The sequence below is a fragment of the Micromonospora sp. NPDC048887 genome (genome assembly GCF_040649715.1).
GTDB lineage: Bacteria > Actinomycetota > Actinomycetes > Mycobacteriales > Micromonosporaceae > Micromonospora.
This window is the reverse complement of record NZ_JBEZGA010000006.1, coordinates 56,153-168,250: the sequence shown is the minus strand read 5'-3', so window position 1 is coordinate 168,250 and position 112,098 is coordinate 56,153. Positions and strand designations below refer to the sequence as shown.

Sequence of the window (112,098 nt, the reverse complement as noted above, 5' to 3'; positions counted from 1 at the left end):
CCGCCCCGGTAGAGCGTGATCAGGTCGCGCAGCAGCACGTCCACCGACCAGCCGTCGCCGACGATGTGGTGCTGGGCGAGGAACAGCACGTGGTCGTCGGCGGCGAGCCGGATCAGCAGGGCCCGCAGCAGCGGCCCGTTCGCCAGGTCGAACGGCTCGGCCGCCGCCGCGTCGACGAGCGCCTGCGCGGCCGCCTCGTCGGGTGCGTCCACCACAGTGAGCGGCACGTCGGCGGTGTCCGCGACGACCACTGTGGGGCGGCCGTCGGCGTCGGCCGGGAAGCGGGTGCGCTGCGACTCGTGCCGCTCGGCGAGCCCGGTCAGCGCGGCGCGCAGCGCGTCCACGTCGAGCGGCCCGCGTACCCGCAGCGGCACCGCGATGTGGTACGCCGCCTCGCCCGGGGCGAGCTGGTCCATGAACCAGACCCGCTCCTGGGCGTACGACAGCGGCACCTCGGCACCGGACGGGCGGGGGGTGATCCGGGCCGCGGGGGCGGTCTGGCGGGCGCGTAGCCGTCGGGCGATCAGCGCCTGCCGGGCCGCCTCGCGGGCCGGATCCTTCAGGTCGGTCATCAGTTGGTTCCCTCTTCCGCCGCGAGCAGCGCGGCGACCTCGGTGTCGGAGAGCCCGTCGAGTTCGGCGGCGATCCGCGCCTCGATCTGGGCGGCCAGGTCCGCCACCACGGGGCTGCTGAACAGCGCCCGCATGGGCAGGTCGACGTCCACCTCCGCGCGGATCCGGGCCATCGCCCGCATGCCGCGCAGCGAGTTGCCGCCGAGGGCGAAGAAGTCGTCCAGGGCGCCGACCTTCTCCACCTGGAGGATGTCGGCGTACACCTCCGAGACCAGGGCCTCGGCCTCGGTGCGGGGCGCGACGAAGCTGTCCTGCGCCGGTTCGGCCGCCGCCGGGGCGGGCAGCGCGGCGCGGTCCAGCTTGCCGTTCGGCGTCAGCGGCAGCGCGTCCAGCCGGACCAGGGCGGCCGGCACCAGGTGCGCGGGCAGCTCGCGGGCCAGTTCGGCGCGGACCGAGTCCTCGTGGGCCGGGCCCACCAGGTAGCCGACGAGCATCGGCTCACCGCCGTCGGTGCGGACCGCCGCGGCGGCGGCGCGCACGTCCGGGTGGGCCAGCAGCGCGGCCTCCACCTCGCCCAGCTCGATCCGCATGCCGCGCACCTTGACCTGGTCGTCGCGGCGGCCCAGGTAGTCGAGTGTGCCGTCGGCGCGCCAGCGGGCCAGGTCGCCGGTGGCGTACATCCGGGCGCCGGGCGGGCCGTACGGGCAGGGCAGGAACCGTTCGGCGGTCAGGCCGGGCCGGTCGTGGTAGCCGCGGGCGAGCTGGGTGCCGGTGACGTACAGCTCCCCCACCACGCCCGGCGGCACCGGCCGCAGCGCGGCGTCGAGCAGCAGCGCCCTGGTGTTCCAGGTGGGCGTGCCGATCGGCACCGGACCGGCCGGGACCGGCTCGCCGGGAGCGATCCGGGCCGCGACGCAGCCCACAGTGGCCTCGGTCGGGCCGTACTCGTTGACGACCGCCACGTCGGGGTGCGCGGCCCGCCAGGTGGCGAGCTGCTCCCCGGTCAGCGCCTCGCCGCCGATCACCAGGTCGGCGGTGGGCGACAGCTCGCCGTCGAGCAGCGGCAGGTGGCTCGGCGTGACCTTGAGGAAGGCCGGCCGGCCACCGGCGCGGGCGGCCGGGTCGTCGATCGCGGCGAGCCGTACCGTGCCGCCGGCGGTGAGCGTGCCGAGCAGGCCGGTGACGGTGAGGTCGAACGACACCGGCGAGTGCAGCAGCGCCACCCCGGCCAGGCCCGGGTAGGTGGCGCGGGCCCAGGCCAGATATGCGGTCACCGCCCGGTGCTCGACCACCACGCCCTTCGGGCGGCCGGTGGAGCCGGAGGTGTAGAGCACGTACGCCGGGTGCTCCGGGCGCAGCGGCGTGACCCGGTCGGCGTCGGTGAGGTCGTCGCCGGGCTGGTCGGAGCCGACCTCGCCGTCGAGCACCAGCGCGTCGCCGGGCACCAGGGCGGCGGTGTCCGGCGCGGTCACCACCAGCGCGGGCGCGGCGTCCGCCAGGAGGTACGCGATCCGGCCGGCCGGGTACGCGGTGTCCACCGGCACGTACGCGGCGCCGGCCTTGAGCACCGCGAGCATCGCCACGACGAGGTCGCAGGAGCGGGGCAGTGCCAGCGCGACCCGGGTCTCCGGGCCGGCGCCGCGCGCCACGAGCAGCCGGGCCAGCCGGTTCGCGGCGGTGTTCAGCTCGCCGTAGCCGAGCGTCACGCCGTCGCAGACCAGCGCCGCCGCGTCCGGGGTGGCGGCGGCCTGCCGCTGCACCTCGTCGACCACAGTGGTGACCGGCACGTCGTGGGCGGTGTCGTTCCAGGCTTCGAGCACCCGGTCCCGCTCGGTGTCGGTGAGCAGCGGCAGCGCGCCGACCGTACGCTCCGGCTCGGCGACGGCGGCGGCGAGCAGCCGCACGTAGCGGCTGACCACGGTCTCGGCCGTGGCCCGGTCGAACAGCTCGGTGCGGTACACCAGGCGGCAGTCGCCGGTGGTGATGTCGAAGGCCAGGTCGTCCTTCGTGGTGCCCAGCTCCACCGGGTCGAGGCCGGAGTCCGGGATCCAGTTCAGCGCGGTCTGGAAGATCGGCTGCACCGACGGGTCACGCTGCGGGTCGACCGCCTCGACGATCTTCTGGAACGGCGTCTGCCCGTGCTCCATCGCGTCGATCAGGCCGTTGCGGACCCGGCCGAGCAGCGCCGCGAACGCCGGGTCGCCGGAGACGTCGCAGCGCAGCGCCACCGGGTTGACGAACATGCCGATCAGCGGCGCCAGCTCCGGGTTGTCCCGGCCCGCGGTGGAGACGCCGACCACCACGTCGGTGTCGCCGGAGATCCGCGACAGCAGCGCCGCGAATCCGGCCAGCAGCACCATGTACGGGGTGGCCTGCGCGCCGGTGGCCAGCGCGCCGACGCGGTCCAGCAGCCCGTCGGGCAGCGTGAAGCGCACCTCGTCACCGGCGAAGCCGAGCTGGGCCGGGCGGGGCCGGTCCAGCGGCAGTCCGGTGACCGCCGGCGCGCCGGCCAGGTGACCGGTCCAGAAGGCGAGCTGCCGGTCCAGCTCCCCGCCGGTGAGCTGCTGGCGCTGCCAGACCGCGAAGTCGGCGTACTGGATGGGCAGCTCGGGCACGGCGGGCTCGGCGCCGGTGCGCGCGGCCTCGCAGAACGCGACCAGCTCGGCGTGGAACAGCACCGCCGAGTGGCTGTCGAAGACGGCGTGGTGCACCACGAACGCCAGTGCCAGCCCTTCGGTCATGCGGATCAGCCGGGCCCGCCACAGCGGTGCCGCGTCCAGCGGGATCGGCGTGCGGGCCATCTCGCCGCGGATGCGCTCGAACTCGGCCCGTTGCTCACCGGCCGGCAGGTGGGTGATGTCGGTGACGGGCAGCGGCGCCGGTTCGTGGGCGCGCACGACCTGCACCAGCGCGCCGTCGTCGGTCCGCAGGTGGGTACGCAGCGCCTCGTGCCGGGCGACGACCCGGTTGACCACGTCACCTGCCGTGCCGGCGTCCACGCCGGCCGGGAACAGCCACGGGAAGGACACGTTGAACACCGGCGAGCCGGCGTCGAGCTGGTTGGCCATCCACACCCGCTCCTGGGCGTAGGAGGCCGGGAAGGTCCACTCCTGGCTCGTGCTCATGAGAGGGCCTCGCGCACCGAGCGGGGACGCATGTCGGTCCAGACCTCGTCGACGTGGGCCAGGCACTCCTCGCGGCTGCCGGCGAAGCCGGTGTCGTGCCAGCCGGCGGGCAGGTCCCGGTCGGCCGACCAGATCGAGTACTGCTCCTCGTCGTTGCGGACGACCAGGAATCGGGGTTCGGCCATGTCAGTTCGCTCCAGCGGTCTCGGGGGTGTACGGCTCGGCCATCGCCACGGCGATCTTGCGGGGACCGGTGAACGGTTCCCGGCCGTGCGCGGCGGTCATGTTGTCCACCACCAGCACGTCGTCGCGCTGGTAGTCGAAGCGGACGGTGGCGGCCCGGTAGGCGGCGCGCAGGTGGTCCATGACGTCGGCGGGGATCTCGCCGCCGTCGCCGTAGTAGGTGTTCGACGGCAGCCCGTCGGCGCCGAACATGGCCAGCAGCCCCTCCTGGTAGTCAGTCGGCAGGGTGCTGAGGTGGAAGAAGGTGGCGTGGTTGAACCAGCGCGGCGTGTCCGACCCGGGCCGGTGGTGCACCACGTCGCGGACCGCGCGGGTACGCAGGCCGTCCTTGCCGACCCACTCCACGGTGATCCCGTTGTCCGCCGCGTACGCCTCGACCTCGGTGCGGCTCTCGGTGTTGAACACCTCCTGCCAGCGGGTGCCGAAGTCGCCGTGGAAGTTGCGCACCAGCATCCACCGACGGCGGACGAACTCCTCGCGCACCGCCGGGTCGATCAGCTCGTACACCCGGCGCACGTCGGCCAGCGGCGTGGCCCCCTGGGTGTCCGGCGGTGTGACGCAGTAGAAGAACAACGTCAGCGGCCAGCGCGCCTGGTACGAGTTCTCGTTGTGCAGGAAGATCTCCTCGTCCGGCGGGTAGTCGGTCGAGGTGTAGACCCGGCCCTTGATGGAGTGCCGGGGCGAGGAGCGCTCGGTGTAGGTCAGCGGCTCGCCGGCGAGCGCGCGGACGGCCTGGTCGAAGCCGTCCACGCCGCCCACGTCGAAGCCGCGGAACAGCAGCCCTCCACTGGCGACGAGGGTGTCCCGCAGCTCGGCACGCCGGGCCGCGATCAGGTCGGTCAGCGCCCGGCCGTCGCTCTCGACGACGACCGGCAGCGTCGCGGTTGTCTCGCTCATGGTGCGGTGTCTCCTTGGTCGGGGGTGTCAGCCGCGGGGCAGCCGCGGGATGGCCGGGATGGCAGCCGGGGCGGCCGGCGCGTCGGCGGGCGCCTCGGCGCGCAGCTCCTCGATCCGGGCGGCCAGGCCGGCCACAGTGGGGGTCTCGAAGAGGCTGCGCATCGGCAGCCGCACGCCTGTCGCCTTGCGCATGGCGGCGATGAGCTGCACGGCGACAAGCGAGTTGCCGCCCAGGGCGAAGAAGTCGTCGTCCACGCCGACGTCGGTGACGCCGAGACCGTCGCGCCACACCTGGGCGATGGTCTTCTCCAGCTCGGTGCCGGGCGCGGCCGAGCCGCCGCCGGTGGCCGCCGCCGTGCCGGCCGGCGCGTCGGTCTCCTCGGCGATGCTGTCGGTGGTGACCCGGGCCGCGCGGCGCCGGATGTCGGCCACGGTGCGGGTGGTGATCACCACCTGGGCGCCGAGACCGGCGGAGAGGCTGCGGCGGAACGCCTCCGCACCGTCGACCGGGCGGATGTCCTCGGTGACCGGGGCCGGGGCGTCACCGCCCGCCGCCGGGGCCTCGGCCAGGTTGCCGGTGACCGCGTTCTGGTCGACCCGGCGCAGCACGAAGTCGCTGACCGCTACCAGCTCCCGCCCGTCCGGGTCGCGCAGCGACAGGTCGGCGGCGACCACCTCGTCGGTGGCTGCGGGCCGGTGCCGCAGGTGACTGTGGAACGTCGCCGGCAGCGCGCCGCGCACCACGATCCGGCCGTACGACAGCGGCAGGTAGGTGCCGGAGCCCTGCCCCCGGCCGAACGCGGTGGCCACGTCCAGCAGCGCCGGGTGCATCCCCCAGGAGGGCAGGTCGCCGAGCGCGGCGGCGGGCGCCTGCACCCTCGCCAGTTCCTCGCCGTCGGCGAGGTGATGCTCGGCCAGCGCCGCCCAGCGCGGCCCGAAGGTGAGCATGCTGGTGCGTCCCCGGCCGAACGAGGCGTCGTCGTCGACCCGCCGCCCGGCCACCGCGGGCACGACGGCCGGCGGGGCCGCCTCGGTGGTCCACCCGGCGCTGCCGCGCACGTGGGTGCGGGCCTGCCCGGCGGCGAGGCTGGCGACCGTGAAGTCGGTGCCGTCCTCGGTCCGGGTCAGCTCCACCCGGTACTGGGCCACCGTGCCGTCCGGCACCGAGAACGGCTCCAGGAACACCACGTCGCGCAGCTCCACCGCGGCGTCCGGCCCCGGCGCGGGCAGCGCGGCCACCACGGCGGCGCGTACCGACTCCAGGTGGGCGGTGCCCGGCACCACCGGCACCCCGCCGATCCGGTGCTCGTCGAGCAGCCAGTGGGTGTCGGCCGAGACCAGGCCGTGCAGCACCGTGCCGTCCGGGCCGGCGACCATCGTGGTGAGCACCGGGTGGGCGACCGCAGTGGTGACGGTGTCGCGCCCGGCGGCCCGGAACGCAGCCGGCGCGGCGGTCTCCACCGCCATGCCGACCTCGGCCCAGCCGCCCCAGTTCTGCGACACCACAGGTGCGCGGAACCCGGTGCCGGAGCGCGCGAAGGCGTCCAGGAAGTTGTTCGCGGCGCAGTAGTCGACCTGGCCGAAGCCGCCGATCACCGCGGTGATCGAGGAGCAGAGCACGACGAAGTCCAGCGGCAGGTCGCCGAAGACCCGGGCCAGCGCGAGGGTGCCGGCCAGCTTCGGGGCCAGCACACGCCGCGCCTCGTCGCGCTCCTTCACCTCGGCCATGCCGCCACCGGGCAGACCGGCGGCGTGCACGATGCCGTCCAGCCCGCCGAAGCGGCGCTCCGCCTCCTCGCGGACCCGGCGCAGGTCGTCCGCGTCGGTCACGTCGGCGGCGAGCGCCAGCACCTCGGCGCCGGCGGCCTCCATCCGGCGGATCGCCGCGATGGCCCGCCCGGCCCGGTCGGCGCCGCCGTGCACAGCCAGGTGCGCGTCCCACTCCTCGCGCCCGGGCAGCCCGGAACGGGCCAGCAGCACCAGCTTGGCGCGGGCCCGGCGGGCGAAGTCCTCGGCGAGGGTGACGCCGATGCCGCCGAGACCGCCGGTGATCAGGTAGCGGCCCTCCTCGCGCAGCACGCCCGGCTCGTCCTCGGCGCCCACTGTGACCTGCTCGTAGCCGGCCAGCCAGCGGCGGTCGCCGCGCAGCGCCACCTCCGGGTGCTCGGCGTCGACCGGGCTGCGCAGCTCGGCCACCAGAGCGGCGACGCCGCGCGCGGACGGGTCGGTGTCGAGCAGCCGCACGGTCAGGCCGGGCAGCTCGGCCGGGAGCACCCGGGCCAGGCCGGCCAGCGTGGCGTGCTCGGGGCGGGTCAGGTCGTCGCCGCGTACGTCGCCGACGCCGGTGGTGACCAGGTCCAGGCGTACGCCCGCCTCGTCGGCCGTCACACCGGCGCCGGCCAGCGCCTGCACCAGGTGCAGCGCGCCGAAGAAGCCGCGCTCCTGCGCCGCCCAGGCGGCCGCCGTGTCGATGCCGGCCGGCTCACCGTCGAGCGCGAACGCGTGCACGATCCGCCGGGGCAGGTCCGCGCCGAGCGCGGCGACCAGTTCCTCGGCGTCGGCGCGGACGCCGGGGCGCAGCCGGAAGCCGTTCGCGGTGACGGTGAACGCCTCACCGGCGCGTACCTCGACCGGGTCGTCGCCGGCGGCGCGCAACGCGGCCACGAGCGCGTCCCCGCGCGGGCCGTCGGCCAGCACCAGGCAGCGGCCCAGCGGCTCGGCGGTGCGGGCCGGGGCGGCCTGCCGCCACACCGGCACCGCGAACCACTCCGGCAGCGGGCGGGGGCCGGTCTCGGCGGGCGCCGCCGCCAGCTCCTGCTCCGGGTCCGGGTCGATCCAGTAGCGGCGCCGCTCGAACGGGTACGTCGGCAGCGGCACCCGCCGCGCGTGCGGGTCGGCCGGGAGGCTCACCGGCACCCCGGCGCACCAGAGCGCGCCGGCCGTGCCGAGCAGCGCGGCCAGATCGCCGGTCTGGTCGCCGGGGCCGGGCAGGCTGCCCAGCGGGGTCAGCGCGCGCTGCGCCTCGCCGGCCTTGGCGACCTGCATCCGGGCCAGGTTGGCCAGCTGCCGCCCGGGGCCGCACTCGACCAGCGCCCAGGTGCCCTCGGCGAGCAGCGTGGCCACGCACGCGCCGAAGCGGACCGGACGGCGCAGGTGCGCGGCCCAGTACGCCGGGTCGGTGGCCTGCGCCTCGGTGATCCAGGTGCCCGTCACGTTCGACACGAACGGCACCGCCGGGGCGCGCAGCGGCACGGTGGCCATCAGCGCGGTGAACTCGTCCAGGATCGGGTCCATCATCGGCGAGTGGAACGCGTGCGAGGTGCGCAGCACCTTCGACTTGTTCTTGCCGCCGAGGCTCGCCGCGAACTCCTCCACCAGCGCCGTCTCGCCGGCCACCACGCAGGTGCCGGGGCCGTTGACCGTGGCCACCGACAGGCCCTCGGGCAGCCTGCCGGTCACCTCCGACTCGTCGAGCGTGACCGCCAGCATCGAACCGGCCGGCAGGGAGTGCATGAGCCGGCCCCGGGCGGCCACCACGCGCAGCGCGTCGGCGAGGTCGAACACCCCGGCCACAGTCGCGGCGACGTACTCGCCGATGGAGTGGCCGATCATCGCGGCCGGGGCCACCCCGGCGGCCCGCCAGGCGGCGGCGAGCGCGTACTCGACAGTGAACAGGGCGGGCTGGGTGTAGCGGGTCTCCGTGAGCTTGTCCGCCGCCTCCGGGTCGCGGCCCAGGATCAGGTCGCGGATGTCCAGGCCCAGTTCCGGGCGGAGCAGGTCGGCGCACTGGTCGACGGCGGCGGCGTACGCGCTGTCCTGCGCGTACAGCTCGGCGCCCATCCCGGCGTACTGCGAGCCCTGGCCGCTGAACAGGAACGCCACCCGGGGCGCGGGGCCCTCGGCGACGCCCCGGTGACCCTTGCTCCGCTCGCGCAGCACGGCGGCGGCGGACGCCGGGTCACCGGCGACGACAGCGGCGCGGTGGGCGTACGCCTGGCGGCCGACCCGCAGCGTGTGCGCCACGTCGGCCAGCGCGACGTCGCCGCCGCTGTCCAGGTGGTCGGCGAGCCGCCGCACGGCGGTGTCCAGCGCGGTCGGGGTCTTCGCCGACACCTGGAGCAGGTGCGCCGGGCGGACCGGCGGCTCCTGCCGGCCGGCGGCCGGGGCCTCCTGGAGCACCACGTGCGCGTTGGTGCCGCCGATGCCGAAGGAGCTGACGCCGGCGCGGCGCGGCCCGCCGTCGGTGTCCCACTTGGTCAGCGTGTTCGCCACGTAGAACGGGGTGTCGGCGAAGTCGATGGCCGGGTTCGGGCTCTCGTAGTTGATGGTCGGCGGGATCAGCCCGTGCTCCATCGCCAGCACCGTCTTGATCACGCTGACGATGCCGGAGGGCTGGCTGAGGTGGCCGATGTTCGACTTCACCGAGCCGATGCCGCACCAGCCGCGCTCGTCGGTGTCCTTCGTGTAGACGGCGGACAGCGCGGCGACCTCGATCGGGTCGCCGAGCGCGGTGCCGGTGCCGTGCGCCTCGACATAGCTGATGCTGCGCGGGTCGACGCCGGCCAGCGCGACGGCCTGGGCGATGGCCTCCATCTGCCCGTCGATGCTGGGGGCGGTGAAGCCGACCTTCCCGGCGCCGTCGTTGTTGATGGCGTTGCCGAGCACCACCGCGCGGATGGTGTCGCCGTCGGCGATCGCGTCGGAGAGCCGCTTGAGCAGCGTCACGCCGACCCCGCTGCCCCACACCGTGCCGTTCGCTCCGGCGTCGAACGGCCGGCACCGCCCGTCCGGCGAGGTGAAGCCGTCCATGCCGAGGTAGCCGACGTGCGGCAGCTCGATGTTGACGCCACCCGCGAGGGCCATGTCGCACTCGCCGTTGCGCAGCGCCTCACAGGCCAGGTGGAACGCCACCAGCGAGGTGGAGCAGGCGGTGTGCACGGTGAGACTGGGGCCGCGCAGATCCAGCCGGTACGACACGTTCGTGGCCACGTAGTTCGGCGAGTTGCCGGTGGCCAGCGAGACCGCGCCGTGCGGGTTCCCGCCGACCCGCTTGTTGCGGTACACGTTGCGGTGCAGGTACGTGTTGCCGCCGGTGCCGGCGTACACGCCCACCGCGCCGTCGTAGCGACCCGGGTCGTAGCCGGCGTCCTGCAGCGCGGTGTAGCAGGTCTCCAGGAACAGCCGGTGCTGCGGGTCGGTGATCTCCGCCTCGCGGGCGGTCATCCCGAACAGCCCGGCGTCGAACTCGTCGTAGCCGTCCACCAGCGGGGCACGGTTGACCCAGCCCGGGTCGTCGACCTCCTGCGGCTGGGCGCCGCGGGCGAGCTGCTCCTCGCGGGTCAGCTCGGTCGTCGACTCCACGCCGTCGACCAGGTTGCGCCAGAACTCGTCGACGTCGGCCGCGCCGGGCAGCCGGGCGGCGAGCCCGACGATCGCGATGGGCTCGACGCCGTCGTCGGCGGGAATGTCGTTCTGCATGGGGGTTCCTTCATTCACAAGGGATCGCGTCACGGGTGAGGTCGGCGGGGTGGCGGGGTACGGCGGGCGCGGCCCCGCCGGGCGGCGGCGCGCATCGCGGCGCGGGCCAGTTCCGGCCGGTCGGCGGCCCCGTCGAGGCTTGCGGCGAGCGCCCGCACGGTCGGGTGGCGGAACAGGTCGAGCATGGTGATCGAGCGGCCGGTGGCCTCGGTGAGCCGGGCGTGCACGGCGGCCAGGGCCATCGAGTGGCCGCCGATGTCGAAGAAGTTGTCGCTCACGCCCACCGCGTCGCGGCCGAGCACGTCCCGCCAGATCCCGGCGATCAGCTCCTCGGTCCCGGTGAGCGCGTCCGAGCCGGCGGGCAACGGCGGGCGGGCCGGTTCGGCGGTGGCGACCGTCATCGCGCCGAGCGCCGCGACCCGCACCGCCGGGCGGGGCAGCTCGGGCGCCACCTCGGCGGCCGGCGCTTCCGGGTCGGCGGCGAGCGCGCCGACCAGCGCGGCCAGGTCGGCCAGGAGTGCTTCGATCCGGTCGGCCTCGAACAGGTCCGGGTTGTGCACCACCTCGACGCCGGCCCGGCCGTCGCGCTCCACCACGTAGACGGTCAGGTCGAACGGCGACCCCGGCTTGGGCACCGGCACCGGCTCGACGGCCAGGCCGGTCAGCGCCAGCCGGGGCGCGACGAAGTTGAGCACGTTGAACAGCACCTGCACCAGCGGGGCGCGGGAGGTGTCCCGGCCCACGCCGAGCGTCTCGACGATGCGTTCCAGCGGCGCGCCCGGGTGGGCGGTGACCTCGTGCAGCTCGGCGGCGGCCCGGTCGACCTGCTCGGCGAAGCTCGCGCCGCCGGAGCGGACCCGCACCGGCACGGTGTCGATGAAGAAACCGATCACCTCGTCGAACGCGGCGAGTCGCCGGTCGGCGACGATCGCGCCGAGCACGTGCTCGTCGCCGCCGGTGACCCGGCGCAGCAGCTCACCGAAGGCGGCCAGCAGCACCGCCGCGACAGTGGTGCCGCGCCGGGCGGCCAGGTCGCGTACGGCCCGGTCGGCGGGCTCGCCCAGCCGCACCGCGGCCTCCGCGCCGGCGTACGTCTGCACGGCCGGGCGGGGACGGTCGCGGGGCAGGTCCAGCACCGTGGGTGCGCCGGCCAGGTGCGCGGTCCACCAGGCCAGGTCGGTCTCGCCCCGGCGCCGGTCCCGGTCGGCGCGCCACACCGCGTAGTCGGCGTACGTGGCGGGCAGCGGCGGGCGGCCCGGCACGGACCGGCCGAGGGCGCGGGCGTACGCGAGTGCCAGCTCGTCGTAGAGCAGCGCCTCGGACCAGCCGTCGAAGACCGCGTGGTGCACGGTGATCGCGAGCACGTGCTCCCGCGCGGCGAGCCGGTACACGGTCACCTGCCAGGGCGGGCCGGTGGCGAGGTCGAACGCGTGCCCGGCGCCGGCCGCGAGCATGCCGGCCAGCTCACCGTCCGGGTCGGCGGCGCCGGTCAGGTCGACCACCGGCACCGCCACGTCGGTCGGTTCCTCGCGGACCGCGTACGGCACGCCGCCGTTGCACGGGATGCGCCAGCGCAGCACGTCGTGCCGTTCGGCGACGGCCCGCAGCGCGGCGCCGAGCGCGGGGACGTCAAGCGGCCCGCGCAGCCGGTGCGCGACCGCGATGTTGTAGGGCGCGCTGGACGGGGCGAGCTGGTCCATGAACCACAGCCGCCGCTGCGGCGGGGACAGCGTCGGCGGGTTGCCGGTGGTCAGCCCGTCGGCGTCGGCGGGGTCGGCGGCGCGGACCCGGTCCACCAGCGCGGCGAACGTGCGGTCGGCGAACAGCACCCGCGTGTCGACGTGCCGGCCCAGTTCCGCGCGCAGCGCCGCGACCAGCCGCATCGCGGCGATCGAGTTGCCGCCGGCGGCGAGGAAGTCGCTGTCCGGGGCGGGCGCGGCGCCGAGGAGCCGGGTCCAGACGCGCCGGACCGCCGCCGTCACCGGGTCGTCGTCGGCGGGCGCGTCGTCCACGGCGGCCGGGGCGGTGGCGGCCAGCTCGCGCAGCGCCGGCCGGTCCAGCTTGCCGGTGGTCGCGCTGACCGGCAGCGCGTCCAGCCGCACCGTCCGGGCGGGCAGCATCGCTGTGGTGAGCCGCGTGTGCGCGTACGCCCGCAGCTCGTCGTGGTCCGGCGCGCCGGACGGGGTGAGGAACGCGACCAGCTCGGCGCCGGCCGGGCCGGGCACCGCCTCCACGGCTACCCGCTCGACGCCCGGGTGGGCGGCCAGCACCGCCTCGATCTCGCCCAGCTCGATGCGCTGGCCGCGCACCTTGACCTGCCGGTCGGCGCGGCCGAGATAGACGATCCGGCCGTCCGGGCCCTGCCGGACCAGGTCGCCGGTGCGGTAGAGCCGTTCGCCGGGGACGTCGCCGAACGGGTCGGGCACGAACCGCTCGGCGGTCAGGCCGGGCCGGTTGAGGTAGCCGTCGGCCAGGCCGGGCCCGCCGATCAGCAGCTCACCGGTCTCGCCCGCCGGCACCGGCCGCAGGTCGGCGTCGACCACGTACGCCCGGTGGTTGGGCAGCGGCCGGCCGATCGGCATCGGGTCGGTGTCGGCCGGGGTGAGGTCGCAGGTCACCGCCAGCACCGTGGTCTCGGTCGGGCCGTAGCCGTTGAGGAACCGCCGGCCGGGCGCCCAGCGGGCGACCAGTTCAGCCGGGACCGCCTCGCCGCCGCAGAGCAGTACCCGCCACGTCGGGAACGCGGCCGGGTCCAGCAGCGCCAGCACGGTCGGGGTGATGAAGCCCCAGGTCACCTCGTGCTCGGCGACGAACCGGGCCAGCCGTACCGGGTCGGCCCGGTCGTCGGCGCCGAGCAGCTGCACCGCGCCGCCGAGCGTGAGCGGCACGAACAGGTCCATGGTGGCCGCGTCGAAGCCGAGCGAGGCGATGCCGAGGCTGCGGACCGAGGCGTCGGCGCCGGTCAGCGCGGTCACGCCGGTGACGAACTCGACAGCGTTGCGGTGGGTGGTCAGCACGCCCTTGGGGCGGCCGGTGGAGCCGGAGGTGAACAGCACGTACGCCGGGTCGCCGGGGCGGGCCGGGCAGGGCACGAGCGGAGCCGGGCCGGGCAGGCCGAGGGCCGTCACGCCGGGCTCGTCGCCGAACTCGGCCGCCGCCGCGTCGCCGACCACCAGGCGGACGCCCGCGTCGCGGGCGATGCCGCGCAGCCGGGCCCGGGGGCCGCCGGGCTCCAGCGGCACGTACGCGGCACCGGCGAGCAGCACGCCGACCACTGTGACCACCAGGTCGGGGGTACGCGCACCGCACACGCCGACCCGGTCGCCCCGGCCGGCGCCGTGCTCGCGCAGCGCGGCGGCCACCCCGGCGGCCCGGTCGACGAGCTGCCGGTAGGTGAGCCGGGTGTCCCACTGGCGCACCGCCACCGCGTCCGGGGTACGGGCCGCCTGCGCGGTGATCAGGTCGGCGAGGGTGGCGTCCGGCCAGGGCAGGTCGCTGCCGTGGACGGCGCCGGCGGTCAGGGTGTCGGTCACCGGAGTGCTCCAAGGTGCTCGGCCGGGTCGGTGATCTGGAGGCGCAGTTCGCTGACGTAACCGCGGCCACGGGCGTCGGGCACCCACGCCTCGGTGGGTGCGGGCAGCAGTTCGGAGACCACCACCGGCACGTCCGGGCCGGTACGCAGCGCCGCGTCGACCATCGCGCACAGCGACTGCGCGTACAGCGGGCCGGTCAGGTCCACGTAGCAGGGTTTGATCTCGGTGCCGACCTTGACGAACACCCGCTCGGGCAGGCCGGTCTCGGCGCGCCAGCGGCGTACCGCCAGGTAGCGGGCGGTCTCGTCGGGGTGGCCGCCCAGCCCGCACGCCCCTGCCGTGGTGCGCCAGGTGCGCCGGGCCACGACCAGCCGGTCGATGGTGATGCGGGGCGTGTACGCGGCGGCGCCGAGCAGCTTGAACGCGTCCAGCAGCAGCGAGCCGAGCAGCGTGGCGAACACCTCCATCAGCGGCCAGCGGGCGCCGTCGGGGAAGACCGCGGTGAGCTGGTCGCCGGTGCGCTCGACCACCACGGCGGTGGCCGGGACGAGGCGGTCCACGTCGGCGCCGTGCGCGGTGTCGATGCCGAGCTGGCGGTCGGCCGGGCCGGTCAGCGCGTACGTGGTGCGCGTGGTGCGGCGGGGGAAGCTGTCCGGCCAGAGCACCCGCAGCCGCACCGGGCCCAGGTCGGCGTCGAGGTCGGCGCGCAGCGCGGCCGGATCCGGGTGGAACGGGCTGAGCACCGCGCTGTCGAACGCGACGGACGCCGGGTGCAGCTCGCCGAGCACCAGCAGGAAGTCGCCGCGCTCGACGGCCTCCGGCGAGGCGGCGCTGAGCTGCACGTCCGGGTTGTGCAGCCGGGCCGACGGCCAGCCGGGCGTCTCGGCCGGGAACAGCTCCCGGGCCCGCTCGGTCAGGTCCGCCGCGCACAGCCGCAGCTCCGCCTGCCCCGCGGGCAGGTCGGCCAGGCCGAACAGCTCGGCCCAGCGCGCGGTGAGCGTGGCGCCGGCCCGGCCGATCGGGCCGTCCGGGGCGACGAGCGTGCCCTGGGCCAGCAGCCACAGGTCGGCCAGCCGCACCGGCTCGCCGTCGGCGGCCAGTTCCTCGTGCAGCTCGGCGAAGACCTCGCCGCAGCGGGTGGCCACCTCGGCGGTGAACCAGCGGGCGGTCCGCAGCACCACCGCCAGCGGCTCGGCGAGCGCCTCGACGACCGCCGACCCGATCCGGAACTCCAGGTCGCGGGCGGTCTCCTCGTAGCAGACGGTGCGGCCGGCGTACATCTGCCCGCTGTGCCGGGTGGCCGGGCGGCCGGTGACGGCGGTGAACTCGGCGTTGAGGGCGGCGAGCGCGGCACCGAGCCGGTCCGGGTCGCCGGCTGCGGCGGCCACCTCGTCGCGGGCGGCGCGCAGCCGGTCGAACCCGGCCGCCGTGGCGGCGCGGACCGGCTCGTCGCCGATCGCGGCGATCCGCGCTTCGAGCACCCGCTCGGCGTCGGGCGCGATCGGCAGGTTCGCGCCCCAGCTGAGCCGGCCGCGCTCCACCCACCGGTCGAGCAGCAGGTAGACGTCGTCGGCGCTGTGCACCTCACCGGCGTCGCACAGCCGCCGCGCCAGATCCAGCGCGGGCGTCCGCCCGTCGCAGGCGCCGAGCACCAGCGCCTCGACCGGGGTCAGCGCGATCGGCGGGTGCATCGGCCAGCGCAGTTCCCGCCCGGCGACGGTCAGGTGGGGTTGCAGGGCCGGCGCCCACCAGCGGCGCACCGCGAGGTCGTCGGCGAGCCGGTCGGCGTACGCGATGAGCGCCCACGCCTCGAAGTAGACCCGCCGCCGGTGCACCAGCGTCCCGCCGGGCACTGTGGTCACGCCGGGCCGGGACGTGTCGAACGTGCCCCAGCAGACCGGGCCGAAGAAGCCGATGGTCTCGGCCTTGCCGCAGTAGCGCTGCCAGTAGCGCAGCAGGCTCAGTTCACGCTTGCGGCGGCGGACGTTGCGCACCCCCGGGTCGGTGCGCAGCAGCCCGTCCAGCGCGATCAGCATGTCCGGGTTCTGCCAGGTCACCGCCTCGCGCAGCAGCGGGTCGCCGGCCAGCTCACCGGCCACCGCGGAGGACTCCGCGAACGCGTCGGCCAGGGCCTTGCCGAACACCTCGGCGCCGGTGTCGCCGGCGAGCAGCGCGTCCGCGGCGGCGGCGCAGTCGGGCGCGGCGAACCGGTCCAGCCCGGCGGCCGGGAACCCGGCGGTACGCAGGACCACGTCCCGCCACACCGACCAGCCGGTGTCGCCCAGGGGCAGCAGGTGGCTCACCGGTGGTCCTCCCGCCCGGTGTCGGTGATGTGCAGGCGCAGCTCGCTGAAGTAACGGCGGCCCCGGCCGTCGGGCACCCACGCCTGTTCCGGGCCGGGCAGCATCTCGCTCACCGTGAACGACACGTCGTCGCCGCCGTCGACCCGGGCGGCGCGCACCATCGCGCAGAGCGTGGTGGCGAACGCCGGCGCGGACAGGTCCACGAAGCAGGGTTTGGTCTCGGTGCCGAGCTTGACGTACACCTGCTCGGGCAGGCCGAGGCGGCGCCGCCAGTCCCGGACGGCGAGGAACCGGTCCCGCTCGCCGTTCGGTACGGCGAGGCCGCTCCCGCCCACCGTGGTCCGCCACGTCTGCCGGGCCAGCACCAGCCGGTCCACGGTGATGCGGGGCGTGTACGGCGCGGCGGCGACCAGCTTGAACCCGTCCACGGCGTGCGCGCTGAGCGGCTCGGCGAAGATCTCGACGAGCGGCCAGCGCTGCCCGTCCGTGGCGGTGGCCACCAGTTCGCCGTCCACCTCGTCGACGACCAGGCCGACGGTGGGCAGCACGCGGGCCGGGTCGGCGCCGGGCGCGTCGAGGAACGCCAGGTGCCTGTCGGTCGGGCCGGTCAGCGACTCGGCGGTGCGGCTGGTCCGCCGCGGCCAGTCGGCCGGGAACAGCAGCCGGACCCGCCGCCGCCCGAGGTCGGCGGCGAGCGCGTCGCGCAGCCGTTCCACGTCCGGGTGCGACGGGGTGAACACGGCGCAGTCGAACGACGACCAGGCGGCGTGCAGCTCACCGAGCACCACCGTGTAGTCGCCGCGCCGCAGCGCGTCCGCGTCGGTGGCGCAGATCTGCAGGTCGGGGCTGTGCATGGCGGCGTTGGACCACTCCGGACCGGTGCCGGGGAACACCGCGTCGATCCGGTCGGCGAGGTCGGCCGCGCGCAGCCGCACGTCTGTGGTGCCGGCGGGCAGCGTGTCCAGGCCGAACAGTCCGGCCCAGCGGGCCGCGAAGTCCGCCGCGACCGCGTCGACCGGCCGTTCCCCGTCGCCCCAGAACATGCCCTGGGCCAGGAACCACAGGTCGGCCAGCGGCACCGGGGCGCCGGACTCGGCGCGCAGCTCCTCGTACAGGCCACGCAGCACGTCCAGGTAGGCGCGGGCGAGCGCGTTGGCAAGCCAGCGGGCGGCGCGCAGCAGCACGTCCAGCGGCGCGGCCAGCTCGGCCAGCAGCGGCGCGCCGAACACCACGTCCAGGTCCCGGGCGCTGTCCTCGTAGCAGACCGTGCGGCCGGCGTACATCTGTCCGGCCCGGCGGACCGCGGGCACGCCGGTCAGCTCGGTGAACGTGGCGTCCAGCGCGTCCAGGGCGGCACGCAGCCGGTCCGCGTCACCGGCCGCGGCGGCCACCGCGTCGCGGGCGGCGCGCAGCCGGTCGAACCCGGCGCGGGCGGCGGCGCGGGCCGGCTCGTCGCCGATCGCGTCGATCCGCGCGGCCAGCACCCGCTCGGCGTCCGGGCTGACCGGCAGGGCCGCGTCCCAGGTGATCAGTTCCCGCTCGACCAGCCGGTCGAGCAGCGCGTACCCGTCCTCCGGGCGGCGCAGCCCGATCGCCGGGTCGGCCACCAGGTCGGCGGCGGCACGCCGGCCGTCGGCCGCGCGCAGCAGCGCCGCCTCGACCGGGGTCAGCGTCAGCGGCGGGCGGCCGGGCCGCAGCACGTCCCGGTCCCGGACGGCCAGGTGGGCCCGCAGCATCGGCGGCCACCACCGCCGCACCGCCGGGTCCGCGCCGATCCGTTCGGCGTACGCGGACAGCGCCCACGACTCGAACCACACCCAGCGCCGCCGGGTCAGGTTCTCGCCGGGGTTGACCAGGGCAACCTCCGGCTGTACGGGATCGACGGCGACCCAGCAACTGGGGCCGAAGAAGCCGACCGTCTCGTTCTTGCCGCAGTAGCGCTGCCAGTACTTCAGCAGCGCCCGCTCGCGGTCCCGGCGGCGTACGTTGCGGGCCGCGTCGGCGCCGCCCCGGACCAGCCCGTCGAAGGCGACGAGCGCGCCCCGGTTCTGCCAGGTGACCGCCTCGCGCAGCAGCGGGTCGGCGGCCAGCTCGCTGAACCGCTGCGCGCCGGCGCGCAGCGCCTCCTCGAACTCCTTGTCGAACCGGTCCGCGCCGGCGCCGGTGGCCAGCAGCTCGTCAGCCGCCGCGGCGGCCCGGGGCGCGCTGAACAGCTCCAGGCCGCCGGCCGGGAAGCCGGTGGTCCGCAGCACCGCGTCGCGCCACACCGACCAGCCGGTGTCGCCGAGCGGAACCCGGTGCGCGGCGCCGGCGGTCCCGCGACCGGCGGCGCGCACCGGGTCCGGACCCGCGTCCGGCGTGCCGGGGCGGGTGTCTGTGGGCGCGGCGGTCAGGTCGGCCCGGATCAGCGCGGCCAGCTCGGGCAGCCGGTCGTGCAGGAAGAAGTGCCCGCCGTCCAGCTCGTGCAGGGCGAACCCGGCGGCGGTGTGGTCGGCCCAGGCGGCGCTCTGTTCCCGGCTGACCGCCCGGTCGGTACGGCCGGCGAACACGACGATCGGCACCGGCAGCGGCTCGCCCGGTACGTGGCGGTAGCTGTCGACCCGGTCGAAGTCGGCGCGCAGCAGCGGCAGCAGCAGTTCCACCAGCTCGGGGTGGTCGAGCAGTTCGGCGGGGAGGCCGCCGCCGTCGCCGAGGCGGCGCAGCAGTTCCTCGTCGCTCGCCCGGGACAACCCGTCGAACGGACCGGGCCCGTCGATGTGCGGGGCGCGGGCGCCGCCGACGTAGAGCCGCAGCGGCAGCGGGCGGCCGGTGCGGCGCAGCTCGCGGACCACGTCGAAACCGAGCCGTCCGCCCATCGAGTGGCCGTAGATCGCGTACGGGCGGTCGGCGCGGGAGGCGATCGCGTCGGCCACGTCGGCGACGTGGAAGCGGGGGTCCTCGGTGATCCGGTTCTCCCGGCCGGGCAGTTGCACCGGCACCACGTCGACACCGGCGCCGAACTCGTCCGCCCAGCGCCGGAACGCGCTGGCGCCCGCTCCGGCGTAGGGCAGGCAGAACAAACGCACCGGCGCCTCGGGTCGGCTTCCGGCGGAGACGAACCAGTTCACCGTGGACCTTTCTGCACGGGGTCGATCCAGTGCCGGCGGCGCTGGAACGGGTAGGTGGGCAGTTCGGTGCGGCGCACCGTGCCCTCGGGGTGCAGCGCGTGCCAGTCGACGTCGTGCCCGGCGACCCACTCGGCGGCCGTCTCGCGCAGCGGCCCGCCGTCACCGGCGAGGCGGGCGCCGGTGTCGAGCAGCACGTCCAGCGCGGACAGCGCGGACGGCAGGTCGGCGGCGACCACCGCCGCCCGGTGGGCGAACGCCCGCCGGCCCAGCGCCAGCGTGGCGGCCACGTCGGGCAGCGCCGGGGCGGCCCCGGCCAGGTGGGCTCGCAGGCGTTCCAGCGCGGCCCGCAGCGCCGCCGGGGTACGCGCCGACACCGGCAGCAGCCACGGCCCCTCGCCGGACGGGTCGGCCGGTTCGGCCGGCGGTGGCTGTTCCACCACGACGTGCGCGTTGGTGCCGCCCAGACCGAACGCGCTCACCCCGGCGACCCGGCGCGCTTCGTCCGGCCAGTCCCGCGCCTTGGTGGGCACGTAGAACGGTCCGGCGGCCAGGTCGATCTCCGGGTGCGGGCGGGTGAAGTGCAGGTTCGGCGGGATCACCCCGTGCCGGACGGCCAGCACCGTCTTGATCAGCCCGGCGATGCCGGCGGCCGCGTCGAGGTGACCGATGTTCGTCTTCACCGAGCCGAGCGCCGTGGAGTCGGCGGGCGCGGCGCCCGCGTACACCTCGTGCAGCGCGGCGACCTCGATGGCGTCGCCGAGCGGCGTACCGCTGCCGTGGCCCTCGACGAAGCGGACCTCGCCCGGCGCGACCTCGGCGGTGGCGAGCGCGTTCGCGACGGCGGCGGCCTGTCCGGCCGGGCCGGGCACGGCGAAGCCGGCCCGGTCCGGGCCGTCGTTTGTGACCGCCCAGCCGGGCAGGATCGCGTAGATGCGGTCGCCGTCGGCCTGCGCGTCGGCGAGCCGGCGCAACGCCACAACGCCAGCGCCGGAGCCGAAGCCGGAACCGTTCGCGGCCTCGTCGAAGGCGCGGCACCGGCCGTCGGGCGAGGCGAGCCCGCCCGCCCGGTGCCGGGGCCACATCACCGTGGCGCCGCCGGCCAGGGCCAGGTCGCACTGGTAGTCGGCGAGGCTCTGCGCGGCCACGCAGACCGCGACGAGTGAGCTGGAGCAGGCGCTCTGCACGGCCATCGCCGGGCCGGTCAGGCCGAGCCGGTACGCCACCTGACCGGGCAGGTGGTCGGTGAACTGGCGGCCGACGAGCCGGGCCTCCCAGTCGTCCGGGTCGACGTCGCCGACCACCGCCGGGTTGTCCATCAGGTGGAACAGGAAGTAGCGGTTGGCCGAGGTGGCGGCGTAGACGCCGACCAGGCCGGGGAAGCGCGCCGGGTCGTGCCCGGCGTCCTCCAGCGCCTCCCAGGCGGTCTCCAGGAACAGCCGGTGCTGCGGGTCGGTGCGGGCGGCCTCGTCGGCGCCGAAGCCGAAGAACTCGGCGTCGAAGTCGGCCACCCCGTCGAGCCGGCCGGTGGCGCGGACGTGCCGGGGGTCGGCGCGCAGGGCCGGGCCGACGCCGAGCACGGCCAGCTCCTCGTCGGTGTGGTCGTGCACCGAGTCGACGCCGGTGCACAGGTTCCACCAGAACGTGGCCACGTCGGGAGCGCCGGGGAACCGCCCGGCGACGCCGACCACGGCGATCTCGTCGCCGGTGTACTCGCGGGCGGCGCGGACCGGCGCGGCGGGCGCGGGCAGCACCGGGGCGCGAACCGCCTCGGGCGGGGCGTCCAGCAGCGCCGCCTGGGCGGCGATACTCGGGTGGTCGAACAGGCGCAGCATCGGCAGCCGTACGCCGAACCGCTCGGCGAGGCGCTGCTGCACCCGGCCCAGCAGCAGCGACTGCCCGCCCACGTCGAAGAAGCTGGCGGTGCGGGCGACCGCGTCGCGGCCCAGCACCGCGCACCAGATGTCGTGCACGGCGCGCTCGGTCTCGGTGGCCGGGGCCTCCTCGGCCGGCACCTCGGTGACCGGGTCGGGCAGCGCCCGCTCGTCGATTTTGCCGGTGACGGTGAGCGGGAACTCGTCGACCACCACCACCGCGCGGGGCACCGCGTAGTCGGGCAACGCGGCGATCAGCGCCGCGCGCAGCGCCACCGGGTCGGGGCGGGCGCCGGCCGGGCGGGCGTACGCGAGCAGTTCGCCGGCCCGGACGACGGCGCGGACGCCCGCGACGCCGGTCTGGGCGGACAGCACTGCCTCGATCTCGGTCAGCTCGACCCGGTGCCCGCGCACCTTGACCTGCCGGTCGAGCCGGCCGAGGCAGACCAGCTCCCCGCCGGGCAGCAGCCGGCCCAGGTCACCGGTGCGGTACGACGGCACCCCGTCGGCGCCGACGCCGAACCGGTCGCTGTCCTGGTTGAGGTAGCCGGGGGCGAGGTGGCGGCTGTGCACCACGATCTCGCCGGTGTCCGGGGCGAGGTCCAGCCGGTAGCCGGGGAAGGCCGTACCCACCGGCAGTGGCCCGCGGGCGTCCGGGTCCACCTCGGACAGCTGCTGCGCGTGCCGGGCGGCGAACGTCATCTCGGTGGCGCCGTAGCCGTTGACGAGCACGCAGCCGGGGGCGAACCGGTCCCGGCCGCGCGCCGCGTCGGCCCAGGTGGCCTGCTCACCGCCGAGCAGCACCGCCCGCACCGTGGGCAGTCGGCGCGCGCCGAGCGTGTCGAGCAGGAAGCGGTAGACGGTGGGCGTGCAGTGCAGCACCGTGGCGCGGTGCCGGTCGAGCTGTTCGACGGCGTGCGCGAGCCCCTGGCGGCGCAGGTCGACCGGTACGACTGCGGCGCCGGTGAGCAGCGCCGGGTACAGGTCGGGGATGGCGGCGTCGAAGCTGAACGACGCGAGCAGGCTGAGCCGGTCGTCCGGGCCGACGCCGAGCGCGGCGATCTGGTTGTCGACGACGTGGGCCAGGTTGCGGTGGGTCTGCCCGACCGCCTTGGGCACGCCGGTGGAGCCGGAGGTGAACAGCACGTACGCGAGCGCGTCCGGGTCGGCGGCGACCGGGCGCAGCGGGGCCGGCGGCACCTCGTCCAGCGGCACCACCGCACGGCCACCGGCCAGCGTGGACGCGAGGTCGCGGTGCTCGGCGGCGCAGGCCACGGCGGTGACCCCGGCGGCGTCGACCATGTGGCGCAGCCGCGCGACGGGGAAGCCCGGATCCAGCGGCACGTACGCGCACCCGGCGGCGAGGGCGCCGAGCAGCGCCGCCACGGTCGGTGTGCCGTGTGCGGTGAGCAGCGCGATCCGGTCTCCGGCGCGCAGGCCCGCGGCGGCGAACACGGCAGCGTGCCCGCCGGCCGCCCCGGCCAGCTCGGTGTAGGTGACCTCGTGGGTCTCACCGAGAAGGGCCGGACGTCCGCCGAGTACCGCCGAGATCGCGCCGAAACGATTGATGATCATCGTCTCTGTCATGTCAGGAAGCGGGTTGCGCTCCACAGACGACAGGCACGCAGCAGCTATCGACGAATGTGATCATTGATCCCCCCCAGGACTTCACATTGGAAGCAGAATATGGCTCACAGCCCGGGCCGGAAGGGGGCCGATCAGGCTTGACCCGAAGGGAGGAAGGCACCCTGGAACGTCGGATGGAGGAATTCGTCCGATCATCCCTCTAGCGCGTAGACGATTTTCAGCGTACGTGACCGCCCACGAATTATTTTACGGTGAAAATACTTCCTGGCCGTCGAATCTTCGTGGCGGCGGCCCCGGTGCCGCAGCTCAACCCGGATCGCGGGGAGCGTGCTCAGACATCGTACGGCGGGCGTGGGATGGGGTCCACCATGGCGTCGAAGCCCTTCGGGAGCTGCGCGACGAGGTCGTGGAACTCCCCCACCGTCACCGTGTCGCGCAGCGTGGCGAGCACCGCCACGGCCCCCACCTCGGCGACCGCCGGGTCCACCGCCGCGCGTTCGGCCACGCGGTACAGGAAGTCGACGGCACCACCCGTGGTGGCGGTGCCCGCGGGCTCCAGATAGCCGCCCACGTCGTCCGGCAGCTGCGCGGCCAGGTCCGTCGCCTCGTCCGCGGTGATCCGGTCGGCGAGGGTCTGCAACACCGCCCGGGAGACGGCCGCCGCCTCGTCGGTGGGCAACTCGGCCCGCCGCGCCACCGCCTCGACGAACAGGGGGAAACGCATCCCACCCCTCCCCTCGCCGCCGGCGGGCACCACGCCACGTGGTCGGCCCCGGCGGGTACCCGCCCCCGCACCGGCCAAACGCCCCACCCACCGGGTGGCGGGAAAGCCGGAGGCCGGGTGGCCTGTCGCATCGGTAGCATCCGCGCATGGGATCCCTCACGACCCACCCCGGCGCCTGCCCGCTGGACTGCCCGGACACCTGCGTCTGGCAACTCACCGTCGACGACGGCCGGGCGGTCGCGCTGCGCGGCGACCGGGACCACCCGTTCACCAGGGGCGCGCTCTGCGGCAAGGTGAACCGCTACCTGGACGCGGTGAACGGGCCGGACCGGCTCACCACGCCCTGGGTGCGTACCGGACCGAAGGGCGCCGGCCGGGTCGCGTACCGGCCGGCGAGCTGGGACGAGGCAGTCGACCGGGTGGCCGCCGGCCTGCGGACGAGCATCGAACGGGACGGCCCGCAGTCGGTGCTGCCCTACTACTTCGCCGGCACCATGGGCCTGGTCCAGGGCTGGACCATGGGCCCCCGCCTCTTCGCCCATCTGGGGGCGTCGCGGCTGGACACCACCATCTGCACGGCGGCGGCGCGGGCGGCGCTGCGCTCGCTCTACGGCGCCTCGGTCGGCTTCGAGCCGGAGTCGATCGTCGAGGCGGGGCTGATCGTGCTCTGGGGCGCCAACCCGCTCGTCACCAACCTGCACCTGTGGCCGTTCGTGCAGCAGGCCCGCGAGCGGGGCGCGTACGTGGTCACGATCGACCCGCTGCGTACCGACACGGCAGCCCGCGGCGACGAGCACGTCGCGCCGCTACCCGGCACCGACGCGGCGCTGGCGCTGGGGCTGATGCGGCACGTCCGCGACGCCGGGGCGGCCGACGAGGCGTGGCTGGCCGCGCACACCACCGGCTGGCCGGAGCTGGCCGCCCGGCTCGACGAGTGGCCGGTGGAGCGGGCCGCCGCCGAGTGCGGCCTGCCGGCCGAGACGGTACGCGGCCTCGGCGACCGGATCGCCACCACCCGGCCGACGGCGGTACGGGTCGGGCTGGGCCTGCAACGCCACCACGGCGCCGGGCAGGCGATCCGGGCCATCTGCGCGCTGCCGCTGGTCACCGGCGACTTCCGGTACCCCGGCGGCGGGGCGCTGGTGACCACCAGCGGCCACCACCCGGTCGACAACGGCCCGGTGATCCGGCCGCGCGGCATGCCGGCTCCACCGGCCCGGACGCTGAACATGAGCCGGCTGGCCGCCGTGCTCACCGGGGAGGCCGACCCGCCTGTCACCTCGCTCGTGGTGTTCAACGCCAACCCGGCGGCGACCGCGCCCGACCAGGCCCGGCTGCTCACCGGGCTGGCCCGCGCCGACCTGTTCACCGTCGTGTTGGAGCAGCGCTGGACCGACACCTGCGACTACGCCGACGTGGTGCTCCCGGCCACCATGCAGCCCGAACACCTCGACCTGCAGACGTCCTACGGGCACCACTACACGACGCTGAACCTGCCGGTGACCCGCGCGCCCGGCGAGGCGCTGCCGAACACCGAGATCTTCCGGCGGATCGCCGCCGCGCTCGGCGTCGACCATCCGGCGTTCCGGGACAGCGACGAGGACCTGGCCCGGCAGTTGCTGGCCGACGCGCCGATCACGTACGAGGAGCTGCGCGAGCGCACGTACGCCCGGCTCACCGGCGTGCCGGTGGGTTCCGCGCCGTACGCCGAGGGCGGCTTCCCCACCCCGGACGGGCGGGCCCGGCTGCACGACCCGGCGCTGGCCGCGCTCGGGGTGGACCCGCTGCCCGGTTACACGCCACCGGCCGAGGCGGCCGACCCGGAGCTGGCCCGCCGGTTCCCGCTGACACTGCTCACCCCGGCCAACCGCTACCTGATGAACTCCACGTTCGCCTCCCTGCCCTGGCACGCCCGCCGCGCCGGGCCGCCCCTGGTGCACCTGCACCCGGCCGACGCGACGGCGCGCGGGCTCGCCGACGGCGACGCGGTGCGCGTGCACAACGACAGGGGCGCGTTCCTCGCCGCCGTGGCGGTGGACGAGGCGGCCCGGCCGGGGTGCGCGTTCACCTACAAGGCGTACTGGGCGCGGCGCAGCCCCGGCCGGTCCACTGTCAACGCGGTCACCGGCGTCCGGGACACCGACCTGGGCGCGGCGCCGACGTTCCACGACTGCCGGGTGCAGGTCGAGCCGGTGCCGGCCGAGCTGCTGACCGCCGAGCCGCCCCTCGACGAGGTCGCCGAACCGGTCGCGGCTGGGTGATTCGGGACCTCCGGCCCCCTGACCTGGTCTTTGCGCCCCTGCCCCGGCCCACGGCCGCCGCCTAGCGTCGGAGGCGGACAACGGGAGGTTCGCCATGCGTACGTGGCAGGTACAGGACGTGATGACCAGGAACGTGGCGTCGGTGCGGGAGGGCACGGAGTACCGGGAGATCGTCGACGTGCTGACCGACCGGCACGTCACGGCGGCGCCGGTGGTGGACGAGTCCGGCCGGGTGCTCGGTGTGGTGTCCGAGGCGGACCTGATGTACAAGGTGGAGTTCCTGGGCCAGCCCCGGGAGCGGCGGATCCTGCCGGACCGGCACCGCCGCGAGGCGCGGGCGAAGGCCGACGCGACGCTCGCCGCCGACCTGATGACCGCTCCCCCGGTCACGATCACGCCGGACGCGACGATCGTGGAGGCGGCCCGGCTGATGGACGCGCGCGGCGTGAAGCGGCTGCCTGTGGTCAACGACCTCGGCCGCCTGGTCGGCATCGTCACCCGTGGCGACCTGCTCAAGGTGCATCTGCGCCCGGACGCCGGCATCCGCCGCGACGTGGTCGAGGAGGTGCTGTGGCGCAGCCTCGGCGTCCGCGACGGCGTGGTGGACGTGACAGTGGACCGGGGCGTGGTGACGCTCACCGGCCAGGTGGAGCGCCGCTCCACGGCGCAACTCGCGGTGCGGCTGGCCCGGCAGGTAAGCGGCGTGGTCGAGGTGGTCGACGCGCTCGGCTACGCGGTCGACGACACGCCGATGAGTGCGCTGCGCATCGGTGGTGGTGCCCCGTCCGGCATCGCCTGAGCCCGCACGGGACCTGGTGGGCGTCGGCGTACCCGGCGCCCGCCGGTGTCACTCCTGGGCGAGCGCGTCGAGCACCAGCGCGGCGGTCCAGCTGAACGCCGGTGAGCCGAGACCGGCGCCGGTGTCGGGGTGGAAGTACTCGTGGCAGCCGGCCCGGTCGACCAGGTCGAGCATCGACTCGCGCAGCCCGGCGGCCAGGTCGGCCCGGCGGTGGGTACGCAGTCCCTGCCAGAGCAGCCAGCCGGTGTTGATCCAGCTCGGGCCACGCCAGTAGCGCAGCGGCTCGAAGTCCGGCGCGGTGCGGTCGTACGTGGGCAGCGGCCGGTCCATCCGGGCGGCCAGCCCGAAGCGCGGCGAGCACGCCTCGGCCAGCAGCGCGGACACCTGCGCGGTCGGCAGCTCGGGCAGCGCCAGCGGCATCAGCCCGAGCACGGTACGGGCGGGCACGAGCCGGTCGGCGCGCACGTCGCGGGGACGGAACGTGCCGGTGACCGGATCCCACAGCCGGGCCACGAGCGCCTCGGTGATCCGGGCGCCCCGGTCGCGGTGCGGCCCCGGGTCGGCGCCGATCACCGAGGCGATGCGCGCGAGGGCGTACTCGGAGACGCCGAGGGCGGCGTTCACCAGTGGGCACTCCACCAGGAACGGGTGCCGGCCGAGCAGTCCCTCGTCCCGGTAGCGGCCGGCCCGGTAGGACTCCACCAGCGCGACGTAGCGCGCGTAGTCCAGGTCGGTGGGGCGCTGCGCCGCGTCGGCGTGCGCGGTGTCGTGCCGCCGGTACGCGCGCATGACCGCCTCGTCGGCGGGCACCCCCGCCAGCGGCGCGTCCCAGGCCGGGCTGTTGTCCAGCCCGGACTCCCACGGGTGCACGATCGCGGCCAGCCCGCCGCCCCCGGCGTCGCGCCGCCAGGTCAGGTAGCGCTGCTGCGCGACAAGCCTCGGGTAGAGCCGGCGCAGCGCGGCCACCGACGCCTCGCCGGGTGCGCGGCGGTGCACCAGCCAGGCGGCCGGGGCGTGCACCGGCGGCTGGACGATCCCGGAGGTGGCCCGGGCCGGTGCGCCGTCGGCGCGTGCCGAGTCCCAGAACTGCGGCCCGGGGAAGTACGGCCCGGCGCGCGAGGCCGGGTTGAACACGATGTGCGGCACCCGCCCGTCGACCCACTGCGCGGCGAACAGCGTGCGCAGTTCCCGCCAGGCCCGGTCGGGGCGGACGTGGGCCAGGCCGATCGCGATGAACGCCGAGTCCCAGCTCCACTGGTGCGGGTAGAGCGTGCGGGAGGGGACCGTGTGGTCGTGTTCCCAGTTGGCGTCCAGGGTGGCCAGTGCGAGGCGGCGCAGCCGCGCGTGCCGCTCGGCGTCGGCGCGTACCCCGGTGGTCAGCGTCATGCGGCGGCCCGCCGGGGACGGGCCTGGGCCAGCGCGGTGGCGGCCTGGCGCAGCGCGGCGACCGGCTCGCCGCGTAGCCGGCACTCCAGCGCCAGCCACCCGGTGTAGCCGATCGCGTCGAGCGTGGCCAGCAACGCGCCCCAGTCCAGGTGCCCGGCGCCGGGCTGGTGCCGGTTGGAGTCGCTGACCTGGACGTGGCCGAGGTACGGCGCGGCGGCGCGCAGCGCGGCGTGCGGGTCGTCCTCCTCGATGTTCATGTGGTAGGTGTCGGCGGCCACCCGCAGCGCCGGTGACCCGACCGCTCGGCACAGCTCGACCGCCTGGTCGAGCCGGTTGACCATGTGGTCCTCGTACCGGTTGAGCGGTTCGAGGAACATGGTGACCCCTTCGGCGCGGGCGTGCCCGGCCAGCTCGCCCAGGGCGTCGACGAGCACCCGCCGGTCGCCCTCGGCCGAGCGGGGTGGTTCGAACGGCGGCAGCCGGCGGGAGAACATGCCCCACGCGGCCGGTGTCATCGCGCCGACGCCGCCCAGCTCGGCGATCACCGAGAGCTGGGAGCGCAGGTTGTCCACCGCGTCGCGGGAGCGGGCCGGGTCGAAGTCGCCGATGAAGTGGTCCATCTCGACGCAGACGGTCGGCATGACCACCCCGGCGGCGCGGGCGCGGCGCAGCTCCGGGCGCCGCCGGGCCAGGGCGTGGTCGCCCCGGCCGCGCAGTTCGATGCCCTGGTAGCCGAGGGACACGGCGAGGGCGTACTTCTGGGTCAGGTCGGCGCCGGGAAGCAACTGCTCCTGGCAGGCCAGCGGAATGTCCATCAGAACCTCAGCACCACTTGGAGGACGTCACCGTCACCGCGGTCGAGCAACGCCAGGGCGTCGGCCACCGCGCCCGCGTCGACGACGTGGCTCACCAGCGGCAGCGGGTCGACGCTGCCCTCGGCCACCAGGTCCATGAAGGTGTCAGCGATCCGCGTCCCGGACCACCGGCCGGCCGTGCCGGGTGCCGGGTCCGGCCCGGAGACCTGGGCGGCCACGAGCTGGATCCGGTTGTGGTGGAACTCCTCGCCGAGTTCCAGCCCGTGGGCGTACCCCTGGTAGAAGCCGGCCGCCACGACGCGGCCGGCGTGGGCGGTGGCGCGGATCGCCTCGTGCAGCGCCGGGTACGACCCGGACAGCTCCAGGCAGACGTCGGCGCCCCGGCCGTCGGTGGCAGCCCGCAGCGTGGCGGCGGGCGAGCCGGCGGCGGCGTCGACCACCCGGCGGGCGCCGAGCCGGGTGGCGTGCGCGAGCCGCCCGGGCATCCGGTCGACGGCGACCACGCGGGCGCCGGAGAGCGCGGCCAGGCGCGTGCCGAGCAGCCCGATCACGCCCTGCCCGAAGACGCCCACCCAGTCGCCCAGATGCAGGTCACCGGCGAGCACGGCGGTCAGGGCGATGGCGCCGGGCCGGGCGAACACGGCGGCGAGCGGGTCGAGGCCGGGCGGCAGCGGACGAGCGGCCGTCGCGGGGAGCACCGCCTCGGCGCGGTGCCCCCAGATGCCCCAGACGAGCTGGCCGGGCCGCCGCCCGGCCACGTCGGGGGCGACCTCGACGATCTCGCCGACCTCCTCGTAGCCGAAACCCACCACCGGGTACGCGGGCGTGGCCTGCCGGGGCACGAACATGCGGCTACCTGAGTCCCAGTCCTTGCGCAGACGCGGATTGCTGCCCCGGTAGAGGCTGAGTTCGGTGCCGGCGGAGATGCCCGAGTAGCGGGTGCGGACGCGGACCTGACCCGGACCGAGCCGGTCCGTGGGGCAGGGCTCCAGGCGTACGTGCCGGGGCCCGGCCAGAGAGACAACCCAGTTGCTCATGGCGTCGCTCCGAAGAAAGTACCGGCCCCGATCCTAACCTAAAAAATGGGCATATGTGATTAGATTGAGGAATCGATGGGTATTAGCGGCAGGCCGTGCTCTTTCGAGAGGAGTGCCACCGATGTCATCACCCTCCACGCGGCGGCTCGCAATCAGCCTGATCCTGGCACTGGCCGGGACCGGCGTGGCCGCATGCAGCGACGACGGGCAGAAATCCGACAGTTCGCAGATCACCGTCTGGAGCCTGGAAGACGTGGCGGACCGCGTGAACGCCACCAAGGCGATCATCGCCGACTACACCGCCAAGACCGGCGTCAAGGTCAACCTGGTCACCGTCAACGAGGACCAGTTCCCGGCCCTGATCGCCTCCAGCGCCGCCGCCGGCGACCTGCCCGACGTGGTCGGCTCGGTCTCGCTGGCCGGGGTGCGCACGCTGTCCGCGAACGAACTGGTCGACGCCGACGCCAACGGCGCGGTGATCGACCGGCTCGGCCGGGACACGTTCACGCCCCGCGCGCTGGAACTCACCAGCGACGGCGGCAAGCAGCTCGCCGTACCGAGCGACGGGTGGGGCCAACTGCTGGTCTACCGCAAGGACCTGTTCACCGCCGCCGGCCTGCCGGCGCCCGACACGTACGAGAAGATCGCCGCCGCGGCGGCGAAGCTGAACACCGGCGGCGTCGCCGGCATCACCGCGGCCACCGCCCCCGGCGACGTGTTCACCCAGCAGACGTTCGAGCACCTGGCGCTGGCGAACAACTGCCGGCTCACCGACGACTCCGGCACTGTCACGCTCGACTCCCCCGAGTGCGTCGAGGCGTTCCGCTTCTACGGCGACCTGATGCGCAACCACTCGGTGAAGGGCGCCCAGGACGTCGACACCACCCGGGCCACCTACTTCGCCGGCAAGGCGGCCATGCTGATCTGGTCGCCGTTCATCCTCGACGAGCTGGCCGGGCTGCGCGCCGACGCCCGTCCCACCTGCCCGCAGTGCCAGTCCGACCCGGCGTGGCTGGCGCGCAACAGCGGGTTCGTCACCGCGATCAAGGGCCCGAACGGCACCGAGCCGGCCCAGTACGGCGAGGTCAGCTCCTGGTCGGTGCTCGACGGCGCGGCCGACCCGGCGAAGTCGTTCGTGGAGTACATGCTCTCCGACGGCTACCCGCGCTGGTTCGGCATGTCCCCCGAGGGGCGCTTCCCGGTGCGCACCGGCACCCCGGAGGACAGGCAGAAGTTCCGCACCGCCTGGAACACCAGCCCGGCGGGCGTGGACACCAAGAAGCCGCTGTCCGAGGTGTACGGCGAGGACGTGCTCGCCACGCTGCGGCGCAGCCCCGACACGTTCCAGCGCTGGGGCCTGACCGAGAACCAGGGCAAGCTGGTCGGCGCCATCCTCGGTGAGCTGCCCGTACCCAAGGCGCTCGCCGACGTGGTCGGTGGCAAGTCCGACGCCCGCGCCGCCGCCGAACGCGCCCGCAAGGACGTCGAGGCGATAGCCAAGGGCGTCAATTGACCACCACCGCGCCGGAGGCCGGTCGCTCCCCCGCACCGGAGCGGCCCCGCCGACCCGGCCGACGCCCGCTGACGCTGCGCCGCCGCGAGTCCCGCGCCGGGCTCGCGCTGGTCGCCCCGACCCTGCTCGTCGTGCTCGCGGTGATCGGCATACCCATCGTCTGGACGGTGGTGCTGGCCTTCCAGCGGGTACGCCTGGCCACACTGCGCAAGACCGGCCTGTTCGGCGAGCTGACGCTGGACAACATCGACCGGGTGCTGCACACGCCCGGGTTCGCCGACACGCTCTGGACCACTGTGCTCTACAGCGTCGGCGGCACCGCCGGCTCGATAGTGGTCGGCCTGGTGGCGGCGCTGGCCGTACGCGGGCCGTTCCGGGGCCGCACCCTCGTCCGCGCGTCGATGCTGCTGCCGTACGTGGCGCCGGTGGTCGCCATGACGTTCGTCTGGCAGGTGATGCTCGACCCGCAGCTCGGCATCGTCAACGACTGGGGGCGGCGCTTCCTCGGCTGGGACTCCCCGGTGCCGTTCCTGTCCCAGGAGTCCACAGCGCTGTGGACGGTGATCGCGTTCGAGGCGTGGCGCTACTTCCCGTTCGCGTTCCTGTTCCTGCTGGCCCGGCTCCAGGCGGTGCCCGGTGAGCTGGAGGAGGCCGCCCGGGTCGACGGGGCCACGCCCACCCAGCGGTTCCGGCACATCCTGCTGCCGCAGCTCATGCCGGTGATCGCGCTGATCGGCGTGCTGCGGTTCATCATGACGTTCAACAAGTTCGACGACGTCTACCTGCTCACCGGCGGCGCGGCGGGCACCGAGGTGGTGAGCGTCCGGGTCTACCAGTTCCTCACCGCCCGCACCGACATCGGCGCGGCCGCCGCCCAGGCGGTCGTGCTCGCCGTGGTGCTGCTCGTGTTCGTGGCGATCTACCTGCGCTTCTTCGGCGCGCGACGGGAGGCGTGATGGACCGGGACCGGATCGAGACGGTGAGCCTGCGCTGGCTGCGACGGCTGGTGATCGCCGGGTTCCTGGTGGTCACGCTGCTGCCGTTCTGGTACATGCTGGTGCTGTCGGTACGCCCGATCGAACGCCTGCTGCTCGAACCCGGCTCGCTCTGGGTGCCGTTCGGTGAGCTGACCGTCGCCACGTACGCCGAGGTGCTGAGGTCCGTCTCCGACGGCGGCCAGGGCTTCCTCACGTTCATCCGCAACAGCGGCCTGGTGGCGCTGGCCGCCACCGCGCTCACCCTGGTGATCGCCATTCCCGGCGCGTACGCGGTGTCCCGCCTGCGGTTCTTCGGCCGCCGGCAGGTCAGCGCGCTGTTCCTGGCGGTCTACCTGTTCCCGTCCATCGTCATCGCGATCCCGCTGTTCGTGGTCTTCACCCGGGCCGGGCTGCGCGGGTCGCTGACCGGCCTGGTGCTCGTCTACATCTCGCAGACGCTGCCGGTGTCGGTCTACATGCTGAAGAACTACTTCGAGACGATCCCCATCAGCCTGGAGGAGTCGGCGGCGATCGACGGCGCGGGCCGGCTCGGCATCATCCGCCGGGTCAGCCTGCCGCTGGCCGCGCCGTCGGTGATGGCCGTCGCGCTGTACGACTTCATGATCGCCTGGAACGAGTACCTGTTCGCGCTGCTGTTCATGGTCGACCGGCCGGACCGGTGGACCGTGTCGCTGGGCCTGTCGCTGCTGGCCGACGGGGTGGAGGTGCCGAAGACCGTGCTGATGGCCGGCTCGGTCATCCTCACCCTGCCGATCGTGGTGCTGTTCTTCGCCGGGGAACGGATGCTCACCGAGGGGCTCACCAGCGGGGCCGAGAAGGGCTGAGCGTCCGTGCCAGGATGATCGGGTGCGAGCATCAGGGGAGCGCCGGGCCGGCGCGCGGGCGGCCCGGCTGCTCACCGAGGCGCTCGCCCCGACCGTCCTGGTCACGGCGCTGCCGCTGATCGCCGCCGCCCGCGTCAGCCACTCGGCGGGCCAGTTCCTGCTCTGGGGCGGCATCGCGCTGACGTTCTGCGCCGTCATTCCGATCGGCGTGCTCGTGCACGGCGTCCGCCGGGGGCGCCTCACCGACCGGCACGTCGGCGACCGCACACAGCGGGCCCGGCCGCTGTCGATCGGGCTGGCCTCGGTGGCGGCCGGTTTGCTGCTGCTGGCAGCGGTTCGCGCACCGGCCGAACTGTTCGCCGTGATCGTGGTGGTCTTCGTGGTCGGTGCGGCCTGCGCGCTGGTGAACCACTGGTGGAAGCTGAGCATCCACGCGGCGGTCGCCGCCGCCACCGTCGCCGTGCTGGTGCCGCTGGCCGGCCCGGCCGCGAACCTCGGCTGGGCCCTCGTCGCGGCCGTCGGCTGGTCCCGGGTACGGCTGGCCGACCACACCTGGCCGCAGGTGCTGGCCGGCGTCGCGCTGGGCGGGCCGCTCGCCGCCGGCACGTTCCTGGCGCTCGCCTGACCCGCCGCCACAAGATCAGCTACGGTGGCCTCATGGGCAAGCCGACCCGCTGGGTAACCGACACGGATCCCGGCCACTCGCAGTGGTACGTGGACCGGTTCCGCCAACTCGCCGCCGAGGGCGCCGACCTGGCCGGTGAGGCGCGGCTGCTGGACGCGCTCGTGCCGCCCGGCGGCCGCGTCCTGGATGCCGGCTGCGGCACCGGCCGGGTCGCCGCCGCGCTCGCCGCGCGCGGGCACGACGTGGTGGGCGTGGACGCCGACCCGACGCTCGTCGAGGCGGCCCGCGCCGACCACCCCGGTCCCCGCTTCCTGGTCGCCGACCTGGCCGAGCTGGACCTGGCCGCCCAGGGCGAGGCCGAGCCGTTCGACGCCGCGGTGCTGGCCGGCAACGTGATGGTGTTCGTCGCCCCGGGCACCGAACGGGACGTGCTGGGGCGCGTCGCCGCGCACGTGCGCCCGGACGGACTGGTGGTGGTCGGCTTCGCCACCGACCGCGGCTACCCGGTGGCCGACCTCGACGCCGACGCGATGGCCGCCGGGCTGCGCCCCGAGCACCGCTTCGCCACCTGGGACCTGCGGCCCTGGCGGGACGACGCCGGCTTCGCGGTGACGGTGCTGCGCCGCCCCGCCGGCTGACCCGCTCCCCAGCGCCTCCCGGCCCCGCCGCGCGCCGTGGCGGGCACTATCCCGGCCGTTCGCGGTCGCTCGTCGCCGCCGGCCGGTCAGGCGGGCGCGGCCACCGTGCGGGCGGCCTCCGGATCCAGCGGGCTGCCCGCCGGCAGCAGGTCCACCACGCCCGCCGGCAGGCGCACCGGGCGCACGTTCGCGTACCCGAGCATGGCCGGCACGTCCGCGCCGGTCAGCGCGTACCGCCGGCCCAGGTCGGTGACCACGCAGATCGCGCCGCCCGTCGCGCCCGGTGAGGCGGCCGCCTCCACCAGCGCGCCGCGTCCCGGCTCCACCACCACCTCGTCGGCCGGTCCGGCCCGTCCGCCAGGCGGCCGAGCGGCGGCGGCCGGGTCCGGCACTGTGACGCCGAGACGGATCTCGCGTACGCCGGTGTCGTCGCCGGCCCGCGCGCAGAGCGCACCCCCCTCGGCGGCGGCCAGCCCGGGCGGCACCGCGGGCGGCGCGGTCGGCCCGCCGGGGACCAGGCCGGGCAGTTTCGGCAACGCCGCGAACCGGCCGAGCGTGATCGGTTCCGGCTCACCCTGGCCGGTGCGGGCCAGCAGCAGCGCCGCCTGCAACTCGGTGATGCCGGCCAGGCCGCCGCGCTGGGCCACCGCGTACTGCCGCCCGCCGCCGGAGTTGCGCACCAGGTAGACGTCGCCCACGGTCGCGCCGGTGACCCGCTCGGAGGGCGCGCCCAGCTCACCCACCGGCGGCGGGGCCAGGTCGGCGCCGGCCGGCAGCGTGTTCAGCAGCGCCGCCGCGATCGGCACCGCGCGCTCCCGGGTGGCGGCCAGCGCGGCCAGCACCCGGTCGGTGTCGCGCAGCAGGTAGCGCCGGTCGTGCCAGAGCAGGTGCAGGCCGCCGTCCGGGTGCCGGACGAGCAGGCCCTGGTCGCCGAGCGCCCGGCCGCCGGTGGCCGCCCGCCCGATGAGCAGCACCGAACGGGCCTCGCCGCGCCCCGCCGCCGGACGCCCGGCCTCCCCGCGTCCGGCCTCGTCGCCGGTGACCGAGCAGAGCGTCCAGGCGTCGCGGACCAGCCGGTCCGGGGCGGGCAGCGAGTCCGGCGCGTCGGCGATGCCGAGTGGCAGGCCGCGCGGCACGCCGTCGATGGCGCGGCGGCCGACCAGCACCGTCCTCGGCCGTTCCGCCCCGATGATCAGCAGCGCGGAGGCGTAGTTGAGCACCGGGTGCAGCCTGTCGTCGCGGTAGACGAACCGCGCCCCCGACTCCTTCTCCACGATCACCGCGCCGGTCTCGCGCCAGGAGTCCCCGCCGCCGGTGAACAGGCCGTAGAGCGCCGTACCGCCGAGCGCGATCGCCGCGACCAGCATGCTGGCCAGACCCGCGCCGGCCAAGCGGCGGAACGGTGACCGCGGCGGGTCCGTCTCCCGCATCACGAGCGCGGCGACCGCCCGCTGGACGGTGAACTGGTACGAGTGGAGCTGGTCCTGCCGCGACGCCATCGTGTCCCTTCCGCCGGGATCGCCGGCGCACAGGATAAGCGCTCCGTCGATGTCCCGGCGACCCTGCGTGTCGACGCCCGGATCGCGTCGCCACCGCGGAATGGATACCCCCGGGGGTGTGTTACACCTGGCGGAACCGAACCAACGGAGGTACTGATGGCCAGCGTGGCGTTGACCACCACCGACTTCGCGGAGACCGTCAACCGGGACGGCATCGTGCTTGTCGACTTCTGGGCCGGCTGGTGCGGCCCGTGCCGGGCGTTCGCCCCGGTCTACGAGAAGGCCAGCGAGCAGCACCCGGACATCGTCTTCGGCAAGGTCGACACCGAGGCCGAGCCGGCCCTGGCTGCCGCCGCCCAGATCCGGTCGATCCCGACACTGATGGCGTTCCGGGACGGCGTACTGGTCTTCGCCCAGCCGGGCGCACTGCCGACGGCCGGGCTGGAGGAGCTGATCCGGGCCGTCCGCGCCCTGGACATGGACGAGGTCCGAGCACAGGCCGCAGCCTGATCCGGGGTGGCGGCACGGGTACCCCCTGGGGTATCTTCGAGCGCAGGAGGTACGACGTGAATCTTCGACCGGAGATGACAGGCGAGGCGCTGACCCGGCTCAAGCGGGCCCGGGGGCAGCTCAACGCCGTCATCGAGATGATGGAGAACGGCGAGGACTGCCGTGCCGCGCTGACCCAGCTCGCCGCGGTCTCCAAGGCCATCGACCGGGCCGGCTTCAAGATCATCGCCTCCGGCATGCGCTACTGCGACGCCGCCCGCCAGGCGGGCGAGGAGCCGGAGATGACCGAGGAGGAGCTGGAGAAGCTCTTCATGTCCCTGGCCTGACACACCCCGACCCGACGCTCCCACCCGGCCCGACGGCGCCCGCCTGACCGGCTGAATCCCGTCCGCGCCGTGTGACGACGACGCGGGCGGGTAACCACATGCCTGGAGATCCCAGGCCGCAGACTGTAATCCATATACCCCCGGGGGTATGTAGACTATAGAGAGGAAACGGCATGACTCTCGACGTGTCCGTCATCGCGACCTCCTCGCTCGGCGACCGCAGCTACCTGGCCTCCGACGGCCGGGTGGCGATCGTGGTCGACCCGCAGCGCGACATCGACCGCATCCTGTACCTGGCCGGCGCCAAGGGCGTACGGATCACCCACGTGGTCGAGACGCACATCCACAACGACTACGTCTCCGGCGGCCTGGAACTGGCCCGGATCACCGGCGCGCAGTACCTGGTGGCCGCCGCCGACACCGTCGAGTTCGACCGGACCGCGGTCTCCGACGGCGACACCGTGCCGGTGTCGGACACGATGCGCCTGCGGGTGCTCGGCACCCCGGGCCACACGTTCCACCACCTGTCGTACGTGCTCGACGCGCACGACGGCGGCTGGACGCCGGTCGGCGTGTTCACCGGCGGGTCGCTGCTGTTCGGCACCACCGGCCGTACCGACCTGCTCGGCAAGCAGTACGCGCACGAGCTGGCGCACCACCAGTACGCCTCGGCGCGCAAGCTCGCCGACCTGCTGCCCGACGGCGCGCAGGTCTGGCCCACCCACGGCTTCGGCAGCTTCTGCTCGGCCAGCCAGGCCGACGCCCCCGAGTCGACGATCGGCCGGGAGAAGCAGGCCAACCCGGTGCTGCGGCTGGCCGCCGACCAGTTCGTCACCGAGACGCTGGCCGGGCTGGACGCCTACCCGGCGTACTACGCCCACATGGGCGTCGCCAACGCCGCCGGTCCCGCCCCGGTCGACCTCACGCCGGTGGCCCGCGCCGACGCCGACGAGCTGCGCCGCCGCATCGCCGCCGGCGAGTGGGTGGTCGACCTGCGGCACCGCAAGGCGTACGCGACCTCGCACCTGGCCGGCACCGTCAGCCTCGGCCTGGACGGGCCGATGTCGACCTGGCTCGGCTGGCTGATCGACTGGGGCGTGCCGATCACGTTCCTGGCGCAGACCCCGGAGCAGGTCGCCGACGCCCAGCGGGAACTGGTCCGCATCGGCATCGACCGCCCGGCCGCCCAGGCCACCGGCGAGCCCGAGCAGTGGACGAGCGACCCGTCGCAGCTGCGGGAGATGGCGGTTGCCGACTTCCCGGCGCTCGCCGCCGCGCAGGCCGGCAAGACGCCGGCCGGGCTGCCCGAGCCGCAGGTCGTCCTCGACGTGCGGATGACGAACGAGTGGAAGGCCGGGCACATCGACGGCGCGGTGCACGTGCCGCTGCCCGACGTGCCGAAGCGGCTCGCCGACATCCCCGCCGCGACGATCTGGGTGCACTGCGGCTCCGGCTACCGGGCCACCGCCGCCGCGTCCCTGCTCGCCAACGCCGGCCGGGACGTGGTGCTGATCGACGACTCGTACGGCCGGGCCGAGGCGGCCGGCGTACGGATGGCACCCACCGCCTGACCTCTCCCCTGGCGCCCGGCCGGCGTGTCCCCACGCCGGCCGGCGCTGGACCCTGCGAGAACACCCCGTGAAGGAGAAACCGCATGACCACGACCACCCCCACCACCATCGACGCGACCGGCCTGCGTGAGCTGATCGCCGCCGGCCGCGCGCCCCGGATGCTCGACGTGCGCACGCCCGGCGAGTTCGAGGCCGCGCACATCCCCGGCGCGTACAACGTGCCGCTGGACCTGCTCCGGGAGCACCGCGCGGAGCTGCGCGGCCACCTGGACGAGGACGTGGTGCTGATCTGCCGCTCCGGCGCCCGGGCCGGCCAGGCCGGGCAGGCGCTGGCCACCGTCGGCCTGCCCAACCTCAAGGTGCTCGACGGCGGCATGCTGGCCTGGCAGGCCACCGGCGCGCAGGTCAACCAGGGCAAGGCCCGCTGGGACCTGGAGCGCCAGGTACGCCTCGTCGCCGGCTCGATCGTGCTCGCCGCGATCCTCGGGTCGGTGTTCGTGCCGGGCCTGAAGTGGGTCGCCGCGTTCATCGGCGCGGGCCTCACGTTCGCCGCGCTCACGAACACCTGCGCCATGGGCATGATGCTGAGCAAGCTGCCGTACAACCGCGGCGCGAGCTGCGACCTGGACACCATCGTGGGGCAGCTGCGCGACGGGGACCGCAGGTGACCACGCTCGCGCTGACGCTGGCCGGTGCGGTGCTGATCGGCGTGACGCTGGGCCTGCTCGGCGGTGGCGGGTCGATCCTCGCCGTGCCGCTGCTGGTCTACGTCGCCGACCTGCCCGCCAAGGAGGCGATCGCCACCTCGCTGCTCGTCGTCGGCGTGACCAGCGCCGTCGCGGTGCTGCCGCACGCGCTTGCGAACCGGGTCCGCTGGCGTACCGGGCTCATCTTCGGCGTGGCCGGCATGACCGGCGCGTACGCGGGCGGCCGGCTGGCCGAGTTCGTCCCGGCCGGTCTGCTGCTCACCGGGTTCGCCCTGATGATGCTCGCCACCGCTGTCGCGATGATCCGGGGCCGCCGGTCCGCCGAGGGCCGGCCGGTGCCGCACGAGCTGCCGATGCTGCGGGTGGTCGGGGACGGCGTGGTCGTCGGCCTGGTCACCGGCCTGGTCGGCGCGGGCGGCGGCTTCCTGGTCGTGCCCGCACTGGCCCTGCTGGGCGGCCTGCCGATGCCGGTCGCGGTCGGCACCTCGCTTGTCGTCATCGCGATGAAGTCGTTCGCCGGTCTGGCCGGCTACCTGTCCAGCGTGCAGATCCACTGGGGGCTGGCCGCCGGGGTCACCGCCGCGGCCGTCGTCGGCAGCCTGCTCGGCGGCCGGCTCACCGCCCGGATCCCGGCCGATCTGCTGCGCCGGGGATTCGGCTGGTTCGTCGTGGTGATGGGCGTGTTCGTGCTCGCCCAGCAGCTGCCGCCGGTGTGGGGACTCGCCGTGGGAGCGCTCGCCGTGGCCGGTACGGTCACCATGGCGGTGTGGGGCCGCCGAAGGAGGGGACACAGTGGACAGCAGCGCCTGGGACAGCCGGTACGCCGACACGCCCGGACTGGTGTGGAGCGCTGAGCCCAACCGATTCGTGGTCGAGTCGGTCGCCGGCCTGACCCCCGGCTCAGCACTGGACATCGCCGCCGGCGAGGGCCGCAACGCGGTCTGGCTGGCCGGCCAGGGCTGGCGGGTGAACGCCGTGGACTTCTCCGCGGTGGCCGTCGACCGGGGCCGGGAACTGGCCGCCGCGCGGGGCGTCACAGTCGACTGGCGGGTCGCGGACGTGACCGCGTACCGGCCGGTGCCGAACAGCTACGACCTGGTGCTGATCAGCTACCTACACCTGCCCGCCCCCGAGTTCGCCGGGGTGCTCGCCGCGGCGAAGTCCGCGCTGCGCCCCGGCGGCACACTCGTGGTGGTCGGGCACGACCTGGCCAACCTCTCCGGAGGCGTCGGCGGCCCGCAGGACCCGGCCATCCTGCTCACGCCGGAGGCGGTGGTCGACGGGCTGGCCGGGCTGCGCGTGCGGCGGGCCGAGACGGCTCGCCGGCCGGTCCCGGCCACCGACGGCGGCACCGTCGACGCGCTGGACACCGTCGTGGTGGCCACCCGTCCGGCCGGCTGACCGCCGGCCGCCGCCGTTCCGCCGGGCCGGGCCGGGACCGGCCGGTAGCATCCCGGGGACGGATCGGCGGAGAGGACACGGGTGGGCGCGCGTTTCGAGGAACTGGCCTGGCGGGAGACGCCGATCGGCGAGATCAGCCTGCGGCGGCGCCGCGACCCGGCGCTGGAATCCGACGTGTACGAGGTGAAGCTCGACGACGAGTACCTCATGTCCAGCGCCTTCCCGGTCGCGGAGATCGAGCTGGCCCGGCTCGGGCTGGCCCCGCTGACCGGTGACGCGCTGGACGTGGTGGTCGGCGGGCTCGGGCTCGGCTACACCGCGCGTACCGCGCTGGAGGATCCCCGGGTGCGGTCGCTGCTGGTGGTCGAGGCGATCGAGGACGTGATCGACTGGCACCGGCGGGATCTGCTGCCGTTCGCGGCCGGGCTGGCCACCGACCCGCGTACCCGCTTCGTCCGGGCCGACTTCTTCGCCGCGGTCGCCGGCGGCGGTTTCGACAGCGACGAGCCCGGGCGCCGCTTCCACGCGGTGCTGCTGGACGTGGACCACTCCCCCCGACAGGTGCTGCACCCCAGCCATGCCGCCTTCTACACGGTCGACGGGCTGCGCCGGCTGGCCGCGCTGCTGCACCCGGAGGGCGTCTTCGCGCTGTGGTCGAACGACCCGCCGGACCCGGCGTTCCAGCGCACGCTGACCGAGGTGTTCCCGACCTCGGTGGCGCACGTCGTCCGGTTCCCGAACCCGTTGCAGGGCCGGGAGGCGGCGAACACCGTGTACGTGGCCCGGCACTGATCCACCCGGCGGCGGCATGCCCGCCCGTCCAGCGGGAAAGCGCCTGGCCGACCGTACGACGGGAGGCTGGGACATGCGCGCGTTACTCTGGGTGGTCGGCGTGGCCGCCGGTGTGATCATCCTGCTCGGGCTGCTGCTGGAGGCGGTCCGCTGGTTCGTCATCATCGGCGTGATCGCGCTCGCCGCGGTGATCGTCGTCGGGATCGTCAAGGGCCGGCGGGCGATGCACCAGCACTCGACCGGCCGCCGCTGACCTGCGGCGGGTGTGACCGACGCGGCAACCTACGTGAGCGTAGGTTACCCGGCGGTCACGTTAGGCTGGGGGCGTCATCCGCGCGACGAGGAGTAACGGCGATGGACGCGACCGCCCAGCGACCCTGGACCCGTAGCTACGCACCCGGCGTCCCGGCCGACATCGCCGAGCCCGGCGGCTCGCTCGTCGACCTGCTCACCGAGGCGGCCGGGCGGTTCGGGCCCCGGGTCGCGCTCGACTTCTACGGCGCCACCACCACGTTCACCGAGCTGGCCGACCAGGTGTCCCACGCCGCCGAGGCGCTGCGCCGGCTCGGCGTCGGGCCCGGCGACCGGGTCGCGCTGGTGTTGCCGAACTGCCCGCAGCACGTGGTGGCCTTCTACGCCGTGCTGCGTCTCGGCGCGGTCGTCGTCGAGCACAACCCGCTCTACACCGCCGACGAACTGGACCGGCAGCTCACCGACCACGGCGCCGCCGTCGCGATCGCGTGGGACAAGGTCGCGCCGCTGGTGGCGGGACGCGGCGCCGTGCGTACCGTGGTGTCGGTCGACCTCACCGCGGCGCTGCCGCGGCTCAAGCGGTGGGCGCTGCGGGCGCCGCTGCCGAAGGTCCGCGCCGCCCGCGCCGCGATGACCGCCCCCGCGCCCGGCGCGCTGCCCTGGTCGGAGCTGGTCGCCGCCGCCGGGCCGCTGCCCGCCGGACATCCCGCGCCGGAGGCCGGCGACGTGGCGCTGCTCCAGTACACAGGTGGCACCACCGGCGAGCCCAAGGGCGCGGTGCTGACCCACCGCAACCTGCGCGCCAACGCCGCGCAGGGCCGCGCCTGGGTGCCGGGCCTGCGCGACGGCGCGGAGACGGTGTACGCGGTGCTGCCGCTGTTCCACGCCTACGGGCTCACGCTCTGTCTCACCTTCGCGGTGAGCATCGGGGCCACCCTGGTGCTGTTCCCCCGCTTCGACGCCGACCAGGTGCTGGACGCGGTCCGGCGCCAACCGCCGACGTTCCTGCCCGCGGTGCCGCCGGTCTACGCGAAGCTGGCCACCGCCGCCCGGGAGCGCGGCGTCGACCTCACCTCCATCCGGTACGCGATCTCCGGCGCGATGTCGCTGCCCCCGGCCACAGTGGAGCTGTGGGAGCAGGTGACCGGCGGGCTGCTTGTCGAGGGGTACGGGATGACCGAGACGTCCCCGATCACCGTCGGCAACCCGGTCGCCCCGACCCGCCGTCCCGGCACCGTCGGGGTGCCGTTCCCCTCCACCGACGTGCGCATCGTCGACCCGGAGGACCCGTCCCGCGACCGCGCCCCGGGCGAGGCCGGCGAGCTGCTGGTACGCGGCCCGCAGGTGTTCTCCGGCTACTGGCACCGGCCGGAGGAGACGGCGAAGGTGCTGCTGCCCGGCGGCTGGATGCGGACCGGCGACATCGTCACCATGGACGCCGACGGCTTCGTGACGGTGGTCGACCGGATCAAAGAGCTGATCATCACCGGCGGCTTCAACGTCTACCCGTCCGAGGTGGAGGAGGCGCTGCGTCGCGTCCCCGGCGTACGGGAGGCCGCCGCCGTGGGGATGCCCACCGACGACGGCGAGGAGGTCGTCGCCGCGGTGGTGGTCGACCCGGCGGTGGCCGCCACGCCGGAGGCGATCCGCACCTCGTGCCGCACCCACCTGGCCGGCTACAAGGTGCCCCGCCGCGTCGTGATCGTCGACGAGCTGCCGTACTCCCAGATCGGCAAGATCCTGCGCCGCGAGGTCCGCGAACGGCTGCTCGCCGACCGCTGACCCGGCCGCCCGTTTCGCGGCGGCGCGGCAGGGGTAGACGAGCGTCCATGGTGGATTCACGGGGCAAGTCAGTCGGTCGTTACCTCATGCGTCTGGTCGGCGGCGTGGCCGTCATCCTGGGCCTGCTCGGCATCTTCTCCACGCTCGCCCAGGGCAACCTGGTCGGGATCGTGCTCAGCCTCGTGTTCATCGGCGGCGGCGTGTTACTGCTCAAGCGCTCCGGCGGCGACCGGCGGACGGGCTCCGTGCCGCGCGCCGCGCGCTGACGCCCCGCACCTCTACCGCCGCGCCGACGCAGGCGGCGAGGGTGAGGTCTCCGGCATCCGGGTTCCGCTGCGATCGCCGAACCGGACACCGGAGACCTCGTTACCGCTCGGAGCTCAGCTTCGGTAGCAATTCTGTGGGGGCCCTAGACGAGCGAGCTGGTGCCAAGTTCCAGACCCAGCGCGGCCCCCCCGGCAAAGACGGAGCTGGACCAGGTGCGGGTCACGCCGAAGCACACGGACCAGGAATTGGCCGCCACTCCCGAATACGGGCACTTCCACTCACCCAGTAGGGATCCGTTGAACTGGTACACCGTCGTCCAGGCGGACACGCTGGCGAGGGTGGACCGGTTGTTGCGGACGATCACCGCTCCCTGCACCCGATCCCCATTCACCGTCCGGATCGCGCAGGCCTGGGCGATCACGTTGGTGGTGATCGTCTCCGTGCTGCCACAGCTCCAGGTGCTGGGACTGCTCGTGATCGGATTCGTGTTGCCGTAGGCCCGCCACGCGCCGTCGTCGGCGGCAGCGACAGCGGCGGGCGCGGCGGGCGCGGCAGCCACGGTCGGCGCGGCGGTCACCGCCCCCAGCGTCAGCGCGGCAGTGATGACAGTAACCAGACGTACGCCCAGCCGTGAAAAACGCATAACAGACCTTTCCAGGTTATTCAGGTTGTATCTGATCATCGCGATGATGTCCGTCCCTCGTGCTGGTGGCCGGGCTCCGGCTGAACGCCGAACCGGACACCGGATCTCGTCACCTCGGCGAGCCCTAGACGAACGCGCTGCTGCCGAGGCCCACACCCAGCGAGTTGCCGGTGGCGGCGAGGCTGGGCAAACTGGGAATGGTCGCCCCGAAACACACGGACCAGGAATTGGCCGCCACTCCCGAGGACGGGCACGTCCAAGAGCCCTGGCTCTCTCGGTAGTAGTTCGAGAGCGACACCGACGCGGCCGCCGGGCCGAGGCTGGACCGGTTGTTGCGGACGATCACCGCTCCCTGCACGGCACCCCCGCCTGCCGACCGGATCGCGCAGACCTGGGCGACCATGTCGGTGGCGATCGCGTGGGTGTTGCCACACCTCCAGGCGCTGGAGCTGGAGGTGATCGGGTTCGTGTTGCCGTAGGCCCGCCAACTGCCGGCGTCGGCGGCCGCCGGAGCGGCAGTCACCGCCCCCAGCGTCAGCACCGCAGTAGTGACAGTGACCAGACGTGCGCCCACCCGTGAGAACCGCATGACCGACCCTTCTGTAAGCCCTGAAGCGAGATTGGAGCCTATCAATGGTGGTCGTCTCGTGTGGTCCCGTCCGGACCGCCTGCCAGAACACGGCACGAGCGGACGCTCGTGGGAGGATGCTCGGCATGCCCGGTCGTGCGTTGAGTTTCGGAGCCGTCGCGCAGGCGTACGAGCGGTTCCGGCCCGGCTACCCCGAGGAGCTCGCCGACCTGGTGCTGGCGTACGCGGACCGGGCCGTCCGGACCGCCCTGGAGATCGGCGCCGGGACCGGCAAGGCCACCCGCCTGATCGCCCGGCGCGGCATCGCGGTCACCGCCACCGACCCGGACCCCGCGATGCTCGCCGAACTGCGCCGGCACGTCCCGGCCGGGGTGAAGGTCCGGCAGACCGCGTTCGAGCAGTTGCGCGCCGACGAGCGTCACGACCTGGTGTACGCGGCGGCGGCCCTGCACTGGACCGACCCGGACCGGCGGTGGGAGCGGATCGCCGCGCTGCTCGCGGCGGGTGGGGTGTTCGCCTCGTTCGGCGGGCCGCTGCGGCTGGCCGACCCGGCGCTGCGCGACGCGGTGGCCGCGGCCCGGTCCGAGTTCCTCGCCGACGACGAGATCCCGTCGCCGGACGGGACGCCACCGGAGGCCGGCATGCAGTGGCCCGGCACCGAGCTGCGCGCGTCCGGGTGGTTCACCGACGTGCGCCAGTCGGAGATCGCGCGGCGGATCACGATGAGCGCCGACGACTACGTCGGTCTCCTGTCGACCGTCTCGGCCTATCTCGAACTGCCACCACCGGTGCGCGAGCAGGCGTTCCGCCGCATCCGGGACGCCCTGCCGGACGCGGTCGAACTCACCGCCGACGTCACGGTCCATCTGGCCCGGCGGACGTCGCAGCCCTGATCACCCGGGCCAGGAGGGTCGCCAGACCGGCCCGGGCAGCGGCGGCAGGCCCGCGAGGTCATCGAGGAGCGCCTCCTCCTGAACCCGGCGGCCGGACGGTCAGGACGCCAGGTAGGCGATCAGCCGGTCGGCGAGCGGGCCGGGACGGCTGAGCGCCACCGCGTGACCGCCGTCGATCTCGTCCGGAACCACGCCGAGCCGGTCGGCGGCCACCCGGCGCTGGAAGTCGGCGGGGAAGAACCGGTCGTCGCGGCCGATCAGCACCGCCGTCGGCACGTCCGGCCAGGCGACCAGCGGCCACGGCTCGTCCCACTCCGTGCTGACCTGCTCCCGGGAGTGCGCCGGCGCCTCGGCGACGATCTCGGCGGGCACGCCGTTGTAGAACTGTTGCTCCTCGCTGAGCCCTTCCGGCTCGCGGTAGCCGGTGTTGCCCCACCAGTCCCCCGGTTTCTCACCAGGTCGAGGGATCATCGGGGTGAGCAGGACCAGCAGCCGCACCGGCAGCCGGTCGGCGACCAGCGATGCGGTGAACGCGCCGTACGAGTGCCCGACCACCACGAGGTCGTCGCGCTCGCCGACGGCGTCGATCACCGCCTGGCGGAACTCGGCGAACCCCGCCGACCGGTCGCCGATCGGCAGCTCCGGCACCACCGCGTCGTGACCCCGGGCGGCCAGCTCGGGAACGAGCAGGTGCCAGTCCCACGCGCTGCCACCGCCACCGTGGATGAGCACGAACGTCGTCATGTCCGGACCCTCCCACACCGGTACGACATGCCGTGGCGTCAGTGCGGAAACGCCCGGGGCACCCGGGTGGCCCGCAGCTCGTCGCGGAACGCCTCGATGCGGGTGACGACCTGCCGCCGCCCGATCGTGTTCTCGATGCGGTCGAGGTAGAGGCAGCGGGCGGCGAGCCGGGGCAGGTCGACGGAGAAATAGATCGCCATGAGGGGGTTGACGAACAGGTCGCCGTCGCCGGTGCGCCGGCTGAACCGTACGTCTCCGCACGCCCCGCCGGTGGCGGCGGCGATCTGCCCCTGGACGATGCTCGGCCGGTGCGGGGTGGCGGCCTGGGCCTGCGCGACCGCCTCGCGGTAGAGCACCGCCTCACGGCTGGAGCCGGGAATGGACAGCGCGCCGAGGTAGCCGCCCTCCCGGTCGAGCGCGGCAAGGTTCTCCAGCACCTCGACGTGGTTGACGCCGTCGTGCGCGTCGATGCCGAAGCCGAGGCTGCTCACCAACCGGACCGGCACGTCCAGCCCGGCCACGGCGGCCAGGCTGGTGATGTCCTCCACCGGGGTGCCCAGGCCGCTCTCGTCGCCGCGCAGCAGGATGTCGGTGCCGCCGTCGACGAGCACTATCGCGTCGAGGCCGAGCCGGTCGACCAGGTGCCGGTACGCCTCACGCAACGGCTGCACGCCCAGCGGCGGGAAGGCGTACACGGTCGACGGCAGGTCCCGGCCCGCCAGCCAGCGGGCCAGGTGCCCCTCCGGGAAGTACCAGTCCGGGCTGAGGGTGTCCGGCCGGATCGCCGCGACGTGCTCGGCCACCCACACCTGCCGGTCGAGCAGCTCCAGCTCCGAGAAGGAGAAGCCGGCCAGGTGCACCCGCTTGCCGGCCTGCCACAGCGCGAGTGCCAGCGGCAGGCCGGCGTAGACATCGAAGCCGCCGCCGGCACCGGCGATGAGGATGTCGCGTGCCGGCTCGAGGGCGGCGAACAACGGCGGAACGGCCAACGTGTACACGGCGGTGTCGGTCACCAGACGATGATCTCCGCTCATGTGGCACGCCGCTGCCCCGAGGCGGCCCCGGCCGAGTCGCGGGCGCGCTCGTTCAGACCGGGCGGCCGAACGTGACCGCCTCCCGGACGAGCCGTGGCGCCTTCTCCGCCAGTTGCGCGTCCGGCCGGGCGCCGAGCGCGTCGTTCACCGTCGAGAAGGCCAGCCGGAACGCGATCAGCGTGGTCGCCTCGAAGATCTCCCGGTCGCTCAGGCCGGCGTCGCGCAGGCGTCGCGTGTCGGCCTCGGTGGTGGCGTTCGGATCCGTCACGACCCGGCGGGCCCAGTCGGCCAGCGCCGTCTCCCGCTCCGACAGGTCCGCCTCGTCGCCGCGCAGCACCCCGGCGGCGGTCTCCTCGTCGCTCATCCCGGCCAGCCGCGCGCCCCAAGCCAGCGCGCAGTACGAGTCGCCCCGCGCGGCGGCGGTGGCGGCGACCAGCACCGCCACCTCACGCGAGGACAGCGTGGACTCGGCCAGCAGCTCGGTGCGCGTGTTCTGGAAGGACATCAGCACGTCGGGTCGCCAGCACCAGACGCGGGTGAGGTTGTTGACGTAGCCGTCGGCGGCGAGGTCGTCCTCGTACGCGGCTTTCGCCGCCGGACTCTGCGGCGGTTCGGGGAGGAAGGCGGCGTTCATGCGGGCAGTCTGCACCGTCCGGCCACCCCCCACAGGCTGATCAACGACAGTACGATCCGCGAATGATCCGGACGGTCTTCTTCGACGTGGGCGGGACGATCCTCGACGAGACGCGCGAGTTCGCGACCTGGGCGGACTGGCTCGGCGTACCGAGGCACACGTTCTCCGCCGTCTTCGGCGCGGTGATCGCCCGTGGCCTGGACTACCAGGAGGTGTTCCGGGCCTTCCGGCCGGACTTCGACCTCACCGCCGAACTCGCGCGCCGGGTCGCGGCCGGTGACCCGGAGTCGTTCGGCGAGGAGGATCTCTACCCGGACGCGCGGGCGTGCCTGGCCGCCCTGCGGGAGCAGGGCCTGCGGGTCGGCCTGGCCGGCAACCAGCCGGAGCACGCCGAGGCGACACTGCGGGCGCTGGACCTGCCGGTGGACGTGATCGGCACGTCGGCGGCCTGGGGCGTGGCGAAGCCGGCGCCGGAGTTCTTCGACCGGGTGGTCCGCGAGGGCGGCGGCGACGCGTCCGCGATCCTGTACGTCGGTGACCGGCCGGACAACGACGCCGCCCCGGCGATGGCCGCCGGCATGACGGCGTGCCTGATCCGGCGCGGACCGTGGGGCCACATCCTCGACATGCCGGACGTGGCCGACCGGTGCCTGTTCCGCATCGACTCGCTGGACGAGTTGCCGGCGCTGGTCGCGCGGCACAACGCGGCGGGCGGCTAGCCCGGCACGTCCCCGAAGACCGACACCCGCGTGCGGTGGTGGCGCGGCGACTCGATCTCGTCGACCGCCGCGACCGCCAGATCCGCGTACGACAGGTGCGCGAGTGCCGGAGCCTGCTCGCCGCCGAGGCGGTACCGCCCCGTGCGGGGACCGTCCACGGCCAGCGCGGCCGGTGGGGTGAGCACGAGCCAGTCGACAGTGGTGTCCGCCGCGCGGAGCCGGTCCAGGCCGGCGGCGTGGCTGAGCGCGAACGGCCGCAGCTCGGCGGGCAGGACGGCCGGGTCGTCGTGGAGGGGCCGGCCGTGCGTGTCGGTGAGCGTGGCGAACAGGCCGATCGCCACGAGCTGGGGCACGCCCGCGCGAGCCAGGCCGTGCAGCAGCGCGTCGGCCGCCCGGACGAAGAACCCCGGGTCGGGGCCGGCTGCGGCCAGCGCGTCCGGCCCGGACGCCGGGCTGACCGCGTGGACGGCGGCGTCGTGCCCGTACCCGATGGAGGTGACGGCCTCCGGGTCGGTGACGTCGCCGCGTACCGCGGAGGTGAGGCCGGGATGGCGGACGGGGTCGCGGACGACGGCTGTGACGCGGTGGCCTCGGCGGTGGGCCTCGGCGCTGATCGCGCGACCGGCCCGGCCGCCCGCGCCGAAGACGGCGATGCTGGTCATGGCGCGACGCTAGGCCGCGGGGTGCCGGTTACCGCAACGGTACCGGGGTTACGCTCGGGCGGTGACGCCGCTCGATCCGGACATGTTCCACCCGCCTGTCCGTCGCGGATGATGCCGTTGCAGATCGGCGACAAGTGGACCGCGATGGTGGTGCTGTGCCTGGAACACGGGCCGCGCCGGTTCACCGAGCTGCGGGTGCCGCTGCGCACGATCACCCCGAAGGTGCTGGCCGAGACGTTGCGGGCGATGGAACGCGACGGGCTTGTCACGCGTACCGCCTACGACGAGAATCCGCCGCGCGTGGAGTACGCGCTGACGCCGCTGGGCCGCAGCCTGCTGACGCTCGTCGCGGCCGCCCGGTCGTGGAGCGAACGGCACCTGGGCGAGCTGCTGGCGGCCCGCCGGTCACACGAGCGGCGGGCGGGCGTCGATGTCGTACCCCCGGCATAGCCTGCTGGTCATGGGAACCGCTGAGCTGGATGAGCTGATCGTGGCCGACGGGGGCGCGCTGCGCGCGTGGCTGTCCGCCCATCACGACACCTCGCCCGGCGTCTGGCTCGCCCTGACCCGCAAGGGCGGCACCGTCACCACGCTGACCTGGCAGCAGGCGGTCGACGAGGCGCTCTGCTTCGGCTGGATCGACGGGCAGGCCCGCAAGCGCGACCACGAGAGCTCCTGGATCCGGTTCACCCCGCGCCGGGCGCGCAGCTCCTGGTCGCAGCGCAACGTCGCGCACGTGGCCCGGCTGGAGGCGGAAGGGCGGATGACGCCGGCGGGCCGGGCCGCAGTGGAGGCCGCGAAGGCGGACGGCCGGTGGGCGGCGGCCTACGCCCCGCCGTCGGAGGCCCAGGTGCCGGCCGACCTGCTCGCCGCCATCGCGGCCGAGCCCGCCGCCCAGGCCATGTTCGACGTGCTCACCAGCGCCAACCGGTTCGCGCTCATCCACCGGCTCAACGCGGTCAAACGCGCGGAGACCCGGACGCGCAAGATCGGCGAGTTCGTCGCCATGCTGGCCCGCCACGAGACGTTCCACCCGCAGAAGACGAAGCCGCCGCGCGATTCGTGACACAGACCAGGGCAGGAGCGCCAAGAGCGTGCGTCTCGACAAGACGCTCGCCAGCTCTCCGGCCCTGACCCGTTGAGCGAATGGGGCGGCGGCACGGATATCCGTGGCCGCCGCCCTTCACTCATCCACTCAGGTATTGATGCAGACGATCGTGGATCCGGAGCGGTTGACAAAATTCGCTGCGGTCGCGAAGGCCTCGTTGCACCAGGTCTTGCCGTTCGAGCCCCCGTTGTAACTGGTGGACGCCGCGCAGAACTTCGCCTTGTCGCACGTGGAGTTCTTCGTCGACTTGACGCTGCCGAGACGACCAAGAGTGATTTTCGCCCGGGCGGTGGTGGAGAATGCAGGCACGAAGGAGCAGGTAACTGTCGTGCTCGCCTCGATGTAGCCGTTCCACGTCTGCCCGACGAATGCCATGCCGGAGCACGGCGTGCTGTCACCCCCCGCCACGGCGTAGGTTACCGAGAAATACGAGGTGGCTTCTTTCCGGTAGTCGGACGCCGCCAGCAGGGCGCCCGAGTCGAGAGCCGTAGAGGCGCTCACCGACGAGAATGTGGTCGCGGTTTTCTCGGACACCGGCGCCGCCGTGGCGACCCCGGCCATCCCGAAGAGCGCAAGGGCGGTGGAAATTGCGGCCGACGCGATCAGACGCATTCTTCGATTCATCTTCACTCCCCGTTGGTTGCAGATGGTCGGAGATTAGCAACAGCGGGAATTCCCATCGTCGATGTCGATCGAACTTGAGCAAATCTTGAGCTGCCACGCGGTGCAGTCCCACGCTTTCCCGGCTGTTGATCGACAGGGCAACGAAAAACTCCCTTTTCGGTGATACATGCGCCTTTATCGCCCAAGCGTTCCGGTGAAGGCTTGCCAGGGTGCGGCGTCGGGGTGTTCACTACGCCGGCTTGACCCCGAGGGACGGAGACGGCTGTGGTGACGGTGACGTTGGCGACCGACGCCGGGCACCCCGGGCGCAGCAACGAGGATTTCGCCGGTGCCGTACCGTGCGGCCTGGTCCTGGTCGACGGCGCCGGCGGCATCGCCGGCGCGGGCGAGGTCTGCCACCACGGCATCGCCTGGTACGCGACACGGCTCGGCGGCGCGTTGCTCGGCGCGCTGGCCGAGGAGCGGAGCCTGCGCGACGTGCTGGCCGAGGGCATCGAGCGGGTCACCGACGCGCACCGCGACACGTGCGACGTCGCCCATCCGATCAGCCCGTTCGCGGCGGTCGCGATGCTGCGGTTCTCCGGCGACATCGTCGAGCACCTGGTCCTCGGCGACGCGGTCGCGGTCGTGGGCCGCACGACGGGTGAGCCGGTCGTCGCGCACGATCCGCGTGAGGTGGTGATCGCCCGGTCCTTCGAGGAGCGGCTGACCGGCGTGCCCGTCGGCAGCGAAGAGTACCGGCGGCTGATGATGGAACTACGGTCCCGCCGCAACAGTCCCGGTGGGTTCTGGGTCGCCAAGGACGACCCGACAGTGGTGGACGAGGCCGTCACCGGCGAGTGCCCGACCCACGACGTGACCGGTGCGGCGCTGCTCAGCAACGGCGCGAGCCGTCTCGCGGACACGTTCGGCCTGACCGACTGGCCGGGGCTGTTGCGCCTGCTGGAGACCGACGGCCCGGCCGAGGTCATCGCCCGGGTCCGGGCGGCGGAGGCACGCCAGGGTGTCGCCACCGACGACGCGACGATCGTCTGCCGCACCTGACCGGCAGGACAATCCGGTCGTGCTCGTGTTGACTGCGGTGATGGACCGTCGACGGCTCAGCAGCATCGCGCACTCGCACCACCCGATCGCGGCCCCACTCTCCGGCGTCAACGTCAACCGGCTGCTGCGCCGGGCCGGTCGCCGTCCGGCGGCCCGGATCCTCGACCTGGGCTGCGGCGAGGCAGCGTGGGCGTTGCAGGCCCTCGCGCACCACCCGGACGGGCAGGCCGACGGCGTGGACCTCAACCCGTACGCGCTGGAACGCGCCGCCGAGGCCGCCACCGTGCGCGGCCTCGCCGACCGGCTCACGCTGCACGAGCGCGACGCCCGGTCGTACGTGCCGGACGGCGACTACGACCTGGTGCTCTGCGTCGGGTCGACGCACGCGTTCGGCGGGTTCACCGGGACGCTGGAGCTGGCGGGCCGGCACGTGAACGCCGACGGCATCCTGATGGTGGGCGAGGGATTCTGGCAGGTGCCGCCGACGCCGGAGGCGCTGTCCGCGCTGGAGGCGAAGCCCGGCGACCACACCGACCTCGCCGGTCTGGTCGACGCCGCCGAGCAGGCGGGCTGGGCCCCGGTGTACGCGCACGTCAGCGACACCTCCGAGTGGGACGACTACGAGTGGTCGTGGACCGGCTCGCTCACCGAGTGGGCGCTGGACAACCCGGGTCACCCGGATGCCGCCGACGCGCTCGCCGCTGCCCGGGAGCACCGCGACCAGTGGCTGCGCGGATACCGGGGCGTGCTCGGCTTCGTGACGCTGGTGCTGCGCCGGACCTGACCGGCGCGCTACGCGGGTCCAGCCCGGGACAGGCGGGCGGGGCACTATCGTTCGGGCGTGCAGATCCGTTTCGCCGTACCGGCCGACCCCGCCTATCCGGCCCGGGTGGCCGCCGCGCTCGCCGCCGCCCGGCTGCGCCGCTTCGGCTACATCGGCGCGGTCCTCGCCGCGATCGGGGTGATCGGCTGGATCGCCTCGCAGGCGTCGGAGCGGAGTGGCCGCTTCGCGTCGCTGTGGACCGCGTTCATCGTGACAGGTGTGCTGTCGATACTGTACGCGCCGTGGGTGCGCTGGCGGGCCCGGCGCCGCTCCGGCGGCTACGCGGTCGAGGGTGGCTACGACATCGACGACCGCAACATCATGATGCGCAGCGGCTCGGAGTCCGGCGGCATCGCCTGGGACGGCGTCGAGCGGGTCACCGAGACCCCTGATTTCTGGATCGTCTACGTGGGACGGATGCCGGCCACGGTGATCCCCCGGTGGCTGATGTCCGCCGAGGACGCCGGGACGCTGCGCGCCTTCCTGACCGAACGCGGACTGCTCGGCGACCGTTGACGATGTATTGATTGACTGTATATGTTGCCTCGGTGAGTGAGATGCGCGAGGCGACCTTCCTGATCCTGACCGCGCTGGCCGACGAGCCGCGCCACGGCTACGGGATCATCCAGGAGGTCGCCGGCCTGTCCGGCGGTCGCGTCAACCTGTTGCCGGGCACGCTCTACGCCGCGCTGGACCGCCTGGTCGCGCAGGGTCTCGTCGAACTCAGCCACGAAGAGGTCGTCGACGGCAGGCTGCGCCGCTACTACCGGCTGCGCGCCGACGGCCAGGCCGAGCTGGCCCGCCAGACCGAACGGCTGCGGCAGCTCGCGTCCGCCGCCGAGTCCCGGCTGCGCGCCCTGCGGCCCCGCACCGCCTGACACCCCCGCCGTCGCGGCCCCGTAGGGAGAAACCCATGCACCGCTGGCTGTTGCTTGCCTACCCCCGTGACTACCGCCGGGCGCGCGGTGCCGAGATCCTGGAGACGGTACGGGACGTCGGCGCGGCACACCGGCGCACCCGGGTGGCGGCGAATCTCGTACGCCATGGTCTGCGCGCCCGGCTGGGACGGCCGGCGAGCCGCACCGTGGTGGCCTGGGCGTCGGTCTTCGCGGTGGTCTGCGGTTTGTTCGCCGGGTCGTTCGGCACCTGGCTCGCGTGGCTCGGCTCCCGCCCGCTCGACCACCGGGACCTCGCCGCCGTGGTCGGGCAGCTCTATCCGGATCGGCAGGTCAGCCACCTCGACCAGGACGACCCGCCCGCCGTGTTCCTCATCTACAGCCACCCGCTGAACGAGGACCTCATGTCCGAGCTGCTGCTCGGCGACGGCGGCGAGTACGCGCTGGCCGAGCTGACCGCGTCGTTCGACCAGACGCCGGCCGGCGGCCTCCGCGACCTGCGGCAACGCCTGGACGCCGCCGGGTGGGAGCGCCACGAGCCCTTCTACGCCAACGCTTACGACTGCGTCTCCGGCAGTCCGCAGTGCGACAGGGCGTCCATCCCCTCCGACGTCACCGTGTACGCCGAACGCGGCGACCACATCCTCGCCGTGGAACTCACCGCCGACGGCTCGACGAACATCACCCTCAGTCGCGCCACCCCCGGCACCGCCCACCCCGCCGGGCTACTCGGCTTCGTGCTGGGCACCGTCGGCGGCTGGGTGCTGTTCGGCTGGGTCAGCCGGCGCATCGAGGGACAGCGCCCGCTGGTGCAGGGGCCGGCGAAGGTCCTGTACGGCGTCGCGATGCTGTTCTGGACCGCGCCGATCCTGCTGGGCGTGCCGCTGATGCTCACCCACCACCTGGACGAACCGCATCCGCGCTGGCACGTGCCGTGGGAGTGGCTCGGCCAGCCCACCTTGTCGCTGCCGTTCCTGGTCGGCGCGGTCCTGCTGCTGCTCGTGCTGGGCCTGGCGGCGCTGCCGCACCGACGCCCGGCGGGGCGCACGCTCGCCGGGGCATCTGGCCCGACGCCGGCGGTCTAGCATCGGGCGATGACGTCGTCCCTGGACAGTCTGCCGAAGATCAGCGCGCCGGCCACCCGGGCGCTGACCGCGGCCGGCTACACCACGCTGCGCCGGCTCGCCGGTGTGCCGCGCGCGGAGCTGGCCCGCCTGCACGGCATGGGGCCGAAGGCGCTGGGCGTCATCGAGGCCGCCCTCGCCGAACACGACCTGCGGCTGAGCTGACGAGGCGATCGCGATGCCGCTCGGCCGACTCCACCACCTGATCGTCGACTGCCCGGATCCGATGGCCGAGGCACGCTTCTGGAGCGCGGTCCTGGGCGACCCGGTCACGTACGCCGACGACGACTTCGCCGTCGTGTCGGCCAGTACGGCGGCGTCCGGCCTGGCGTTCCAGCGCGCCCCCGAGCTGATTGCGCCGACGTGGCCGGAGCCGGCGGTGCCGCAGCAGATGCACCTGGACGTGATGGTCGACGACCAGGACGAGGCCGGCGCGACGGTGCTCGCGCTGGGCGCGCGGCGGCTGCCGGGCGACCACGTGTACGCCGACCCTGCCGGTCACCCGTTCTGCCTGATCCGGCGTCCCACCTGGGCGGCGCCGGTGGGCGGGTCGGCGTGATCCGACGGGTGCGCCGGGTCCGCATCTTCCACTGGGGTGCCGTCTACCTCAGTGACGCGGACTGCGAGGCCGATTTCGACATCGACTTCCACACCGGCGGGGGCCCGGTGCTCGCCACGACTCATCACGTCGCGGTCCTGGTCGCCTCCGCCGCCGTGGCGGACGAGGGAGAGGCAGATGTCACGATCGACATCCGCGTTACGTCGCAGCGCGTGCCGGGGCATCCGTACGAGGTCACCTTCGACCTTCCCTCCGGGCGGCTCTACGTCGGCGACGCCGACGGCAACGACGAGATCGAGTTGGCGCCGGGCCGCTGGCTGTTGCAGTTCGCCGTGGACGACGCGACGGAGGCCCGCAACGTCGAACTGGTGGCGTCACCGCTCTGACCGGGCCGTTACGGCGTCTCCTGATAGGAGATGAACTCGAGCAGGCTTCCGTCCGGGTCGCGGAAGTAGACGCTGGTCCCGGCGCCACCGGCACCGACCCGCCGGACCGGTCCGGTCTCCACCTCGACGTCGTGCCGCCGCAGGTGCGCCACCGCCTCCTCGATCGGCCCCGCCCAGACGAAACAGATGTCGCTGTTGCCCGGACGGACGGGAATCCGGGCCACGTTGCCGCCGAGGTCGAGACCCGGCCCGTGCACGCTCAACCGGTGGGGGCCGATCCGGAAGGCGACGCGGTCGCCGCCGACGCCGATCACCTCGGCGCCGACGACGTCGCGATAGAAGCCGGTGGCGGCCCGCCAGTCGGACACGGCGATGACGACGTGGTCCAGTCCGCTCACGGGCGCCATGCGATCACCCTATTGGCCGGACTGCGTCCGCTCCCCCGGATCCGCCGAGGTCGCCGCCGGTGGGCCCGCCTTCAGGTGCCGGACGAAGAAGCGGTTCGCGGCCTCCCCCTCGAACCACGGGACGCCGGTGTGCCCGCCCATGTTGGCGTGCAGCGTCTTCTCCGCCGAGCCGAAGGCGTCGAAGAGGTCCAGTGCCATCTGCCGGTCGTTGCCCTCGTCGTCCCACTGCAACAGGACATGTAGCGGGACGGTGACCCGTCGAGCCTCCTCGATGATGGTGCGCGGCACGAAGCTCCCGGCGAACAGGAGCGCGGCCACGATGCGCGCCTCGACCGCCGCCAGCCGTACGCCGATCGAGATCACCCCGCCGGCGTACCCGACCGGGCCGCCGACCTCGGGCAGCGCGAGGAGGGCGTCCAGCGCGGCCCGGCACTCCGGGACCGCCTCCTCCACCAGCGGCAGGACGAGCCGGTCGACCACCTCGTCGGCGACCCGCTCGCCGGCCGCCAGTGCCCGGCGCAGGTCGGCGCGGGCCTGCTCGGCGGCGGCGGTCGCGGGCCGGTCGCCGCCGCCGGGCAGTTCGATGGTGGCGGCGGCGAAGCCCTGCTCGACGCAGCCCTGCGCCCGGGCCGCCAGGCGGGGGTACATCCGGCGCAGTCCGCCGGGGTGGCCGAGCAGGATCAGCGGGGCCGGCGCCGACGTGGATGCGGGCGTCCACAGGATGCCCGGGATGCCGCCGAGGGTGAACTCGCGTTCGCGGACGCCGTCGGCGAGGCGCTGTTCGGAGGTGAAGCGCATGGTCGTGCCTTTCGGGAGTGCGACGGCGCTCCCGGACGACCTATCGCCCGGCCGTGACCCCCGAGGGGAGCACCCATGTCGTTACTGCGGTCACGGGTACCACCTCCCTCGTTCTCCGGCACGGCCACCGGCAAGTTAACAGCGCTCGCCGGGGCGGGCCAACCGGTTTTTCGCGGTTCACCGCGGCGTGATCCGCGCCGGACCGTCACCCGCGCTCGAAGCCGGCGAAGACGACCGCCAGCGTCCGGGCTTGCAGATGCTCGTCCCATCCGCCGTGCAGCGCGCCCTGGCACATGCCGGCGAGCAGCGCCATCACCTCGGGGAGCCGTACCGAGTCGGCGACGGCTCCGGCGGCCTGGGCCCGTGCCAGCAGTCTGCCCACTGCCTCCTCCAGGTGACCTACCGCGTCCGGAAGCCGGATGTCCACGCCGGATCCGGCGAGCAGTTCAACTGCCGTCTTCTTCGCGGCGGCCTGCGCCACCGTGTGTCTGAAGAACCCGAAGAGGTCGTGTCTTCCCGCCTCCTCGGCGAGCTGCGCGAGCAGTCGCTTCATGAGCGCGGCGAGCAGCTCCTCCTTGGTGGGGAAATGACGGAAGACCGTACCGATGGCGACGCCGGCCCGGCGGGCCACCTCCTCGGTGGAGGCGCGGGCGCCGAACTCGGCGAAGACCGCCTCGGCGGCGTCCAGGATGCGTGCCCGGTTGCGTTGCGCGTCGGCGCGCAGGGGCGGACCCTCTACCAAAGTGAGTCTCCACTCATTATTCTCTGTGACACAAGTCGAGTAATGACTCATTATTGCGGAGGCCGGCGTGACACCACAGCAGATCTTCGAGAGCATGCGCGCCAGATGGCTGGCCGGTCTGCCCGCCTTCGACGCGGATTCGCTGGCCGACGACGTGGTGGTCGAGACGCCCTTCGCCGCGCCCGGCCACCCGACGCGCACCGAGGGGAAGCAGCCCGTTCTCGAGTACACGCGAGCGGGCCGGGCGTCGTTCCCGGTGCGGTTCGACGACTGCCGCGGCGTGGTCGTACACGAGACCGCCGACCCCGAGGTGATCGTGGTCGAGTACGAACTCGTCGGCACGCACACGGTGACCGGGGTGACCACCTCCGCGCCTTTCATCGGGGTGTTGCGGACCCGGGACGGCAAGCTGGCCCACTGGCGCGAGTACCAGCACACGCTCGCCATCGCTCAGGCTGCCGGCCAGGCGTGAGGCTGGACCACCACAGGAGCGTCGCGCACCACCCGGGTCAGGTGGTCGGTGTCGGCGACGGTGCGAACGGCCACGGCTGCGGCCCGAACAGCGCCGTACACGCGGACAGGAGCCCGCGCTGCGCCTCGGCCATGCGCGCGTCGACCGGGCCGGTGTCCTCGTTCGGGTCGTTGCGGACGAACATGTCCCCGGATTCCTTCGCCGCCACCGCCAGCCGCTCGCCGGCGTCCCGGACACCCGGATCGGCCGCCTTGCGGGCACGCATGGCGATCGGCGAGTTCGAGGTGAAGCGGACGTCCTGCTGCTCGATCACCCGGGCCACCATGTTGCACGCCCCGGCCGCGACCTTGTCCGCGGGCGCTGTCGAGCCGGCCTGCGGAGCGGCCGACGACGCCGCGGCGGACGACGACGGTGCAGTGGCGGACGACGGCGCGGGCTCCGCGGGTGCGCATGCGGAGACGACGAACAGCAGGGAGAGTGCGGCGAGTTCACGTTTCACCGCCTGAGGCTAGCGATCATGGTGGGCGTGACCCCGGGCCGGGTGCCACGCCCACCGGGTCATCGCGTCGACATCGGACCGGTCAGCGGCCCGCCACGCGGAGCATCGCCTCCGTCTCGGGGTCGGGCATGATCTCCCGGACCTCCTGGGCGCAGCGGCACGCGCCAGCGATCTTGGCGGCCCACTTCAGCGCCTCGTCGTGTGAGGCCACGTCGAGGACCACGAACCCGCCGATGACCTCCTTGGTCTCCGGGAACGGCCCGTCGGTGACCACCCCGTCCGTGCCCACGATGCTCGCCTGCTGGCGTTCGAGCCCGGTGCCGTACACGAACGCGCCCGCGTTGACGGCCTCCTGGATGACCGCGTGCGCGTCCTTGCCCACCTGGGGGATCTCCTCGGCGGGGATGTGGTCCATCGCGCCGTCGTTGAACGAGATCAGGTACCGCGGCATGCCATGACTCCCTTGTCCGGGCGGCCCGGTCCGGCCGCCTCTCACCCGTACTACGAACGAGCCGCCCCGGATCCGACGTCACGCGCCTCGGTGTCTCAGTGTGCTTCGAGGACGAAGAAGATGAAGCAGTGGTCCGGCCTCACCGGGCCGCCTCGCGGATGGCCACGGCGGTGCCGGTCACCGCGATCCCGGCGCCGGGGCCGGCGGGAATGCCGACGGTGAGCAGGCTCGGACGGCCCATGTCCTCGCCCTGCCGCACGGTGACCGTCGCGGGCGGCTCCACGAGGCCCAGCTCGCGCAGGTAGCCGCCGAACGCGGCGGCCGCCGCACCGGTCGCGGCGTCCTCGACCACGCCGCCGGGCGGGAACGGATTGCGCGCGTGGAACAGCAGCGGGGACTCCCGGTGCACCAGGTCGATCGTCGTCCAGTCCCGCTCGGCCATCAGCGCGCCCAGCGCGGCCATGTCGTAGTCCAGGTCCGCCAGGCGCTGCCGGGTCGCGGCGGCCACGATCGGATGCCAGGCCCCGGCGTACGCGACACGCGGCGGCAGCGTCGCGTCGAGATCGTCCGGCGACCAGCGCAACGCGGCGAGCAGCGCCGCCAGATCCTCCGCGCCCAGCGGTACGGTGCGCGGCGCGACGCTCGTCAGCGTGGCGGTGGTGGTGCCGTCGGGCCGTATGCTCGTGGCGACCTCGACCAGCCCGGCGCGGGTGTCCAGGTGCAGCACACCGGGGCCGTGCCGCTCGGCGTACGCGACCGCCGACGCGATCGTCGCGTGTCCGCAGAACGGCACCTCCGCCTTCGGGCTGAAGTAGCGCACCGTGAACCGTCCGTCGCGCGCGGGCACGAGGAACGCCGTCTCGGAGTAGCCGACCTGCGCCGCCACCCGCCGCATCTCCGTGTCGCCCGCGCCGGTGGCGTCCAGCACGACGCCGGCCGGGTTGCCACCGGCGGGGTCGGCGGTGAACGCCGCGTATCGGAGGATGTCCATGATCATGACCCTAGCGGCGGCGGTCCGGCTCGTGTGCCCCGTGACTGGCGTCGAGGGCCGGGGCCACCATCGCGAACGCGCGGTCGGTCAGCTCGGCCAGGCGCTGCTCGTCGTCGCCCGCCCGCCACTGCTGGAGCACCGTGTCGAACGCCAGCAGGGCCATCCCGGCGGCCAGCCGCGGGTAGGGGTCGGTGTCCGGGTCGAGGCCGTGGCGCGCGGCCAGTTCGGCGGCCAGACCGGCACGCCACTGGATCTGGCGCTCCAGCCAGCGGGCGTGCAGGGCCGGGGTGTCCAGGATCAGCCGGACCACGACCCGGGCCCGCTCGGCGTGGTCGGGATGGCCGGTGCAGGAGGCGAGCGGCACCCAGACGGCGTGGCGCAGCGCGACCGACGGCGGCTCGCTGCCCGGTCGCGCGGCGAGTTCGGCGACGACGTCCGCCCCCATGTCGGCCAGGAACCGGACGACCACGTCCTCCTTGGACGCGTAGTAGCGGAAAAAGGTACGCCGCGACACGCCGGCCGCCGCCACCATGTCGTCGATCGTCACCACGTCGAAGCCGCGGTCGGCGAGCAGCATCAGGGCGGCGTCGCGCAGCTCGTCGGCGACCAGCCGGCGTTTGCGTTCGGCCATGCCGCCGTCCACACGAGATCCCATTCACCGATGCTACGTGATGCCGGTGATGACATCCGACGCAGTCATTGACACTCAGTGCCATAGGTCGCACAGTGAGACTCATGGATGTTGACGGCTGGACAGCGGAGCGGATCCCCGACCTGAGCGGTCGTACCTTCGTCGTCACCGGCGCGAGCAGCGGCCTCGGCCTGGCCACCACGCGGGCGCTCGCCGCCCGCGGCGCTCGCGTGGTGCTGGCCGTTCGCGACGAGGAGAAGGGCCGCCGGGCCGCCGCCGGCATCGCCGCCGCCCGGCCCGGCGTGGATCTGGAGGTACGGCGGCTCGACCTGGCCGACCTCGATTCGGTACGCGAGTTCGCCGCCCGGATGCACGCCGACCACCGCCGGGTGGACGTACTGATCAACAACGCCGGGGTGATGGCCACGCCGCACAACCTCAGCCCGCAGGGGCACGAGCTGCAGTTCGCCACCAACCACCTCGGACACTTCGCGCTCACCGGCCTCCTGCTGGAGCTGTTGCTGGCCGGCCGCGATCCCCGCGTGGTCACCGTCACCTCGGTCAACCACCGGCGGGCGAGGCCGCCCTTCCCCGACCCGCCCGGTGGGCGGCGGTACTCCCCGATGGGCTGCTACAACACGTCGAAGCTGGCCAACGCGATCTTCGGCGTCGAGCTGCACCGCCGGCTCCGCGCGGCGGCCAGCCCGCTGCGCAGCGTCCTCGCCCACCCCGGCTACGCCGCCACGAACCTGCAGACGAGCGCCACCACCGGGATCTGGCGGATCCTGCTGGGCCGGATCGGCAACCCGCTGCTCGCCCAGCCGGCCGACAGCGGCGCCTGGCCGCAGCTGTTCGCCGCCACCGACCCCACGGCGAGGTCGGGCCGGCTCATCGCGCCCGGCGGGACAGCCGAGCTGCGCGGCCACCCCGCGCCGGGCAGGCTCTCCCCCGCCGCCACCGACCCCGAACACGGCCGCCGCCTGTGGGAGCTGTCCGAACAGGCCACCGGCGTACGGTTCGGCTCCCCGCACCCCTCCGGCTGACCGGAGTGGACCATGTACAACGCCGTGTACGGCTCGGACACCGCCCGGAGCGTAGCCGGGTCGCATCAGCCGCTCAGGTCACGCTCACACGGTCAGGAAGGCTCCCCCACGCGCGCGCCCCCGTACAACCGGACCCGGTGGTCGACGTCGCGGTCCGGCTCGCCGTACCCGAAACGCGCCACCGGGCCGTGCGCGACGTGCACCAGCCACTCCTCGTAGTACCAGCTCGGGCTGCACGCGCACCCGGTGAACCGGAAGTTGGCCCGGTAACAGCCGACCTGCCCCGCAGCGAGCGTGAACAGCCGTGCCGACGCCGACGGACGCGGATACGCCGCCGACCCGGGCAGCCGGTCCACGACGACCGACGCCCGGCCGTACCCGAGCCACAGCCCGGCCTCGCGGGCCAGCGCGACGCCGCCGGCGCGCACCCCTTCCCGGTCCTGGTAGCCGACCGCCTGGTCGGCGAGCACGTCGTGGACGACCACCTCGGCCTCCGGAAACGGCCCGGGCAGCGGCCTTGGCCGGGCGAGGCCGCTGCGGGCGTTCGCGGCCGGCGCACCGCGGGCGGCGGCGGTCCACCGGACGCGGACCCGCTGAATGAGGATCACCGGCCAGGTGTACCCGGAGCCTCAGCGATCAGCGCGGCATTAACGGCTATCCGGTCGGCCCCGAAGTCCTCGGTGGCGTCTCGCGGATGCCGCGGCACCCGGCTGCTCCGTCCTCAGGTCATGGCCAGGTAGAGCCGCTGACCGGCGGGCCGGTAGCCGACGTGCTCGTAGACGCGCCATGAGTCCTCGCCGCCGGCCTCCAGCCAGGCGACCTCGGTATCGGCGCCGAACAGCCGCCGGGTCACCTCGGCGGTGATCGCGGACGCCAGTCCCCGGCGGCGGTACGGACGGCGTACGGCGATGCCGGCCACCTCGCTGACCGCGCCGACCGGCGCGGCAGCACCGCCGCCGCCCGCGCAGGTGCCGTCGTCGCCGACGGCCATGACGGCCACGCCTCCGGCGTCCTGCTGACGCCGCAGCCGAGCCACGTCAGCCTCGGAGGGGACCGATTCGTCGCCGAACGCCTCGTTCTGCGCGCCGATCAGCGCCGCGCGCTGGGAATCGGCACCCGGTACGCACAGGTGGAAGTGGTCCGGCACGGGTGGGGACGCCAGCGTCTCCGGCACGCAGAGCAGGTAGGTGTGCCGGGCTTCCACGACGAAGCCGGCGGCGGTCAGCAGCGCCTCCAGATCGGGGACGCAACTGGTGACGTACTCCAGACGGGGTTTGCGGTCCGCGGCGCCGAACGCCGCGACCAGGGCGGTGACGTCGGCAGCGGTGACGGCGGCGCCGGGACGCGGCGTCGCGTAGTTGACGTACGGGCTGGTAGTGGTCGGGTCGAGCCCGAGCACGAAGGGCCCCACCTCGACCGGCGCGGGCCGGCGGGACAGGTTGACGACGACTGACTGCTGGATGCGGGCATCCATGTTCACCGTGAGACCTCGATGCATGACAGAAGCTGCGATGGGCGGAGGAATCGTCGGGCCGCCCCGCCGTGTCGCAGGCGCGCGACGGTCATCCGTCGCGTGGTCGACACTCAGGCGGCCGCTCGGCCTACCCGGATCACAGGCGTCATTCCCTCATGCGGAGTGCCCACGCGAATCGCGGGCTCGGCGACAACAATTCCTCGCCCGGTGCGAACCTGTCAATCGTCGACACCGACGACGAGGGCAGAGACGGCCGGCTCACGCTCCGGTGCCCTCGTCGAGGTCACCGGTGAAGCGAGTCGGGGGCACGCATCCGCCACGCGTCGGTGACCAGTTCCGTCAGGCGCTCGACGCCGACGTACGCCAGGCGCAGCATGACCAGGGGTGACCCGTCGTACGCGGGCGTGGTGAAGAAGAGGTCGGGCTCGCCCAGGAGCAACGCCTGCTTCTCCGCCTCGTCGCCCACGTACAGCACCGCGATGTCGGTGCGGATGCGGCGCGGTTTCCCGGGCGTCCGCTCGGGATAGGACCAGACGAATCCCTTGCCGGCGACCCGGAAGTCGAAGCCGTCGCTGTCGATCTCGACCACATGGGGCAGCGACAGCGCCACCCGGCGGACGTCGTCCGCGTCAACCACGACGGTCACCCCGGGACCCCGCCTTCCACACCGGCACAGCCTAGCCACCGTGCCCTGTCCCACGGCGATGTGCTGCGTCACGACCCGGCGCTGCGCGCGGTACTGGACGGCATGCGTGAACTGGCCGAACGGCACGGCGAGGACAACGTACGACTCGTCGTCTGGTTCGCCAGCTAACCCGGTCGCCGACCGTGTGGCGGCGAAAGTGTCGGGGGTGGCAGCTAGCTTGCCGGCGTGTTGGTAGTCGATGTGGAGAAGGCCGCGCTGTGTGAGTTCCTGGACTATCAGCGCGCGAGTGTCCGGGCCATCCTGGCGGATCTGGACGAGATCGCGTTGCGGACATCCGTCCTGCCCTCCGGATGGTCGCCGCTCGGGCTGGTGGAGCATCTCGGGCACGCGGAACGCCACTGGTTCCAGGAGGTCTTCCGTGGTGCGGCGGAGCCCTTGCCCTGGCCGGACGAGAACACACCACTGCGCACCACTCGACCGCCGCCCCACGTCTTCGCCTTCTACCGCGACCAGTGCGATATCTCGGACGCGATCATCGCCGGGGCCCCGCTGACGGCGGCACCCGCCGGCCGGCATCCGGACGAGACGATAGCGTCGCAGACCACCGACCTACGCCGGATCATTCTGCACGTCATCGAGGAGACCGCCCGGCACGCCGGCCACCTGGACGTCGTACGCGAACTGATCGATGGGCGCACCGGGCTCGGACCGCGCTGACCGGGCGGAGCGGCGCACCCGGTAGCGCAAGTGGAGCACCCGGTCGCCCGGGATCACCACGTCCGGGTCCGCCAGCAGGTGCTGCGCGTCCACCGGCCCGAAGAAGCGCCTGCCGGACCCGAGGACCACTGGTACGACGTCCATGCGTACCTCGTCGACCAGGCCCGCGGCGAGCACCTGGCCTCCGACGTCACCGGCATCGGCGGCAGCGTCAGCCGGGGGTACGGCGGCGAACCCGCCAGCTAGTAGAGGTCGTCGATCAGCCCGTCCAGTGGCGGTCGCGGCACTCTGGACACGTACTTCACGCCCACAGCCTCGCGGACGGCCCACCGTCCTCGCCGACGCCTCGCCGGGGCGGGTTCACGAAAGCCGGCGCGGAACCGACACCAGCCCACCAGGATCAGTTCACCGATCCGTCGCCGTAGAGGGCCACGAGGACGCGGTGCCGCAGGATCTCGTACTGCCGGCGGCAACGCCCGGGTGGGCCGGGAGGGCGGTGCTGCACCTGACCGCCGACGACGATCTCCGACGGCTGGAACTGGTCAGCAGTCAGGTCCACCTCACGGCCGTCGGCCAGTCGATTCCAGTAGTGGTGGCCGACCTTGGCGTCTCCGGCGAAGACCTCACCGAGGATCAGCTCTCCGCCGAGCAGGTCCTGAACGATCAACGCGGTCACCCCGCACTGACCACGGGCTGCGTTGCCGGCGTGCCAATCCCGCACATCGTGCGGGTCGCAGGTGTCCGCTCCCCAGCCGGCGCGCAGCGCCGGACGCAGCATCTCCAGGTCGATCGCGAGAGGGACTGATCGGTGGTCGCGCTCTTCAGACGTCACTCGGGAAGGGTCATCCCTCGACCGGGTCGAGAGTCAAGGAGTTCCTCGCGAAGAGGTCACCATGAGGTGTCATCCCCAGGGCCATACTGATTCGATGGATCCGCCGAGGCGCCTTTCTCCCGAGGCCCTGCTCACGAACCTGTACGCGGCGTTCAACGAGCGTGACATCCCTGCGCTGCTGGCCGCGATGTCGCCTGACGTCTCGTGGCCGAACGGCTGGGAAGGAGGCGTCCTTCGCGGCCGGGGCCAGGTGGGCGCCTACTGGCGACGGCAGTGGGACCAGCTCGAACCCGTCGTCACGCCGACCGCGTTCCGCACAGAGGCCGACGGTCGCATCGCCGTCACCGTTCATCAAGTCGTCCACGACAAGGCCGGAGCGAAGCTCGCGGATCACACCGTCACGCACGTCTACCGCCTCGACAACGGGCTGGTTTCCGCGATGGACATCCGCGAGTGACGCCACGTCCTCGTCGTTCGCACCGGCACCCGCTCGGATCGGCGACGAGTTTCGATACGGCGTCCGCATGACCGCCACGCACAGGAGGCAGGCGTGAAGCTATTACTCACATCCGCGGGTGTCCAGAACCCGAGCATCCACGATGCGCTGGTCGGCCTGCTGGGCAAGCCGATAGCCGAGTCCAACGCACTCTGCATCCCCACGGCGGCCTACCCGATGGGCGGTCCGGCTTCGGCCTGGCGTTTCATCACCGGCCAGACGCCGCTGCCCATGACCGGTCTCGGCTGGAAGTCGCTGGGCGTCCTCGAACTGACGGCGCTGCCCAGCATCGGCGAGGAGCGATGGGTCCCCTGGGTCCGGGAGGCAGACGCCATCCTCGTGCACGGCGGCGACGCGACGTACCTGTGCCACTGGATGCGGCAGTCCGGCCTGGCGGCCCTCCTGCCGTCGCTGCGGGACACCGTCTGGGTGGGATTGAGTGCCGGCAGCATGGTGCTCACCCCACGGGTCGGCACGGAGTTCGTCGAGTGGCAGTCCGCACCCGACGACCGCGCCCTGGGGCTCGTCGACTTCTCGATCTTCCCGCACCTGGGCCTCGAACCGTATAACACCATGGCCGCCGCCGGGAGATGGGCGGCCGAGATCGCCGGTCCGGCGTACGCGATCGACGACCAGACGGCCATCACGGTGGCCGACGGCACCGTCGAGGTGGTCTCCGAGGGAAACTGGAGGCACTTCCCCGCGTAGCGGCAGCTACCCGAGCAGCATGGCCGCCGCGGCCACTGTGGCCAGTGACAGCGTCGTGGTCACCACCACCGCCCGGTTGGCCACCGTCTCGCCGGTGCCGTACTCCTGGGCGAAGATGAACGTGTTCTGCGCCGTCGGCAGGCCCGCGCACACCACCACGGCGAGCAACTGCGGCGCGGGCAGGTGCAGGGCCAGCCCGGCCGCGTACGCGATGACCGGTTGTACGACCAGCTTCAGCGCGGTGATCACGGCGAGCGCGGCGGGCTCGGCCGGTTCGGCCAGTGACGACGCGGTGCGGTGCAGCGACGCGCCGAGCGCGACCAGCGCCGCCGGGGCCGTGGCGCCCGCCAGCAGGGTCAGCGGCGCGGCGGCCGCCGACGGCAGGCGCACGCCCGCAGCCGAGCATGCGACACCGAGCAGCGACGCCAGGATCACCGGATTGCGTACGGGCAGGGAGGCGATCCGGCGCACCCGCACCCGCCCGGCGGGGTCGCGGTGCCGGTCCAGCGCGACCAGGATCACCGGCGTCACCACCAGCACCTGGAGCAGCACCACCTCGGCCAGGAAAGACACGCTGCCGAGAACCTGCGTCGCGATCGGGATGCCGAGGTTCGCCGAGTTCACGTACCCGGCGGCCATGCCCCAGATCAGCCGTTCGCCGGGCTCGTGACCGAACAGCCGGCTCGCGCCGGCCCACCCGGCCCCGATCACCGCGGCGGTGCTCACCCCGAAGGCGAGCAGCGAGCGGCCGGCGAACCCGGACAGCGGCATCCGGGACAGGGCCAGGAACAGGGCGGACGGCATCGCGAGGTGGAACACGAACCGGCCGAGCACGGAGGCAGCCGCCTCGCCCAGCAGGCCCCAGCGACAGGCCGCGTAGCCGATCGCGGTGAGGATCCAGATCGGTACGAACGCCGCCACCAAGCTCATCCGGGCGTCACCGAAGGGCGGACGTCCGTGGCGTAGGAGAGGCGCCGGGTGCGGAGCCGACCACCAGGAAGGTGTTGTCGGGCCACTCGTAGGACTGGTCGCCACCGGGCGGGGCGGGCCGGAGGAAGACGATCCGCACCGTGCGGGGCCACCAGCGGGTCGGCTCCGACCAGGAGCACTGCACCCGCCGCTCCCCCGTGTCGGCGCAGTCCCCGACCTGTTCCCATCCGTCGAGCTGCCCGGCGACGGCGGACCGGACCTGCTCCCAGGCGGTCGTGGACGGCATGGCGTACGTGTCGACCATCGGCCGGCCGCGGTCGTTGCTCAGGTCGACGGAGACCTCGAGCGCCCGGTTGTCGACGACGTCCTCGTACGCGCCTTCCGGCAGCACGGTGGACGCCCCGGACGGCGCCGCGACGGAGACCGGTTCACCGGCCGTCGACCAGCGCACCCCGGCCACCGTCGCCGCGACCACGGCCAGCACGACAATCACCCCGGCGATCACCAGACGAACTCGCACAGGCGGGAGTCTATGAAGATGGCGCCAGCCGGACGAGTTCAGGCAACCCGCCGTCGCGACCGTCAACCCGGATTGCCGCCGTAGAGGGCGACGAGGACGCGGTCCCGCAGGATCTCGTACTGTCGGCGGCACCGGACGGGTGGTCCCGGCGGGCGCTGCTGAGCCTGACCGCCGACAACGACTTCCGACGGCTGGAACTGGTCAGCAGTCAGGTCCACCTCGCGGCCGTCGGCCAGTCGATTCCAGTAGTGGTAGCCGACCCTGGCGTCCCCGGCGTGGACCTCGCCGAGGATCAGCTCTCCGCCGAGCAGGTCCTGAATGATCAGTGCGGTCACCCCGCATTGACCACGGGCTGGGTTGCCGGCGTGCCAATCCTGCACGTCGTGCGGGTCGCAGGTGTCCGCTCCCCAGCCGGCGCGCAGCACCGGCCGCAGCGTCTCCAGGTCGATCGCGAGTGGGACTGATCGTCGGTCGTGCTTCTCAGACGTCACCCGGGAAGGGTCGGCCCTCGACCGGGTCGAGAGTCAAGGGAACCCGCCAACCGCCTAGGATGGTCCCGGTGACCTTCCCCGAACGGCGATCCGCCGACGTCCCGACCGACGAAGAACGGGTCGACGAGGCCCTGCGGTTGCTCTCCGGCCCGCCGGTCGCGCTCGACGTCGCCGTCAAGCGCCTCGCCCGTGGCAGCGGCGTCTACGCCTGGTGGGCCCCGCCCTCGGTCCTTCCCGACCTCCCCGGGCCACCGAACGACAGCGACCCGTCGCGGCGGTTGCTCTATCTCGGCCGGGCAACCAGCCTGCGGGGCCGGATCCTGCGCAACCATCTGCGACGGTCGGGCAGCTCGACGCTGCGCCGCACGCTGGCCGGGCTCCTCGTGTCCGAGGGCTACCGGACGACCTGGACCGACCGCGTCGTCCTGGTCCCCGAGGACGAGACGCGGCTGACCGCGTGGATGCACACGCACCTGCGCCTGACCTGGGCGGAGGACCCCGAGCCGGCGGACATCGAGGCCGAACTCGTCCGGCGTCTACACCCGCCGCTCAACGTCCACGGCGTCGACCCCGAGCACATCCAGGCAGCAGTGGTCGCCGCCAAGAACTCGTACAACGTCAGCAGCGGCCCGGCGCAGCCCTAGCCTTACGCCGTCAGTGCGGCTTCCAGATCCCGGCGGGTGAGGGCAGCGCGGAGGTGCAGTCCCTCGGCCGCCAGGTTCTCCCGGCCGCCCTGCTCGCGGTCGATGGCGCAGACCACCGTCTCCACCTGCGCGCCGACCGACCGCAGGTGTCCGCACGAGGCCAGGAGCGCGCCGCCGGTGGTCACGACGTCCTCGATCACCACGACCCGCAGACCGCTCACGGGCCCGCCCTCGGCCACCTTCGCGGTGCCGTACTCCTTCGCCTGCTTCCGCACGAAGACCGTGGGCAGCCCGGTCAGCTGTGACATCACCGTGGCGATCGGAATGCCACCCATCTCCATCCCCGCCAACACGTCGCACTCCGGCAGCAGAGCGACCATCGCCTCGGCGACCTCGCGCAGCAGCTCGGGCTTCCCCTCGAACAGGTACTTGTCGAAGTACTCGTCGCTGACCTGCCCGGATCGCAGATGGAACCGGCCGGTGAGATGGCAGGTGTCATAGACGCGGCGCGCGAGCGGGTGAGTCACCCGCTCAGTCTCGCATTCGCCGCACGATCGGCCGGGATCACACGATCCGTCGAGTGCGTACCCGTCGCTGTAGTGGAACTTCTCGTCCCCGGCCCGCAACACGCTCACCGCAGCCACCCCAGGAACCGCCGGTGCAACGTCCCGGCCGGCGCCCAGCTCAGATCCGCCGTCGCCCGCACGAGCTGCGCCCCCAGGTACACCGCCAGCGACACCGGCGCGCCCTCGTACTCCGCAAGCAGCTCCCGCCGCCGCGTCGCGCACGGCCACGGCGCACCGCACCCGCCACACGTCCAGACCGGCGGCACCGGCCCGTGGGTGCTCACCCGCGCACCCCCAGGAAGCGGGCGACGCTCGCGCGCGCCTGCCGGCTGGTCGCCCACGCGACCTGCCAGCAGGGGTACGGAGTCAGCCGCGCCCACCACAGCCGGCAACCCACGCACATGCCGTCCAAACCCCGTACGTGCACAGCCAGGATCGCCCGTTCCGCAGTGCTCACTGATCCTCCTGCGGCGGCCAGTGACCGCGATTGATCGGTACGCGGTGGCGGTTCCGGCACGGCAGGTCCGCACCACACCGGCACACCCACCGCCACTTCCGCCACGACCACTTGGGGCGATGCCGACGTGCGAGCGTCAAAGCAGCAGCGATCACGTACTGGTCGTAGGTGACTCGTCTCCACGGTGGTGTCCTCTCCCGCATCGCCGTTTCCTCCGCAGGGCAGCGGAATTCGACCGGTCGCGAATCGCGGACCGGATCTGGAACGTTCGGTAACTGCGACGCTACGATCACGGCGTCGATCACTGGACTCACCAGCGGTACGAGTGAGCCGACCAGGAACGCCACCTCGCGGTCCGCGTCCGGCGAAACGTCGACCACCGGTCAACGTAGGGATGTCAGTTGGCAGGTCACCGCAGTTCCACGCCGCATCGAGGCGAGGTGACGGGCTATCTCCTGAAGCTCGTTCGGGAATCCGTGCCGCTCACCCAAGAACAACTCGCCGCGCATCTGGACGTGGACCGGGTAACCGTTCAGAGCTGGGAGTCGGGGCGCAGACCGTTCACCGCCGTGCCATTCGGTCAGGCCGTTGCGATTCGCCAGCGGCTCGGACGGCTCGGAGCAGACACGAAGCTGCTGGCCGCTCTCGACGATGCCGCCGAGGCAGACCTCATCCTTGCGGCGCTCCTACGGGATGAGGCGGGCCGCTCTCCCATTGTCGAACAACCCCTCGGCTGGTCGGTGCTGACGCACCGCCTGACCGACCTAATCCTCTGGAGCGTTCTCGGACAGACGCCGACGTTCCTCCGGAGTATCCCCACACCCCACCGGCGACGCGGCCCTGTGGCTGCTGCCCCGATCTTGTCCGCCGACGAGCGGCGGGCCTTCTTCGCGCGCCTCCGCATGCTCGCCGAACGTTCGGCGTCCGAACGCGAGCCAGATGTTCTGCTGCACCGGCAAGCCTGCTTCCTTGCCGGCATGGATCCCACAGGCGCGTCCGCGTCATGGCTCGCCCAAGGCACCACCCGGGCGGCTCGTCAGTTCACCCGCTTCCACACCTGGTCACCGCTGTGGCCCGACATGCGTTCGATGGTGACCTCCCTGGCCAACCAGGGAGATCCGGAACCGCTGAGAGACTTCATCACCCACGCTCACCCGGACGATGCGTGCCAGCGTGCCGCGCTCAACTACTCCGCCTACTGGGTCGGTGAGATCCCGTACCGGCATCGCGACGACTCGTTCATGCCGACTGCTCTCGGTGATTGGCGAGGAGTCATGCTGTTCCGGCACCTGGTCGAGCGCCTTGCTATCGGCCATCCGTTTGTCGACCTCAACGTGCACAACCTCTGGGCTCTGCTCATGGCGAGGCGCGGCCTCACCCGCGATGACCTCGCGACCGGGCAGGCACTGGCCGACCGGTGCGCCACGCTGCTCGACAGTGACCAGCTATCCACGCAGTCACGACAAGAACTAACGTCTATCCTCTACAGCCTCCGTGCTGACGGAGTCACCGGTACAGGGACGGGCAGATGAGCGAGGACCAGGACGCCGCAGGAGCCATGAGCTTCATCTTCGAGGCCGGCGTGCTCAAGCGCGCCGCCCGTACCGGCTGGTGGTTCGCCGGCGTGAAGCACCCCGAGTCGATCGCCGAGCACTCGTTCCGCACGGCGCTCATCGGCATGATGCTCGCGGCCATGGAGGGTGCCGACCCGGCTCGGGTCTCGATGTTGTGCGTTCTGCACGACACGCAGGAAACCCGGATAACCGACATCCCGCACATCGCCAAGCGCTATCTCACAGCCGCACCCAACACCGCCGTCACCGCCGACCAGGTAGCCGATTGCCCACCCGCCGTTGCCGATGTGATCAACGCTGCCGTCGCCGAGTACGAGGCCGGCGAGACCTTGGAAGCCATTGTGGCCCGCGACGCGGACAAGTTGGAGTGCCTCGTCCAAGCGGTCGAATACCGGCACCAGGGAGCCGCAGACGTTCAGCGCTGGATCGACAGCTCGCGGGCGGCGCTCAAAACAGCGTCCGCTCACCGCCTCGCCGACGCCGCCCTCAACGGCGCACCGATGGCGTGGCTTAGTCCGCCTCCCCTGACATAGACGCTGGATCCCGCTGGCTTTCACGTCTGCCAATGAGACTGCAATCTAATCTTGTGGTGCCCTACCCAGGTGGCTGTTTCACCAGGATAACGGTTGTTGGGTCGACACCCCGAGCCGCCGCAAGATAGGGTAATTCGTGCTCCCCACCTGACAGTTCGATGGAGGCCCTCCCTGCGAGATGGGCGGAGTTGACTGAATGCCCGTTAGCAACCGAAGAGTAGAGGGCTGCAGCGTAGTTAAGGGCGTCGCCGTCCTCGATGCTGTCTGTCATACCGATCGCCAGGGGTGCGAAGCGCTCGACGAGCGCGTCGGCCGTTCCAGCGGACTTGCAGGCGTTGAAGACGATCAGGGTCGGCGGGGAGTCGGTCGCTCGGCAAGCTGAGGCGAAGGCGCTTGCAGTCACCACGACGCCGACGTGGAAGTGATCTACATCTTCCTCAAAGGAGATCAGCCGCTCACTGCCATGCCCGGAGAAGTGGACGATATGAGGGCGGAATTTGGCGATTCCATCCTGCAAGTCCTGCGTAGTGGCTGAAAGGCGCACGTCGATCTCTACTTGATCACAGTGCAGCGCAGCCTCAACTGCTCGACGGATTCTGGTGTGCTCTCGTGTGACGCGGAGGTCTCCCTCCGAGGACGCGCCCAACATGAGAATACGAAGCTTTTCGGCTTTCGGGGCGCTGAGTGCCCGCAACACCTGCTCCGACATGGTTATTCTCTCCTGCGAGGATGCGACCTGCTGGGCAAGCTGGCGTTGCTGGGCCTGCGCTGCTCGCTGAGCGAGGGCCTGCTGACGGACGGCTCGTTGGCGTTCAGTTGCTTCCGCTTTCGCAATCTTGGTTTGCAGCTTCGCTGCATCGGAGCCGAACCCAGCAGCTTTGGCCTCTAGCGCAGATGCTTCTCGACCGTACTTGTTGGCAACTTCTAAGGCCCGGCTGGCTTCGCGTCTTTTGCTTTGAGCTTGGGAAGGGTTACGAGTGCGGCTGACTGCTTGATCGGCTTTGGCCGCGTCGACGCGCTTGCGGGCCTCCTTGCTGCGCAGGTCCGCAGCCCTGCTCGCACAGTCCGACTGCGCCTTCTGCTTGCGCTCCAGTTCTCGCCGATCCTGCTGGATACTCACGAGTCTCCTATCGAAGTGATCGATGCTAATGCTAAGCGCTGCCGCTACTGGCCTTCCCATACACGAGTTGCCGGACCGGTGAACTCAAGATCGTTGGTGCGCGTTAGAAACGACGCCCGGGATTCGGTGGATAGATGAGTGTTCAGGTCGAATTGAAGAAGCTGGCGCCACCTGTCTTTCTGCCACCATCGGCGCGGAGCAGCCCGAACCTCAACGGTTACGACGTAGGGGCCGTCCGCGAGCGTCGTGGGTGGACCGTCCCACTGAAACTCGACGAACTTCTCCACCATCCCTCGACCGCCCACTGCGAATGGTGCGTTGTATGTCCGCGAATCGGAATAAACATCGTCCCGACAGGCAATCCACGGCATGATCTTTGGTAGAGCGACAGCATCGACCGATGCTGCAGCATCCCGGCGCTTAGCGTCGGGTAAGTCGACCCGCAATCGAAGCCCAACCACCGCCAATGGCGCTGGTGCCGGATTATGAATCACCAAGGGCAGAACTATCATGATCTTGTGTGGCCCAAAGGCGGCTGCGTAGACCTGCGGCGGATAGCTGTGCAACCGGCCACGGCGAACCTGAATCCACCAAAATGATCCGATCGTGAAGAAAAGGGCAGATACAGACGCCACCAGCCCGGGAGTAATCCACGCGTCTGAGGCACCGACGACTGACTTCACGAGAGGCATAGGCGCACGCTACCGCAGAGGAGCCTTGAGCTGCACCAGCGAATCAGGCCGAAGCTATCCAATACTGCACCGCCACGGCAATGTCGCCGAGGTTGCTGCCGTCCTCCTGCTCGACGTACCGCCATAGCGGCCATCCGCAGCCGTGAAGTTCGGCCCAGCCGCGCACCGCCGGCGCTGGCAGCTCGTTCTCGACAATGACGCTGGCAGAGCCCGTGACAGTTCCGCACCCAAAACGGACCGGCACGCCCCCGATGCTGCGCCACCTGATCAGGAAGCGTTGGTTGGCGCAGCCATTCATGGTGGCTGGATAAGGGTCGTCCGAGTGGTGGGGCGACAAAGATAACCAATCCCCACAGAACACCCGCAGGTGAGCTTCCCACTCGCGACTGAGACGCCAGCCCTGCAGAACAGCAGGAAAGCCTGGGCCCTCATCTGCATGGATCGAATTCCCTACGTTGGCGCTGTTCCACAGAAGCGTGTCGTCCACAGTCAGACAGTAGCGCGGCAAGAAGCACTTGCACGATCAGCCCCGGCCTGACTCACGGCGACCATCGTCTACGAACTCAATCATGCGGACTTTCGTATGCACGGCTCGCGCGGTCAATTTCAGCCACTGCAGCCTCTCAAGCCGCCGACAAGCCGCACCAACCGTCGCGGATTCTCTCAAGCCAGTACAGCGATACGATCACGCCGCGCCAGCGAGCTCCTCGGCGGCTACCTCATGGAGGATCGCGGCTCGGCACACCGCACATTCACCGCATCGCCTCGGCCGCAAGAGCCGCACGATGTAGACGGAGGCTGTTCCGAGGTCAGCGCCGGTAGGGTCAGCGGGTGAGAAAGACGGTTCCCGCTCAGAACCAGCTTTCGCGCATTTCCAGCGTCGTCCGGTCCAGCCCCTCCAGCAGGTCGAACTGCGCCCCCACCTTCGGCAACTCCCACCTGTAGAAGTACCGCGCCGCCTGCCTCTTCCCCGCCAGGAACTCCCCCTCGGCCCCGTCCGGCGATCCCAGCGCCTCCACCGCCAGCACCTGCTCCAGCCACATCCACGCGATCACCACGTGCCCGACCGCCTCCAGGTACACCGAGGCGTTCGCCAGCGCCAGCTCCGGATCGCCCGGCGCCCACAGCCGCCGCGTCACCACGGCGATCCGGTCCACCGCGACGGCGAGCTGACCGGCCAGCTCCGAGGCGAACCCCTCCGCCTTCCAGGCCCGGGTGACGGTGCCGCGGATCGTCTCCAGCAGCAGTTCCAGCGCGGCGCCGTCGCGCATGGTGACCTTGCGGCCGAGCAGGTCCAACGCCTGGATGCCGTGGGTGCCCTCGTGGATGGCGTTGAGCCGGTTGTCGCGCCAGTGCTGTTCGACGTCGTAGTCGCGGGTGTAGCCGTACCCGCCGTGCACCTGGATGGCCAGGTCGTTTGCGGCCAGGCACCACTGCGCCGGCCAGCTCTTCGTGATCGGGGTGAGCAGGTCCAGCAGCAGTTGTGCCCGCTCGCGGTCGGCCTCGGCGGGCGCGGTCTTCTGCTCGTCGAGCAGCCGTCCGCAGTAGAGCACCAGCGCGAGCGCGCCCTCCACGTAGCTCTTCTGCGCCAGCAGCATCCGGCGTACGTCGGGGTGGGCGACGATCGGCACCTGCGGCGTGGTGGGGTCCTTGTCGGCGACCGGGCGGCCCTGCGGGCGCTGCCGGGCGTACGCGACGGACTTCAGGTACGCGGTGTAGCCGAGCGCGGTGGCGCCGGCCCCGATGCCGATGCGCGCCTCGTTCATCATGTGGAACATCACCGCGAGCCCCTGGTGCGGCTTGCCGACCAGGTAGCCGACCGCCCCGGCGCGCCCGTACGGGCGGTGCACGCCCTCGCCGAAGTTCAGCAGCGTGTTTGTGGTGCCCCGGTAGCCGAGCTTGTGGTTGAGGCCGACCAGCACCACGTCGTTGCGCGGCCCGAGGTTGCCGTCGTCGTCGAGCAGCACCTTCGGCACGATGAACAGGGACAGGCCCTTCACGCCGGGCGGCGCTCCGGGGATGCGGGCCAGCACCAGGTGGACGATGTTCTCGGCCAGCTCGTGGTCGCCGCCGGAGATCCACATCTTGGTGCCGACGACCCGGTAGGTGCCGTCGTCCTGCGGCTCGGCCCGCGTGGTGAGGTCGGTCAGGGAGCTGCCGGCCTGCGGCTCGGACAGGCACATGGTGCCGAAGAACCGGCCCTCGACCATCGGACGGACCCAGGTGTCGATCTGCTCGGTGCTGCCGTGGGCGAGCAGCAGGTTGGCGTTGCCGAGGGTGAGCATCGGGTACGCCGACGTGCCCACGTTCGCGGCCTGGAACCAGGCGAACGCGGCGGCGGCCACCGCGTGCGGCAGTTGCAGGCCGCCCACCGACTCGTCCATGGTGGCGGCGAGCAGCCCGGTCTCGGCGAACGCCGCCAGGGCGGCCTTGACCTGCGGGATGGTCCGCACCCGCTGCCCGTCGAACGTGGGTTCGCCGGTGTCGGCGGCCCGGTTGTGCGGGGCGAAGCGTTCGGCGGCGACCCGCGCGGCGAGGTCCAGCACCTCGTCGACGGTCTCCCGGGTGTGCTCGGCGTAGCGGGGGCGCTCGGTCAGCCGGGTCACGTCAAGCCAGTCGTGCAGCAGGAACGCGAGGTCACGGCGGGACAGCAGCAGATCGGACGAGGACAATGTGGACTCCTTCCGGTCAGCCGCGGCGCAACCCGGCAACGGCCTCCCGCAGGTCATCCTGACCGATCGGAGCCGGCGGCGCACCCTCCGCCGCCTCCCGCAGTGCCTTGGCGAGTTGCACCCGGCGCAGTGCCTCCCGCAGGTCCGCGCCGGTCAGACCGGCCGTGTCGGCCGCCAGGGCGGCCGGGTCGAGGTCGTCGGCGAACATTTTGAAGCCCGGCCGTTCGTGCCGCTCGATCAGCTCGCGGACCATCTTGGTGAGGATCTCGGCGCGTCCGTTCTCGTCCGGCGCCGGAATGGCGATCTTCAGGTCGAAGCGGCCGGAGCGGATCAGCGACGCGTCCACGCGCTGCGGGAAGTTGGTGGTGGCGACCACGATGACGTCGGGGTTCTCCTCGAACAGCGTGTTCATCTCCTGCTTGAAGATGCCCGCTACCGCGTTGACCGCCTGGCTGGCCGCGTCGCCGCCCGCGCCGGCGTAGCTGATGATCGAGTCGAACTCGTCGAACAGCATCACTGTGGGCCGCCGGTAGCGGCGTGCCTCCCGGAAGATGCGCTTGATGTTGCGTTCCGAGCCGCCGAGGTACTTGTCCAGGATCTCCGGGGTACGGATCTCCACGAAGTCCGCGCCGACCTCGTTGGCGAGGGCCCGGGCCAGCATGGTCTTGCCGGTGCCGGGCGGCCCGTACATCAGGATGCCCTGTGGCCGGCGCGCGCCCCAGCGGGCCATCGCCGCCGGGTGCCGGAACGACACCGCCACCTCGCGGAACCGCGCGACCACGTCGGACAGCCCGCCGACCTGGTCGAGGGTCACCGCCGCGCTGCGCGGCCCGGCCGCCGTCACCGGTCGCCGCCCCACGAGGTACGTCCGTCCGCGCAGCACCGTCGGCTCGTCGCTGTCGCCGGACAACTCGCGTACGGCCTGGAGCAGCAGGCCCAGCACGGCATGCAGGTGCGCCGGTCCCACCTCGGCGCTTGGTACGTCGGCGCGGATGCGTACCGTGCCGTTGGCCTGGTCGACGCGGGGCCGCAGCCCGGCTTCCCGGGCCGTGCGCAGCACCTCCCGGCCGGCCTCGTCGCCCGGCGGCGCGGCGAGCGTGGCGACCGGTCGCGGCCAGATCCGCCGACCGGCCTCCGCGGCGATCCGGCCCACCGCGGCGGCCGGGCCGTCGCCGCCGCGCGCGGCCAGCCGCTCGGCGAGCAGCACGCCGACCGGCCCGGCCAGACCGAGGGCGAGCAGGTCCGCCGGTGTGTTCTCCACCCGCAGGTACGCCTCGAAGCGGTGCACCGGCTGCCCATCTGCGGCGTCGGCGCGCACGGTGCAGCGCATCTCCCGCACCGGGGCCGGGAAGTCGCCGTCGACCAGCAACTCCACCGGCCCGTCGACGGCGGCGGCGAGCAGCCCGGCCGCGCCGGCGATGCGCACCTCGGCGCCGAGCAGCGGCACCGTCTCCTCGTCCGGCCGTACCTCGGTCATCGGCTGCCCTCTCCTCGCGGCGGCGTCCGCTTCCCTCGCGTGGCGTCCGCCTCCGAGTCTGGCACCGCCCCGGCCGGGCGGCCACCGCTGCGCCGCCGCCGCTCACCCGGCCGCCGCTCAGCTCGCGTCGGCGAGCAGGCCGTCGACCAGGTCGCGGGGCAGTCCGTGGGTGTCGTGCAGCCAGTGGTAGTCGCGCTCGGACAGCGGCCCGCGCGCCCGTACCCGGTCGACGAGCGGCCGTCCGCGTCGCAGCAGCCCCCGGAAGCGGCGTTCCTCGTCCACGAGCGTCGCGTGCGGCGAGCCGACGTCGACCGGCCGCGTGCTCCGATCGGGCAGCTGGCGGAAGCGGTGCAGCGTGTCCGCGTACAGCTCGGGCGGCAGCTCGTCCAGGCTGCGCGCCGGGTCGTCGCGCCACAGCACTGTGAGCGCGCGGCGCAGCAGCCGCCGCAGCACGTACCCGCGACCGGTGTTGCCGGGGCGTACCCCGTCACCGAGCACGACCACGGCGGACCGCAGGTGGTCGGAGACCACGCGCAGGTCCTCGCCGCGCAGGTCCCACCGCTCCGCCACCTCGTCCACCCATTGGCGCAGGCCGTCGCCGGTGAACACGGACCGGTCGCCGCGCAGCACCATCTCCAGCCGTTCCAAACCCATGCCGGTGTCGATGCTGGAATGCGGCAGCGGCGTGAGCCGCCCGTCGGGGTGCCTGTGGTAGCGCATCTGCACGTGGTTCCACACCTCCACCCAGCGTGCGTCGGTGCTGGGTGTGCCGGTGGGCGGGCCGTCGCCTGTCCACACGAAGATCTCCGAGTCCGGTCCGCAGGGGCCGGTCGGGCCGTTGGACCACCAGTTGTCCTCGCCCAGCGCCTCCACCGGCACGCCGAGCGCGGTCCAGGTGTCGCGCGCGGTGTCGTCCGGCCCGAGCCGGTCGTCGCCGCCGAACACCGTCGCGTGCAGCCGCCCCGCCGGGATGCCGAACCCGTCGGTGAGCAGCTCGAAGCCCCAGCGCAGGCTGGTCGCGATGTCGTAGTCGCCGAGCGACCAGGAGCCGAGCATCTGGAACACGGTCAGGTGCGTGTCGTCGCCTACCTCGTCCAGGTCCGTCGTGCGCAGGCACCGCTGCACGTTCGCCAGTCGCCGTCCGCCCGGGTGCGGGCGCCCCAGCAGGTACGGCGTGAGCGGGTGCATGCCGGACGTGGTGAACAGCACCGGGTCGCCGGGCGGCGGGATGAGCGAACTCTCCGGCGCGTCGCGGTGGCCGTGCCTGTGGTAGTGGTCGAGGAACGTCCTGGTGATGTCGTCTGGTGTCATGGCGGGTGCCTTCCGGGTACGGGTGACCGGACGGCCCGCCGCGCGCGTTGACGTCGACACGACGACGCCGGCGGACCGTTTCCGGTCGCCGGCGTGGGTGTGGGGCAGGTCAGGCGGCGGCAACCGGCGAGCGGGAAGCTCGCGCGGCCGCGGCGGTGAAGGTGCGCCTGCTCTGCATACCTCGACGGTAGCCCGGTCCGCACACTCCCGCCCAGCCCTTTCCCGCGCCCACGTGCGGGCGTCAGCGGTTGGGGGTGAGCAGGCGGCGGTAGAGCGTGTCCAGGCGTTCGGCCTGCGCCTCCCACGTCCACCCCGGCAGCGGGGAGTCCTCGCCCTCGTAGGCGGCGCGGTAGCGGGCCGGGTCGGCGAGCACCGCTCGCACCGCCCGGGCCAGGTCGGCGGCGTCGCGGGCGCGGAACACCTCGCCCTGGCCGGTGGCGCGGACCGTCTCGGCCATGGTGCGGACGTCGCTGACCACTATCGGCAGCCGCGCGTGCGCGTACTCGAAGAACTTGGTGATCAGCGCGATCTCGTGGTTGGGCCAGTGGTGCAGCGGGATCAGGCCGACGTCGGCGGTGGCGAGGAACGCGACGAGCTGCCGGTGCGGCACGTACGGCAGCACGTGCACCCGGTCACCCACACCGAGCCGGGCGGCGCGGGCGACGACCTGGCGGACGTAGGGGGCGGCCGGGTCGGCGACGACGAGCGCCAGGTGCACGCCGGGCAGCAGCGGCAACGCCTCGACCACCGTGTCCACGCCGCGCTGGGCGGCCATCGCCCCGCTGTAGACGAGCAGCGGCGTGTCCGGGGGCAGACCGCAGCGCTCCCGCAGGTCGGGGGCGTCCGCGTCGGGTGTGGCGGTGACCGGGGCGTTGAGGACCACTGTCGGGCGCTCCGGCAGGGCGTGGTCGCGTACCAGCAGGTCGGCGAGCGTGTCGGAGACGGTGACGACCGCGTCGGCGGCGCCGACGTACTCGCGGACGTAGCCGAGGTGCGCGGGCAGCCAGCGGGCGTTGTCGCGACGCGGCCGCGCGCCGGGCAGCCACTCGTGCGCGTCCCAGACCAGCTTGGTGTCCCGCCCGGCGGCCCGGGCACGCTCCACGGCGCGGGCGGCCACGCCGAGCATCCGGAAGTCGTGCGCGTGGATCAGGTCGGGGCGCAGCTCGTCGACGACGGGACCGGCGGCCCGCTCGTAGTCCCAGAGCCCCGGTTCCAGCCGCCGCCACGCCCCGTCGCGCAGCCGGGCCCGCCAGTAGCGGACCTGGGCGTGCTCCACCGGACGGCGGGCCAGCCGCGCCGCGCGCAGCGGCAGCCCGCCCCGGGCCACGAGCCGAGCGCGCAACCCGGACCCGCCGCGCAGCCCGGAACCGTCGCGCGGACCTGCGTCCCGGCCCGAAGCGGAAACGCTGCCGACCCCGGGACCGGAGACGGCGGAGACACCGCCGCCCGGATGAGAGACGACGGCCGGTGCGGTGACGGGCGGGAGGGCGCGAGCACTGGACAGCGGCAGGACGCGCACCTCGGCCTGGCCGATCCGCCAGCGGCGTTCGGCGTCGACGTGGGCGCAGCCGATCAGCGTGACGTCCCAGCCGGCGTCGGCGGCCGAGCGGGCCGCCTTCTGCACCCGCGAGTCACAGTCGACCGCGTTGTCGACGAGCATGACCACGCGCCGCATCTCGCACCCTTCACCCGTACGCCCTGACGGGCGCGAGTGTACGGCGGCGCGGAACCGTAGCGACGGCCGCGAAACCCGCCTTGAGCTGGGCGGATGCCGACTGTGCAGGCGATGGTCAGGTGCCGGCCGGTGGAAGTTCACCGGCCGTGCACCGACCGGGCGGGTCAGGCCGTGCCGGAGGAGGCCAGCGCGGCCGGGGTGACCGGCTGGCGGCTGTCCTTGCGGTTGGGCAGCGACAGGCGGATGACCTTCCACCAGGCGGAGGCGACCTGCTTGGGCAGCGGACCGGTGGTGTAGTGCAGGCCGTACCTGTCGAACAGCGCCCGCACCTGCGGGGCGATCTCCTGGTAGCGGTTGCTGGGCAGGTCGGGGAAGAGGTGGTGCTCGATCTGGTACGACAGGTTGCCGGTCATGATGTGCAGCAGCCGGCTGCCGCTGATGTTTGCCGAGCCGAGCATCTGCCGCAGGTACCACTCGCCGCGGGTCTCGCCGTCGATGGAGGTCTTCTCGAACGTCTCCACGCCGTTGGGGAAGTGCCCGCACATGATCACCGAGTGGCTCCACACGTTGCGCAGCAGGTTCGCGGTGAACGTGGCGGCGAGCGTGGTCAGGAACGACGGGCCGGACAGCAGCGGGTGCACCACGTAGTCCTTGAGCACCTGGCGGCGGATCTTGCGGCCGACCGCCCGGGCCTTGGCCCGGAACTTCGGGTCCTTGAGCCTGCGCTGCTTGAGGTGGTCGCCCAGCTCCATGTCGTACGCGGCGATGCCGTACTCGAAGAACGCGGCGTTGAGCAGGTTCCACAGCGGCTGGCCGAGGTGCATGGGGTGCCACGGCTGGTCCTCGTCGACGCGCATGATGCCGTAGCCGAGGTCGTTGTCCTTACCGACGACGTTCGTGTAGCGGTGGTGCAGCTCGTTGTGCGACTGCTTCCACTGGTCGGCCGGGGAGACGTGGTCCCACTCCCAGGTGGTGGAGTGGATCTTCGGGTCGCGCATCCAGTCCCACTGGCCGTGCAGGACGTTGTGCCCGATCTCCATGTTCTCCAGGATCTTGGCGACGGTGAGGCCGGCCGTGCCGACGACCCACGCCGGCGGGAACAGCGAGAACAGCAGCACCGCCCGGCTACTCATCTCCAGTGTCCGCTGGGTCTTGACCACCTTGCGGATGTAGCGGGCGTCCCGCTCCCCCCGGTCGGCGAGTACCCGGTCCCGGATCGCGTCCAGTTCCTTGCCGATGATCTCGATGTCCTCGGCGCTCAGATGGGCGATCGGGTTGACGGCCTTCTTCTGGATGACGGTCACGTGGGTGGCTCCTGTCAGATATCGATGTCGCAGGTACCGGCGGCGGCCGACACGCACGTCTGTACGAGCACGCCGTCCCCCGGTACGGCAGTGGTGATGTCGCCGTTGCGCAGGTCGCGGACAGCGCCCTGGCGCAGCGGTACGACGCAGCCGAAGCAGATGCCCATCCGGCACCCGGAAGGCATCAGCACTCCGGCGTTCTCCCCCGCGTCGAGCAGGGTGGTGGACCCGTCGGACTCGACTGTCACACCCGCCCCGGTGAAGGTCACGGTTCCTCCATCGCCCGGCGTGATCACGGTCGGGCGGAACCGCTCGGTGTGCAACCGCTCGACGAGGCCGTTCGAGGACCAGTACCCCTCAACCGCGTCGAGCATGCCGATGGGTCCGCAGGCCCACGCCTCCCGGTCGAGGTGGTCGGGCACCAGGGCGGCCAGTTCCGCGACGTCGAGCAGGCCGTCGGTGTCGGTGTGCCGCTCGATCAGCCGCAGCGCGCCGCGTTCGGCGAGCGCCCGCAGCTCCGCGCCGAAGATGACGTCGTCGCGGGTGGGCGCGGAGTGCACGAGCACCACGTCGGCCCGCTCGGCCAGCCCGGAGCGCAGCATCCCCATGACCGGGGTGATGCCGCTGCCGGCGGTCACGAACAGGACGCGCTCGGGCGTCGCGGCGGGGAGCACGAACTCGCCCTGGGCCTGGTCGAGGTGCACGATCGTGCCGGGCCGGAGCCGGCGTACGAGGTGGTTGCTGACCTTGCCGTCGGGGATGGCCTTCACGGTGACGGAGATCCGGCCGTCGGCGGCGTCCGGCGGCGAGGTGAGCGAGTACGCGCGCCACTGGCGTACCCCGTCGACGTCCACGCCGAGGCGGATGTACTGGCCGGGCTGGTGGCCCTGCCAGGCGCGGCCGGGCTGGATCACCAGGGTGGCCGCGTCCCGGGTCTCCGGGCGGACGGCGACGATCCGGCCGCGCAACGGGGCGCCGGCGCGCAGGGGCGCGATCAGGTCGAGATAGTCGTCGGGCAGCACCGGTGTGGTGACCGCTCCGGCCAGCCGCAGCAGCCTGTCCCGGAAGGTGACCTTCTGAGGGCGGCGGGAGGCAGTTGTGGTCATATGACCAGCGTGGCCGCCCGATCGCATAACATCTTGACCAGCAAAGGTGAAATACGCGCGGGTTTTTGTTCGGAGGGAACAAACATGACGTTGGAGGCCGGTGCGGGGCAGCGTGCCGCCCACCTCAACCTCGACGCCGGGATGGCCGAGGCGCTGCGCGCCCGGCTGCCGATGGTCGCCGAGCGGACCGTCTCCGCGATCACCGCCGAGGTGCCGGACTACTCCGGTGCGCTCACCGGTGCCATGCGGGCGAAGATCGAAAACGCGGTACGCATCGCGCTGGGGACGTTCCTCCAGCTCATCGAGGGTACCCAGGCGTTCGACCCGAGCACCCCCCTGGCCCCGGCGCTGGAGGCCGCGTACGCGCTGGGCAGCGGCGAGGCCCGCTCGGGGCGCAGCATGGACGCGCTGCTGGCCGCGTACCGGGTCGGTGCCCGGGTGGCCTGGCGCGAGGTGTCCACCACGACGGTGCGCAGCGGGCTGGCCGCCGCGACGGTGGCCGAGTTCGCCGAGTTGATGTTCGCCTACATCGACGAGCTGTCCGCCGCGAGCGTCGCCGGGCACGCCGACGAGCTGGCCAGCGCCGGCCGGATGCGCCGCCGCAACCTGGAACGGCTCACCCAGCAGTTGCTGGCCGGCGAGCCGGAGGAGTCGCTGCGGCGCAGCGCCGAACGCGCCGACTGGCCGCCACCGCAGACGCTGACGGTGGTGCTGCTCCCCCGCCGGCACCTGCGCGCGGTGCTGGCGCTGCTCAGCCCGTACACGCTGGAGAGCGGCGAGGACCTGCCCGGCATGGACCCGGTGGAGGAACTGGCCGTCCTGCTGGTGCCGGACATGCACGGCGGCCGCCGTCGCCAGCTCACCCGGCTGCTGCACGGGCACCGGGCGGTGCTCGGCCCGGCCCGGCCCTGGCACCGGGTCGCCGCGTCGTACCAGCGGGCCACCCGGGCGCTCGCGCTCGACCTCGGCGAGCCGGACGCGGGCCCTGTCGACACCGAACGCCACCTGTCCACGCTGCTGCTGAGCATGGACCCGGAGGCCCTCGCCGACCTGCGCGCGCAGGCCCTCGCGCCGCTGGCCGCACTGCCGCCGGCCACCGCACAGCGGCTGGCCGAGACGCTGCGCTCGTGGCTGCTGCACCAGGGACGCCGCGACGAGGTGGCCGCCGACCTGTTCGTCCATCCGCAGACCGTCCGCTACCGGATGGGCAAGCTGCGCGAGCTGTTCGGCGACCGGCTGCACGATCCCGCCACGGTCCTCGACCTCACCATCGCCCTGGCCGTACCCCAGGAGCCGGACGACGCCTGACGCCCGGGGGCGCACGGCCCGGTGCGGCCGGGACCTCCGGCCCTGTCCGCCCGCGAGGGCGGCGGGCAGGGTCGGAAGGGGACGAGCAACCAGGAGGGCCGCCATGAACAGCTCATCGACCCGCACCGACCAGGATCCGAGGGTACGGGTGCTGGAGGCGGCCGCCCGGCAGTCCCTGCACGCCCCGTCGGTGTTCAACACCCAGCCCTGGCGCTGGCGGGTCACCGGCGACACGCTGGAGCTGCGCGCCGAGGCAGGCCGGCAGCTCGCCCACACCGACCCGGACGGGCGGCTGCTCATGCTGAGCTGCGGTGCGGCCCTGCACCACGCGCGTGTGTCGCTGACGGCGGTCGGCTGGGCGGTCACCGTCGAGCGGCTGCCCGACCCGGCCGACCCGTCGCTGCTGGCCCGGCTGCGCACCACCGGCCCGGCCGACCTGGACGTGCCGGCGGGCCGCCTGGTCGAGGCGATTCCGCGCCGCCGCACCGACCGCCGGGCGTACGGGGACCGGCCGGTGCCCGAGGCCGTACTGGCCCGGCTCGGGGACGCCGTCGAGGCCGAGGGCGCGCACCTGCACGTGGTGCGGCCGGACCAGATGCCGATGCTCGCCGTGTCCACCGGACGCGCGGCGGACGCGGAACTGGCCGACCCCGCGTACCGGCAGGAGCTGCACGACTGGACCCACCGCCCGGCGGGCAGCGGCGACGGGGTGCCCGCCGCCACCGCCGTGCGCCCGTCCGCGCGACGGGTGCCGCTGCGCGACTACGCCCCCGGCGGGGCGGCCGGGCTCAGCGCGGGCGCGGACTTCGATCGGGGTGCCGCGTACCTGATCCTCTTCGGCGACTCGGACGAGCCGGCCGCGTGGCTGCGCGGCGGCGAGGCGCTGTCGGCGCTGCTGCTCACCGCCACCGCCGAAGGGCTGGCCAGCGCGCCGCTCAGCGACGCCGTGGAGCTGGCGTGGCCGCGCCGGATGATGCGCGACCTGCTGGCCGGCATCGGCGACCCGTACCTGGTGGTGCGCGTCGGCTGGGGTCCGGACGCGGAGCTGCCGCCGGCGCCGCGCCGCGCGCCCGCCGACGTGATCGAGGTGGTGGAGCAGTCGCGGTGACCCGGCGTGGCGGGCGTCGTCGTAGCCTCGACGGGTGTGGAACCTGGACCTGGCTCATGCGTTCGCCGTCTTCGGCGACCAGGACTCCGGATGCGTCTCCTACGGAGTGGAGTCGGCGGGCCGGCGCTGGTTCGTCAAGCGGGCCGGGACACCGGCCGCGCGTGCGTCGCTGACCCGGGCCCTGGGCCTGCACGCCGCGGTCCGGCACCCGGCAGTGGTCCGGCCCGAACTGGTACGCGACGGCACGGACGGCCCGACGCTGGTCTACCCGTGGCACGACGGCGTCGTGCTCAACCACGCCACCACCGGCGGCGGCAGCGACCGGAGCGGGCTGGTCCGCTTCCAGCGGCTGCCGGTCGCCGAGGTACGCGCGGCGCTGGACATCATCCTCGACGCCCACCTGGCCGTGAGCGCGGCCGGGTACGTGGCGGTGGACCTGTACGACGGCTGTTTCCTCTACGACTTCGACGCCCGGCGGATGCGCCTGATCGACCTGGACGAGTACCGCCCGGGCCCGTTCGTGCTCGACTCCGACCGGCTGCCCGGTTCCCGTCGTTATCTGTCGCCGGAGGAACTGACCCGGGGCGCTGTGATCGACGAGCGCACCACGGTCCACGCGCTGGGTCGTACGCTGCACCACCTGCTCGACGGTCCGTCCGGCTGGCGGGGCACCACCGCCGAGCGCGCTGTCGCCGACCGGGCCAGCCGGCCTGACCCGGCGTCGCGGTACGCCACAGTGGCCGCTCTGGTCCGCGACTGGCGAGCCGCCTGATCCGCCCGCCGTTCGACGCGATCCAGCTCCGGCGGCCGGCGTTTCGTGGCTGGCCCGCGTCGGACGTGACGCACCGTCACGTCGCCTCGATCCGGCAGTGAGTCACAGAGGGTGACGGCCCGCCGCCAGGCGGAATAGGCAGATTTGGGCATGACAAGCTCCCGACCAGCGTCGATGCGCGGCCAGGCACCTGCCGCACCCACATCCCTGCGCGCCCTTTGCTCTGCAGCCTCATACGCGGCGATGGCCGTGCGTCACAGCTGCGCCAATGGATGCAAAGCAAAGGGCGCGCGGTGAGCCATGTCGCGGGCAGCTCCACGACTACAGGAGGTGACGGGCAGGGCTGGCGAAGCCGGGGGTGCCGGGCTTCGAGGCGTCACGACGGCGTACCGGGTCCCGCCCCCGCGACGAGCCAGGCAGGTGAGTGCGGCCGTCGGGCGGAAACGTGCTCCCGGTGCCCGGCCGGCACATAGCGTGGGACGAGGGGCGGCCTGCTCGGGGCGCCGGTGAGCGGAGGGAGAACACGGTGACGGAGCCGGAGGAGGAGCAGGAGAAGACCAGCAAGACCGATCGGGTGCTGTTCTCGCCCGACGGCGACCCGCACCACACGCTGGCCGAGGCGCCCCAGCCGGACGAGCACCTGCCGCCCACAGTCACCCGCGACGGCCACACGGACGTGCTCGACGACGAACAGTGAGCGCACCGTCCCGCCCGGGCTCGTGGGCCGGGCGGGACGTGTCGCGTCAGACCGGCGGGATACCCGAGCGGCCGATGTCCGACATGTCGTCGCCGATCTCGGTCCGGGTGCCGGCCACCGGACCGGCGCCGGCCTCGGTGCGGTCCTCCACGCAGGCGTCGCCCAGCCCGTGCATCAGCTCACCGACGACGGCGAGCGCCGAGCCCTTGTCCGGGCAGGGCGCGCCGGTGGCGAGCACCTGGCCGTCGCCGCCGACCACTGTGAATCCCACGCTGCCGTCGGCCTCGCTCTCGATCACGAACTTCACAGTGCTCCTCCCGCTTAGCTCAGCTCACACCGTGCGTCTGCAACCACAGCTCCAGCAGACCCAGCTGCCACAGCTTGTTGCTGCCCGCGGCGGCCTGGGCCCGCTCCGGCTCGGCCAGCAGCTCGTCGACGTACGCCCGGCGGAACAGCCCGCGCCGGCGCGCCTCGGGCGCACCCAGCGCCTCGACCACCAACTCTCGCACGGGTCCGTCGACGTTGCGCAGCGCCGGCACCGGGAAGTAGCCCTTCGGCCGGTCGATGACCTCGGCGGGAAGCACCTCCCGGGCCACCTCCTTGAGCACGCCCTTGCCGCCCTGAGCCAGCTTGTGCTCGGGCGGGCACGCGGCGGCGAGCGTGACGAGATCCTGGTCGAGGAACGGCGTGCGCACCTCCAGTCCCCACGCCATGCTCATGCTGTCCACCCGCTTGACCGGGTCGTCGGGCAGCATCAGGTGCGTGTCCAGGCGCAGTACCGCGTCCACGGCGGTCTGCGCGCCGGGCGCGGCCAGGTCCGCGGCGACCAGCTCGCCGCTGACGTCGCCGACGCAGGCGTACGCCGGTTCGACCACCTCGGTCAGCTCCGCGTGGTCGCGGTCGAAGAACGCCGCGGTGAACCCGGCCGCCGCGTCCTCGCGGGCCGAGCGGGCCAGCCGGTGGTGGTAGCCGTAGCCGGCGAACACCTCGTCGGCGCCCTGGCCGGACTGCGCCACCTTCACGTGCTTGGCGACCTGCTCGGAGAGCAGGTGGAACGCCACCACGTCGTGGCTGCCCATCGGCTCGGTCATGGCCGCCACGGTGGCGCGTACGGCCGGGCCGAGGTCGCCGTCGGCGAGCCGGATGCGGTGGTGGTCGGTGCCGAACGCGCGGGCGACCAGGTCGGAGTAGTGGAACTCGTCGCCGGTCTCGTCGCCGCGGCTGTCGAAGCCGATGCTGAACGTCTGGAGGTGGTGCTGTCCGGCGTCGTCGAGCAGCGCCACGATCATGCTGGAGTCGAGGCCGCCGGAGAGCAGCACGCCGACCGGCACGTCGGCGACCAGCCGGCGGCGTACGGCGGTGCGCAGCGCGTCCCCGACGGCGGCCCGCCAGTCGGCGGCGTCCATGCCGGCGTGGGCCGGGTCGCGCCGGTACGCGGGCCGCCAGTAGACGCGCTCGCGGCTGCGCCCGTCGGCCTCGACGACCCGGACGGTGGCCGGGGGCAGCTTGCGGATGCCGCGCAAGATGGTGCGCGGCGCCGGAACGATCGAGTGCCAGGACAGGTAGTGGTGCAGCGCGACCGGGTCGATGCCGGTGTCGATGTCACCGCCGGCCAGCAGCGCCGGGAGCGTGGAGGCGAACCGGAGCCGGCCGGGCGACTCGGCGAGGTAAAGGGGTTTGATGCCGAGCCGGTCGCGGGCCAGCACGAGACGGCGCCGCCGCCGGTCGACCAGCGCCACCGCGAACATGCCGACCATGTGGTCGACGAACCGCTCCCCCCACTGCGCGTACGCGACCAGGATCACCTCGGTGTCGCTGGTGCTGTGGAACGTGTGCCCGGCCGCGCGCAGCTCGTCGCGCAGCTCCGGATAGTTGTAGACGCAGCCGTTGAAGACCAGGGCCAGGCCGAGGTCGTCGCGGACCATCGGCTGGGCGCCGGCCTCGGACAGGTCGATCACTGTCAGCCGGCGGTGCCCGAGGGTGATCCAGCCGTCACTCCACGCGCCCTCGCCGTCCGGGCCGCGTGAGCGCATGGCGGCGGTCATCCGGTTCACCGCGGCGGCGTCGGGTAGGGCCCCGTCGAATCTGGCCTCACCGCTGATCCCGCACATCTCAGCGTCCACCGGTCAGCCGAGGAGCACCCACCACGCCAACCTCCCGCCGCGTCGTCTCCCGGGCGGTCCGCCGGGTACGGCGACTACCCGGCCTGTGGCGTAGGAAACCCGGATGGGCGGTTGCCGAGCCGGGCCGGGCGAGCCGTCGTACGGTGGCGGTACGGGCCATGTCCCCGGGCGGTCCGGCCACGGGACGTGGCCAGGATCAACGACGCCTGCCAGGAGGACGTGTGTTCGCCAATTCCGAGGAACTCCTGCGATACCTCACCGACGAGGACGTGAAGTTCGTCGACGTACGTTTCTGTGACCTGCCCGGCGTGATGCAGCACTTCAACCTGCCGGTCGAGTCGTTCGACGACAGCGTGTTCACCGACGGCCTCGCCTTCGACGGCTCCTCGATCCGTGGTTTCCAGTCGATCCACGAGTCCGACATGCTGCTGCTGCCGGACGTGGCGACCGCGTTCGTGGACCCGTTCCGCACGCAGAAGACGCTCGCGCTGAACTTCTTTGTCCACGACCCGTTCACCCGGGAGGCCTACTCCCGCGACCCGCGCAACGTGGCGAAGAAGGCCGAGGCGTATCTGGCGGCGAGCGGCATCGCGGACACCGCGTACTTCGGCGCGGAGGCGGAGTTCTACATCTTCGACTCGATCCGCCACGAGACGTCGGCGCACCAGTCGTTCTACTACATCGACTCGATCGAGGGCGCCTGGAACACCGGGCGGATCGAGGAGGGCGGCAACCGGGGTTACAAGACCGCCTACAAGGGCGGTTACTTCCCGGTTCCCCCGGTGGACCACTACGCCGACCTGCGCGACAGCATGGTCCGCCGGATGGTGGACGCCGGTTTCACTGTCGAGCGGTCGCACCACGAGGTGGGCACGGGAGGGCAGTCGGAGATCAACTACAAGTTCTCGACGCTGCTGCACTCGGCCGACCAGCTCCAGCTCTTCAAGTATCTGATCAAGAACGAGGCGTGGGCGCACGGCAAGACCGCGACCTTCATGCCCAAGCCGGTCTTCGGTGACAACGGCTCCGGCATGCACACCCACCAGAGCCTGTGGCGGGGCGGCGAGCCGCTGTTCTACGACGAGACCGGCTACGCCGGGCTGTCCGACGCCGCCCGCTGGTACATCGGTGGCCTGCTGCACCACGCCCCGTCGCTGCTGGCCTTCACCAACCCGACGGTGAACTCCTACCGGCGTCTGGTGCCCGGCTTCGAGGCGCCGGTGAACCTGGTCTACTCGCAGCGCAACCGCTCCGCCTGCACCCGCATCCCGGTGACCGGCAGCAACCCCAAGGCCAAGCGCGTCGAGTTCCGCGTCCCGGACCCGTCCAGCAACCCGTATCTCGCGTTCGCCGCGATGCTGATGGCCGGCCTGGACGGGATCAAGAACAAGATCGAGCCGCCGGCGCCGATCGACAAGGACCTGTACGACCTCCCGCCGGAGGAGTGGGGCGACGTCAAGCAGGTGCCCGGTTCGCTGCCCGAGGCGCTGGCGGCGCTGGAGGTCGACCACGACTACCTGCTCGACGGTGGGGTCTTCACCGACGACCTGATCTCCACCTGGGTCGACTGGAAGAACACGAACGAGGTAGACCCGGTGCGCCTGCGGCCCACGCCGCACGAGTTCGCGCTCTACTTCGACTGCTGATCCGCACCGCCACCGCTCCCGCCACCCGTGGGGGCGGTGGTCGGCGGAAACGGCTTCGGACCGTCGTCCGCCCTCGTACCGTCGGGATATGAGCCCGACTCACGACGGTCCGCCGCCAGTTCCGTGCCGGTGGAGCCGTCGGTGAGGCCGCGGCCCACCACCACCACCGCCGCCACCACCACCCCCGAGATTCCCGCCGTCCTGACCCTCGGGGTAGAGGAGGAGTTCCTGCTGCTGGACCCGGTCAGCGGCGAGAGCATGCCGGTCGCCGACCGGGTACGCGACGCGCTCTCCGGCACCGCCCGCGAGCAGAGCCGACAGGAGTTCCGGCACAGCATGGTGGAGATGGTGACGCCGGTCAGCCCGGACCTCGGGGAGCTGCGCGAACACCTGGTCACGCTGCGCCGGGCCGCCGCCCGGGCGGCCGACGCGGCCGGGGCGCGGCTGGTCGCCGTCGGTGCCACACCGGTCTGCGAGGCTCACCGCACGGTGCCCGACGAGCAGCGCTACCACGACATGTCCCGCCGGTTCGGCCCGGTCGCCCACGATCCGGCCGTCTGCGGCTGTCACGTGCACGTCGGCGTGCCCGACCGGGAACTGGCCGTGCAGGTCTGCAACCACCTGCGCCCGTGGCTGCCGGTGGTGCAGGCGCTCACCGCGAACTCGCCGCTGCACGACGGGCGCGACACCGGGCACGCGAGCTGGCGCTCGATGCAGCTGGAACGGTGGCCGAGCATCGGACCCACACCGCACTTCGACTCCGCCGCCGACTACGACGCCACGGTGGCGGACCTGATCACCGCCGGGATCATGCTCGACGCCGCGATGGTCTACTGGTACGCGCGCCCGTCCGCGTCGTACCCGACGGTGGAGGTCCGGGTCGGCGACGTGTGCCCCACTGTCGACGACACCGTGCTGGTCGCCGGGCTGGTCCGGGCGCTCGTGGCGACGCTGATCGACGACGTCCGCGCGGGCGTGCCCGCCCTCCGCATCCGGGACTGCCTGGTCGCCGCCGCGCACTGGCGGGCCGCCCACGACGGCGTCGACGGCCGGCTCGTCGACCTGCGCACCGGACGGCCCCGGCCCGCCTGGGACCTCGTCGACGACCTGGTCGTCACCGTCACGCCCGCGCTGGCCCGCCACGGCGACCTGGACCTGGTCCGAAGCGAGCTGGAGCGGGTACGCCGGGACGGCACCGGCGCCACCCGCCAACGACGGATCATGGCCGAGACCGACGGCGACGTGGGCGCGGTGCTGGCGCACCTGGCCGCCCAGACCGTCTCGGCGTGAACCGGTGACCGCCCCGGACCGGGCCCGCGACCGGTCAGCGCAGCCCGGCGAAAAGGTCGTCCTCGGGCGTCGCCGCGCCGGTGGTGTCCCGCACCCGCACGAACGTCTCCATGCCCATCAGCTCGGTGAACCGCTCCTGCCCCAGCCGCAGGAAGAAGATGTTCTCCGCCTGGCTGGCATGCGCGGCGAGCGAGGCGAACTTCTGCCCGCCGTAGCCGCTGGTGTCGACCCAGGTGGTGATCTCGTCGTCCGGCAGGCCCAGCGCCGGCATCTCGTCGGTCGCCTCCGGCTCGGGGAACTCCACCCCGATCTCGCGCATGATCGTGCCGAACTGCTGGAACGCGCTGCGCGGCACTGTGGTCCAGTAGACCTTGGCCGGGATGCCGGTCTGCTCGACCGCGGCCATCGTGATCCGGTGGGCCTGGATGTGGTCCGGGTGGCCGTAGAAGCCGTTCTCGTCGTAGGTGACCACCACGTCGGGGCGGTAGCGGCGAATCAGCTCCGCCAGCCGGTCGGCCGCCTCCGCCACCGGCGTGTTCCAGAACGCGCCGGGCGCGTCGTTCGTCGCCCAGCCCATCATCCCGGAGTCGCCGTAGTCGAGCGTCTCCAGGTGGGTCACCTTCAGCGCCTCGCAGCTCGCGGCCAGCTCGGCGCGGCGCATGTCCACCACGGACCGCGGGTCGTGCCCGTCCTCGCCCGGCTTGACCCCGCCGGGTCCGTCTCCGCACGCACCGTCGGTGCACGTCACGAGCACAGTGGTGACGCCCTCGGCCGCGTAGCGGGCCAGGACGCCACCGGTGCTCGTCGCCTCGTCGTCGGGGTGAGCGTGCACCGCCATCAGGGTCAGGGATCGATCGGTCACCCCGTCACCATACGAGCTCCGACCGACGAACTAGCATTGCCCGGTCCGCAGACGGCGACGGAAGCGAGGCGCGATGGGTTGGCTCCAGCGGTTGCTCGGTGGCGGACGGGTCGAACTGGACCCCACACGTCAGCAGGAGCTGCTGCGGGACGTGCGGCAGTCCTACGGGGCGCACGCCCGCCTCCGGTTCCCGGAGCAGGCCGACGCGATCACCCGGCTGCTGTCCGATGACGACGGTCTCGTGGTGGCCGCCGGGATCGTCTGCGAGGCCGCCGACCAGGCGCACGCCGACCTCCAGGGGCAGGCGCAGGAGGTGTTCCGGCGTACCGGGCGGCGGCTGCTGGTGCACCGCCGCAACTACCGTCCCCTGTGGAAGGAGGCCGGGCCGGCGCTGCGCTGGCCGCTCGGCGCGCTGCCCAGCGGGCTGCACCCGTACGCTCAGGTCACCGCCGCCGTGGCGGTGGTCGGCGGGCGGGCCGACCGGCTGGACCGGGTGACCGACCCGCAGCCGTTCGTGACGCGCCTGTTCGAGGTGCTCGACCTGACCACCGTCGGCTGGGAGTTCGGCCGGGTGCGTGTGGACACCGACAGCGCGACGCTCGTGGAACGGCTGATGGGCACCGGCGCGCGGGTGCTCGCGACGATGGACGACCCGCCCCGGCTGCCGCCGGCGGTGCGGGAGATGATGCGCCGCAACCACCGCATCGCCGTGTACGACCCGGCCGGTCCCCGCGTGGTCGGCGAGCTGAACCTGGGTGCGCGGCTGCGCGAGACGCTGCTGGCCTGATCGGCTGTGCGACGCGCCCGCCCGGGCCGGGTGGCCGGGCGGGGCGCGCGGTGGTCAGGTGGTCGTGCAGGTGATGTTCGTCGGCGGGTTGTTGGCGCCGCCCGCCGAGCCGATGAAGCCGAACGTGGTGGAGCCGCCGGCCGGCAGTGAGCCGTTGTAGTCGACGTTGCGCACCGTCACGTTCGCGCCGTTCTGGGTGTGCGTGCCGCTCCAGATCTGGTTGATGACCTGACCGTTCGGGAACGTCCAGGACACCGTCCAGCCACGGATCGCGGTGGTGCCGGCGGTCACCGTGACCTCGGCCTGGAAGCCGCCGGACCAGGAGCCGGTGATCGAGTACGTGGCACGCGCGCCGGACGGCGCCGGGGAACTGGTGGTCGGCGTCGGGGTCGGTGACGGCGTGGAGGTCGGCGTCGCTGTCACCGTCGGCGAGGGTGTCACGCCCGGCCGGGCCGCGCGGTAGGTGTGGCCGGCGCGGACGGTGAGCGCGACGACGTCGGACTCCGGGCGGGTGGTGGCCGGTGTGCTGCCGTCGGTGACGTCGGCGAGGGTGAAGCTCCCGGTGAACAGCCGGGACCGCAGTCGCAGCGTGCCGTCACGGTCGGCCCGGACGGTGATCTCGTCGGCCTGGCCGACCGTCCAGGCCAGCGCCACCGTGTAGCCGCCCCGGCCGCGCAGGCCCGCGACCCGCCCGGCGGGCCAGGCGGTCGGCAGCGCGGGCAGCAGGTGCAGCTCGCCGGTGTGGCTGTGCAGCAGCATCTCGGCGATGCCGGAGGTGGCGCCGAAGTTGCCGTCGATCTGGAACGGCGGGTGCAGGTCGAACATGTTCGGCGCGAGCCGGTCGGTGCGGACCAGGTCACGCAGGAGCTTGTGGGCGCGGGCGCCGTCCTCCAGCCGGGCCCAGAAATTGATCTTCCAGGCGAGGGACCAGCCGGTCCCGTCGTCGCCGCGCAGCTCCAGCGTCCTGCGGGCGGCCTCGTACAGCGCCGGGGTGCCCCGCTTGGTGATCTGGTTGCTGGGATGCAGCCCGTACAGGTGGGAGACGTGCCGGTGGGTGCGCTCGGTCTCGACCCAGTCGGCCAGCCACTCCTGCACGTTGCCCCGGGAGCCGACGCGGCTCGGCGGCAGCCGGTCCTTTGCTGTACGCACCTGGGACCGGAACGTGGCGTCGACGCCGAGCACCTCGCTGGCCCGCGCCGCCGCGTCGAACAGGTCGCGCAGGATCTGGTTGTCCATCGTGGGCCCCGCGCAGACGCTGGCGTTCGCGTGGTGCGCCAGTTCCGGCGAGTTCGACGGGTTCGTCACCAGGTAGCCGAGCGTGGGGTGGGCGACCAGGGTGTCGAGGAAGAACTGGGCGGCGCCCTTCAGTGCCGGGTAGTTGGCCTGGAGGAATCCGCTGTCGCCGGTGAACAGGTAGTGGTCCCAGATGAGCGTGCTGAGCCAGGCCCCGCCGGTCTGCCACATGCCCCAGAACGCGCCGTCCACCACCGACGCGCCCCGCCAGGCGTCGGTGTTGTGGTGGGTGACCCAGCCGCCGGCGCCGTACTGCGCCTGGGCGACCCGCGCGCCGGTGACGGTGAGGTCCTTGACCATGTCGAAGACCGGCAGGAAGCACTCGGACAGGTTCGTGGTGTCGGCCGGCCAGTAGTTCATCGGCAGGTTGGCGTTGACCGTGTACTTCGAGTCCCAGGACGGCGTCAGCGAGTCGTTCCAGATGCCCTGGAGGTTCGCCGGCTGGGTGCCCGGCCGCGACGAGGAGATCAGCAGGTACCGCCCGAACTGGAACAGCAGCGCGGCGAACTGCGGGTCGTCGGTGCTCGCGTGCTGCGCGATCCGCACGTCGGTCGGCTGGTCGGCGGCGGCCGTGCGGCCCAGGTCGATGGTGACCCGGTTGAACAGCGCCTGGTAGTCGGCGCGGTGGCGGGTGCGGAGCTGGTCGACGTCGACGCCCTTTGCCGCGTTCAGCCGGTTGCGGGCGATGCCCTGGTAGTCGCCGTTGACGGTGCGGTAGTTGACGTAGCTGGACCCGATCGAGATCAGCACCGTCACGCTGGTGGCGCCGGACACCCGCAGCGTGCCGCCGGAGCTGCTGACCGTGCCTCCGGTGACGGCGGCGTTGGCCAGCGCGAGGAAGCGCACCGAGCCGTTCACCCCCTCCATCGAGCCGGAGATGCCGTCGAGGGCGATGGTCGCGCCGTCCGGGCTGGACGCTGTGGTCCGCTGCGGGCTGTCGAAGGTGGCGGAGAAGGTGATCGCGTTCGCCCGGTCGGCGGTCAGCCGGAGCACGATCACCTGGTCGGGCGCGCTGGCGAACACCTCCCGCTGGTGCCGTACGCCGCCCTGGACGTAGGTGGTGGTGACGGTGGCGGTGGTGAGGTCGAGGGTCCGGTTGTACTGCGTCGCCCCGCTCGCCGAGCCGAAGGCGAGCCGCAGGTCCCCGACGGTCTGGTAGGCGAGCTGCCCACCCGGGCTGCCCATCATGGTCTGGTTGATCAGATCCTGTGCAGAGGTCCACTGGTCAGCGAAGACGCGGCGGCGGATCTCGGCCAGGCTGGCCGCGCCCCGGGTGTTCGCCGAGTCGTACGGGCCGCCGGCCCAGACGGTGTCCTCGTTGAGCTGGAGCCGTTCGGTGTCGACGTTGCCGAACACCATCGCGCCGAGCCGCCCGTTGCCGATCGGCAGGGCGCGCAGCCAGTCGGTGCCGGCCGGTTCGTCGTACCAGAGCGCCAGGTCGTTCGCGGCCAGCACCTGTGGTGGCGCCGCCGAGCCGGCGCGCGCGGTCGCGCTCCAAGCGGCCGGCACCAGCGCGGCACCGGCACCCGCCGCCGTGGCCTTGATGATGTTTCGTCGTGTCACTTCGGACATGGTTGCTCCCAACCGCGCAGATCAGAGATGGGCCCGGGTGCGCGGCGGCGCTGTTATCGCTAACAGCACACACGCGCGCACCCGGACGCCGCATTCCTGCCACTACGCGCCCAGGGCTCCCGACCGGGCGACACATCAGCCACCATGGACTCTCATGTATGGAGTAACACCGCGTCAAGGGGTGTTACCGCTAACAGATCCGATCCGCGCTCCACTCGCCGGGCCGACCGGGGCGCGGGGCCGGCCGGCCGGCCCACCCGGGCCACGTGCACGATCCGCTCCGGCGCCACGTCCAGCAGTGTGCCGAGCGCGTCCCGGGTGGCGGCCACGTCGACGAGCTGACTGAGCGGGTGGGCGGCCAGCCCGGCCGTGTGCAGCGTCAGCCACATCCGCATCAGCACCCGTCCGAACTCGACCTGCCCGGCCGCGTCCAGACCGGGCGGCGCGACGAGCGCCAGCACCCCGCCGCCCTGCGCCAGCGGATCACCGCCCGCGGCGGCGAGCAACCGGGGCAGCCCCAGCGGGCGCAACGCCGGGTACGCCGCGAGCGCCGCCCGCAGCCCGGTGGCCGTGGCCCGGCCCAGCCCGAGGCACCTGTCACTGAGCCCGTCGGCCCGGTAGCGCGGGCCCGACCGGTCCAGGCGCAGCCAGCGGCGCAGCTCCGCGACCACCGCCGGGTCGGCGTACACCTGCCGGTCCGCAGTGCGCAGCAACGCGCGCAGCCGCCCGGCCGCCGGCACCGCGCGGACCGCGCCACCGGCCCGGCGGGCGACCGCGTCCACGGCGGCGACCAGGTCGGCGTCCGGGCCGCCGGTGAACCGGCCCCGGTGGGTACGCCGGTCCCGCACGTCGGCGGTGCGGAACGGCGTCCGGTACGGCTGCCGTGCCGGTCGCAGCCGCCCCACCCGCCGCTCGGACTCGTCGTGGTCGGCGGCCCAGTCCAGCCGCAGCCCCGCGTCGGCGGCGACGATCAGGCAGGTCTCCACGAAGGCGCCCAGTGACAGCCGCAGGTCCCGCCCGGCCGGGTCGCCGGCGGGCAGCGCGTCGGCCGGGTCCCAGCCGACGGTGATCGCCCAGTGCTCGTAGCGCAGCCGCCACGGCTGGGTGTTGTGTGCGCTCGGTGCCCGCCAGCACAGCGGCTCCAGCGCGCGGAACGCGGCGAGGTCCATGGTCACCGCTCCTTGGCGTAGAACGTGTAGCCGTGCAGCGGGCGCCCGCCGAGGCGCCGGTACTGGGCGGCCGAGGCCGGGTTGTCCCGCCCGACGTACGTGCTGCGCAGCGCCGCGTAGCCGCCGTCGTGCAGGTTGTGGTGCAGGTGTGCGGAGAGCAGCCGCTGATAGCCGCGCCCCTGGAACTCCGGCACCACGCCCTTGACGATCAGCACCGCCTCCCGGCGGTAGCGGCGGCGGGTCGCAAGCAGCCGCAGCTGGTTGACCGGGTTCAGGTCGCCGCGCACCGCGACCAGGAAGTCGCTGATGTCCGGCACGCAGAGCACGAACGCCACCGGGCGCCCGTCGCGGGTCAGGTAGAGCAGCAGGGACTCGTCCAGCAGGTACGCCAGGCCGTCGGTCTGCCGCCGCAGCTGGGCCGCCGAGATCGGCGTGTAGTAGCCGAGCTGGGCGAAGGAGTCGTTGAGCATCCCGCGCAGCAGGTCGAGCTGTTCGTCGAGCCGCCGGGTGTTCCCCCGGTGCAGTTCCAGCCGGGAGCCGTCGGGCTGCACGCCGAGCGCGGGCGGCGGCCCGGCCGGCGGCGGGACCGGGCAGATCCAGGTGTCGGAGACGAACCGCCCGGTGAACCCGTTCTCCTCGTACGCGTCCGGGTAGTACGGCGGGTTCCACGCGCTGTCCACGAAACCCCGGTCGGCGTACCCGGCGGTGATCACGCCGCCGGCCTGGTTGGGCAGCAGCGCCACCGGCCCGAACAGCAGGTCCCGGCCGGGTGTGGCGTGCGCGGCGATCGCGTCGAACAGCGGCCGGGCGGCGGGCTCGGTGAACTCGGTGAGCCCGAACAGCTGGCACCGGCGGCCCAGCTTGGCGTCGAGGTCGGCGTCGGTGTGCAGCGTGGTCCGCCCGGCCACGGCGCCGGTGGCGTCGCGCAGCACGTACATCGGCACGCCGTCGCGCCACCACCGGCGGATCTGCTGCCGGGGCGTCGGCACGTACCGGGGCTCGCCCGCGTACAGCCGGTCGGTGAGGGCGAGGAAGTCGCGCAGGCCGCGCCGGCCGGTGACGCGCTCGAACCGGTGGCCGGTCACCGGCGCACCGCCGGTCCGGTCGTCTCCGCGCCCAGCGGCGTGAACCGCTCGATGTGGCCCATCGCGCCGTCCTCGGCCCGCCACGCGCCGTTGGAGTAGCCGTCCGGGGACGCGGTGTAGAGCCGGATGAACCCGGCGGTGGCGTTACGGTCGCCGTCGGTCAGCCACATCATCAGCTTGCGGTGGTGCCGCGTCCGGGCGAAGCGCAGCAGCGCGTCCCGGTCGGTGAAGAACGCGATCGTGCCGAGCGTCAGCGGGAACTGCCAGTAGACGGTGTGCCAGCAGTAGCCGGACATCCGGCGCATGTCGCGCACCATCCGGATCCAGTCGGGTGCCAGGCGCAGCAGCACCAGCGGGTTCGCGTACCGGGTGCCGCCGATGAACATGGCGCCGGCGCGGGCCTGGGCCGGGGCGCGGGAGAAGTCACGGGTACGCATCGTTCACCTCACCAGGTAGACGTTCTTGATCTTCTGCATGGCGGCGAACGGGCCGCCGTCCGGTTCGTGCAGCTCCACCCGCAGGTCACCGGCGGTCGGGTCCTCCACCAGGGACTGCGCGAAGTCCCGCGACACCGAGGTCAGGTGCGCGCGTACCCCGTCGCGGCAGGCGTCGGCGAGCGCCGCGCGGGCCGCGGTGTCCAGCGGGCGGCGCAGCTCGACGTGGATCACCGGCCGGGTCTCCAGCGCCGCGTCCTCGTGCAGCGTCAGGCAGAACCTGTTGATCTCGGCGGCGTACGGGTTCCCGGTGTACAGGCCGTACTCGACGTCCTGCGGATAGAGGTTCGCGCCCAGGTAGGACACCGTGGAGTCGCTGCGGCCGAACAGCAGCAGCAGCGGCAGCGTCATCCGCTCCTCGGCCGCGGCGGTACGGAACTCGGCGCGGCGCACCGGGTCGGCGTGGGCCAGCTCGACGATCCGCCGGTACGGCACGAGCAGCGCCTCGTCGCCGACGTTGTAGCGCAGCCGCGGCTGGAGCACGTGCGGGCTCGTCACCGTGCAGAGCAGTTCCCGCCGCTCGTTGGTCTCCAGGTAGGTGGCGAACGGGTTGTACTGGAACACCATCGGCAGCCGCTGCTCGCCGCGCCCGAGCAGTTCCGCGCGCAGCCCCGCGTCGGTGCGCAGCCGCCGCCGCAGCCAGACCGTGAACCGGGTCTCCGCACCGATGCCGATGGTCAGGTCCGACGCACCGTACGCCGACCGCACCCGCACGAACCGCTGCTCCAGGTAGTCGCGCAGCGCCTCGGTCATGCCCTCGCCGCCGCAACTGGCGAAGATCCGGTACCGCGACCACGGAAAGTCCTCCGCGTCGAGCCGGTCCCGCAGGTGCTTGAGGAACGGCGGGTACGCGGTCACCAGGTAGTCGTGGCCGGGGCCGAACTCGCGCAGCGTGTCGACGATCTTCCCGAGGTCCGGGCCGGTGTTCTTCACCGTCGCGATCCGGGCCATCGCCGCGCCGGTGGTGGTGCCGGTCGCCCAGGCGCCCATCGAGTACGCGTTGATGACGAACGGGCGACGCATCGGGAACGCCAGCCCGGTGTAGCCGGCGATGTCCCGGTGCACCCCCCGCAGCTCCCGCTCGCCACGCGGCCAGTTGAACGGCCGCCCGGACGAGCCGGCCGACTCGTCGACCACCACGCCCCGCTCCGGCATCCGCCCGTCCCGGCACCGGGCGGAGGCGTCGTACGCCATCACGTACCCGCGCTTGTCGGTCTCCGGGAAGTCCCGCAGCCGCCGGCGCAGGCCGCCGGGGCGGGCCCGCAGGAACGCCTGGTACGCGGGCACCCGCCGGGCGGCGCGCACGCAGGTCGACCGCGCGTTCGCGGCGGCGAGCCGATCGAGGACCGGGTGGTGGCGCCGGGCCAGCCAGCGCCAGCCGGCCGGGTGGTGGGCGACGAGCCGGGCCAGCGCGGCGACCGCGCGGCCGGCGGGGGCCAGCGCGGCCTCGGCGGGCAGCGGCGTGTCGACGGTACGCAAGGCGGCGTGTCGGTGCAGCGTCTCGGCCATGACAAGCATCCTGTCGACGCCGCAACGCCGGCACATGAGCGACGAGACGGTACCGCGCTGAGTACCCGTACCCAGTCGCGAAGGCTGCCCGGGCTGGCCACGCTCAGTCACCATGGCGACACTCGCCTGGTGTGTCGTCCCTGGTCCGGTGACACTTCGCCCATGACAGACGGCAAGCGTGAGCGCACGAACGAGCGCTTCGAGAAGGTGGCCGAGGAGACCTCGGAGACCGTGACCCACGCGGCCACGGTGCTGGAGGAGGAACTCGCGGCGGGGCTGGCCGGCGCACGGCGGCTCGAGGAGAAGCTGACCGAGAGCCGCCGGGTCGACCCGGAGGCGTTCGACGAACTGGTCGCGCGGGTCCGCACCGACGGGCACGCCCTCATCGACACTGTGGTCGGGCAGTTGAAGATGGCCGACGACCAGCGCGGCGAGGTGATCCGGCGGTACACCTCGGACGCGCACGACGCGCTGGACACCGTACTCAATCTGGCGCGGCTGGCCCCCGAGGTCGCGAACGGGCTCGCGGACCGGCTCGCGTCGCCGGCCCCGAAGCGGCCGGCGGGCCGGTAGCCGCGCGATGGCGCCGACCGCCGGGGTGGCCGGCGGGCACGTGGAACGGATGCTGGAGCGCTATCGCGGGCTCGCCCTCGGCGCGCTGCTCGACGACGTGCCCGACGGCGGCCCGCGTTACCTCTACGACCTGGTCGCGGAGTACCCGCGGCGCTGGGGCAAGGGGCTGCGCGCCGCGCTGTGCCTGGCGACGTGCCGGGCGTTCGGCGGCGGCGACGCGGTGGGCCTCAACGCCGCCGTGACGGTGGAGCTGTTCCACAACGCGTTCCTCATCCACGACGACATCCAGGACGAAAGCGAACAGCGGCGCGGCGGGCGGACGCTGCACGCCGAGTACGGCGTCGGCGCGGCACTGAACGTCGGCAACATGACGAACCTGCTGGCGTTGCGGCGGCTGGCCGCTAACCGGTCGGCACTCGGCTCCGGGATCGCCTGGCGGCTGTTCACCGAGACCGAGCTGATGATGCGCCACTCGCTGGAGGGGCAGGCCATCGAGATCGGCTGGATCCGCGACAACGTGTGCGACCTGGACGCCGACGACTACTACCGGATGTGCCTGAAGAAGACCTCCTGGTACACGTGCATCTACCCGTGCCGCACCGGCATCCTCGTGGCGACCGGCCGGGAGAACGCCGTCGACGTGCTCGACCGGTACGGCTGGTATCTGGGTGCGGCGTTCCAGATCCAGGACGACGCGCTCAACCTCACCGGCGACTACGCCCGGTACGGCAAGGAGATCGCGGGTGACCTGTGGGAGGGCAAGCGCACGCTGATCCTGATCGACTTCATGCGGCGGTGCACACCGGAGGAACGCGAACGGCTCGTGCGGCTGCTGAGCCGGACTCGCGCGGAGCGCACCGACGCCGAGGTGCGCTGGCTGCACGGGCGGCTGCTCGCGTACGACTGCGTGGAGTCGGCGCGGCGCAGCGCCCGGGAACTCGCGCTCGCCGCCCGGCGTGCGGGTGAGCGGGCGCTGGGCGCCGCGGCCGACACCGAGGACGGCCGCTTCCTGCTGGAGCTGACCGACTACGTGGTGGAACGCGTCAGCTAGGCACCCAGGATCCCGCGCAGCCAGGTGAGCTGTTCGCGCTGGTGTGCGGCCTCGCCGCCCTCGTGGTCGTTGAACTCGTACACCCGCACGTCCTTGTCGCCGCCGTAGCGGTGGTAGGCGGCGAAGCAGGTGGACGGCGGGCAGACCTGGTCCCGCAGGGCGATCGAGAACAGCGCGGGCGCGGTCGCGCGGGGCGCGAGCACTGCGGCGTCCAGGTAGGACAGGGTGCGGAACACCTCGTCGGCGCGGTCGCGGTGCAGCGCGAGGTATTCCACGACCTCGGCGTACGGGCTGTCCGGCCCGGCGACGCGCACGCCCCGGCGGATGTCGCACAGGAACGGCACGTCCGGCAGGACCGCCACGACGTCCGGGCACAGAGCGCCGGCGGCCAGGGCCAGGCCGCCGCCCTGGCTGAAGCCGGTCACCGCCACCCGCGCGGGATCGACGGCCGGGTGCCGCCGGGCGGCCTCGGCGAAGCGCACCGCGTCGGTGATCAGCCGCCGGTAGTAGTGCTCCGCCGGGTCGGCGACCCCCCGGGTGAGAAAGCCGGGCACGGTGCCGGCCGGGTAGGGGTGCGGGTCGGGCGTGCCGCCGGTGGCGGCGCTCCAGCCCTGACCCCGGCTGTCCATGATCAGGTGCGCGAAGCCCGCCGCCGCCCAGAACAGTTTCTCGTGCGCCAGGCCCCGGCCCCGGCCGTAGCCGAGGTACTCGACCACGCAGGGCAGCGGCCCGTCGGTACCGGCGGGCAGGTGCAGCCATCCGCGTACCGGCTCGCCGCCGAAACCGGGGATCGTGGCGGCGTACGTCCGGATCTGGGTCAGCCCGGTGTCGACCGGTTCGTAGACCGCCGCCTCCGGGTCGCCGCCGCCGTCGAGCGTGCGCGCCCAGAAGGCGTCCAGGTCCGCCGGCACGTCCAGCTCCGGCCGGTACGCGAGGCAGCCGGCCAGGTCGAGGTCGGTCAGCGGCACGACGCAGCCTCCTGGACGGCGGCGGCGAACCAGCCGGTGATGGTGCTCGGGTGGGTGATGGCGGTGCCGACGACCACCGTCCACGCGCCCGCCCGCAGCGCCCGCGCGGCCTGCTCCGGGGTGTGGATGCGTCCCTCGGCGACCACCGGTACGTCGACCGCGGCGGCGAGCCGGGCGACCAGGCCCAGGTCCGGCCCGTCGCCCTTTGTGGTGTACGCGGTGTAGCCGGCGAGCGTGGTGCCGACCAGGTCGGCGCCGGCGGCGGCGGCCGCGACGCCCTCGTCAAGTGTGGAGCAGTCGGCCATCACCAGCGCGCCGGTGCGCTCGTGCACGGCGGCGATCGTCTCGGCGAGGGTCCGGCCGTCGGGCCGGGGCCGGGACGTGCCGTCGAGCGCGACGACGTGCGCCCCGGCGTCGGCGACGGCCAGCGCGTGCTCCAGCGTCGGGGTGATGAAGACGTCGTCGTCGCCGTCCTTCCAGAGCCCGATCAGCGGCAGGTCCACCGCCGCGCGGATGGCGGCGATGTCCGCCAGACCCTGGGCGCGGATACCCGCGGCCCCGCCCCGGGCGGTGGCGAGCGCGACCCGGCGCATGGTGTCCGGGTCGCGCATCGGCTCACCCGGGTACGCCTGGCAGGAGACCACCAGGCGGTCACGGAGCTGGTCGACGAGCGCGTTCATGAGACCTTCCAGGCGAGCGAGGCGGCACCGAGCAGCGGCGCGTCGGGGCCGAGGGTGGAGGCGAGGACCGGTACGCCGGCCAGCGCGGGCAGCGTCTCGGCGGGCACCGCGTCGCGCAGCGCCCGCCACCACGGCTCGCCGAGGCCGGTGACGCCGCCGCCGATCACCACGGCGGCGGGGTCGAGCACGTTCACCAGGCCGCCGACGGCGGACCCGACGGCCGCGCCGCCGAGCTGGACGACCTCGCGGGCCGTCTCGTCGCCGTCCGCCGCGAGCGCGGCGACGGCCCGCAGGTCGGCCACCGGCCGCCCGGTACGCCGGACGTACTCGGCGGCGAGCGCCGGCCCGGCGGCGATCGCCTCCAGGTGCCCGCGCCCGCCACAGGTGCAGGGCAGCGATCCGGCGTACGGGGACGGCTGGTGCCCGGCGTGCCCGGCCGCGCTGTGCGCACCGGCGAGCACGGTGCCGCCGAGGACGAACGACGCGCCGACGCCGGTGCCGACGGCGACGTAGAGCACCGTGTCGTACCCGGCCGCGACGCCGTGACGCGCCTCGCCCAGCGCGTGGGCGTGCACGTCGTTGACCACGGTGACCGGCACGCCCAGGCGCCGGCTCAGGTCGCCGCGCAGGTCCGTGCCGGTCCACCCGGCCAGCACGTCGGTGGCGGACAGCACCAGGCCGGAGCCGCTGTCGATGACTCCGGCGCTGCCGACGCCGAGCGCCAGTAAGACACCCGGCACGTCCGCCCGCAGCTTCTCGACCAGGCCGGCGGCGGTGTCGAGCACCGCGACCGCACCGGAGCGACCCGGCGTCGGTGCGGTGCGCCGGCCGACGACCGCTCCCCCGGCGGTGACCAGGGCGGCGGTGGTCTTGGTACCGCCGATGTCGAGCGCGGCGACCAGGTCGGCCGCGCCCGTGGTGCTCAGGTCGGGCATGGTCAGAGCAGCCCGGCCAGTTCCAGCTGGGTACGCACGCGGCCCGTCTCGGCGGCGTCCAGCGGCCGCAGCGGCAGCGACACCGCGTTGCCGGCGATGACGCCGAGCAGGGACAGCGCGGTCTTGAACGCGCCGACGCCCCGGGTCGCGCCTGCCGAGGTGGCCGGGTCGGCGGCGTCGACGATGCGGAACAGCCGGGTCAGCCGGTCCTGCTCCCGGCGGGCGGCGGCCCAGTCGCCGGCCACGCAGGCGCGGTGCAGCCGCACGTACCCGGCCGGGTCCACGTTGCCCAGTCCGGGCACCGAGCCGGAGCCGCCCGCGAGCATCATCGCGTCGACCACCACCTCGTGGCCGGTGAGCAGGCTGAAGTCCCGTTCCGGTGCGTGCTCGGCGACGGCCAGCGCCAGCTGGCGGAACGCGACGTCGTCGCCGCTGGAGTCCTTGACGCCGGCCAGCACGCCGTCGGCGGCGAGCCGGGTCAGCAGGTCGACGGAGAGCTTGCTGTGCACGCAGACCGGGATGTCGTACGCCAGCAGGGGAAGCTCGACCGCCGCGGCGACCGCGCGGAAGTGCCGCTCGATCTCGTGCGGGCCGACGATGGCGTAGAACGGCGCGGTCACGACCAGGCCGTCCGCGCCGAGGCGGGTGGACGCCTCGGCCCGCTCCACGACCCGGCGGGTGGTGGGTTCGATGCAGCCGGCGATGACCGGCACGGCACCGCCGGCGGTCTTCACGATGGTCTCCAGTGCCAGGTCCCGCTGCCGGTCGGTGAGGAAGACCGTCTCGCCGGAGCTGCCGAGGGCGAAGATGCCGTCGACACCGGCGTCGAGCAGCCACTCGACCAGCCGTTCCAGGGAGCGGACGTCGACCTCGCCCTCCTCGGTCAGAGGGGTCACGGCCGGCGGCACGACTCCGGCGAACCGCGGGGCTGGGGTGGTCACAGGTTCTCCTCGACAGACTCAGATGTGGTGCGGCCGGTCGCCGAGGTGGCGAGCGCGACCAGTTCGGTGTTCGCGGTGCCGGCGGGCACCGGGTGGTGACAGCGGAACTCGTGGCCCTCGCCCTCGGCGGGGCGCGGCGCCGGCATGTCCACGGCGCAGCCCTCGGTGGCGGCCCAGCAGCGGGTCCGGAACGGGCAGCCGCTCGGCGGCCGGGTCGCCGACGGGACCGGGCCGACCAGCGGGATCGGCTCGATCGGCGAGAGCAGGCCCGGCGTGGCCGAGAACAACGCCCGGGTGTACGGGTGCCGGCCGCCCTCGGGCAGCAGGTCGGCGGGGGTCTGCTCGACGATGCGGCCGAGGTACATGGTGACCACCCGGTCGCTGACCCGCTTGACGGTCTGGATGTCGTGCGACACCAGCACCATCGCCAGGCCGAGCCGGTCCTTGAGGTCCAGCAGCAGGTTGAGGATCTGGGCCCGCACCGACACGTCGAGCGCGCTCGTCGGCTCGTCGGCGATGACCAGCCCCGGTTCCAGGGCCAGCGCGCGGGCGATGGACACCCGCTGGCGCTGCCCGCCGGAGAGCTGGCTGGGCAGCACGTCGGCGACCGAGCGGGGCAGGCCCACCAGGGCCATCAGCTCGGCCACCCGCTGCTCGCGCTGCTGCCGGGTGCCCCGGCGGTGCACGTCGAGCGGGTCGCGCAGGATGTCGCGTACCGGCATGCGGCGGTTCAGCGACGTGGCCGGATCCTGGAAGATCATGCCGACGCCGGCGCCGATGTGCTCGCGCCGCTCGGCGGCGCTCATCGACCACACGTCCTTGCCGGCGAACGACACCGTGCCGGCGGTCGGCCGTTGCAGGCCGACGAGCACCTTGGCGAGCGTGGACTTGCCGCAGCCGGACTCGCCCACGATGCCGACCGTCTCACCGGCCCGGATGACCAGGTCGGCGCCGGTGAGCGCGTAGACCTTCTCCCGGCTGAACATGCCGCCGCCGCGCGCGGCGTGCACCACGTGCACGCCGCTCAGTTCGGCGATCGGCCGGTGCTCGGCGGTGGCGCTCATCGGGCCGGCTCCTTCTCGCTGACGGTGACGGCGGGGTGGTGGCAGGCGTACCCGTGACCGTCCGTGCCGGCCAGGGCGGGCGCGGTGTCCCGGCAGATCTCGGTCGCCATCGGGCAGCGGTCGGAGAACCGGCAGCCCTTCGGGAAGTCGGCCGGTGACGGCACCACGCCGCGGATCTGGGTGAGCCGTTCCGCGCCGGTCTCCAGGGACAGGACGGAGCCGAGGAGGCCGCGGGCGTAGTGGTGGGCGGGTGCCTCCATCACGTCGGCGGTCACGCCGGTCTCCACGATCTGCCCGCCGTACATGACCACGACCCGGTCGCAGACGTCGCTGACCAGGGCGAGGTCGTGGCTGACCAGGATGAGGGCGAAGCCGAGCCGCTCGCGCAGGTCCAGCAGAAGCTTCATCACCTGGGCCTGCACGGTGACGTCGAGCGCGGTGGTCGGCTCGTCCGCGATGATCAGCTTCGGGTCGCGGGACAGCGCCATAGCGATCACGACGCGCTGCCGCTGCCCGCCGGACAGTTCGTGCGGGTACGCGGCGAGCGTGCGCCGCGGGTCCAGCCCGACCAGCCGCATCAGCTCCTCGGCCGAGCGGGTGCCGCCGCGGCGGATCATCTGGGCGAGCTGGGCGCCGACGCGCAGCGCCGGGTTCAGCGCCGACAGCGCGTCCTGGTAGACCATGGCGATCTCGCGGCCCATCAGGGCGCGGCGGCCCCTGGCGTTCAGCGTCAGCAGGTTCGTGTCCTGGAAGCGGATCTCGCCGCGTACCCGGGCGCCCTGGGGCAACAGGCCCATCACGGCCAGGACGCTGAGCGACTTGCCCGAGCCGGATTCCCCCACCAGGCCGACGACCTCGCCGGGGCGGACGTCGAAGGAGAGCCCGTCGACGATGTCCACGCCGCGGTGGCGGCCGGCGAAGCCGATGGACAGGTCGCTGACCTGAAGGACCGGCTTGCCCTGCGGCAGCGGGCGGGCGCGCTCGCGCAGCCGCTGTGCCGCCTCGGCGAGACCTGGCAGCTCGACCACCTCGCCGGTGCCGGGCTTCGCCTGCTCCAGCGCGTCACCGCTGGTGGTGGACGTGGCGCGGCGCGCCGCCGGCGCGGCCCACGCGTCGGACATGCCCTCGGAGAGCACGTTGAGCGCCAGCACGGTGAGCAGGATCAGCAGGCCGGGGAAGAACGTGGCCCACCAGCCGCCGATCTGCACCATCTCCTTGCCGAACGCGATCACCGAGCCCCACGAGGAGGCCGCCTCCTGCGGGGCGAGTCCGCCGCCGATGAAGGACAGCGACGCCTCGAAGACGATCGCGTCGGCCACCATGACGGTGACGAAGACGAGGATCGGGGCGGCGCAGTTGCGCAGGACGTGCCGCCAGAGGATGTGCGGTCGCCGGGCGCCGATGATCCGCTCGGCGGCCACGTAGTCCTCACCGTACTGGGACAGCACGTTGGCGCGGACGATGCGCGCGACCGACGGGGTGAACACGAAGCCGATCGCGATGACGAGGACCAGCAGGCTGTTCTTGCCGAACGAGATGATCAGCAGCGCGGAGAGCACGATCGCCGGGAACGCCATGACCACGTCGAGGCAGCGCATGATGATCTCGTCGACGGCGGTGCGGCTGCTTCCGGCGATCGCGCCGAGGATCGCGCCGAGCACCAGCGCGATGCCGGCCGCGCCGAAGCCGACGATCAGCGAGCGCCGGGTGCCGGCGACCAGCCGGGAGAAGACGTCGCGGCCGAGCTTGTCCAGGCCGAACCAGAAGTCGCCGTTCGGGCCGGTCAACGCCGGCCCGAGCCCGGTCTGGGTGGGATCGTGGCGCAGCAGCAGCGGGGCGAGCACGCCGACCACGACGATGAGCGCGACGAAGCCGAGCGCGAACCGGGCCGCGAGACCGAGCCGGGCGAAGGCCATGCCGGGGCGGGACAGCCGCGTGGCGAGGGAGCGGCGCATCAGTGGCCTCCGCGCAGTCGGGGGTTGGCGAAGAGGTAGAGGATGTCGACGACCAGGTTCACCAGGACGAAGCCGAGCGCGATGGTCAGCACGGTGCCCTGGGCGAGCGCCGTGTCGTTCTGCTGGACGGCGCTCATGATCTGGGTGCCCATGCCTGGTAGCGAGAAGATCGCCTCGATGACGACGGTGCCGCCGATGAGGTAGCCGATCCGCAGGCCGAGCGCGGTGAGCGGGTTGACAAGCGCGTTGCGCAGCACGTTGCGGCCGATCACCACGCGCGGCGGCAGTCCGGCGCCGATCGCGGTGCGGACGTAGTCCTTGTCGAGTTCCTCGACCATCGACGTGCGGACGATGCGGGCCAGCGAGCAGCCGACCGGTACGGCGAGCGCCAGCGCCGGCATGGTCAGCGACTGCAACCACAGGCCGACCGAGTCGGCGGGGTTGACGTAGCCGCCGGTCGGGAAGATCGGGCGGCGGACCGAGAACTCCTGGATGAACAGCAGGGCGAGCCAGAACGAGGGCGTGGCGATGCCGGCCATGGAGACGATCCGGATGACCTGGTCGGGCCAGCGGTCCCGGTACAGGGCGGCCGGGATGCCGAGGGCCAGCGCGATGACGAGCGCGCCGACGACGCCGAGCGCGGTGAGCTGGATGGTAAGCGGCAGCGCCATAGCGATCTTCTCGGCGACCGGGACCGACGGCGGGAACGTCATGCCGAGGTCGCCGCGGACGAGGTCGCCGAGGAAGTGCAGGTAGCGCAGCGGCAGCGGGTCGTTCAGGCCGTTGGCGGCGCGGAACGCCTCGACCTGCGCCGGCGTGGCCTGGTCACCGAGGACTGAGAGCGCCGGGTCGATCGGGGAGAACTGCATGATCACGAAGACGAAGAGCGTGATGCCCAGCACCAGGGGGATCAGCGTCAGGAATCGTCGTGCGACCAGGTTCAGGACGGTCAGCATGGATTCTCTTTCTCGTGGCGGGGGCGCCGGGACGCCCGCCCGGCCGCACGGGTCACGTGGGCCGGGCGGGACGTCTGCGGGGCCGGAACCCCGCGCGTGGGCTCAGCCGGTCCGGCCGGTGCCCAGGAAGTACAGGCCGGTGGTGGAGGCGCCGGAGAAGCCGTCCACCTTGGCCGGGTCGTACGCGGTGACGACCTTGGTGTGCAGGATCGGGTAGAGCGGCACCTGGTCCGCCGCCATGTCCAGGGCCTGCTTCCACAGCGCCTTGCGGGCCGCCTCGTCGGAGGTCTGCGCGGCCTTGTCCAGCAGGTCGCCCATGGCCTTGCGGTCGGCGTCGCTCCAGCGGTAACGCTGGCCCGGCCAGGTCTCGCCGAAGTAGTACCAGCGCATCAGCAGGTCGGTGTCGACGCCGAAGACGCTCGGGTCACCGGTGGCCATGAGCACCCGGAAGGTGTCCTTGGGCACGATGTCGCCGTAGATGGCCGAGGACGGCACGGTGTTCAGCGTGGCGGTGACGCCGATCTTCTTCCACTGCTCGATGACCAGCGGGGCGACGTCCTTGACCACCGAGCTGTCGGTGGTGTCGAGCCGGAACGACAGGTTGGTGACGCCGGCCTCCTGGAGCAGGGCCTTGGCCTTGTCCGGGTTGTAGTCGTAGACGGTGCCGGCCTTCTGGTAGGCCTTGTTGCCCTCGTCGAGGTAGCTGGTCGCCGGGCTGCCGTAGCCGTTGAGCGCGGTCTTGATGACCGCCTCCTTGTCGATGGCGTAGTGCAGGGCCTGGCGTACGCGCTTGTCGCTGAACGGCGCGGCGGAGTTGTTGAACATGAGGAAGACCTGGTTGAAGGCCTGCTTCACGTCGATCGTGTACTTGTCCTTGAGCGAGTCCACGTTCAGGTACGGCACGGCCTCGATGGCCTGCACCCGGCCGCCCTGGAGGTCCGACACGCGGGCCGACGCCTCGGTGGTGGTGTTCCACGTCATCGTCTCGACCTTGGCGGCGCGCGGGCCGTTGTAGTTCGCGTTCTTGCTCAGCTTGATGCCGGATTCCTTGGACGCGCTGTCCACCTTGAACGGGCCGGAGCCGATCGGCGCGGTGTCGAACGCCTTGGCCGCGGCCGCGTCACCGGTCTTCGCCTTGGGGACGATCTTGATGACCGCGATCCGCTCGCTGAACAGCGCGAACGGGTACTTCAGCGTGAACTCGACGGTCGAGGCGTCCTTGGCGGTGACGGTGTCGATGAAGGAGACGAAGCCCTGCATGAGCGGCGGCGCCTTCGGGTCCGCGGGCTTGAGCACGCGGGTGAAGGACCAGGCCACGTCCTCGGCGGTGACCGGGGTGCCGTCGGAGAACTTCGC

At 73.2% G+C, this 112,098-nt stretch carries 109 protein-coding genes and 1 pseudogene (2 of these 110 only partly in view); 46 read left to right on the top strand and 64 right to left on the bottom strand.

The genetic code is table 11. The features are described from left to right. The 10 genes from AB0C17_RS12625 to AB0C17_RS12580 all read right to left on the bottom strand — a co-directional run. Positions 1-572: the start of an amino acid adenylation domain-containing protein gene (locus AB0C17_RS12625; protein ID WP_357478430.1), read on the bottom strand. It extends 4,915 nt beyond the left edge of the window; 572 of the gene's 5,487 nt are visible here — the first part of the coding sequence; it begins with the start codon at positions 570-572; the stop codon falls past the left edge of the window. After that, positions 572-3,697, bottom strand: coding sequence for an amino acid adenylation domain-containing protein (locus tag AB0C17_RS12620; RefSeq protein WP_357384023.1), 3,126 nt, complete (start codon positions 3,695-3,697; stop codon positions 572-574). Before AB0C17_RS12620 ends, AB0C17_RS12625 begins: the two co-directional genes overlap by 1 nt. Further along, positions 3,694-3,882, bottom strand: coding sequence for an MbtH family NRPS accessory protein (locus AB0C17_RS12615; RefSeq protein ID WP_013285950.1), 189 nt, complete (start codon positions 3,880-3,882; stop codon positions 3,694-3,696). The genes AB0C17_RS12620 and AB0C17_RS12615 overlap by 4 nt, the downstream gene beginning before the upstream one ends. A 1-nt stretch (position 3,883) precedes the next feature. After that, entirely contained in the window at positions 3,884-4,837 is a 954-nt protein-coding gene (locus AB0C17_RS12610) for a TauD/TfdA family dioxygenase (RefSeq protein ID WP_357384021.1), read from the bottom strand. Between the two features lie 27 nt (positions 4,838-4,864). Beyond that, positions 4,865-10,315, bottom strand: a complete 5,451-nt coding sequence (locus AB0C17_RS12605; protein ID WP_357478425.1) for an SDR family NAD(P)-dependent oxidoreductase — start codon at positions 10,313-10,315, stop codon at positions 4,865-4,867. Between the two features lie 29 nt (positions 10,316-10,344). Beyond that, positions 10,345-13,848, bottom strand: a complete 3,504-nt coding sequence (locus AB0C17_RS12600) for an amino acid adenylation domain-containing protein (protein WP_357478423.1) — start codon at positions 13,846-13,848, stop codon at positions 10,345-10,347. Beyond that, the gene (locus AB0C17_RS12595) at positions 13,845-16,151 is read right to left on the bottom strand and encodes a lantibiotic dehydratase (RefSeq protein ID WP_357478420.1); all 2,307 of its coding nucleotides are present in this window, start codon (positions 16,149-16,151) and stop codon (positions 13,845-13,847) included. Before AB0C17_RS12595 ends, AB0C17_RS12600 begins: the two co-directional genes overlap by 4 nt. Next, positions 16,148-19,258, bottom strand: a complete 3,111-nt coding sequence (locus AB0C17_RS12590; RefSeq protein WP_357478417.1) for a thioesterase domain-containing protein — start codon at positions 19,256-19,258, stop codon at positions 16,148-16,150. The genes AB0C17_RS12595 and AB0C17_RS12590 overlap by 4 nt, the downstream gene beginning before the upstream one ends. Next, positions 19,255-22,716 carry an AMP-binding protein gene (locus AB0C17_RS12585; protein ID WP_357478414.1) on the bottom strand — a complete coding sequence of 1,154 codons (3,462 nt, stop codon included), beginning with the start codon at positions 22,714-22,716 and terminating at the stop codon, positions 19,255-19,257. Before AB0C17_RS12585 ends, AB0C17_RS12590 begins: the two co-directional genes overlap by 4 nt. Before the next feature lie 331 nt (positions 22,717-23,047). After that, the gene (locus tag AB0C17_RS12580; protein ID WP_357478411.1) at positions 23,048-23,440 is read right to left on the bottom strand and encodes a DUF2267 domain-containing protein; all 393 of its coding nucleotides are present in this window, start codon (positions 23,438-23,440) and stop codon (positions 23,048-23,050) included. A 146-nt stretch (positions 23,441-23,586) separates the two neighbouring features. On the opposite strand from AB0C17_RS12580, the gene AB0C17_RS12575 reads away from it, so the two are divergent. Continuing rightward, a complete protein-coding gene (locus tag AB0C17_RS12575; RefSeq protein ID WP_357478409.1) occupies positions 23,587-25,701 on the top strand; it encodes a molybdopterin-dependent oxidoreductase in 2,115 nt (704 codons plus the stop codon). Positions 25,702-25,795: 94 nt separating this feature from the next. Next, on the top strand, positions 25,796-26,500 hold the full coding sequence (locus AB0C17_RS12570) for a CBS domain-containing protein (protein WP_357384006.1): 705 nt from the start codon (positions 25,796-25,798) through the stop codon (positions 26,498-26,500). Between the two features lie 48 nt (positions 26,501-26,548). On the opposite strand, the gene AB0C17_RS12565 is transcribed toward AB0C17_RS12570, so the two are convergent. Genes AB0C17_RS12565 through AB0C17_RS12555 form a run of 3 tightly spaced genes read right to left on the bottom strand, consistent with a single transcriptional unit; the run spans position 26,549 to position 29,738 of the window. After that, positions 26,549-27,886: a hypothetical protein gene (locus AB0C17_RS12565; protein ID WP_357478407.1), complete on the bottom strand. Its 1,338-nt coding sequence runs from the start codon at positions 27,884-27,886 to the stop codon at positions 26,549-26,551. Beyond that, positions 27,883-28,701: a sugar phosphate isomerase/epimerase family protein gene (locus AB0C17_RS12560; RefSeq protein WP_357478404.1), complete on the bottom strand. Its 819-nt coding sequence runs from the start codon at positions 28,699-28,701 to the stop codon at positions 27,883-27,885. Before AB0C17_RS12560 ends, AB0C17_RS12565 begins: the two co-directional genes overlap by 4 nt. Next, on the bottom strand, positions 28,701-29,738 hold the full coding sequence (locus tag AB0C17_RS12555; RefSeq protein ID WP_357478401.1) for a zinc-binding dehydrogenase: 1,038 nt from the start codon (positions 29,736-29,738) through the stop codon (positions 28,701-28,703). Before AB0C17_RS12555 ends, AB0C17_RS12560 begins: the two co-directional genes overlap by 1 nt. 121 nt (positions 29,739-29,859) lie before the next feature. Between AB0C17_RS12555 and AB0C17_RS12550 the strand changes: the two genes are divergently transcribed. Genes AB0C17_RS12550 through AB0C17_RS12530 form a run of 5 tightly spaced genes read left to right on the top strand, consistent with a single transcriptional unit; the run spans position 29,860 to position 34,336 of the window. Further along, on the top strand, positions 29,860-31,251 hold the full coding sequence (locus AB0C17_RS12550; RefSeq protein ID WP_357478398.1) for an extracellular solute-binding protein: 1,392 nt from the start codon (positions 29,860-29,862) through the stop codon (positions 31,249-31,251). Then, positions 31,248-32,207 carry a sugar ABC transporter permease gene (locus AB0C17_RS12545; protein WP_357478395.1) on the top strand — a complete coding sequence of 320 codons (960 nt, stop codon included), beginning with the start codon at positions 31,248-31,250 and terminating at the stop codon, positions 32,205-32,207. Before AB0C17_RS12550 ends, AB0C17_RS12545 begins: the two co-directional genes overlap by 4 nt. Further along, the gene (locus AB0C17_RS12540) at positions 32,207-33,073 is read left to right on the top strand and encodes a carbohydrate ABC transporter permease (protein ID WP_357478391.1); all 867 of its coding nucleotides are present in this window, start codon (positions 32,207-32,209) and stop codon (positions 33,071-33,073) included. Before AB0C17_RS12545 ends, AB0C17_RS12540 begins: the two co-directional genes overlap by 1 nt. A 22-nt stretch (positions 33,074-33,095) precedes the next feature. Further along, complete coding sequence (locus AB0C17_RS12535) at positions 33,096-33,698, top strand: phosphatase PAP2 family protein (protein WP_357383991.1); 603 nt, start codon at positions 33,096-33,098, stop codon at positions 33,696-33,698. 32 nt (positions 33,699-33,730) lie between these two features. Beyond that, positions 33,731-34,336, top strand: coding sequence for a class I SAM-dependent methyltransferase (locus tag AB0C17_RS12530; RefSeq protein ID WP_357478388.1), 606 nt, complete (start codon positions 33,731-33,733; stop codon positions 34,334-34,336). 86 nt (positions 34,337-34,422) lie between these two features. On the opposite strand, the gene eccB is transcribed toward AB0C17_RS12530, so the two are convergent. Further along, positions 34,423-35,835: a type VII secretion protein EccB gene (eccB, locus tag AB0C17_RS12525; protein WP_357478385.1), complete on the bottom strand. Its 1,413-nt coding sequence runs from the start codon at positions 35,833-35,835 to the stop codon at positions 34,423-34,425. A gap of 156 nt (positions 35,836-35,991) precedes the next feature. Between eccB and trxA the strand changes: the two genes are divergently transcribed. From trxA to AB0C17_RS12475, 10 genes are all read left to right on the top strand, one after another. Next, a complete protein-coding gene (trxA, locus tag AB0C17_RS12520) occupies positions 35,992-36,345 on the top strand; it encodes a thioredoxin (protein ID WP_357383985.1) in 354 nt (117 codons plus the stop codon). Positions 36,346-36,401: 56 nt separating this feature from the next. Further along, positions 36,402-36,671: a metal-sensitive transcriptional regulator gene (locus AB0C17_RS12515; RefSeq protein ID WP_357383983.1), complete on the top strand. Its 270-nt coding sequence runs from the start codon at positions 36,402-36,404 to the stop codon at positions 36,669-36,671. Between the two features lie 173 nt (positions 36,672-36,844). After that, the gene (locus AB0C17_RS12510) at positions 36,845-38,242 is read left to right on the top strand and encodes an MBL fold metallo-hydrolase (RefSeq protein WP_357478382.1); all 1,398 of its coding nucleotides are present in this window, start codon (positions 36,845-36,847) and stop codon (positions 38,240-38,242) included. An 83-nt stretch (positions 38,243-38,325) separates the two neighbouring features. After that, positions 38,326-38,910, top strand: a complete 585-nt coding sequence (locus AB0C17_RS12505) for a rhodanese-like domain-containing protein (RefSeq protein WP_357478380.1) — start codon at positions 38,326-38,328, stop codon at positions 38,908-38,910. Next, positions 38,907-39,803, top strand: coding sequence for a sulfite exporter TauE/SafE family protein (locus AB0C17_RS12500; RefSeq protein WP_357471005.1), 897 nt, complete (start codon positions 38,907-38,909; stop codon positions 39,801-39,803). Before AB0C17_RS12505 ends, AB0C17_RS12500 begins: the two co-directional genes overlap by 4 nt. Further along, positions 39,742-40,350 (top strand): class I SAM-dependent methyltransferase, encoded by a 609-nt coding sequence (locus AB0C17_RS12495; protein WP_357383975.1) that lies wholly within the window; start codon positions 39,742-39,744, stop codon positions 40,348-40,350. Before AB0C17_RS12500 ends, AB0C17_RS12495 begins: the two co-directional genes overlap by 62 nt. Positions 40,351-40,431: 81 nt before the next feature. Then, positions 40,432-41,142 carry a spermidine synthase gene (locus AB0C17_RS12490; protein ID WP_357383973.1) on the top strand — a complete coding sequence of 237 codons (711 nt, stop codon included), beginning with the start codon at positions 40,432-40,434 and terminating at the stop codon, positions 41,140-41,142. Between the two features lie 73 nt (positions 41,143-41,215). After that, positions 41,216-41,395, top strand: coding sequence for a hypothetical protein (locus tag AB0C17_RS12485; protein ID WP_357383971.1), 180 nt, complete (start codon positions 41,216-41,218; stop codon positions 41,393-41,395). 101 nt (positions 41,396-41,496) lie between these two features. After that, positions 41,497-43,176: a long-chain-fatty-acid--CoA ligase gene (locus AB0C17_RS12480; RefSeq protein WP_357383969.1), complete on the top strand. Its 1,680-nt coding sequence runs from the start codon at positions 41,497-41,499 to the stop codon at positions 43,174-43,176. Between the two features lie 47 nt (positions 43,177-43,223). Next, positions 43,224-43,442 carry a hypothetical protein gene (locus AB0C17_RS12475; protein ID WP_357383967.1) on the top strand — a complete coding sequence of 73 codons (219 nt, stop codon included), beginning with the start codon at positions 43,224-43,226 and terminating at the stop codon, positions 43,440-43,442. Between the two features lie 143 nt (positions 43,443-43,585). Here AB0C17_RS12475 and AB0C17_RS12470 read toward each other — a convergent pair whose 3' ends face one another. Both AB0C17_RS12470 and AB0C17_RS12465 read right to left on the bottom strand, forming a co-directional pair. Next, positions 43,586-44,125: a hypothetical protein gene (locus AB0C17_RS12470; protein WP_357383965.1), complete on the bottom strand. Its 540-nt coding sequence runs from the start codon at positions 44,123-44,125 to the stop codon at positions 43,586-43,588. A gap of 85 nt (positions 44,126-44,210) precedes the next feature. Further along, positions 44,211-44,675: a hypothetical protein gene (locus tag AB0C17_RS12465; RefSeq protein WP_357383963.1), complete on the bottom strand. Its 465-nt coding sequence runs from the start codon at positions 44,673-44,675 to the stop codon at positions 44,211-44,213. Between the two features lie 125 nt (positions 44,676-44,800). Here AB0C17_RS12465 and AB0C17_RS12460 point away from each other — a divergent pair, with 125 nt between their 5' ends. Further along, on the top strand, positions 44,801-45,568 hold the full coding sequence (locus AB0C17_RS12460) for a class I SAM-dependent methyltransferase (RefSeq protein WP_357471008.1): 768 nt from the start codon (positions 44,801-44,803) through the stop codon (positions 45,566-45,568). 99 nt (positions 45,569-45,667) lie between these two features. On the opposite strand, the gene AB0C17_RS12455 is transcribed toward AB0C17_RS12460, so the two are convergent. From AB0C17_RS12455 to AB0C17_RS12445, 3 genes are all read right to left on the bottom strand, one after another. Next, entirely contained in the window at positions 45,668-46,312 is a 645-nt protein-coding gene (locus AB0C17_RS12455) for an alpha/beta hydrolase (protein WP_357471011.1), read from the bottom strand. Between the two features lie 38 nt (positions 46,313-46,350). Further along, complete coding sequence (locus tag AB0C17_RS12450; RefSeq protein WP_357471014.1) at positions 46,351-47,325, bottom strand: DUF1152 domain-containing protein; 975 nt, start codon at positions 47,323-47,325, stop codon at positions 46,351-46,353. Positions 47,326-47,398: 73 nt separating this feature from the next. Then, positions 47,399-47,980: a hypothetical protein gene (locus AB0C17_RS12445; RefSeq protein WP_357471017.1), complete on the bottom strand. Its 582-nt coding sequence runs from the start codon at positions 47,978-47,980 to the stop codon at positions 47,399-47,401. A 62-nt stretch (positions 47,981-48,042) separates the two neighbouring features. On the opposite strand from AB0C17_RS12445, the gene AB0C17_RS12440 reads away from it, so the two are divergent. Continuing rightward, positions 48,043-48,699, top strand: coding sequence for an HAD family hydrolase (locus AB0C17_RS12440; protein ID WP_357383953.1), 657 nt, complete (start codon positions 48,043-48,045; stop codon positions 48,697-48,699). On the opposite strand, the gene AB0C17_RS12435 is transcribed toward AB0C17_RS12440, so the two are convergent. Further along, positions 48,696-49,361, bottom strand: coding sequence for an NAD(P)H-binding protein (locus tag AB0C17_RS12435; RefSeq protein WP_357471020.1), 666 nt, complete (start codon positions 49,359-49,361; stop codon positions 48,696-48,698). The genes AB0C17_RS12440 and AB0C17_RS12435 overlap by 4 nt on opposite strands. Before the next feature lie 111 nt (positions 49,362-49,472). Here AB0C17_RS12435 and AB0C17_RS12430 point away from each other — a divergent pair, with 111 nt between their 5' ends. Further along, positions 49,473-49,811 carry a helix-turn-helix domain-containing protein gene (locus tag AB0C17_RS12430; protein ID WP_357471023.1) on the top strand — a complete coding sequence of 113 codons (339 nt, stop codon included), beginning with the start codon at positions 49,473-49,475 and terminating at the stop codon, positions 49,809-49,811. A 10-nt stretch (positions 49,812-49,821) separates the two neighbouring features. Beyond that, positions 49,822-50,427: a YdeI/OmpD-associated family protein gene (locus AB0C17_RS12425; protein WP_357471026.1), complete on the top strand. Its 606-nt coding sequence runs from the start codon at positions 49,822-49,824 to the stop codon at positions 50,425-50,427. 129 nt (positions 50,428-50,556) lie between these two features. Here AB0C17_RS12425 and AB0C17_RS12420 read toward each other — a convergent pair whose 3' ends face one another. Beyond that, positions 50,557-51,081: a hypothetical protein gene (locus AB0C17_RS12420; RefSeq protein ID WP_357383943.1), complete on the bottom strand. Its 525-nt coding sequence runs from the start codon at positions 51,079-51,081 to the stop codon at positions 50,557-50,559. A 279-nt stretch (positions 51,082-51,360) separates the two neighbouring features. Here AB0C17_RS12420 and AB0C17_RS12415 point away from each other — a divergent pair, with 279 nt between their 5' ends. The 8 genes from AB0C17_RS12415 to AB0C17_RS12380 are packed head-to-tail and all read left to right on the top strand — an operon-like array spanning position 51,361 to position 55,925. Then, a complete protein-coding gene (locus AB0C17_RS12415; protein WP_357478377.1) occupies positions 51,361-52,137 on the top strand; it encodes a hypothetical protein in 777 nt (258 codons plus the stop codon). A 19-nt stretch (positions 52,138-52,156) separates the two neighbouring features. Continuing rightward, positions 52,157-52,921, top strand: a complete 765-nt coding sequence (locus AB0C17_RS12410) for a class I SAM-dependent methyltransferase (RefSeq protein ID WP_357478374.1) — start codon at positions 52,157-52,159, stop codon at positions 52,919-52,921. A gap of 57 nt (positions 52,922-52,978) precedes the next feature. Then, positions 52,979-53,476 (top strand): YcxB family protein, encoded by a 498-nt coding sequence (locus AB0C17_RS12405; protein ID WP_357478371.1) that lies wholly within the window; start codon positions 52,979-52,981, stop codon positions 53,474-53,476. Between the two features lie 41 nt (positions 53,477-53,517). After that, entirely contained in the window at positions 53,518-53,838 is a 321-nt protein-coding gene (locus tag AB0C17_RS12400) for a PadR family transcriptional regulator (RefSeq protein ID WP_357384279.1), read from the top strand. A 35-nt stretch (positions 53,839-53,873) separates the two neighbouring features. Beyond that, entirely contained in the window at positions 53,874-54,941 is a 1,068-nt protein-coding gene (locus AB0C17_RS12395) for a hypothetical protein (protein ID WP_357478368.1), read from the top strand. Positions 54,942-54,950: 9 nt separating this feature from the next. After that, positions 54,951-55,145 (top strand): DNA-binding protein, encoded by a 195-nt coding sequence (locus AB0C17_RS12390; protein ID WP_069090180.1) that lies wholly within the window; start codon positions 54,951-54,953, stop codon positions 55,143-55,145. A gap of 13 nt (positions 55,146-55,158) precedes the next feature. Then, a complete protein-coding gene (locus AB0C17_RS12385; protein ID WP_357478364.1) occupies positions 55,159-55,539 on the top strand; it encodes a VOC family protein in 381 nt (126 codons plus the stop codon). Continuing rightward, positions 55,536-55,925 (top strand): hypothetical protein, encoded by a 390-nt coding sequence (locus tag AB0C17_RS12380; protein ID WP_357478361.1) that lies wholly within the window; start codon positions 55,536-55,538, stop codon positions 55,923-55,925. Before AB0C17_RS12385 ends, AB0C17_RS12380 begins: the two co-directional genes overlap by 4 nt. Positions 55,926-55,933: 8 nt before the next feature. Here AB0C17_RS12380 and AB0C17_RS12375 read toward each other — a convergent pair whose 3' ends face one another. The 3 genes from AB0C17_RS12375 to AB0C17_RS12365 all read right to left on the bottom strand — a co-directional run bounded on the left by AB0C17_RS12375 (position 55,934) and on the right by AB0C17_RS12365 (position 57,872). Continuing rightward, the gene (locus tag AB0C17_RS12375; RefSeq protein WP_357478358.1) at positions 55,934-56,332 is read right to left on the bottom strand and encodes a VOC family protein; all 399 of its coding nucleotides are present in this window, start codon (positions 56,330-56,332) and stop codon (positions 55,934-55,936) included. A gap of 9 nt (positions 56,333-56,341) precedes the next feature. After that, positions 56,342-57,130 carry an alpha/beta hydrolase gene (locus tag AB0C17_RS12370; protein WP_357390586.1) on the bottom strand — a complete coding sequence of 263 codons (789 nt, stop codon included), beginning with the start codon at positions 57,128-57,130 and terminating at the stop codon, positions 56,342-56,344. 205 nt (positions 57,131-57,335) lie between these two features. Further along, positions 57,336-57,872 (bottom strand): helix-turn-helix domain-containing protein, encoded by a 537-nt coding sequence (locus AB0C17_RS12365; protein WP_357390588.1) that lies wholly within the window; start codon positions 57,870-57,872, stop codon positions 57,336-57,338. Positions 57,873-57,939: 67 nt separating this feature from the next. On the opposite strand from AB0C17_RS12365, the gene AB0C17_RS12360 reads away from it, so the two are divergent. Next, positions 57,940-58,344, top strand: coding sequence for a nuclear transport factor 2 family protein (locus AB0C17_RS12360; RefSeq protein WP_357390590.1), 405 nt, complete (start codon positions 57,940-57,942; stop codon positions 58,342-58,344). A 37-nt stretch (positions 58,345-58,381) separates the two neighbouring features. Here the strand turns inward: AB0C17_RS12360 and AB0C17_RS12355 are convergent, their stop codons facing one another. From AB0C17_RS12355 to AB0C17_RS12340, 4 genes are all read right to left on the bottom strand, one after another. Next, positions 58,382-58,843 (bottom strand): hypothetical protein, encoded by a 462-nt coding sequence (locus tag AB0C17_RS12355; protein ID WP_357390592.1) that lies wholly within the window; start codon positions 58,841-58,843, stop codon positions 58,382-58,384. An 82-nt stretch (positions 58,844-58,925) separates the two neighbouring features. Then, positions 58,926-59,294, bottom strand: a complete 369-nt coding sequence (locus AB0C17_RS12350; protein WP_357478354.1) for a YciI family protein — start codon at positions 59,292-59,294, stop codon at positions 58,926-58,928. A gap of 139 nt (positions 59,295-59,433) precedes the next feature. Beyond that, on the bottom strand, positions 59,434-60,285 hold the full coding sequence (locus AB0C17_RS12345; RefSeq protein WP_357478351.1) for a PhzF family phenazine biosynthesis isomerase: 852 nt from the start codon (positions 60,283-60,285) through the stop codon (positions 59,434-59,436). A gap of 10 nt (positions 60,286-60,295) precedes the next feature. Further along, complete coding sequence (locus AB0C17_RS12340; RefSeq protein ID WP_357478348.1) at positions 60,296-60,940, bottom strand: TetR family transcriptional regulator; 645 nt, start codon at positions 60,938-60,940, stop codon at positions 60,296-60,298. A gap of 80 nt (positions 60,941-61,020) precedes the next feature. On the opposite strand from AB0C17_RS12340, the gene AB0C17_RS12335 reads away from it, so the two are divergent. Next, positions 61,021-61,959, top strand: a complete 939-nt coding sequence (locus AB0C17_RS12335) for an oxidoreductase (protein ID WP_357478345.1) — start codon at positions 61,021-61,023, stop codon at positions 61,957-61,959. A gap of 92 nt (positions 61,960-62,051) precedes the next feature. Here AB0C17_RS12335 and AB0C17_RS12330 read toward each other — a convergent pair whose 3' ends face one another. The 3 genes from AB0C17_RS12330 to AB0C17_RS12320 all read right to left on the bottom strand — a co-directional run bounded on the left by AB0C17_RS12330 (position 62,052) and on the right by AB0C17_RS12320 (position 64,070). Continuing rightward, positions 62,052-62,567 (bottom strand): hypothetical protein, encoded by a 516-nt coding sequence (locus AB0C17_RS12330; protein WP_357478343.1) that lies wholly within the window; start codon positions 62,565-62,567, stop codon positions 62,052-62,054. A 113-nt stretch (positions 62,568-62,680) separates the two neighbouring features. Beyond that, the gene (locus tag AB0C17_RS12325; RefSeq protein WP_357478518.1) at positions 62,681-63,433 is read right to left on the bottom strand and encodes a GNAT family N-acetyltransferase; all 753 of its coding nucleotides are present in this window, start codon (positions 63,431-63,433) and stop codon (positions 62,681-62,683) included. Positions 63,434-63,716: 283 nt separating this feature from the next. Beyond that, positions 63,717-64,070, bottom strand: coding sequence for a hypothetical protein (locus tag AB0C17_RS12320; RefSeq protein WP_357390636.1), 354 nt, complete (start codon positions 64,068-64,070; stop codon positions 63,717-63,719). A gap of 234 nt (positions 64,071-64,304) precedes the next feature. Here AB0C17_RS12320 and AB0C17_RS12315 point away from each other — a divergent pair, with 234 nt between their 5' ends. Beyond that, the gene (locus AB0C17_RS12315) at positions 64,305-64,796 is read left to right on the top strand and encodes a DinB family protein (protein ID WP_357390604.1); all 492 of its coding nucleotides are present in this window, start codon (positions 64,305-64,307) and stop codon (positions 64,794-64,796) included. A 9-nt stretch (positions 64,797-64,805) separates the two neighbouring features. Here AB0C17_RS12315 and AB0C17_RS12310 read toward each other — a convergent pair. Continuing rightward, a pseudogene (locus AB0C17_RS12310) lies at positions 64,806-64,994 on the bottom strand (dihydrofolate reductase family protein); the annotation flags it as partial. Between the two features lie 202 nt (positions 64,995-65,196). Then, entirely contained in the window at positions 65,197-65,628 is a 432-nt protein-coding gene (locus tag AB0C17_RS12305; RefSeq protein WP_357478340.1) for a hypothetical protein, read from the bottom strand. A gap of 94 nt (positions 65,629-65,722) precedes the next feature. On the opposite strand from AB0C17_RS12305, the gene AB0C17_RS12300 reads away from it, so the two are divergent. Together AB0C17_RS12300 and AB0C17_RS12295 are read left to right on the top strand one after the other, a co-directional pair. Next, positions 65,723-66,085: a nuclear transport factor 2 family protein gene (locus AB0C17_RS12300; protein WP_357390608.1), complete on the top strand. Its 363-nt coding sequence runs from the start codon at positions 65,723-65,725 to the stop codon at positions 66,083-66,085. A 93-nt stretch (positions 66,086-66,178) separates the two neighbouring features. Next, positions 66,179-66,832, top strand: a complete 654-nt coding sequence (locus AB0C17_RS12295) for a Type 1 glutamine amidotransferase-like domain-containing protein (RefSeq protein WP_357478337.1) — start codon at positions 66,179-66,181, stop codon at positions 66,830-66,832. A 6-nt stretch (positions 66,833-66,838) separates the two neighbouring features. Here the strand turns inward: AB0C17_RS12295 and AB0C17_RS12290 are convergent, their stop codons facing one another. The 3 genes from AB0C17_RS12290 to AB0C17_RS12280 all read right to left on the bottom strand — a co-directional run bounded on the left by AB0C17_RS12290 (position 66,839) and on the right by AB0C17_RS12280 (position 68,707). Further along, positions 66,839-67,762 carry an AEC family transporter gene (locus tag AB0C17_RS12290; RefSeq protein WP_357478334.1) on the bottom strand — a complete coding sequence of 308 codons (924 nt, stop codon included), beginning with the start codon at positions 67,760-67,762 and terminating at the stop codon, positions 66,839-66,841. A 7-nt stretch (positions 67,763-67,769) separates the two neighbouring features. Continuing rightward, complete coding sequence (locus tag AB0C17_RS12285; RefSeq protein ID WP_140946045.1) at positions 67,770-68,282, bottom strand: hypothetical protein; 513 nt, start codon at positions 68,280-68,282, stop codon at positions 67,770-67,772. Between the two features lie 62 nt (positions 68,283-68,344). Next, complete coding sequence (locus tag AB0C17_RS12280) at positions 68,345-68,707, bottom strand: hypothetical protein (RefSeq protein WP_357478331.1); 363 nt, start codon at positions 68,705-68,707, stop codon at positions 68,345-68,347. Positions 68,708-68,832: 125 nt separating this feature from the next. On the opposite strand from AB0C17_RS12280, the gene AB0C17_RS12275 reads away from it, so the two are divergent. Further along, the gene (locus tag AB0C17_RS12275) at positions 68,833-69,417 is read left to right on the top strand and encodes a GIY-YIG nuclease family protein (RefSeq protein ID WP_357390616.1); all 585 of its coding nucleotides are present in this window, start codon (positions 68,833-68,835) and stop codon (positions 69,415-69,417) included. A gap of 2 nt (positions 69,418-69,419) precedes the next feature. Here the strand turns inward: AB0C17_RS12275 and pyrE are convergent, their stop codons facing one another. The 3 genes from pyrE to AB0C17_RS12260 all read right to left on the bottom strand — a co-directional run bounded on the left by pyrE (position 69,420) and on the right by AB0C17_RS12260 (position 70,623). Continuing rightward, positions 69,420-69,944, bottom strand: a complete 525-nt coding sequence (gene pyrE / locus AB0C17_RS12270) for an orotate phosphoribosyltransferase (protein WP_043324701.1) — start codon at positions 69,942-69,944, stop codon at positions 69,420-69,422. A gap of 104 nt (positions 69,945-70,048) precedes the next feature. Further along, complete coding sequence (locus AB0C17_RS12265; RefSeq protein ID WP_357478329.1) at positions 70,049-70,267, bottom strand: hypothetical protein; 219 nt, start codon at positions 70,265-70,267, stop codon at positions 70,049-70,051. Next, positions 70,264-70,623 carry a hypothetical protein gene (locus AB0C17_RS12260; RefSeq protein ID WP_357478326.1) on the bottom strand — a complete coding sequence of 120 codons (360 nt, stop codon included), beginning with the start codon at positions 70,621-70,623 and terminating at the stop codon, positions 70,264-70,266. Before AB0C17_RS12260 ends, AB0C17_RS12265 begins: the two co-directional genes overlap by 4 nt. Positions 70,624-70,841: 218 nt before the next feature. Here AB0C17_RS12260 and AB0C17_RS12255 point away from each other — a divergent pair, with 218 nt between their 5' ends. Next, positions 70,842-71,972 (top strand): helix-turn-helix transcriptional regulator, encoded by a 1,131-nt coding sequence (locus tag AB0C17_RS12255; protein WP_357478324.1) that lies wholly within the window; start codon positions 70,842-70,844, stop codon positions 71,970-71,972. After that, positions 71,969-72,547, top strand: a complete 579-nt coding sequence (locus AB0C17_RS12250; protein WP_357478321.1) for an HD domain-containing protein — start codon at positions 71,969-71,971, stop codon at positions 72,545-72,547. The genes AB0C17_RS12255 and AB0C17_RS12250 overlap by 4 nt, the downstream gene beginning before the upstream one ends. A 61-nt stretch (positions 72,548-72,608) precedes the next feature. Here the strand turns inward: AB0C17_RS12250 and AB0C17_RS12245 are convergent, their stop codons facing one another. From AB0C17_RS12245 to AB0C17_RS12205, 9 genes are all read right to left on the bottom strand, one after another. Beyond that, on the bottom strand, positions 72,609-73,667 hold the full coding sequence (locus tag AB0C17_RS12245; protein ID WP_357478318.1) for a hypothetical protein: 1,059 nt from the start codon (positions 73,665-73,667) through the stop codon (positions 72,609-72,611). A 44-nt stretch (positions 73,668-73,711) separates the two neighbouring features. Beyond that, the gene (locus AB0C17_RS12240; RefSeq protein WP_357478315.1) at positions 73,712-74,359 is read right to left on the bottom strand and encodes a hypothetical protein; all 648 of its coding nucleotides are present in this window, start codon (positions 74,357-74,359) and stop codon (positions 73,712-73,714) included. A gap of 43 nt (positions 74,360-74,402) precedes the next feature. After that, positions 74,403-74,846, bottom strand: a complete 444-nt coding sequence (locus AB0C17_RS12235) for a hypothetical protein (protein WP_357478312.1) — start codon at positions 74,844-74,846, stop codon at positions 74,403-74,405. Between the two features lie 364 nt (positions 74,847-75,210). Continuing rightward, on the bottom strand, positions 75,211-77,031 hold the full coding sequence (locus AB0C17_RS12230) for an acyl-CoA dehydrogenase (RefSeq protein WP_357478310.1): 1,821 nt from the start codon (positions 77,029-77,031) through the stop codon (positions 75,211-75,213). Positions 77,032-77,047: 16 nt separating this feature from the next. Continuing rightward, positions 77,048-78,508 carry an ATP-binding protein gene (locus AB0C17_RS12225; RefSeq protein WP_357478307.1) on the bottom strand — a complete coding sequence of 487 codons (1,461 nt, stop codon included), beginning with the start codon at positions 78,506-78,508 and terminating at the stop codon, positions 77,048-77,050. A gap of 117 nt (positions 78,509-78,625) precedes the next feature. Beyond that, the gene (locus AB0C17_RS12220; RefSeq protein ID WP_357478304.1) at positions 78,626-79,819 is read right to left on the bottom strand and encodes an alanine--tRNA ligase-related protein; all 1,194 of its coding nucleotides are present in this window, start codon (positions 79,817-79,819) and stop codon (positions 78,626-78,628) included. 241 nt (positions 79,820-80,060) lie between these two features. Continuing rightward, a complete protein-coding gene (locus AB0C17_RS12215; RefSeq protein ID WP_357478301.1) occupies positions 80,061-81,494 on the bottom strand; it encodes a glycosyltransferase family 4 protein in 1,434 nt (477 codons plus the stop codon). Positions 81,495-81,658: 164 nt separating this feature from the next. Continuing rightward, positions 81,659-82,798 (bottom strand): acyl-CoA desaturase, encoded by a 1,140-nt coding sequence (locus AB0C17_RS12210; RefSeq protein WP_357478299.1) that lies wholly within the window; start codon positions 82,796-82,798, stop codon positions 81,659-81,661. A gap of 14 nt (positions 82,799-82,812) precedes the next feature. Continuing rightward, positions 82,813-83,904, bottom strand: a complete 1,092-nt coding sequence (locus tag AB0C17_RS12205) for a ferredoxin reductase (protein WP_357478298.1) — start codon at positions 83,902-83,904, stop codon at positions 82,813-82,815. A gap of 84 nt (positions 83,905-83,988) precedes the next feature. On the opposite strand from AB0C17_RS12205, the gene AB0C17_RS12200 reads away from it, so the two are divergent. From AB0C17_RS12200 to AB0C17_RS12185, 4 genes are all read left to right on the top strand, one after another. Then, positions 83,989-85,212, top strand: a complete 1,224-nt coding sequence (locus AB0C17_RS12200) for a helix-turn-helix domain-containing protein (RefSeq protein WP_357478297.1) — start codon at positions 83,989-83,991, stop codon at positions 85,210-85,212. Positions 85,213-85,315: 103 nt separating this feature from the next. Beyond that, entirely contained in the window at positions 85,316-86,320 is a 1,005-nt protein-coding gene (locus AB0C17_RS12195; protein ID WP_357478295.1) for a nitroreductase, read from the top strand. Between the two features lie 34 nt (positions 86,321-86,354). Continuing rightward, a complete protein-coding gene (locus AB0C17_RS12190) occupies positions 86,355-87,092 on the top strand; it encodes a serine/threonine protein kinase (protein ID WP_357384939.1) in 738 nt (245 codons plus the stop codon). A 526-nt stretch (positions 87,093-87,618) separates the two neighbouring features. After that, positions 87,619-87,789, top strand: a complete 171-nt coding sequence (locus AB0C17_RS12185) for a hypothetical protein (RefSeq protein ID WP_357384937.1) — start codon at positions 87,619-87,621, stop codon at positions 87,787-87,789. A 46-nt stretch (positions 87,790-87,835) separates the two neighbouring features. On the opposite strand, the gene AB0C17_RS12180 is transcribed toward AB0C17_RS12185, so the two are convergent. Together AB0C17_RS12180 and AB0C17_RS12175 are read right to left on the bottom strand one after the other, a co-directional pair. Continuing rightward, entirely contained in the window at positions 87,836-88,096 is a 261-nt protein-coding gene (locus tag AB0C17_RS12180; RefSeq protein WP_013285859.1) for a hypothetical protein, read from the bottom strand. 19 nt (positions 88,097-88,115) lie between these two features. Next, positions 88,116-89,900: an N-acetylglutaminylglutamine amidotransferase gene (locus AB0C17_RS12175; protein ID WP_357384977.1), complete on the bottom strand. Its 1,785-nt coding sequence runs from the start codon at positions 89,898-89,900 to the stop codon at positions 88,116-88,118. A gap of 233 nt (positions 89,901-90,133) precedes the next feature. Here AB0C17_RS12175 and glnA point away from each other — a divergent pair, with 233 nt between their 5' ends. Both glnA and AB0C17_RS12165 read left to right on the top strand, forming a co-directional pair. Further along, positions 90,134-91,558 (top strand): type I glutamate--ammonia ligase, encoded by a 1,425-nt coding sequence (gene glnA / locus AB0C17_RS12170; protein WP_357478294.1) that lies wholly within the window; start codon positions 90,134-90,136, stop codon positions 91,556-91,558. 141 nt (positions 91,559-91,699) lie between these two features. Continuing rightward, positions 91,700-92,848: a glutamate--cysteine ligase gene (locus AB0C17_RS12165; protein WP_357384933.1), complete on the top strand. Its 1,149-nt coding sequence runs from the start codon at positions 91,700-91,702 to the stop codon at positions 92,846-92,848. Between the two features lie 34 nt (positions 92,849-92,882). Here the strand turns inward: AB0C17_RS12165 and AB0C17_RS12160 are convergent, their stop codons facing one another. Continuing rightward, the gene (locus AB0C17_RS12160; protein ID WP_357384931.1) at positions 92,883-93,710 is read right to left on the bottom strand and encodes a PIG-L family deacetylase; all 828 of its coding nucleotides are present in this window, start codon (positions 93,708-93,710) and stop codon (positions 92,883-92,885) included. 73 nt (positions 93,711-93,783) lie between these two features. Between AB0C17_RS12160 and AB0C17_RS12155 the strand changes: the two genes are divergently transcribed. After that, positions 93,784-94,497 carry a hypothetical protein gene (locus AB0C17_RS12155; protein ID WP_357384929.1) on the top strand — a complete coding sequence of 238 codons (714 nt, stop codon included), beginning with the start codon at positions 93,784-93,786 and terminating at the stop codon, positions 94,495-94,497. Positions 94,498-94,551: 54 nt separating this feature from the next. Here AB0C17_RS12155 and AB0C17_RS12150 read toward each other — a convergent pair whose 3' ends face one another. The 5 genes from AB0C17_RS12150 to AB0C17_RS12130 all read right to left on the bottom strand — a co-directional run bounded on the left by AB0C17_RS12150 (position 94,552) and on the right by AB0C17_RS12130 (position 101,619). After that, the gene (locus tag AB0C17_RS12150) at positions 94,552-97,362 is read right to left on the bottom strand and encodes a glycoside hydrolase N-terminal domain-containing protein (protein ID WP_357471140.1); all 2,811 of its coding nucleotides are present in this window, start codon (positions 97,360-97,362) and stop codon (positions 94,552-94,554) included. A 152-nt stretch (positions 97,363-97,514) separates the two neighbouring features. Continuing rightward, positions 97,515-98,531 carry a nitroreductase gene (locus AB0C17_RS12145; RefSeq protein ID WP_357471145.1) on the bottom strand — a complete coding sequence of 339 codons (1,017 nt, stop codon included), beginning with the start codon at positions 98,529-98,531 and terminating at the stop codon, positions 97,515-97,517. A 2-nt stretch (positions 98,532-98,533) separates the two neighbouring features. Then, complete coding sequence (locus AB0C17_RS12140; RefSeq protein WP_357384925.1) at positions 98,534-99,616, bottom strand: hypothetical protein; 1,083 nt, start codon at positions 99,614-99,616, stop codon at positions 98,534-98,536. Further along, positions 99,613-100,053, bottom strand: a complete 441-nt coding sequence (locus tag AB0C17_RS12135; RefSeq protein WP_013285846.1) for a hypothetical protein — start codon at positions 100,051-100,053, stop codon at positions 99,613-99,615. Before AB0C17_RS12135 ends, AB0C17_RS12140 begins: the two co-directional genes overlap by 4 nt. A 3-nt stretch (positions 100,054-100,056) precedes the next feature. Continuing rightward, the gene (locus AB0C17_RS12130) at positions 100,057-101,619 is read right to left on the bottom strand and encodes a phenylacetate--CoA ligase family protein (RefSeq protein ID WP_357384922.1); all 1,563 of its coding nucleotides are present in this window, start codon (positions 101,617-101,619) and stop codon (positions 100,057-100,059) included. 162 nt (positions 101,620-101,781) lie between these two features. Between AB0C17_RS12130 and AB0C17_RS12125 the strand changes: the two genes are divergently transcribed. Together AB0C17_RS12125 and AB0C17_RS12120 are read left to right on the top strand one after the other, a co-directional pair. Continuing rightward, positions 101,782-102,192 carry a hypothetical protein gene (locus AB0C17_RS12125; protein WP_357471155.1) on the top strand — a complete coding sequence of 137 codons (411 nt, stop codon included), beginning with the start codon at positions 101,782-101,784 and terminating at the stop codon, positions 102,190-102,192. A 7-nt stretch (positions 102,193-102,199) separates the two neighbouring features. Continuing rightward, positions 102,200-103,243 (top strand): polyprenyl synthetase family protein, encoded by a 1,044-nt coding sequence (locus AB0C17_RS12120; RefSeq protein ID WP_357478292.1) that lies wholly within the window; start codon positions 102,200-102,202, stop codon positions 103,241-103,243. Here AB0C17_RS12120 and AB0C17_RS12115 read toward each other — a convergent pair. From AB0C17_RS12115 to AB0C17_RS12080, 8 genes are all read right to left on the bottom strand, one after another. Further along, on the bottom strand, positions 103,240-104,211 hold the full coding sequence (locus AB0C17_RS12115) for an acetylxylan esterase (RefSeq protein WP_357478290.1): 972 nt from the start codon (positions 104,209-104,211) through the stop codon (positions 103,240-103,242). The two genes, AB0C17_RS12120 and AB0C17_RS12115, sit on opposite strands and share 4 nt — an antisense overlap. Beyond that, the gene (locus AB0C17_RS12110) at positions 104,202-104,891 is read right to left on the bottom strand and encodes an N-acetylmannosamine-6-phosphate 2-epimerase (RefSeq protein WP_357384914.1); all 690 of its coding nucleotides are present in this window, start codon (positions 104,889-104,891) and stop codon (positions 104,202-104,204) included. Before AB0C17_RS12110 ends, AB0C17_RS12115 begins: the two co-directional genes overlap by 10 nt. Next, positions 104,888-105,826 carry an ROK family protein gene (locus AB0C17_RS12105; protein WP_357478289.1) on the bottom strand — a complete coding sequence of 313 codons (939 nt, stop codon included), beginning with the start codon at positions 105,824-105,826 and terminating at the stop codon, positions 104,888-104,890. The genes AB0C17_RS12110 and AB0C17_RS12105 overlap by 4 nt, the downstream gene beginning before the upstream one ends. Positions 105,827-105,828: 2 nt before the next feature. Beyond that, positions 105,829-106,767, bottom strand: a complete 939-nt coding sequence (locus tag AB0C17_RS12100; protein WP_357471170.1) for a dihydrodipicolinate synthase family protein — start codon at positions 106,765-106,767, stop codon at positions 105,829-105,831. Continuing rightward, the gene (locus tag AB0C17_RS12095; protein WP_357384908.1) at positions 106,764-107,831 is read right to left on the bottom strand and encodes an ABC transporter ATP-binding protein; all 1,068 of its coding nucleotides are present in this window, start codon (positions 107,829-107,831) and stop codon (positions 106,764-106,766) included. The genes AB0C17_RS12100 and AB0C17_RS12095 overlap by 4 nt, the downstream gene beginning before the upstream one ends. Continuing rightward, positions 107,828-109,786, bottom strand: coding sequence for a dipeptide/oligopeptide/nickel ABC transporter permease/ATP-binding protein (locus AB0C17_RS12090; protein ID WP_357384906.1), 1,959 nt, complete (start codon positions 109,784-109,786; stop codon positions 107,828-107,830). The genes AB0C17_RS12095 and AB0C17_RS12090 overlap by 4 nt, the downstream gene beginning before the upstream one ends. After that, positions 109,786-110,742, bottom strand: a complete 957-nt coding sequence (locus AB0C17_RS12085) for an ABC transporter permease (RefSeq protein WP_357384904.1) — start codon at positions 110,740-110,742, stop codon at positions 109,786-109,788. Before AB0C17_RS12085 ends, AB0C17_RS12090 begins: the two co-directional genes overlap by 1 nt. 102 nt (positions 110,743-110,844) lie before the next feature. After that, positions 110,845-112,098 carry the 3' portion of an ABC transporter substrate-binding protein gene (locus tag AB0C17_RS12080; RefSeq protein WP_357384902.1) on the bottom strand. Its footprint extends 372 nt past the window's final position, so only the last 1,254 of its 1,626 coding nucleotides appear in the window; the start codon falls outside the window, past its right edge; its stop codon occupies positions 110,845-110,847.

Bases quoted from the DNA above. Each gene is read 5' to 3' on its own strand.
- AB0C17_RS12510 (WP_357478382.1), top strand. From the start codon at position 36,845: ATGACTCTCGACGTGTCCGTCATCGCGACCTCCTCGCTCGGCGACCGC.
- AB0C17_RS12090 (WP_357384906.1), bottom strand. From the start codon at position 109,786: ATGCGCCGCTCCCTCGCCACGCGGCTGTCCCGCCCCGGCATGGCCTTC.
- AB0C17_RS12440 (WP_357383953.1), top strand. From the start codon at position 48,043: ATGATCCGGACGGTCTTCTTCGACGTGGGCGGGACGATCCTCGACGAG.
- AB0C17_RS12340 (WP_357478348.1), bottom strand. From the start codon at position 60,940: ATGGGATCTCGTGTGGACGGCGGCATGGCCGAACGCAAACGCCGGCTG.
- AB0C17_RS12615 (WP_013285950.1), bottom strand. From the start codon at position 3,882: ATGGCCGAACCCCGATTCCTGGTCGTCCGCAACGACGAGGAGCAGTAC.
- AB0C17_RS12125 (WP_357471155.1), top strand. From the start codon at position 101,782: ATGACAGACGGCAAGCGTGAGCGCACGAACGAGCGCTTCGAGAAGGTG.
- AB0C17_RS12610 (WP_357384021.1), bottom strand. From the start codon at position 4,837: ATGAGCGAGACAACCGCGACGCTGCCGGTCGTCGTCGAGAGCGACGGC.
- AB0C17_RS12385 (WP_357478364.1), top strand. From the start codon at position 55,159: ATGCCGCTCGGCCGACTCCACCACCTGATCGTCGACTGCCCGGATCCG.
- AB0C17_RS12390 (WP_069090180.1), top strand. From the start codon at position 54,951: ATGACGTCGTCCCTGGACAGTCTGCCGAAGATCAGCGCGCCGGCCACC.
- AB0C17_RS12460 (WP_357471008.1), top strand. From the start codon at position 44,801: ATGCCCGGTCGTGCGTTGAGTTTCGGAGCCGTCGCGCAGGCGTACGAG.
- eccB (WP_357478385.1), bottom strand. From the start codon at position 35,835: ATGGCGTCGCGGCAGGACCAGCTCCACTCGTACCAGTTCACCGTCCAG.
- AB0C17_RS12560 (WP_357478404.1), bottom strand. From the start codon at position 28,701: ATGGACATTCCGCTGGCCTGCCAGGAGCAGTTGCTTCCCGGCGCCGAC.
- AB0C17_RS12370 (WP_357390586.1), bottom strand. From the start codon at position 57,130: ATGCGCTTCACCTCCGAACAGCGCCTCGCCGACGGCGTCCGCGAACGC.
- AB0C17_RS12575 (WP_357478409.1), top strand. From the start codon at position 23,587: ATGGGATCCCTCACGACCCACCCCGGCGCCTGCCCGCTGGACTGCCCG.
- AB0C17_RS12435 (WP_357471020.1), bottom strand. From the start codon at position 49,361: ATGACCAGCATCGCCGTCTTCGGCGCGGGCGGCCGGGCCGGTCGCGCG.
- AB0C17_RS12155 (WP_357384929.1), top strand. From the start codon at position 93,784: ATGGGTTGGCTCCAGCGGTTGCTCGGTGGCGGACGGGTCGAACTGGAC.
- AB0C17_RS12150 (WP_357471140.1), bottom strand. From the start codon at position 97,362: ATGTCCGAAGTGACACGACGAAACATCATCAAGGCCACGGCGGCGGGT.
- AB0C17_RS12215 (WP_357478301.1), bottom strand. From the start codon at position 81,494: ATGCGGCGCGTGGTCATGCTCGTCGACAACGCGGTCGACTGTGACTCG.
- AB0C17_RS12335 (WP_357478345.1), top strand. From the start codon at position 61,021: ATGGATGTTGACGGCTGGACAGCGGAGCGGATCCCCGACCTGAGCGGT.
- AB0C17_RS12300 (WP_357390608.1), top strand. From the start codon at position 65,723: ATGGATCCGCCGAGGCGCCTTTCTCCCGAGGCCCTGCTCACGAACCTG.
- AB0C17_RS12550 (WP_357478398.1), top strand. From the start codon at position 29,860: ATGTCATCACCCTCCACGCGGCGGCTCGCAATCAGCCTGATCCTGGCA.
- AB0C17_RS12085 (WP_357384904.1), bottom strand. From the start codon at position 110,742: ATGCTGACCGTCCTGAACCTGGTCGCACGACGATTCCTGACGCTGATC.
- AB0C17_RS12110 (WP_357384914.1), bottom strand. From the start codon at position 104,891: ATGAACGCGCTCGTCGACCAGCTCCGTGACCGCCTGGTGGTCTCCTGC.
- AB0C17_RS12135 (WP_013285846.1), bottom strand. From the start codon at position 100,053: ATGCGTACCCGTGACTTCTCCCGCGCCCCGGCCCAGGCCCGCGCCGGC.
- AB0C17_RS12585 (WP_357478414.1), bottom strand. From the start codon at position 22,716: ATGACAGAGACGATGATCATCAATCGTTTCGGCGCGATCTCGGCGGTA.
- AB0C17_RS12095 (WP_357384908.1), bottom strand. From the start codon at position 107,831: ATGAGCGCCACCGCCGAGCACCGGCCGATCGCCGAACTGAGCGGCGTG.
- AB0C17_RS12325 (WP_357478518.1), bottom strand. From the start codon at position 63,433: ATGGATGCCCGCATCCAGCAGTCAGTCGTCGTCAACCTGTCCCGCCGG.
- AB0C17_RS12275 (WP_357390616.1), top strand. From the start codon at position 68,833: ATGGTCCCGGTGACCTTCCCCGAACGGCGATCCGCCGACGTCCCGACC.
- AB0C17_RS12470 (WP_357383965.1), bottom strand. From the start codon at position 44,125: ATGATCAGATACAACCTGAATAACCTGGAAAGGTCTGTTATGCGTTTT.
- AB0C17_RS12565 (WP_357478407.1), bottom strand. From the start codon at position 27,886: ATGACGCTGACCACCGGGGTACGCGCCGACGCCGAGCGGCACGCGCGG.
- trxA (WP_357383985.1), top strand. From the start codon at position 35,992: ATGGCCAGCGTGGCGTTGACCACCACCGACTTCGCGGAGACCGTCAAC.
- AB0C17_RS12400 (WP_357384279.1), top strand. From the start codon at position 53,518: ATGCGCGAGGCGACCTTCCTGATCCTGACCGCGCTGGCCGACGAGCCG.
- AB0C17_RS12195 (WP_357478295.1), top strand. From the start codon at position 85,316: ATGAACAGCTCATCGACCCGCACCGACCAGGATCCGAGGGTACGGGTG.
- AB0C17_RS12530 (WP_357478388.1), top strand. From the start codon at position 33,731: ATGGGCAAGCCGACCCGCTGGGTAACCGACACGGATCCCGGCCACTCG.
- AB0C17_RS12605 (WP_357478425.1), bottom strand. From the start codon at position 10,315: ATGCAGAACGACATTCCCGCCGACGACGGCGTCGAGCCCATCGCGATC.
- AB0C17_RS12345 (WP_357478351.1), bottom strand. From the start codon at position 60,285: ATGGACATCCTCCGATACGCGGCGTTCACCGCCGACCCCGCCGGTGGC.
- AB0C17_RS12290 (WP_357478334.1), bottom strand. From the start codon at position 67,762: ATGAGCTTGGTGGCGGCGTTCGTACCGATCTGGATCCTCACCGCGATC.
- AB0C17_RS12425 (WP_357471026.1), top strand. From the start codon at position 49,822: ATGGGAACCGCTGAGCTGGATGAGCTGATCGTGGCCGACGGGGGCGCG.
- AB0C17_RS12455 (WP_357471011.1), bottom strand. From the start codon at position 46,312: ATGACGACGTTCGTGCTCATCCACGGTGGCGGTGGCAGCGCGTGGGAC.
- AB0C17_RS12420 (WP_357383943.1), bottom strand. From the start codon at position 51,081: ATGCGTCTGATCGCGTCGGCCGCAATTTCCACCGCCCTTGCGCTCTTC.
- AB0C17_RS12445 (WP_357471017.1), bottom strand. From the start codon at position 47,980: ATGAACGCCGCCTTCCTCCCCGAACCGCCGCAGAGTCCGGCGGCGAAA.
- AB0C17_RS12350 (WP_357478354.1), bottom strand. From the start codon at position 59,294: ATGCCGCGGTACCTGATCTCGTTCAACGACGGCGCGATGGACCACATC.
- AB0C17_RS12220 (WP_357478304.1), bottom strand. From the start codon at position 79,819: ATGACACCAGACGACATCACCAGGACGTTCCTCGACCACTACCACAGG.
- AB0C17_RS12465 (WP_357383963.1), bottom strand. From the start codon at position 44,675: ATGCGGTTCTCACGGGTGGGCGCACGTCTGGTCACTGTCACTACTGCG.
- AB0C17_RS12485 (WP_357383971.1), top strand. From the start codon at position 41,216: ATGCGCGCGTTACTCTGGGTGGTCGGCGTGGCCGCCGGTGTGATCATC.
- AB0C17_RS12130 (WP_357384922.1), bottom strand. From the start codon at position 101,619: ATGGCCGAGACGCTGCACCGACACGCCGCCTTGCGTACCGTCGACACG.
- AB0C17_RS12395 (WP_357478368.1), top strand. From the start codon at position 53,874: ATGCACCGCTGGCTGTTGCTTGCCTACCCCCGTGACTACCGCCGGGCG.
- AB0C17_RS12475 (WP_357383967.1), top strand. From the start codon at position 43,224: ATGGTGGATTCACGGGGCAAGTCAGTCGGTCGTTACCTCATGCGTCTG.
- AB0C17_RS12225 (WP_357478307.1), bottom strand. From the start codon at position 78,508: ATGACCGAGGTACGGCCGGACGAGGAGACGGTGCCGCTGCTCGGCGCC.
- AB0C17_RS12250 (WP_357478321.1), top strand. From the start codon at position 71,969: ATGAGCGAGGACCAGGACGCCGCAGGAGCCATGAGCTTCATCTTCGAG.
- AB0C17_RS12240 (WP_357478315.1), bottom strand. From the start codon at position 74,359: ATGCCTCTCGTGAAGTCAGTCGTCGGTGCCTCAGACGCGTGGATTACT.
- AB0C17_RS12120 (WP_357478292.1), top strand. From the start codon at position 102,200: ATGGCGCCGACCGCCGGGGTGGCCGGCGGGCACGTGGAACGGATGCTG.
- AB0C17_RS12145 (WP_357471145.1), bottom strand. From the start codon at position 98,531: ATGGACCTCGCCGCGTTCCGCGCGCTGGAGCCGCTGTGCTGGCGGGCA.
- AB0C17_RS12555 (WP_357478401.1), bottom strand. From the start codon at position 29,738: ATGAGCAACTGGGTTGTCTCTCTGGCCGGGCCCCGGCACGTACGCCTG.
- AB0C17_RS12200 (WP_357478297.1), top strand. From the start codon at position 83,989: ATGACGTTGGAGGCCGGTGCGGGGCAGCGTGCCGCCCACCTCAACCTC.
- AB0C17_RS12480 (WP_357383969.1), top strand. From the start codon at position 41,497: ATGGACGCGACCGCCCAGCGACCCTGGACCCGTAGCTACGCACCCGGC.
- AB0C17_RS12570 (WP_357384006.1), top strand. From the start codon at position 25,796: ATGCGTACGTGGCAGGTACAGGACGTGATGACCAGGAACGTGGCGTCG.
- AB0C17_RS12105 (WP_357478289.1), bottom strand. From the start codon at position 105,826: ATGCCCGACCTGAGCACCACGGGCGCGGCCGACCTGGTCGCCGCGCTC.
- AB0C17_RS12540 (WP_357478391.1), top strand. From the start codon at position 32,207: ATGGACCGGGACCGGATCGAGACGGTGAGCCTGCGCTGGCTGCGACGG.
- AB0C17_RS12175 (WP_357384977.1), bottom strand. From the start codon at position 89,900: ATGTGCGGGATCAGCGGTGAGGCCAGATTCGACGGGGCCCTACCCGAC.
- AB0C17_RS12505 (WP_357478380.1), top strand. From the start codon at position 38,326: ATGACCACGACCACCCCCACCACCATCGACGCGACCGGCCTGCGTGAG.
- AB0C17_RS12620 (WP_357384023.1), bottom strand. From the start codon at position 3,697: ATGAGCACGAGCCAGGAGTGGACCTTCCCGGCCTCCTACGCCCAGGAG.
- AB0C17_RS12205 (WP_357478298.1), bottom strand. From the start codon at position 83,904: ATGACCACAACTGCCTCCCGCCGCCCTCAGAAGGTCACCTTCCGGGAC.
- AB0C17_RS12430 (WP_357471023.1), top strand. From the start codon at position 49,473: ATGCCGTTGCAGATCGGCGACAAGTGGACCGCGATGGTGGTGCTGTGC.
- AB0C17_RS12375 (WP_357478358.1), bottom strand. From the start codon at position 56,332: ATGGCGCCCGTGAGCGGACTGGACCACGTCGTCATCGCCGTGTCCGAC.
- AB0C17_RS12580 (WP_357478411.1), bottom strand. From the start codon at position 23,440: ATGCGTTTCCCCCTGTTCGTCGAGGCGGTGGCGCGGCGGGCCGAGTTG.